Origin of the sequence: Azospirillum sp. Sh1, from assembly GCF_008365135.1 — a bacterium.
Classification (GTDB): Bacteria; Pseudomonadota; Alphaproteobacteria; order Azospirillales; family Azospirillaceae; genus Azospirillum; species Azospirillum oryzae.
The window spans coordinates 1-112727 of the sequence record NZ_VTTK01000021.1; the positions used below are offsets into that span (position 1 = coordinate 1).

The 112727-nt window shown below is 68.2% G+C and carries 94 protein-coding genes; 52 read left to right on the forward strand and 42 right to left on the reverse strand.

Features of this window, described 5'->3' with window-relative positions; all coding sequences use genetic code 11:
* Positions 1 to 192: 192 nt before the first annotated feature.
* Positions 193 to 867 (reverse strand): monofunctional biosynthetic peptidoglycan transglycosylase, encoded by a 675-nt coding sequence (gene mtgA, locus FZ029_RS19995; protein WP_149271305.1) that lies wholly within the window; start codon positions 865 to 867, stop codon positions 193 to 195.
* Between the two features lie 111 nt (positions 868 to 978).
* Here mtgA and FZ029_RS20000 point away from each other — a divergent pair, with 111 nt between their 5' ends.
* Entirely contained in the window at positions 979 to 3744 is a 2766-nt protein-coding gene (locus FZ029_RS20000) for an ATP-dependent DNA helicase (protein ID WP_149271307.1), read from the forward strand.
* Between the two features lie 4 nt (positions 3745 to 3748).
* Here the strand turns inward: FZ029_RS20000 and FZ029_RS20005 are convergent, their stop codons facing one another.
* The 3 genes from FZ029_RS20005 to FZ029_RS20015 all read right to left on the reverse strand — a co-directional run bounded on the left by FZ029_RS20005 (position 3749) and on the right by FZ029_RS20015 (position 5344).
* Positions 3749 to 4075, reverse strand: coding sequence for a helix-turn-helix transcriptional regulator (locus FZ029_RS20005; RefSeq protein ID WP_149271309.1), 327 nt, complete (start codon positions 4073 to 4075; stop codon positions 3749 to 3751).
* Entirely contained in the window at positions 4068 to 4325 is a 258-nt protein-coding gene (locus FZ029_RS20010) for a type II toxin-antitoxin system RelE/ParE family toxin (RefSeq protein ID WP_149271311.1), read from the reverse strand. Before FZ029_RS20010 ends, FZ029_RS20005 begins: the two co-directional genes overlap by 8 nt.
* A gap of 71 nt (positions 4326 to 4396) precedes the next feature.
* Positions 4397 to 5344, reverse strand: a complete 948-nt coding sequence (locus tag FZ029_RS20015; RefSeq protein WP_149271313.1) for an AEC family transporter — start codon at positions 5342 to 5344, stop codon at positions 4397 to 4399.
* Positions 5345 to 5518: 174 nt separating this feature from the next.
* Between FZ029_RS20015 and FZ029_RS20020 the strand changes: the two genes are divergently transcribed.
* The 5 genes from FZ029_RS20020 (at position 5519) to FZ029_RS20040 (ending at position 11083) form a co-directional block, all read left to right on the forward strand.
* Complete coding sequence (locus FZ029_RS20020) at positions 5519 to 5944, forward strand: tellurite resistance TerB family protein (RefSeq protein ID WP_149199120.1); 426 nt, start codon at positions 5519 to 5521, stop codon at positions 5942 to 5944.
* A 31-nt stretch (positions 5945 to 5975) separates the two neighbouring features.
* A complete protein-coding gene (locus FZ029_RS20025; protein ID WP_149271315.1) occupies positions 5976 to 6863 on the forward strand; it encodes an NAD(P)-dependent oxidoreductase in 888 nt (295 codons plus the stop codon).
* Positions 6864 to 7003: 140 nt separating this feature from the next.
* Positions 7004 to 8674, forward strand: coding sequence for a methyl-accepting chemotaxis protein (locus FZ029_RS20030; protein ID WP_211104179.1), 1671 nt, complete (start codon positions 7004 to 7006; stop codon positions 8672 to 8674).
* 180 nt (positions 8675 to 8854) lie between these two features.
* Complete coding sequence (cimA, locus tag FZ029_RS20035) at positions 8855 to 10456, forward strand: citramalate synthase (RefSeq protein WP_149271319.1); 1602 nt, start codon at positions 8855 to 8857, stop codon at positions 10454 to 10456.
* Between the two features lie 159 nt (positions 10457 to 10615).
* A complete protein-coding gene (locus tag FZ029_RS20040; protein ID WP_149271321.1) occupies positions 10616 to 11083 on the forward strand; it encodes a preQ0 transporter in 468 nt (155 codons plus the stop codon).
* Positions 11084 to 11135: 52 nt separating this feature from the next.
* Here the strand turns inward: FZ029_RS20040 and smc are convergent, their stop codons facing one another.
* From smc to FZ029_RS20055, 3 genes are all read right to left on the reverse strand, one after another.
* On the reverse strand, positions 11136 to 14597 hold the full coding sequence (smc, locus tag FZ029_RS20045; RefSeq protein WP_149271322.1) for a chromosome segregation protein SMC: 3462 nt from the start codon (positions 14595 to 14597) through the stop codon (positions 11136 to 11138).
* A gap of 185 nt (positions 14598 to 14782) precedes the next feature.
* A complete protein-coding gene (locus FZ029_RS20050; RefSeq protein ID WP_149271324.1) occupies positions 14783 to 15439 on the reverse strand; it encodes a DsbA family protein in 657 nt (218 codons plus the stop codon).
* Between the two features lie 66 nt (positions 15440 to 15505).
* Positions 15506 to 15979, reverse strand: a complete 474-nt coding sequence (locus FZ029_RS20055; RefSeq protein WP_149199127.1) for a DciA family protein — start codon at positions 15977 to 15979, stop codon at positions 15506 to 15508.
* Positions 15980 to 16139: 160 nt separating this feature from the next.
* Between FZ029_RS20055 and mutY the strand changes: the two genes are divergently transcribed.
* The 6 genes from mutY to FZ029_RS20085 all read left to right on the forward strand — a co-directional run bounded on the left by mutY (position 16140) and on the right by FZ029_RS20085 (position 21109).
* The gene (gene mutY, locus FZ029_RS20060) at positions 16140 to 17198 is read left to right on the forward strand and encodes an A/G-specific adenine glycosylase (protein ID WP_149271334.1); all 1059 of its coding nucleotides are present in this window, start codon (positions 16140 to 16142) and stop codon (positions 17196 to 17198) included.
* A gap of 33 nt (positions 17199 to 17231) precedes the next feature.
* A complete protein-coding gene (locus FZ029_RS20065; RefSeq protein ID WP_149271336.1) occupies positions 17232 to 17951 on the forward strand; it encodes a DUF1194 domain-containing protein in 720 nt (239 codons plus the stop codon).
* A gap of 31 nt (positions 17952 to 17982) precedes the next feature.
* Entirely contained in the window at positions 17983 to 19122 is a 1140-nt protein-coding gene (locus tag FZ029_RS20070) for an FAD-dependent oxidoreductase (RefSeq protein WP_149271338.1), read from the forward strand.
* A gap of 35 nt (positions 19123 to 19157) precedes the next feature.
* Positions 19158 to 19658: a DUF4136 domain-containing protein gene (locus tag FZ029_RS20075; protein ID WP_149271340.1), complete on the forward strand. Its 501-nt coding sequence runs from the start codon at positions 19158 to 19160 to the stop codon at positions 19656 to 19658.
* A gap of 156 nt (positions 19659 to 19814) precedes the next feature.
* Positions 19815 to 20522, forward strand: a complete 708-nt coding sequence (locus tag FZ029_RS20080) for an OmpW family outer membrane protein (protein ID WP_247892411.1) — start codon at positions 19815 to 19817, stop codon at positions 20520 to 20522.
* A gap of 152 nt (positions 20523 to 20674) precedes the next feature.
* Positions 20675 to 21109, forward strand: a complete 435-nt coding sequence (locus tag FZ029_RS20085; RefSeq protein WP_149271344.1) for a CBS domain-containing protein — start codon at positions 20675 to 20677, stop codon at positions 21107 to 21109.
* 82 nt (positions 21110 to 21191) lie between these two features.
* Here FZ029_RS20085 and FZ029_RS20090 read toward each other — a convergent pair whose 3' ends face one another.
* The 5 genes from FZ029_RS20090 to FZ029_RS20110 all read right to left on the reverse strand — a co-directional run bounded on the left by FZ029_RS20090 (position 21192) and on the right by FZ029_RS20110 (position 28024).
* The gene (locus tag FZ029_RS20090; RefSeq protein WP_109155972.1) at positions 21192 to 21845 is read right to left on the reverse strand and encodes a response regulator transcription factor; all 654 of its coding nucleotides are present in this window, start codon (positions 21843 to 21845) and stop codon (positions 21192 to 21194) included.
* Positions 21846 to 22239: 394 nt separating this feature from the next.
* On the reverse strand, positions 22240 to 24042 hold the full coding sequence (locus FZ029_RS20095; protein ID WP_149271346.1) for an acyl-CoA dehydrogenase C-terminal domain-containing protein: 1803 nt from the start codon (positions 24040 to 24042) through the stop codon (positions 22240 to 22242).
* 18 nt (positions 24043 to 24060) lie between these two features.
* Complete coding sequence (locus FZ029_RS20100; protein ID WP_149271348.1) at positions 24061 to 26400, reverse strand: 3-hydroxyacyl-CoA dehydrogenase/enoyl-CoA hydratase family protein; 2340 nt, start codon at positions 26398 to 26400, stop codon at positions 24061 to 24063.
* Between the two features lie 26 nt (positions 26401 to 26426).
* Positions 26427 to 27563 (reverse strand): thiolase family protein, encoded by a 1137-nt coding sequence (locus tag FZ029_RS20105; RefSeq protein ID WP_149271350.1) that lies wholly within the window; start codon positions 27561 to 27563, stop codon positions 26427 to 26429.
* Positions 27560 to 28024 carry a MerR family DNA-binding transcriptional regulator gene (locus tag FZ029_RS20110; protein WP_188051992.1) on the reverse strand — a complete coding sequence of 155 codons (465 nt, stop codon included), beginning with the start codon at positions 28022 to 28024 and terminating at the stop codon, positions 27560 to 27562. The genes FZ029_RS20105 and FZ029_RS20110 overlap by 4 nt, the downstream gene beginning before the upstream one ends.
* A gap of 354 nt (positions 28025 to 28378) precedes the next feature.
* Here FZ029_RS20110 and FZ029_RS20115 point away from each other — a divergent pair, with 354 nt between their 5' ends.
* The gene (locus tag FZ029_RS20115) at positions 28379 to 28567 is read left to right on the forward strand and encodes a hypothetical protein (protein WP_149199137.1); all 189 of its coding nucleotides are present in this window, start codon (positions 28379 to 28381) and stop codon (positions 28565 to 28567) included.
* A 26-nt stretch (positions 28568 to 28593) separates the two neighbouring features.
* Here FZ029_RS20115 and FZ029_RS20120 read toward each other — a convergent pair whose 3' ends face one another.
* The 3 genes from FZ029_RS20120 to FZ029_RS20130 all read right to left on the reverse strand — a co-directional run bounded on the left by FZ029_RS20120 (position 28594) and on the right by FZ029_RS20130 (position 36536).
* Positions 28594 to 33378, reverse strand: coding sequence for an alpha-2-macroglobulin (locus FZ029_RS20120; protein ID WP_247892412.1), 4785 nt, complete (start codon positions 33376 to 33378; stop codon positions 28594 to 28596).
* A 186-nt stretch (positions 33379 to 33564) separates the two neighbouring features.
* Positions 33565 to 35223 carry an ATP-binding protein gene (locus FZ029_RS20125; protein WP_149271356.1) on the reverse strand — a complete coding sequence of 553 codons (1659 nt, stop codon included), beginning with the start codon at positions 35221 to 35223 and terminating at the stop codon, positions 33565 to 33567.
* 149 nt (positions 35224 to 35372) lie between these two features.
* Positions 35373 to 36536: an aminotransferase gene (locus tag FZ029_RS20130; protein WP_149271358.1), complete on the reverse strand. Its 1164-nt coding sequence runs from the start codon at positions 36534 to 36536 to the stop codon at positions 35373 to 35375.
* Positions 36537 to 36760: 224 nt separating this feature from the next.
* Between FZ029_RS20130 and FZ029_RS20135 the strand changes: the two genes are divergently transcribed.
* Positions 36761 to 37780, forward strand: coding sequence for a purine nucleoside permease (locus tag FZ029_RS20135; protein ID WP_109151842.1), 1020 nt, complete (start codon positions 36761 to 36763; stop codon positions 37778 to 37780).
* Positions 37781 to 37821: 41 nt separating this feature from the next.
* Here the strand turns inward: FZ029_RS20135 and FZ029_RS20140 are convergent, their stop codons facing one another.
* The gene (locus tag FZ029_RS20140; RefSeq protein WP_149199146.1) at positions 37822 to 38112 is read right to left on the reverse strand and encodes a hypothetical protein; all 291 of its coding nucleotides are present in this window, start codon (positions 38110 to 38112) and stop codon (positions 37822 to 37824) included.
* Between the two features lie 300 nt (positions 38113 to 38412).
* On the opposite strand from FZ029_RS20140, the gene FZ029_RS20145 reads away from it, so the two are divergent.
* Positions 38413 to 39060, forward strand: a complete 648-nt coding sequence (locus FZ029_RS20145) for a glutathione S-transferase family protein (RefSeq protein WP_149271360.1) — start codon at positions 38413 to 38415, stop codon at positions 39058 to 39060.
* 40 nt (positions 39061 to 39100) lie between these two features.
* Entirely contained in the window at positions 39101 to 39487 is a 387-nt protein-coding gene (gene arr / locus FZ029_RS20150) for an NAD(+)--rifampin ADP-ribosyltransferase (RefSeq protein WP_211104181.1), read from the forward strand.
* 67 nt (positions 39488 to 39554) lie between these two features.
* Here arr and FZ029_RS20155 read toward each other — a convergent pair whose 3' ends face one another.
* The 3 genes from FZ029_RS20155 to FZ029_RS20165 all read right to left on the reverse strand — a co-directional run bounded on the left by FZ029_RS20155 (position 39555) and on the right by FZ029_RS20165 (position 44024).
* Entirely contained in the window at positions 39555 to 40046 is a 492-nt protein-coding gene (locus FZ029_RS20155; RefSeq protein WP_149271364.1) for a hypothetical protein, read from the reverse strand.
* A 105-nt stretch (positions 40047 to 40151) separates the two neighbouring features.
* Entirely contained in the window at positions 40152 to 41927 is a 1776-nt protein-coding gene (locus FZ029_RS20160; RefSeq protein ID WP_149271366.1) for an SLC13 family permease, read from the reverse strand.
* A gap of 72 nt (positions 41928 to 41999) precedes the next feature.
* A complete protein-coding gene (locus FZ029_RS20165) occupies positions 42000 to 44024 on the reverse strand; it encodes an AsmA family protein (protein ID WP_149271368.1) in 2025 nt (674 codons plus the stop codon).
* A gap of 224 nt (positions 44025 to 44248) precedes the next feature.
* On the opposite strand from FZ029_RS20165, the gene FZ029_RS20170 reads away from it, so the two are divergent.
* The 3 genes from FZ029_RS20170 to FZ029_RS20180 are packed head-to-tail and all read left to right on the forward strand — an operon-like array spanning position 44249 to position 47076.
* Positions 44249 to 45352, forward strand: a complete 1104-nt coding sequence (locus FZ029_RS20170; protein WP_149199151.1) for a hypothetical protein — start codon at positions 44249 to 44251, stop codon at positions 45350 to 45352.
* Positions 45353 to 45354: 2 nt separating this feature from the next.
* Positions 45355 to 46665 carry a hypothetical protein gene (locus FZ029_RS20175; protein WP_149271370.1) on the forward strand — a complete coding sequence of 437 codons (1311 nt, stop codon included), beginning with the start codon at positions 45355 to 45357 and terminating at the stop codon, positions 46663 to 46665.
* 36 nt (positions 46666 to 46701) lie between these two features.
* On the forward strand, positions 46702 to 47076 hold the full coding sequence (locus FZ029_RS20180) for a hypothetical protein (RefSeq protein ID WP_149271372.1): 375 nt from the start codon (positions 46702 to 46704) through the stop codon (positions 47074 to 47076).
* A gap of 9 nt (positions 47077 to 47085) precedes the next feature.
* Here the strand turns inward: FZ029_RS20180 and FZ029_RS20185 are convergent, their stop codons facing one another.
* Positions 47086 to 47988: a DMT family transporter gene (locus FZ029_RS20185; protein ID WP_149271374.1), complete on the reverse strand. Its 903-nt coding sequence runs from the start codon at positions 47986 to 47988 to the stop codon at positions 47086 to 47088.
* A 244-nt stretch (positions 47989 to 48232) separates the two neighbouring features.
* Here FZ029_RS20185 and FZ029_RS20190 point away from each other — a divergent pair, with 244 nt between their 5' ends.
* Complete coding sequence (locus tag FZ029_RS20190; RefSeq protein WP_149271376.1) at positions 48233 to 49273, forward strand: zinc-dependent alcohol dehydrogenase family protein; 1041 nt, start codon at positions 48233 to 48235, stop codon at positions 49271 to 49273.
* Positions 49274 to 49332: 59 nt separating this feature from the next.
* On the opposite strand, the gene FZ029_RS20195 is transcribed toward FZ029_RS20190, so the two are convergent.
* From FZ029_RS20195 to FZ029_RS20205, 3 genes are all read right to left on the reverse strand, one after another.
* Positions 49333 to 50535, reverse strand: coding sequence for a CaiB/BaiF CoA-transferase family protein (locus FZ029_RS20195; RefSeq protein WP_149271378.1), 1203 nt, complete (start codon positions 50533 to 50535; stop codon positions 49333 to 49335).
* A gap of 148 nt (positions 50536 to 50683) precedes the next feature.
* Positions 50684 to 51973, reverse strand: a complete 1290-nt coding sequence (gene gabT / locus FZ029_RS20200; RefSeq protein WP_149199157.1) for a 4-aminobutyrate--2-oxoglutarate transaminase — start codon at positions 51971 to 51973, stop codon at positions 50684 to 50686.
* Positions 51974 to 52007: 34 nt separating this feature from the next.
* Positions 52008 to 53468, reverse strand: a complete 1461-nt coding sequence (locus tag FZ029_RS20205) for an NAD-dependent succinate-semialdehyde dehydrogenase (protein ID WP_188051990.1) — start codon at positions 53466 to 53468, stop codon at positions 52008 to 52010.
* 217 nt (positions 53469 to 53685) lie between these two features.
* Between FZ029_RS20205 and FZ029_RS20210 the strand changes: the two genes are divergently transcribed.
* Entirely contained in the window at positions 53686 to 54252 is a 567-nt protein-coding gene (locus tag FZ029_RS20210; RefSeq protein WP_149271380.1) for a cupin domain-containing protein, read from the forward strand.
* 35 nt (positions 54253 to 54287) lie between these two features.
* Here FZ029_RS20210 and FZ029_RS20215 read toward each other — a convergent pair whose 3' ends face one another.
* The 5 genes from FZ029_RS20215 to FZ029_RS20235 all read right to left on the reverse strand — a co-directional run bounded on the left by FZ029_RS20215 (position 54288) and on the right by FZ029_RS20235 (position 60228).
* Entirely contained in the window at positions 54288 to 55118 is an 831-nt protein-coding gene (locus tag FZ029_RS20215; protein ID WP_174756996.1) for an ABC transporter permease, read from the reverse strand.
* Positions 55115 to 56365 carry an ABC transporter permease gene (locus FZ029_RS20220; protein WP_149271382.1) on the reverse strand — a complete coding sequence of 417 codons (1251 nt, stop codon included), beginning with the start codon at positions 56363 to 56365 and terminating at the stop codon, positions 55115 to 55117. The genes FZ029_RS20215 and FZ029_RS20220 overlap by 4 nt, the downstream gene beginning before the upstream one ends.
* Before the next feature lie 219 nt (positions 56366 to 56584).
* Complete coding sequence (locus FZ029_RS20225) at positions 56585 to 57631, reverse strand: ABC transporter substrate-binding protein (RefSeq protein ID WP_149271384.1); 1047 nt, start codon at positions 57629 to 57631, stop codon at positions 56585 to 56587.
* A 68-nt stretch (positions 57632 to 57699) separates the two neighbouring features.
* Positions 57700 to 58809 (reverse strand): ABC transporter ATP-binding protein, encoded by a 1110-nt coding sequence (locus FZ029_RS20230; protein ID WP_149199160.1) that lies wholly within the window; start codon positions 58807 to 58809, stop codon positions 57700 to 57702.
* A gap of 315 nt (positions 58810 to 59124) precedes the next feature.
* Positions 59125 to 60228: a TRAP transporter substrate-binding protein gene (locus FZ029_RS20235; protein WP_149271386.1), complete on the reverse strand. Its 1104-nt coding sequence runs from the start codon at positions 60226 to 60228 to the stop codon at positions 59125 to 59127.
* Between the two features lie 470 nt (positions 60229 to 60698).
* Here FZ029_RS20235 and FZ029_RS20240 point away from each other — a divergent pair, with 470 nt between their 5' ends.
* Positions 60699 to 62390 carry a GGDEF domain-containing protein gene (locus FZ029_RS20240; RefSeq protein WP_149271388.1) on the forward strand — a complete coding sequence of 564 codons (1692 nt, stop codon included), beginning with the start codon at positions 60699 to 60701 and terminating at the stop codon, positions 62388 to 62390.
* Between the two features lie 225 nt (positions 62391 to 62615).
* Here FZ029_RS20240 and FZ029_RS20245 read toward each other — a convergent pair whose 3' ends face one another.
* The 3 genes from FZ029_RS20245 to FZ029_RS20255 form a co-directional block, all read right to left on the reverse strand.
* The gene (locus tag FZ029_RS20245; RefSeq protein ID WP_149271389.1) at positions 62616 to 63686 is read right to left on the reverse strand and encodes a putative zinc-binding peptidase; all 1071 of its coding nucleotides are present in this window, start codon (positions 63684 to 63686) and stop codon (positions 62616 to 62618) included.
* Positions 63687 to 63742: 56 nt separating this feature from the next.
* Entirely contained in the window at positions 63743 to 66070 is a 2328-nt protein-coding gene (glgX, locus tag FZ029_RS20250; RefSeq protein ID WP_149271391.1) for a glycogen debranching protein GlgX, read from the reverse strand.
* Positions 66071 to 66178: 108 nt separating this feature from the next.
* Positions 66179 to 67135, reverse strand: coding sequence for a LysR substrate-binding domain-containing protein (locus FZ029_RS20255; RefSeq protein WP_348771133.1), 957 nt, complete (start codon positions 67133 to 67135; stop codon positions 66179 to 66181).
* 154 nt (positions 67136 to 67289) lie between these two features.
* Between FZ029_RS20255 and FZ029_RS20260 the strand changes: the two genes are divergently transcribed.
* Positions 67290 to 68741, forward strand: coding sequence for a catalase (locus FZ029_RS20260; protein ID WP_149271395.1), 1452 nt, complete (start codon positions 67290 to 67292; stop codon positions 68739 to 68741).
* A gap of 183 nt (positions 68742 to 68924) precedes the next feature.
* Here FZ029_RS20260 and FZ029_RS20265 read toward each other — a convergent pair whose 3' ends face one another.
* Both FZ029_RS20265 and FZ029_RS20270 read right to left on the reverse strand, forming a co-directional pair.
* Positions 68925 to 69374 carry a hypothetical protein gene (locus FZ029_RS20265; protein WP_149271397.1) on the reverse strand — a complete coding sequence of 150 codons (450 nt, stop codon included), beginning with the start codon at positions 69372 to 69374 and terminating at the stop codon, positions 68925 to 68927.
* Positions 69371 to 70315 (reverse strand): AAA family ATPase, encoded by a 945-nt coding sequence (locus FZ029_RS20270; RefSeq protein ID WP_149271399.1) that lies wholly within the window; start codon positions 70313 to 70315, stop codon positions 69371 to 69373. The genes FZ029_RS20265 and FZ029_RS20270 overlap by 4 nt, the downstream gene beginning before the upstream one ends.
* Positions 70316 to 70613: 298 nt before the next feature.
* Here FZ029_RS20270 and FZ029_RS20275 point away from each other — a divergent pair, with 298 nt between their 5' ends.
* The 4 genes from FZ029_RS20275 (at position 70614) to FZ029_RS20290 (ending at position 74372) form a co-directional block, all read left to right on the forward strand.
* Positions 70614 to 71060, forward strand: coding sequence for a hypothetical protein (locus FZ029_RS20275; RefSeq protein WP_149271401.1), 447 nt, complete (start codon positions 70614 to 70616; stop codon positions 71058 to 71060).
* Positions 71061 to 71290: 230 nt separating this feature from the next.
* On the forward strand, positions 71291 to 72367 hold the full coding sequence (locus tag FZ029_RS20280; RefSeq protein ID WP_149271402.1) for a transglycosylase SLT domain-containing protein: 1077 nt from the start codon (positions 71291 to 71293) through the stop codon (positions 72365 to 72367).
* Between the two features lie 143 nt (positions 72368 to 72510).
* Positions 72511 to 72978, forward strand: coding sequence for a hypothetical protein (locus tag FZ029_RS20285; protein ID WP_247892413.1), 468 nt, complete (start codon positions 72511 to 72513; stop codon positions 72976 to 72978).
* Positions 72975 to 74372: a GAF domain-containing protein gene (locus FZ029_RS20290; protein WP_149271406.1), complete on the forward strand. Its 1398-nt coding sequence runs from the start codon at positions 72975 to 72977 to the stop codon at positions 74370 to 74372. The genes FZ029_RS20285 and FZ029_RS20290 overlap by 4 nt, the downstream gene beginning before the upstream one ends.
* Positions 74373 to 74391: 19 nt before the next feature.
* Here FZ029_RS20290 and FZ029_RS20295 read toward each other — a convergent pair whose 3' ends face one another.
* Complete coding sequence (locus FZ029_RS20295) at positions 74392 to 75417, reverse strand: hypothetical protein (RefSeq protein ID WP_188051991.1); 1026 nt, start codon at positions 75415 to 75417, stop codon at positions 74392 to 74394.
* A 201-nt stretch (positions 75418 to 75618) separates the two neighbouring features.
* Between FZ029_RS20295 and FZ029_RS20300 the strand changes: the two genes are divergently transcribed.
* Positions 75619 to 76947, forward strand: coding sequence for a GH1 family beta-glucosidase (locus FZ029_RS20300; RefSeq protein ID WP_149271410.1), 1329 nt, complete (start codon positions 75619 to 75621; stop codon positions 76945 to 76947).
* Between the two features lie 173 nt (positions 76948 to 77120).
* Here the strand turns inward: FZ029_RS20300 and hutU are convergent, their stop codons facing one another.
* The 3 genes from hutU to hutI all read right to left on the reverse strand — a co-directional run bounded on the left by hutU (position 77121) and on the right by hutI (position 80939).
* Positions 77121 to 78803, reverse strand: a complete 1683-nt coding sequence (gene hutU / locus FZ029_RS20310) for a urocanate hydratase (protein ID WP_149271412.1) — start codon at positions 78801 to 78803, stop codon at positions 77121 to 77123.
* Between the two features lie 163 nt (positions 78804 to 78966).
* Entirely contained in the window at positions 78967 to 79695 is a 729-nt protein-coding gene (hutC, locus tag FZ029_RS20320) for a histidine utilization repressor (protein ID WP_149271414.1), read from the reverse strand.
* Positions 79692 to 80939 carry an imidazolonepropionase gene (gene hutI, locus FZ029_RS20325; protein WP_149271416.1) on the reverse strand — a complete coding sequence of 416 codons (1248 nt, stop codon included), beginning with the start codon at positions 80937 to 80939 and terminating at the stop codon, positions 79692 to 79694. Before hutI ends, hutC begins: the two co-directional genes overlap by 4 nt.
* A 96-nt stretch (positions 80940 to 81035) precedes the next feature.
* Between hutI and FZ029_RS20330 the strand changes: the two genes are divergently transcribed.
* The 4 genes from FZ029_RS20330 (at position 81036) to FZ029_RS20350 (ending at position 85811) form a co-directional block, all read left to right on the forward strand.
* Entirely contained in the window at positions 81036 to 82400 is a 1365-nt protein-coding gene (locus FZ029_RS20330; protein ID WP_149271418.1) for a formimidoylglutamate deiminase, read from the forward strand.
* Positions 82397 to 83935: a histidine ammonia-lyase gene (gene hutH, locus FZ029_RS20335; RefSeq protein WP_149271420.1), complete on the forward strand. Its 1539-nt coding sequence runs from the start codon at positions 82397 to 82399 to the stop codon at positions 83933 to 83935. The genes FZ029_RS20330 and hutH overlap by 4 nt, the downstream gene beginning before the upstream one ends.
* The gene (gene hutG, locus FZ029_RS20340; RefSeq protein WP_149271422.1) at positions 83932 to 84747 is read left to right on the forward strand and encodes an N-formylglutamate deformylase; all 816 of its coding nucleotides are present in this window, start codon (positions 83932 to 83934) and stop codon (positions 84745 to 84747) included. Before hutH ends, hutG begins: the two co-directional genes overlap by 4 nt.
* Positions 84748 to 85175: 428 nt before the next feature.
* Positions 85176 to 85811, forward strand: coding sequence for a phosphatase PAP2 family protein (locus FZ029_RS20350; RefSeq protein WP_149271424.1), 636 nt, complete (start codon positions 85176 to 85178; stop codon positions 85809 to 85811).
* A gap of 4 nt (positions 85812 to 85815) precedes the next feature.
* On the opposite strand, the gene FZ029_RS20355 is transcribed toward FZ029_RS20350, so the two are convergent.
* Positions 85816 to 87048, reverse strand: a complete 1233-nt coding sequence (locus FZ029_RS20355) for a plasmid replication protein (RefSeq protein WP_149271426.1) — start codon at positions 87046 to 87048, stop codon at positions 85816 to 85818.
* Positions 87049 to 87740: 692 nt separating this feature from the next.
* On the opposite strand from FZ029_RS20355, the gene FZ029_RS20360 reads away from it, so the two are divergent.
* From FZ029_RS20360 to FZ029_RS20440, 17 genes are all read left to right on the forward strand, one after another.
* Complete coding sequence (locus tag FZ029_RS20360) at positions 87741 to 88658, forward strand: helix-turn-helix domain-containing protein (RefSeq protein WP_149271428.1); 918 nt, start codon at positions 87741 to 87743, stop codon at positions 88656 to 88658.
* On the forward strand, positions 88655 to 89296 hold the full coding sequence (locus FZ029_RS20365) for a hypothetical protein (protein ID WP_149271430.1): 642 nt from the start codon (positions 88655 to 88657) through the stop codon (positions 89294 to 89296). Before FZ029_RS20360 ends, FZ029_RS20365 begins: the two co-directional genes overlap by 4 nt.
* A 148-nt stretch (positions 89297 to 89444) precedes the next feature.
* Positions 89445 to 90107, forward strand: coding sequence for a ParA family protein (locus tag FZ029_RS20370; protein WP_149271432.1), 663 nt, complete (start codon positions 89445 to 89447; stop codon positions 90105 to 90107).
* Positions 90104 to 90673: a hypothetical protein gene (locus FZ029_RS20375; RefSeq protein WP_109151800.1), complete on the forward strand. Its 570-nt coding sequence runs from the start codon at positions 90104 to 90106 to the stop codon at positions 90671 to 90673. Before FZ029_RS20370 ends, FZ029_RS20375 begins: the two co-directional genes overlap by 4 nt.
* 57 nt (positions 90674 to 90730) lie before the next feature.
* On the forward strand, positions 90731 to 91651 hold the full coding sequence (locus FZ029_RS20380; RefSeq protein ID WP_149271434.1) for a LysR family transcriptional regulator: 921 nt from the start codon (positions 90731 to 90733) through the stop codon (positions 91649 to 91651).
* Between the two features lie 170 nt (positions 91652 to 91821).
* Positions 91822 to 93162, forward strand: a complete 1341-nt coding sequence (locus FZ029_RS20385; protein ID WP_211104180.1) for an ABC transporter substrate-binding protein — start codon at positions 91822 to 91824, stop codon at positions 93160 to 93162.
* A gap of 90 nt (positions 93163 to 93252) precedes the next feature.
* Positions 93253 to 94119: a branched-chain amino acid ABC transporter permease gene (locus FZ029_RS20390; protein ID WP_085085914.1), complete on the forward strand. Its 867-nt coding sequence runs from the start codon at positions 93253 to 93255 to the stop codon at positions 94117 to 94119.
* Positions 94119 to 95153, forward strand: coding sequence for a branched-chain amino acid ABC transporter permease (locus tag FZ029_RS20395; protein WP_149271436.1), 1035 nt, complete (start codon positions 94119 to 94121; stop codon positions 95151 to 95153). Before FZ029_RS20390 ends, FZ029_RS20395 begins: the two co-directional genes overlap by 1 nt.
* Entirely contained in the window at positions 95150 to 95869 is a 720-nt protein-coding gene (locus FZ029_RS20400) for an ABC transporter ATP-binding protein (protein ID WP_149199188.1), read from the forward strand. Before FZ029_RS20395 ends, FZ029_RS20400 begins: the two co-directional genes overlap by 4 nt.
* A 67-nt stretch (positions 95870 to 95936) precedes the next feature.
* The gene (locus tag FZ029_RS20405) at positions 95937 to 96641 is read left to right on the forward strand and encodes an ABC transporter ATP-binding protein (protein WP_149271471.1); all 705 of its coding nucleotides are present in this window, start codon (positions 95937 to 95939) and stop codon (positions 96639 to 96641) included.
* 177 nt (positions 96642 to 96818) lie between these two features.
* On the forward strand, positions 96819 to 97607 hold the full coding sequence (locus FZ029_RS20410; protein WP_149271438.1) for a putative hydro-lyase: 789 nt from the start codon (positions 96819 to 96821) through the stop codon (positions 97605 to 97607).
* A 91-nt stretch (positions 97608 to 97698) separates the two neighbouring features.
* Positions 97699 to 98466 carry a transporter substrate-binding domain-containing protein gene (locus FZ029_RS20415; RefSeq protein WP_149271440.1) on the forward strand — a complete coding sequence of 256 codons (768 nt, stop codon included), beginning with the start codon at positions 97699 to 97701 and terminating at the stop codon, positions 98464 to 98466.
* Between the two features lie 57 nt (positions 98467 to 98523).
* Positions 98524 to 99291, forward strand: a complete 768-nt coding sequence (pxpB, locus tag FZ029_RS20420) for a 5-oxoprolinase subunit PxpB (RefSeq protein ID WP_149271442.1) — start codon at positions 98524 to 98526, stop codon at positions 99289 to 99291.
* On the forward strand, positions 99288 to 100310 hold the full coding sequence (locus FZ029_RS20425) for a biotin-dependent carboxyltransferase family protein (protein WP_149271444.1): 1023 nt from the start codon (positions 99288 to 99290) through the stop codon (positions 100308 to 100310). The genes pxpB and FZ029_RS20425 overlap by 4 nt, the downstream gene beginning before the upstream one ends.
* A gap of 38 nt (positions 100311 to 100348) precedes the next feature.
* On the forward strand, positions 100349 to 101923 hold the full coding sequence (locus tag FZ029_RS20430; RefSeq protein WP_149271446.1) for a HAMP domain-containing methyl-accepting chemotaxis protein: 1575 nt from the start codon (positions 100349 to 100351) through the stop codon (positions 101921 to 101923).
* A 58-nt stretch (positions 101924 to 101981) separates the two neighbouring features.
* Entirely contained in the window at positions 101982 to 102743 is a 762-nt protein-coding gene (locus FZ029_RS20435) for a 5-oxoprolinase subunit PxpA (protein WP_149271448.1), read from the forward strand.
* A gap of 383 nt (positions 102744 to 103126) precedes the next feature.
* Complete coding sequence (locus FZ029_RS20440) at positions 103127 to 103855, forward strand: porin (RefSeq protein ID WP_282184179.1); 729 nt, start codon at positions 103127 to 103129, stop codon at positions 103853 to 103855.
* 59 nt (positions 103856 to 103914) lie between these two features.
* Here the strand turns inward: FZ029_RS20440 and FZ029_RS20445 are convergent, their stop codons facing one another.
* The 4 genes from FZ029_RS20445 to FZ029_RS20460 form a co-directional block, all read right to left on the reverse strand.
* Positions 103915 to 104586, reverse strand: a complete 672-nt coding sequence (locus FZ029_RS20445) for a hypothetical protein (protein ID WP_149271452.1) — start codon at positions 104584 to 104586, stop codon at positions 103915 to 103917.
* A gap of 86 nt (positions 104587 to 104672) precedes the next feature.
* Positions 104673 to 105800, reverse strand: coding sequence for a cysteine desulfurase family protein (locus FZ029_RS20450; RefSeq protein WP_149271454.1), 1128 nt, complete (start codon positions 105798 to 105800; stop codon positions 104673 to 104675).
* A 45-nt stretch (positions 105801 to 105845) separates the two neighbouring features.
* Complete coding sequence (locus tag FZ029_RS20455; protein ID WP_247892415.1) at positions 105846 to 107174, reverse strand: sorbosone dehydrogenase family protein; 1329 nt, start codon at positions 107172 to 107174, stop codon at positions 105846 to 105848.
* Positions 107175 to 107283: 109 nt separating this feature from the next.
* Positions 107284 to 109461 carry a glycosyltransferase family 41 protein gene (locus tag FZ029_RS20460; protein WP_247892416.1) on the reverse strand — a complete coding sequence of 726 codons (2178 nt, stop codon included), beginning with the start codon at positions 109459 to 109461 and terminating at the stop codon, positions 107284 to 107286.
* A gap of 185 nt (positions 109462 to 109646) precedes the next feature.
* Here FZ029_RS20460 and lptF point away from each other — a divergent pair, with 185 nt between their 5' ends.
* The 3 genes from lptF to FZ029_RS20475 all read left to right on the forward strand — a co-directional run bounded on the left by lptF (position 109647) and on the right by FZ029_RS20475 (position 112456).
* Positions 109647 to 110804, forward strand: a complete 1158-nt coding sequence (gene lptF / locus FZ029_RS20465) for an LPS export ABC transporter permease LptF (RefSeq protein ID WP_149271460.1) — start codon at positions 109647 to 109649, stop codon at positions 110802 to 110804.
* Complete coding sequence (locus FZ029_RS20470; protein ID WP_149271463.1) at positions 110801 to 111811, forward strand: glycosyltransferase family 9 protein; 1011 nt, start codon at positions 110801 to 110803, stop codon at positions 111809 to 111811. The genes lptF and FZ029_RS20470 overlap by 4 nt, the downstream gene beginning before the upstream one ends.
* An 87-nt stretch (positions 111812 to 111898) precedes the next feature.
* Positions 111899 to 112456: a flagellar biosynthesis regulator FlaF gene (locus FZ029_RS20475; protein ID WP_149271465.1), complete on the forward strand. Its 558-nt coding sequence runs from the start codon at positions 111899 to 111901 to the stop codon at positions 112454 to 112456.
* The last annotated feature ends 271 nt before the right edge of the window (positions 112457 to 112727 follow it).

Here is a 112727-nt window from a genome sequence, read left to right on the forward strand (position 1 = left end):
CCCCGACGACGAAAACGCCAGACCGAAAACATACCGGCTCCCTTCATAAGGAAGCCGGTATGTTAGCGCCTATGCCCCAACCCTCCCCCGCTACGCGGGAGAGGGAGTTAAGTGCGGCAGCGGCGGAGTTCCCTCTCCCGCCAAAGGCGGGGGAGGGTTAGGGAGGGGGCATTCGTCAGCCGACACCCTCCCTCACCTAACACACTCCCCCAGCCCGTCCCGCCGCACCACCGCCATCCGCCGCTCGATCACTCCCGCCCGGCGGGCGACATAAGAACCGGGCCGGGTGGGCGACCAGTTGCGCGGGTTGGGCAGCACCACGGCCAGCAGCGCCGCCTCGCGCCGGGTCAGAGCCGCGGCGGATTTGTGGAAATGATGCCGCGCGGCGGCTTCGGCGCCATAGACGCCGTCGTCCCACTCCACGATGTTCAGATAGACCTCCAGAATGCGGCGCTTGCTCCACAGGCTTTCGATCAGCAGGGTGAACCACGCCTCCGCCCCCTTTCGGGTCCAACTGCGGTCGGGCCAGAGGAAGGCGTTCTTGGCGGTCTGCTGGCTGATCGTGCTGCCGCCGCGCAGACGCTTGCCCTCTTCGTTATCCTCGAAAGCGTCCTCGATGGCCGCCCAGTCGAAGCCGCCATGGCCGCAAAATCCGGTGTCCTCCGACGCGATCACCGCCTCGGCCAGGGCCGGCGAGATGCGCTCCAACGGTTCCCAGTCGTGCGACAGGCCGGCCCCGCCCAGTGCCCGGATCAGCATCAGCGGCGTGGCCGGCGGCGGCACGATCCGATAGAGCGCCGCCCATAGAATGGTGAAGGCCGTCAGCCCCGCCGCCCCGATCAGCGCCCAGCGCAGCAGTTTCCGCATAAGGTCCCGTCTCCGCCTGGCTCCCCGGACTTCCCTCAATGGGGGTGAAGCGGCGGGCCGTCAACATCCGGCACTCGCTTTGCGGCATGCCGCCGCCATATAGTGCCGCCGATGGACCTGACCGCCGACCCCACCCCGCTCCACAGCCTTGACGACGCGCCCGCCATGGTGACCGGCGCGCGCCGCGTCGTGTCGCTGACGCTCGACGGCGAGGTGGAGGAGCTGTCGCTGGCCGCCGCCGCATCGAAGGTGCGCCGCCAGCCGCCGCTGGTCTGCCATGCCCGCGCCTTCGCCCGCCGGCTGGGGATCGACGGTTTCCCGGCCTTCGACGTGCTGGAACTGTTCGCCTTCGTCCACCCCGCCCGCTTCTGCGTCCCCACCCCGCGCGGCATCGCCGAGGCGCTCGACCTGCCCACCCCCGACGGCCATGAGGCGGAGGCGCTGGCCCTGCAGCGCGCCGTGCGCCGCCTGCTGGGCGATCTCGGCGCCGCCGGACGCGAGGAGTCCTCCGACCCCGTCGCCTTCGCCTGGGAGATGGGGCGTGCCGGCTGGCCCTGGGCGCCGGCGGTGCTGGCCGCGCTCGGCAAGCCCGACGGGCCGGAGAAGGGTGCCGCCCGCTCCGGCCTGCGCGTCTGGACCCGCATCAAGGAGTGGGAGGAGGGAGCCCCCCCGCCGCCGCCCGCCCAGAACCCGGTCGATCCGGAGGAGGCGCGCCGCCGCCTCGCCGCCATGCTGTCCGCCAATGTGCTGGGCAAGGTGGCGGAGCCGCGGCCGCAGCAGGCCGATTACTCCAGCGCGGTGTCGGCGGCCTTCGCCCCGCGCCAGCTTCCCGACACCCCGAACGTCGTGTTGGCGGAGGCCGGGACCGGCGTCGGCAAGACGCTGGGCTATCTGGCGCCGGCCACGGTGTGGGCGGAGAAGAACGGCGGGACGGTGTGGATTTCCACCTACACCCGCAACCTCCAGCACCAGATCGACGGCGAACTCGACCGGCTCTATGCCGATCCGGCGACCAAGGCGCGCAAGGTGGTGCTGCGCAAGGGGCGCGAGAACTACCTGTGCCTGCTGAACCTGGAAGAGGCGGTGCGCGCCATGCCCTTCCAGCCGCACAACGCCATCGGCGTCGGGCTGATGGCGCGCTGGGCGGCGGCGACGCGCGACGGCGACATGACCGGCGGCGACTTCCCCGGCTGGCTGGTCGACATCGCCGGGCGCGGCCCGACCATGGGGCTGGCCGACCGCCGCGGCGAATGCATCTATTCCGCCTGCGACCATTACGCCCGCTGCTACGTCGAGAAGAGCATTCGCAGGGCGCGCCGCGCCGACATCGTCATCGCCAACCACGCGCTGGTGATGGTGCAGGCGGCGCTCGGCGGCGGCGAGGAACCGACGCTGCCCAGCCGCTATGTCTTCGACGAGGGGCACCATGTCTTCGACGCCGCCGACAGCGCCTTCGCCGGCCACCTGACCTGCCGCGAGACGCAGGAACTGCGGCGCTGGCTGCTCGGCGCCGAGGAGACCGGGCGCAGCCGCGCCCGCGGGCTGAAGCGCCGGTTGGAGGACATCGTCGCCGGCGACGAGGAGGCCCTGCGCCACCTCGACGACATCCTGATGGGCGCCCGCGTCCTGCCCGCCGAGGGCTGGTCGGCGCGTCTGGCCGCCGACAACCCGCAGGGGCCGACCGAGCGTTTCCTGCTGCTGGCGCGCCAGCAGGTCTATGCCCGCACCGCCGGCCAGGGCGGCCCCTACAGCCTGGAGGCCGACAAGGCCTATCCGGTGGACGGGCTGCTGGAGGCCGCTGCGGAGTTGGAGCAGGCGCTGGTCCGCCTGTCCGAACCGGTGGAGGCGCTGGCCCGGCGGCTGGCGCAACGGCTGGAGGACGAGAGCGCCGAACTCGACTCCGACCAGCGCCGCCGCATCGACGCCCTGTCGCGCAGCCTTCACCGCCGCGGCACCCTGACGGTGGAGGCGTGGCGCGCCATGCTGCGCACCCTGCCGACCGAGACACCGTCGCACTTCGTCGACTGGTTCGCGGTGGAGCGGATCGACGGCCGCGACGTCGATGTCGGGCTGTACCGCCACTGGGTCGACCCGACGGTTCCTTTCGCCGAGGCACTGGCCGGTCCCGCCCATGGGCTGGTGGTGACCAGCGCCACGCTGACCGACGGCACCGGCGACGTCGGCCAGGACTGGCGCGCGGCGGAAGACCGCTGCGGCGCCACCCACCTGCCGGCCCCGGCGATCCGGGCGCAAGTCCCCTCCCCCTTCGACTACCCGAACCGCACCCGCGTCTTCGTGGTCAACGATGTGCGCAAGGACGATCTGGGACAGGTCTCGGCGGCCTACAAGTCGCTGTTCCTGGCGGCGGGTGGCGGCGGGCTCGGCCTGTTCACCGCGATCAGCCGCCTGCGGGCGGTGCGCGACCGCATCGCCGAGCCGCTGGATCAGGTCGGAATCCCGCTTTATGCCCAGCATGTCGATCCGCTCGACGTGTCCACCCTGATCGACATCTTTCGCAACGAGGAGCACGCCTGCCTGCTCGGCACCGACGCGGTGCGCGACGGGGTGGACGTCCCTGGGCGCTCGCTTCGCCTGATCGTCTTCGACCGCGTGCCCTGGCCGCGTCCGGACATCCTGCACCGCGCCCGGCGCGAGGCCTTCGGCCGCCGCCGCTACGAAGACATGATCACGCGGCTGCGCCTGAAACAGGCCTTCGGCCGCCTGGTCCGCCGCGCCGACGACACCGGCGTGTTCGTCCTGCTCGACCCGATGATGCCGAGCCGTCTGGCCGGCGCCTTCCCGGAGGGGGTGGAGATGCGGCGCGTCGGGCTGAAGCAGGCGGTGGAGGAGACGGCGGAGTTCCTGCGGGGGTGGTGAGGCGCTACATCACCAGCCAATCGACCGACGTGTCGAGCGCTTCAGCCAAAACCTTGTAGGCGTCGACGGAACCGGGCTTCTTGCCGCCCTCGATTTCCGAGACATAGCCGGGCGACATGCCCGCCTTCACAGCCAACGCCCGCAAGGACAGCCCACGATACTCCCGCCAGACGCGAACAGGATTGTCTCCCTCGATGATCCGGTTCGCCCACTCCAGCGGCATGGGCTGGCCGCTGCGAGCGTTCATGGCTGCCAAAATGTCTTCCAAATCTTCAATGCGGGCATGAAGTGCACTGTACTCGTCTTGGGAGATAGTCACGGTTTCAGTCATAAGCCTCACTCCGATGCCGGACCCGATGCACGAGCATGACCGTCACAACGCCATTTTGAACAGTAAACAGCACCCGATAGTCACCGACACGCAGCCTTAGCAGATCGGAACCTTGCAAGTGTTTGGTGTTGTTCGCCTGCGATTCCGGCTCAGCGGCATATTGCTGGATTTTTTGTATGACACGCCCGCGATCAGGCGGGCTGAGCCCTTTAAGGTCTTTTGCCGCCTTGGGTAGAATTTGTACCTGCATCGGCCATGCCCAATTACGTCAAGGCGATGTTCTCTTGTAGAGAACGCTTTTGTCAAGACATATGGGAGCCATCACCCCCCAGGTCCATACACCGCCAGCAGCGCCGACAGCGTCACCACGCTCAGCACTGTGGACACCAGGATCGCCGACGAGGTGCGTTCCACATAGGTCTGGTACTGGCTCGCCACCACGAAGGTGAGCGCGCCGGTCGGCAGTGCGGCCAGGATCACCGCGCTGCCGGTCCAGAAGGGGTCCATCGGAAACAGCGTCTGCGTCAGCACCCAGGCCAGCGCCGGGTGGACCAGCAGCTTCAGCGCGCTGATCCACCCCGCCTCCGCCAGCCCGGCTGTCAGCCGCTGCGAGGCCAGGAACAGGCCGATGGCGAATAGCGCGCAGGGGCCGGCGGGGGAGCCCATCAGTTCGCAGAAGGTGGCGATCGGCTTGGGCACCGCCACGCCGGGCAGCAGCGCCGACCAGGCGAGGCCGGCGGCGGTGGACAGGATCAGCGGGTTCTTCGCCAGCGCCCGGCCGACGTCGCGCAGGGCCTTGCCCAGCCCGCCGCCATGGCTGTTGGCGAACTCCATCCAGATCACGGCGATGCCGACCATGATGGCGCTCATGATGACGGTCGCCAGGATGGTGGGGGCGAGATGGTCCGGGCCGAAGGCGGCCAGGAACAGCGGGATGCCCATGTATCCGGTGTTGGAGAAGGCGGCGTTCAGCCCCTGCATGCACTGGATCTGCGTGCGTTCCCGGTACAGCAGCCGGCCGATGATCGCACCCAGCGCATAGACCAGCAGCATCGACCCCAGGAAGGCACCGATGAAGGGACCGTTGAAGATTTCCGGGATCGACCGCCGCGCCGTGCCCAGGAACAGCACCGGCGGCAGCGCCATCCAATAGACGAACTTGTTCAGCGCTTCGGACGAGGCGGCGCCGAGCAGCTTCGACTTCCCGGACAGGAATCCGGCCAGAATGATGGCGAATACGGGAAATGCGACATTGAGGACGACGTTCATGGTGCGCGACAATAGGCAGACCCAACCGTCGCGTCGAGCGGCCGACCTCTCCGCGCCAAGCATGGCACCCTTGACGCCGCCTGCGCGGCGTCAGACGCCAAAGCTTGACGCCGCGCAGGCGGCGTTCGAGATTGCCGACCCGACTTGCGACCACTCCCCAGGGGAGACCGCCTCATGAGAAAGCCGACCGACGCCATGATCGACCACCACAGCGCGCTCATCTACGTCATGGTCCTGGTGTCCGCCTGCGACGGCGACATGACCGACCCTGAACTGGAAGCCATCGGCGAGAATGTGCGCTACCTGCCGATCTTCAAGGATTACAGCGGCGATCAGGTGATGGCCGCGACGCGCGAATGTACCGCCATGCTGTCCGACAACGACGGGCTGGACACGGTGCTGACCATCGTCGAGCAGGCGCTGCCTTCGAAGCTGCGCGAGACTGCCTATGCGGTGGCCTGTGACATCGCCGCCGCCGATCCCAAGGCCTCGCAGGAGGAGTTGCGGATGCTGGAACTGATCCGCCACCGGCTGGGGGTCGACCGGCTGTGCGCCGCCGCCATCGAACGCGGCGCCCGCGCCCGCCACATGCGCCTGTGACCGTCTTCCAATCTTTTCCGAAAGCTCCGACATGACCGAAGAGACCCTCCGCCCCGACCTCGCCGGCCAGCGCGTCGGCTTCATCGGGCTCGGCCTGATGGGCAAGCCGATGGCCCGTGCGCTCGCCCGTGCCGGCGCGGAGCTGGTGGTGACCAGCCGCAGCCCCGGCCCGGTCGCCGAGATGGCGGCGGAAGGCATGATCGCGGCCACCGGCCCCGCCGCCGTCGCCGGGCAGGCCGGGACCATCATCCTGATGCTGACCGACACCGCAGCCGTGCAAACGGTGGCCGAGGCGCTGCTGCCGGTCCTGCGCCCCGGCCATCTGGTGATCGACATGGGCACCACCGCCGTCGCCGCCACCCGCGCGCTGGCGGAACGTGTCGCAGCCGCCGGGGCGGAGTGGCTCGACGCACCCGTCTCCGGCGGCACGGTGGCGGCGGAGGGGGCGATCCTGACCATCATGGCCGGCGGGTCGGAGGCCGCCTTCGCCCGCGCCCTGCCGGTGCTGCAGGCGATGGGCCGCCGCATCACCCATGTCGGGGCCAGCGGCGCCGGCCAGATCGCCAAGTCCGCCAATCAGGTCATCGTCGCCCTGACCATCGGCGCGGTGGCGGAGGCGCTGGCGCTCGCCAAGGCGGCCGGCGCCGATCCGGCCAAGGTGCGCGACGCCATCCGCGGCGGCTTCGCCGAATCCCGCATCCTCGACCTGCATGGCGGCCGCATGGTCAGCGGCGACTTCACCCCCGGCGGCCGCGTCACCACCCAGGTCAAGGACCTGCGGCAGGCGGAGGAGCTGGCTCAGCAGTCCGGCATCGACCTGCCGACACTCGGCCTGTCGCTGGAGCTGTTCGAGATGCTGGTCGACCAGGGCGACGGCGGGCTGGACCATTCCGCCCTCTATCGCCTGTTCGCGCGCTGAAGGGTCAGCCCGGCAAAAGGAGCGCCACCGAACCCTACCATCGTTGTATGCGGCAACGTCCCCTATTGCCTAAAGCAATATTGCCGATGCATATCCGCTGAAAATGTTGCAGTTATGCGACAGAGGGAGGGGGAATGGCAATGTCGTTGCGCACGATTCTGGTGGGGGTTCTGGCGGCGTTCGGCCTGATGCTGGGCTTCGAGGCGTTCACCGGCATCACCACGCTGGAAACCGCCAACGAGCGGATGAAGTCGGTCTATGAGGACCGGGTGGTGCCGCTGCGCGACCTGAAGATCGTTTCCGACGCCTATGCGGTGATGGTTGTCGACAGTTCCCACAAGGTCCGCGGCGGGGCCATGCCCTGGACCGACGGCGCCGCCTCCGTGCGCAAGGCCATGGCGACGGTGCGGGAGCGCTGGCAGGCCTACACTTCCACGTCGCTGACGGCGGAGGAATCCCGGATGGTGGCGGAAACGCGGGCGGCGATGGAGCGGGCCGACGCCGTCGTCGCCACGCTGCTGCGCATCCTCGACAACCGCGACAAGGCGGGGCTGGACGCGTTCGTCGCCCGCGACCTCTACCCGACCATCGACCCGGTGACGGAGCATGTCAGCGGCCTGATCGACCTGCAGGTCCGCGTCGCCGGCAACGAGTTCGCCGACTCCCAGAACTCCTACGTGGGCGAGCGCCGCAATTCCTGGCTGCTGGTCGGCGCGGCGGCACTGCTGCTGGCGGCCGGGATCGCCATCGTCCTCCACCGGGTGATCGCGCCGGTGACGGCGATGACCGCGGCCATGGCCCGGCTGGCCGGCGGCGACGTGACGGTGACGGTCCCCGCCACCGACCGCGGCGACGAGATCGGCCGGATGGCCCGCGCCGTCGCCGTGTTCAAGGACAACGCCATCGAAAAGCAGCGGATCGAGGCCGAGCAGGAGCGGCTGAAGCAGGGCATGGAGGCCGAACGCCGCCGGATGATGGCCGAACTGGCCGACCGGTTCGAACAGGCGGTGCGGGGCGTGGTCACCCAGGTCGGCGGTGCCGCCGGGCAGCTGACCGCCAGCGCGCGCTCCCTGTCGTCCCTGGCGGAGCAGAGCCGGTCGCAGGCCGCGGCGGTCGCGGGCGCCAGCGAACAGACCTCCGCCAACGTGCAGACCGTCGCCGCCTCGGCCGAGGAGATGGCCGCCTCCATCGGCGAGATCACCCGGCAGGTCGGCGAGACGGCGGATGTCGCCCGCCGCGCCGCCGAACGGGCCGGCAGCACCGACGCCACCATCCGCCAACTGGCCGACCACGCCAAGGCGATCGGCGATGTCGTGCAGCTGATCAACGCCATCGCCGCCCAGACCAACCTGCTGGCGCTGAACGCCACCATCGAGGCGGCACGGGCCGGAGAGGCCGGAAAGGGCTTCGCGGTGGTCGCCGGGGAGGTGAAGAATCTCGCCAGCCAGACCGCCAAGGCGACCGAGGAGATCGCCAGCCAGATCGGCACCATGCAGAGCGTGACCGGCGAAGCGGTGGACGCCATCGCCGAGATCGGCCGGACCATCGACGACATCAACCGCATCGCCGCCGCCGTCGCCGCCGCCATCGACCAGCAGGACGCCGCCGCGCGCGAGATCGCCCGCAACGTCCAGCAGGCCGCCGTGGGAACGGAGGAGATTTCCTCCAACATCGTGGTGGTGCGTCAGGCCGCCGACGATACCGGCACCGCGGCCCATGACGTGCTGGGCGCGGCGCAGACGCTGTCGGCCGACGCCGACCGGCTGTCGGCGGAGGTGGAGCGCTTCATCGGGCAGGTGCGCAGCGCCTGATCGGCCGCCCCATTTCCATTCCCGTTCCCCTTCCTATTCCCTTCCGTTGCGGCAAAGCTCCGCTTTCCGCAAGTTTCTTGTCAAAACGGTTGAGGATATACGTCGCATCGTCCATTCTCCCGGCTTTCCACAGGGCGGCAAAACACTGCCGATCCCCATGTCTTTACAGGTCAGGCGGCGATGACGGGCGAGCGCATCTATCTCTACGACACCACGCTGCGCGATGGGGCGCAGACCCAGGATGTGGATTTCTCGGTCGCCGACAAGATCGCGATTGCCAAGGACCTCGACCGGCTGGGCATCGATTACATCGAAGGCGGCTGGCCGGGCGCCAACCCGACCGACGACCAGTTCTTCGCCGAGGCGCCGGAGCTGACCCGCGCCACCTTCACCGCTTTCGGCATGACCCGCCGCCCCGGCCGCAGCGCCGCCAACGACCCGCAGCTGACGGCGCTGGCGCAGTCGCGCGCCAAGGCGGTGTGCATGGTGGGCAAGACCTGGGATTTCCATGTCGACGTCGCGCTGAACATCCCGCGCGAGGAAAATCTCGACCTGATCCGCGACAGCATCGCCGCGCTTCACGCCGCCAAGGGCGAGGCGCTGTTCGACGCGGAGCATTTCTTCGACGGCTACAAGCGCAACCCGGCCTATGCGGTCTCCTGCATCAAGGCGGCCTTTGACGCCGGGGCGCGCTGGATCGTGCTGTGCGACACCAACGGCGGCACCCTGCCGCACGAAATCGACGCCATCGTCCGCGAGGTGGTGGAGACGTACGGCATCCCCGGCGACCATCTCGGCATCCACTGCCACAACGACACCGAGAACGCCGTCGCCAACTCGCTGGCGGCGGTGCGGGCCGGCGCCCGCATGGTCCAGGGCACCATCAACGGTCTGGGCGAGCGCTGCGGCAACGCCAACCTCGTCTCGCTGATCCCGACGCTGATGCTCAAGCTGGGCTACGAGACCGGCATCCGGCGCGAGGATCTGCATCTCCTGACCCAGTTGAGCCGCGCCTTCGACGACCGGCTGAACCGCGCCCCCAACCGCCACGCCGCTTACGTCGGCGCCAGCGCCTTCGCGCACAAGGGCGGGCTGCACGTCTCGGCGGTGGAGAAGGACCCGTCTTCCTACGAGCATGTGGCGCCGGAGGCCATCGGCAACCGCCGCCAGATCGTCATGTCCGACCAGGCCGGCCGCTCAAACCTGATCGTGCGGCTGCGCGACATCGGCATGGCGGTGGATTCCAAGGACGACCGGCTGGCCGGCCTGCTCGATCTGGTGAAGCAGCGCGACAGCGACGGCTATGCCTACGACACGGCGGAAGCCAGCTTCGAGCTGCTGGTCCGGCGCGAGCTGGGCGAGGTGCCGCACTTCTTCGAACTGTTGCGCTTCCACGTCACCGACGAGCGCCGCTACAACGCCGTCGGCAAACTGGTGGTGGAGTCGGAAGCGGTTGTGCGCGTGCGCGTCGGCGACGCCGTACGGCTGGAGGTGGCGGACGGCAACGGCCCGGTGCATGCGCTGGACGTCGCCATGCGCAAGGCTCTGGAACCGGTCTATCCGGCACTGGCCAAGGTCAGCCTGTCCGACTACCGCGTCCGCATCCTGGCGGCCAAGGACGGCACCGGCGCCATGCCGCGCGTGCTGATCCGCAGCGCCCGCACCGACGGCACGGAATGGTCGACGCTGGGCGTGTCCACCAACATCATCGAGGCCTCGATGGAGGCGCTGGTGGACAGCTACACCTACGCCCTGATGAAGAGCGACGCGACGCCGGTGTGATCCCCTCTCCCCGGGGGGGAGAGGGGATCACGCGGCACCTTCCCACCATGGCGATGTTCTGTTAGCTAAAGCGGTTTCGGGGCGCTCGCATTCACGCGGGGCCGGCTCCGGTCATCAGCGCCCGTATTGCCGCGGGTCCGCTCTCGGAGGAACATCGCCATGCTCTGGCTCGCCGCCTATATCGGCAGCATTCTTGCCATCAACTACGCCTTCAGCCTGTTTCCGCACCTGGATCTGGTCTGGTCCTGCTGGGCCGGCCTGATCTTCATCCTGCGCGACATGGTGCAGGTGCGCTTCGGCCATTGGGCGCTCGCCGCCATGCTGGGCGGCACCGTGCTGTCCTATCTGCTGACCGATCCTTTCGTCGCCACCGCCAGCGTCGTCGCCTTCGCCGTGTCGGAGATCATCGACTGGGCGGTCTTCACCATCACCCGCCGCCCGTTGCGCGACCGGCTGTGGATCAGCGCCGCCCTGTCGGTGCCGGTCGACACCGCCATCTTCTTCGGCATGCTGGATGTCTGGGACCCCACCGTCTGGGCCGCCAGCTTCGCGTCCAAGCTTCTGGGCGTTTCGGTGGTCTGGCTGCTGATGCGCACGCGCGACGGCCGGATGCCGGTCGCGGCGTAACCAGCCCCCCTCGCCCCCTACCGCGTTCCATGGCGGGAGGGGGCGAGGAGTCTTACGCCACCCCGCGCAATTCCTCGGCGCGGCTGAGATCGACGCTGACCAGCTGCGACACCCCGCGCTCCACCATCGTCACGCCGAACAGGCGGTCCACCCGCGCCATGGTCAGGCGGTGGTGGGTGATGATGAGGAAGCGGGTGTCGCCCTGGCGCGCGATATCCTCCACCAGATCGCAGAAGCGGCCGACATTCGCCTCGTCCAGCGGGGCGTCGACCTCGTCCAGCACGCAGATCGGCGCCGGGTTCGACCGGAAGACGGCGAACAGCAGCGACAGCGCGGTCAGCGCCTGCTCGCCGCCCGACAGCAATGAGAGAACCTGCAGCTTCTTGCCCGGCGGGCTGGCGTAGATCTCCAGGCCGGCGTTCAGCGGATCCTCGGCGTTGACCAGTTCCAGATAGGCCTTGCCGCCGCCGAACAGGCGGGTGAACAGCTCCTGGAAGTCGCGGTTCACCACGTCGAAGCTGGCGACCAGACGCTCGCGCGCCTCGCGGTTCAGGCTGGAGATGCCCTGGCGCAGGCGGGCGATGGCGGCGGTCAAATCCTCGCGCTCACCATGCAGGCCGGTGATCTGGGCTTCCAGTTCCTCCGCCTCGATCTCGGCGCGCAGATTGACCGGCCCCATGTTCTCGCGCTCGCGGGTCAGTTTGTCGAGCCGCGATTCCACCGCCGTCGCGTCGGGCATCGGTTCGGCGGGGTCGAGGTCGGCGGCGGCGCGGGTGTCCTCCGGCCGGCAGTCCAGCCGTTCGGCGATGCGCTCCGTCAGGGTGCGTTCCTGCTGCTGGGCGGCCGAAACCGCGGCCTCCGCACGGGCACGGGCCTCGCGGCCATCGGCCAGCGCCGCTTCCGCATCGTGCAGGGCCTGCTCGGTCCCGGCCAGCCGGGCCTCGGCCTCCGCCAGCGCGTCGGCGGCGCGCTTGCGGTCGCGCTCGGCCATGGCGATGCGATCGAGAAGCTCCTGGCGTTCCGCCGCGATCCCGGCCGGGCGGCCGGACAGCGCGGCGATCTCGCCCTCCGCCTCTTCAGCGCGCTGGCGCAACTCCGCCACACGTCCGCCGGCCCCAGCCGAGCGGGTGTCCCAGGAGGCGGTTTCCGACTGGATGGCGGCCAGACGCTGGCGTCGCGCCTGCGCCTCGCGGGTCAGGCGGTCCAACCCGTTCTGCCGCTCGGCCAGAACGGCGCGGCGTTCGGCCAGTGCGGCGCGCTGGTCGTTCACCCGCTCCCGCCCTTCGCGCGGGTCGGGCAGCGACTCCAGCAGCTCCAGCGCCTCGTCCCGGCGGGCGGCGGCCTCGCGTTCGTCGGCGGCGAGCCGCTCCACCGCCTCCACCAGGGCGGCGAGGCGGGACGATGCGGCGTCGGCCTCGCGCGCCAGCTTGGCGTGGCGGTCACGGGCGGCGTTCAGCGCGGCGAATCCATCCCGCACGGCGTCGCGGGCGCGGCGGTCGGCCTGGGCCGCCGCCTCCACCGCCAGCTTGGCGGCGTCGAGCGCTTCACGCGCCAGTTCGACCTGTTCCTCGGCAAGCTCCAGTTCGCCACGCAGTTCGGCCAGCCGGTTGCGCTGCTTCAAGCGGATGGCGGCGGCGGTCGGGGCGCCGGCCTGTACGGTCAACCCGTCCCAACGCCACGCTCCACCGTCGCGACTGACCAGCACCTGCCCCGGCGCCAGGGTCGCGGCCAGCGCCACCCCCGTCCCGGCATCGGCGACCACCCCGATATGGGCGAGCGCGCGGGCGGCGGCCGGCGGTCCCTGCACATGGTTCGACAGCGGCTCCGCACCGGCCGGCAGCGGCGCCACGGCGTCATAGGCGGGCAGCATGCGCCAATGCACCGGTGCCGCCATGTCGAGCGGAGCGGTCAGCGCATCGCCGAGCGCGGCGGCGAGCGCCCCCTCGTAGCCGGGCGACACCGTCACCGCATCGACCAGCGGCGGGAACTGTCCACCCGCCCCGGCCTCCAGCAGTTCGGCCAACGCCCGTTCCTCGGCGCGCAGCTTGGCGCGGGCGCTATCGGCGGCGGACAGCGCCTCGCGGGCGCGGGACTGCGCCGGCTCGGCCTCCGCCTTCGCCTGTTCGGCGGCCTCGGCGGCGTCGCGGGCCTGTTCCAGCCGCTGTTCGGCCAGTTCGACCGCCAGCTCGGCCTCCGACAGGTCGGCGCGGGCGGCGATCTCCGCCTCCAGGGCGGCGCGCTGGGCCTGCTGCTCGACCAGCCGCTTGGCGAGCCCGGCGGCGCGGCTTTCCAGCTCTGCGGCCTGACGCTGGGTGGCGGCGCGGCGGGCCTCGTCGGTGGCGACCGCTTCGGTCAGGCGGGTCAGTTCGCGGTCGAGCGCATCGACCTGCTCGCGCGCCTCGGCCAAAGCGTCGGCGGCGGCTTCCTCCAGCATCTCCTCGTCGGCCTGCGCCGCGATCAGGCGGTCGCGTTCGGCCACCAGCCGGGCCAGCGCCTCGCCGGCGTCGGCGGCCAGCGCCTCCTCGCGGCCGAGGTCGCCGGCGATCTGGCGCAGCCGGGCCTCCAGCGTGCGCTGCTGGTCGGCGACGCGCTTTTCCTCGGCGTCGAGTTGTTCGCGGGCGATCACCAGCCGTTGCAGGGCGGCGGCCGCACGCGCCTCGTCCTGGCGCTTGTCGGGCAGGCCGGCTGCGGCCTCCGTCCGGCGGGCGGTCAGCTGGTTGACGGCCAGCATGCGGTCGCGAACTTCGGCCTCGGCGGTGGCGAAGGCGGCGTGCGCGCGGGCGCGTTCCTCCTGCGCGGCGAGCCAGCGCAGGTGCCACAGCACGGCCTCCGCCTTGCGGATCTGGTCGGACAGGTTGCGGTAGCGGGCGGCCTGCCGCGCCTGCTTCTTCAGGCTTTGCAGCTGGGTGTCCATCGCCCCGATCACGTCGTCGAGGCGGGTCAGGTTGGTCTCCGCCGCCTTCAGCCGCAATTCGGCCTCGTGCCGGCGGGAATGCAGGCCGGTGATGCCGGCGGCCTCCTCCAGCAGGGCGCGGCGGTCCTGCGGCTTGGCTGAGATGATCTGCGCCACCTTGCCCTGGCTGACCAACGCCGGGGAACTGGCGCCCGAGGCATTGTCGGCGAACAGCAGCTGGACGTCGCGCGCCCGCACCAGCTTGCCGTTGATGCGGTAATCGGATCCGGAGCCGCGCTCGATCCGGCGGGTGATCTCCAGCTCGTCATGCTCGTTGAAGCCGGCCGGCGCGGTGCGCGACCGGTTGTCGACCGCCAGCGTCACCTCGCCCAGATTGCGGGCCGGCCGGCTGGAGGTGCCGCCGAAGATGACGTCGTCCATGTCGTCGCCGCGCATGCGCTTGGCCGACGTCTCGCCCATCACCCAGCGCAGCGCCTCGACCAGATTGGACTTGCCGCAGCCGTTGGGACCGACGATGCCGGTCATGCCGGGTTCGATGACCAGATCCGTGGCATCGACGAAAGACTTGAAACCCGACAGGCGGAGACGCGTGAACTGCACTGGGGAAGAACCTTTGGTGTACTGGGCTTAGGATAGCGTGCGCACTGGGAATCTGCTGCCCCCTCCCCGCCCCTCCCCCGCTTCGCGGGAGAGGGAGTTGAGTGCAAGAGCGGCGGAGTTCCCTCTCCCGCGAGAGCGGGGGAGGGTTAGGGAGGGGGCAATATGGCTTTGAATGCTGCCGACGCTTACTTCAACAGCTTGTCGATCGCCTTGGAGAACTCCTCGAACGACTGGGCGCCTTCGATGCGGGCCTTGCCGTCGTTGAGGATGAAGGTCGGGGTGGCTTCGACCTTGTACTGGTTCTGGCCGGTCAGGCGGCTGTTCAGGATGGCGTCCGCCAGCTCCTTGTTGGCGAGGCAGGCGTCGATGGTCTCCTGGCTCATGCCGGCCAGCTTGCCGTACTGGGCCAGCGCCTTGGCCGGGTCGGCGGCGCGGCTCCAGGTCGACTGGCTCTTGAACAGCACGTCGGTCAGCGGATAGTAGCGCTCGGCTGGGGCGCAATGGGCCAGCATGCTGGCGCTCAGCGCCGCCTGATCGAAGGGGAAGTCGCGGAAGATCAGTTTGACCTTGCCGGTGTCGATGTAGGCTTCCTTGATCTTCGGCAGGATGTCGGTGTGGAAATGGGCGCAGTGCGGGCAGGTCATCGACGAATAGTCGAGGATCGTCACCGGCGCCTTGGGGTCGCCCATGACGCGGTCGGCCATCAGCTCCGACACCGGCGGCAGGGTGGCGGCCTGGGCGGCCGACGGAGCCGTCACGGCGGAGCCGAAGGCGGCGGTAAAGCCGATGGCCAGAAGGCCGGCCAGCCCGAAGTACCTGCGTCCCAAAATTTTGCGGTTCACTTTGCCCTCGTTCCTACCAGATGTTGACGTATAGACAATGAGGCACCGGCGCGTCCAGCAGGCCGGCTAGCGCGCCGCCCGTTTCGGCCGCGCCATCAGCGAGCGGCCGAAGCGTTCCAGGGTGGCGCGCAGTTCCTCGTCCTCGATGGCCGCGGTGGTGGTGGTGATGCCGATCTCCTCGTCCATCGTCAGGGCGCGCGGGCGCACCACCGGCGACGGGGTGGACGGCAGGGCCGCGTGGATCAGCCTGATCTTCGCCACCGCGCGGTAGCCGAAGAAGCTGTTGATGCGCTCGATGATCTGCGGTTCCAGATGCTGCAGTTCCAGCGCGATGGCGCCCATGGCGCGGATGTGCAGGGTCGCCTCTTCCCGCTTGCCGCGGGGGAAGCTGAGCTTGTCGGGGGCGGTGCGCAGCGACAGCTGGTGGCCGACGATGGACGGCCAGTCGGTGATCAGCGCGCCGAAGGCAAGCCCGCGCTTGCCCAGCACCTTGCCGGCGACCTCCGGAACGGATTGGCCGATGCGACGCGGTCCGGTCATGCTCTGCGATCACTCCTGTGCGACACCGGCCGAGACACCGGTTCCGGGTCATGTGGGATGCCGGCACCCTAGCGCAAGCGTGGGCCGATGCCCAGCATGTGACCGGACACCGGCGCGGCTCCCTTCCCCAGACGCTTCCAACCCTCTATTTCTTCCCATCATGATTCCAGATTCCATCGAGGCCGCCCGGCGGCTGCTGTCCTGGTACGACCGCCACCGCCGCGACCTGCCCTGGCGCGCCAAGCCGGACGAGACCGCCGACCCCTACCGGGTCTGGCTGTCGGAGATCATGCTGCAGCAGACGACCGTCCCCGCCGCGGCGCCCTATTTCCGCAATTTCACCGAACGCTGGCCGACCGTGCGCGATCTGGCGGATGCGCCGCTGGACGATCTGCTGGTGGCCTGGGCCGGGCTCGGCTACTACGCGCGGGCGCGCAACCTGCACAAATGCGCCCGCGTGGTGGCGAACGAGCATGGCGGCCGGTTCCCGGACAACGAGGCGGCGCTGCTGGAGCTGCCGGGCATCGGCGCCTACACCGCCGCCGCCATCACCGCCATCGCCTTCGGCCGCAAGGCCACCGTGGTGGACGGCAATGTGGAGCGGGTGATCGCCCGCATCTTCGCGGTGGAGGAGCCGCTTCCCAATGCCAAGCCGACCCTGCGCCGGCTGGCCGCCACCCTGACGCCGGAGTTCCGCCCTGGCGACTATGCCCAGGCGATGATGGATCTCGGCGCCACCATCTGCACCCCGCGCAAGCCGAAATGCATGCTGTGCCCGTGGGCGGACTATTGCGAGGCGCGCGCCGCCGGCATCGCCGAAAGCCTGCCGCGCAAGGCCGCCAAGGCGGAGAAGCCGACCCGGCGCGGCGTCGCCTATTGGCTGCTGAACCCTGACGGCGCCGTCCTGCTGCGCCGCCGGGCGGAGGAGGGGCTGCTGGGCGGCATGGCGGAAGTGCCCTCGACCTCCTGGGGGCCGGAGCTGCCCGGCGAGGCGGCGGTGGCGGCGCAACAGCCCCTGCCCGCCCGCTGGCGCCGGCTGCCCGGTCTGGTCCGCCATACATTCACCCACTTTCACCTGGAGCTTGAGGTGGTCGTGGCGCAGGCCGGGGCCGACTGGCGGCGGGCCGACGGCAATTGGGTGCCGGTCGACCGGCTGGGCGATCACGCCCTGCCGTCGGTGATGGTGAAGGTGGTGCGCCACGCCCTTTCCAATGCCTGAGGAGGGCGTGCGTTCGATGGAGTGCTGACAAGAATGCTGCGTGCCGTGATCGTCGTGATGGTCCTCCTGCTGACGCTGTGCGGCGAGGCGACGGCGGCGCCGCCTGAGAAAACGCCGGAGAAGAAGGCCGGGGTGGCGCTGGTGCTGGCGCTCGACGGCTCCGCCTCCATCACCACCGGCGATCTGGAGTTCCAGTTGCAGGGCCATGCCGCCGCCTTCCGCGACCCGGCGGTGGCCGACGCGCTGGCTTCGGCCGGGACGCGGGTGACGCTGGCCGCCTATTCCGGTCCGAACAGCCTGCGGGTGCTGATCCCCTGGACCGCTCTGGACAAGCCGGAGGATGCCGGCCGCTTCGCCGACCGGATCGACGCCCTGCCCCGCGGCTTCCAGGGCGACTCGACGGCGATCGGCAGCGCGATTCTGGAGGCGGCGAAGCTGTTCGACCACGGCGGCAAGGCGGCTCGGCAGGTGATCGATCTGGTTTCCAACGGCTTTTCCAACAGCGGGATCGATCCGGCCGATGCCCGCGACCGGGTGACGAAGCGCGGAATCATCGTCAACGGCCTCGCCATCCTCGACGAATTCCCCTGGCTGGAGGAGTATTTCGACGAGAGCGTGATCGGCGGGCCGGGCAGCTTCGTGAAGAGCGCCATGGACAAGGACAGCTTCGTCGCCGCCCTGCGGCAGAAGCTGATCCTTGAAATGGTGGCCTTGCCGGATCACATGCCAAACCAAAGCGCCGCCACGCCTTAGGCGGCCGATAAGAATTCGAGGAGCGGGACGAGTGGAGCGCGTCGATTTTCTGGTGGTCGGGGCCGGCATCGCCGGGGCGTCCGCCGCCTATGAGCTGGCCGCACAGGGCCGTGTGCTGGTGCTGGAGCGCGAGTCGCAGCCCGGCTATCACTCGACCGGACGGTCGGCGGCGCTCTACACCCAGACCTACGGCCCGGCGCCGATCCGCGCCCTGACGGTGGCGAGTTGGGACTTCTACACCAACCCGCCCGCCGGCTTTGCCGAACACGCGATGCTGACCCCGCGCGGCGTGATGATCATCGGGCGGGAGGACGAGATCGACCGGCTGGATGCCGAGTACGAACAGGGACGCCGCCTGACCCCGTCGGTCGAGCGGTACGACCGCGAACAGGTTCTGGCCCGCGCCCCCTTCCTGCGTCCGGACTATGTCGCCGGCGGCGTCTGGGAGCCGGATGCCCGCGATATCGACGTGCATGCCCTGCACCAGGGCTATCTGCGCGGGCTGAAGGCGCGCGGCGGCCGGGTGGTGACGGATGCCGAGGTGCGAACGCTCGTCCGGCAGGACGGGCTGTGGGTGGCGGAGACCGGCGCCGGCAGCTTTGCCGCACCGGTGGTGGTGAACGCCGCCGGCGCCTGGGCGGACGAGCTGGCGAAGCTGGCCGGAGTCGCCACCGTCGGTCTGGTGCCGAAGCGGCGCACCGCCATCACCTTCGATCCGGTGTTCGAGGATCCGGCCGACAAGGCCGGGCTGGACGGCTGGCCGATGGTGTCGGACGTGGCCGAGACCTTCTATGTGAAGCCGGATGCCGGCCGGCTGCTGGCCTCCCCCGCCGATCAGACACCGGTCGAGCCCTGCGACGTGCAGCCGGAGGACATCGACGTCGCCGTGACGGTGGATCGGCTGGAACAAGCGTCGCGCTTCACCGTTCGGAGATTGGCCCACCGCTGGGCCGGCCTGCGCAGCTTCGTCGCCGACAAGGTGCCGGTGGTGGGTTTCGCGGCCGATGCGGAAGGGTTCTTCTGGCTGGCAGGACAGGGCGGCTACGGCATCCAGACCGCGCCGGCCATGGGCCGGGTGGCGGCGGGGCTCGCCACCGGCCGCGGCCTGCCGGAGGATGTGCGGGCACTGGGCGTGACCGAGTTGGACCTGTCGCCGGCAAGGAAACGATAAAACGGGCTCAAGCCGTCGGGCAAAGGAGGCGTGCGATGTCTGTGCGTCTGGCATTACATGGGCATGTGGCGCCGAAGGCGCTCGGTGTCGCGGCACTGGCCGCCGCCGCAACGCTCGGCGGCTGTGCCAACCCCGCGGCGGACGAGGCGCTGGTGGCGCAGACCGCGCTGATCGGCATGCCCAAGGCGACGCTGCTGTCCTGCGCCGGGGTGCCGGAACGGCAGGCGACCGTCGACAACCGGGAGTTCTTCACCTACCGCAGCTCCCGCATCGTCTCCTACCCCAGCACGCCGCCGCTCGGCTATTATGGCGGCTGGGGATGGCCCCACTACGGTTACGGCTATGGCTGGCCGTCATATGGTTATGAAGTCAACAGCTTCGACTGTGAAGCAACTTTCAGTTTGAGAAACGGTGTGGTCGAGCGCGTCGTATATGGCGGCGCCAGCGGCGGGTCCACGCGACTTAGCCAATGCTATGCCATTGTCCAGAACTGCATGGCGCTGATCCCGCAGCGGACAATCAAACCAAGCCCTTGATTTCCTTGTCCATGCGACAACTCGTCACTGTTGCAAAGCTGCTTCATGGGACGTGGATCGGTTGTACACCCCCTAGTACCCTTACACGGTGTCTGGTAATAGCTCCATTGGCTGATGCCACAGAACAGCAACAACGCATTGCCTGGAGCAGACCCCATGACCATCCTGTCGCGCGCCGCCGCCGCCCTGCTGGCGACCTCGGCCCTCGTCGCCATCGCTTCCCCGTCGCTCGCTCAGGACTTCAAGGGCAAGTCGGCCGGCGACATCGTCGTCCGTGCGCGCGGCCTGGCCGTGCTGCCGCAGGAAAAGGGCACGATCAACAACCGCACCCTGGGTGACGTCGGGTCGGCCAAGGTCGGCAACGACTACATTCCGGAAGTCGACTTCACCTACTTCTTCACCGACAACATCGCCGCCGAGCTGATCGCCGGCACCAGCCGTCATCGCGTGAAGGGCAACCTGATCGCCGCCGCCGGCGGCGTCACGGAAATCGGCAAGGTGTCGCTGCTGCCGCCGACCCTGACCGTGCAGTACCACTTCATGCCGAAGGAGCGCATCAGCCCGTACGTCGGCGCCGGCATCAACTACACCCTGTTCTACAACGAGGATGCGGCCGAGAACCCGAACGCCGCCGGCCTGCGCATCACCGACACCAACTACAAGAACCGCTTCGGCTGGGCTCTGCAGGCCGGTGTCGACGTCGCCCTGACCGGCAACTGGTCGCTGAACTTCGACGTCAAGAAGGTCTTCCTGAAGACCGACGTGACCGCCAACGCCCGCCTGGGCGCCGCCGTCCTGCCGGTGACCTCCAAGGTCACGCTGGACCCGTGGCTGGTCGGCGTCGGCGTCGGCTACCGCTTCTAAGACCGATTTCCGGGATCAGTTCCCGATATCGAAAGGACGGCCTTCCCCATCCGGGGGAGGCCGTCTTTTTCTTTTTACCATCCGTCTTGCAGATTGTACGGTTATCCCCATGATTCCCCTACGGGGATCAACGGAAGGGAGGCCGTACCGCCATGCATGTTGCAGCCGTATTGAAGCGCAAGGGCAACCGGATCGTCTCCGCCGCGCCGGGCGACAGCGTTGCCGCCGTCACCCGCCTGCTGACCGAGCACAGGATCGGCGCCGTGCTGGTGATGGATGACGACGGTCAGCCGGTCGGCATCCTGTCGGAACGCGACGTGGTGCGGGCCGTCGCCCGCGACGGCGCCGACGCGCTGGGCCGGCCGGCGGCCGACCTAATGACGCGGGAGTTGATCACCGGAACCCCCACCGACACCGTCGCCGACATGATGGCGGTGATGACCCAGCGGCGCATCCGTCATGTGCCCATCGTCGAGTCCGGCCAGGTGATCGGCGTCATCAGCATCGGCGACGTGGTGAAGGCCCGCATCGACGACGCCGAGTTGGAGGTCGAGTCGCTGCGTGGCTATGTCGCCGGCATGGGGTGAGGCGATCCACGCGGCCTGAAACGCGAAACGACCCGCCGGAGCGCCCCGGCGGGTCGTTTCATTTTGCTCGGGAAGAGCGGCGTCAGGCCGAATGCGACTGCGGGAAAGCCATCGCCGCCTGGGTGCGGTTCCGCACGCCCAGCGACTTGAAGATCGCCGTCATGTGGATCTTCACCGTCCCTTCGGACAGGCCCAGTTCATGGGCGATCTGCTTGTTCGACTTGCCTTCGCGCAGGCGGTCCAGCACCTCGCGCTGACGCTGGGTCAGCAACTGCTCCAGCTGCGGATCGGTCGGCGGGATCACCCCACCGGCACCGCGGTGGTCGGGCTCGGTCCCCTCGCGCAGGACCGTCGCCGGCACATAGACGCCGCCGGAGAAGATCAGGTCGAGCGCGCTCAGCATGATCTTAACGCTGGACGATTTCGGAATATAGCCGGCGGCGCCGTTCTCCAGCGCCTCCCGCACGTCGGCCTGTGCCTCCGACGCAGACACGACGACAACCTTCGCATTCGGCTGCCGCTCGCGCAGCATGCCGATGCCTGAGAAGCCGGGCCAGCCGGGCATGCGCAGGTCGGTCAGGACAAGGTCATAGGCCTCATCCTTCGACGCCGCCATATCCAGAAGCTCGTCGAAATTGCTAGCCTCCGCAAAGGTAGCATTATCGCGAAGCTGCTCAAGCAGACGGCGAAGACCTTCCCGGAACAGGACGTGATCATCACCGATCAGGATCTTCATCGCTCAAACTCCCGAACCATGCCTGCCCCTCCGAAAGACGCCCCAAGGGCTTGAGAAAAGGAGGGGGCTGTCGCCACCCGCATATTCCCTAGAATCCAAAGGATATAGCAGGCACCGGCCGAACGTAATCTCTATTGAGATGTAACACGCAGGGACGAGGACCGACAACCGGAAATTAACTTTTGTCACCGCTCCGATGGCCTAGCGGACAGAGGCGATACTTCCCGAGAGTGATATTTCTAAAGCGCTATGACAATTTTAGGTCAATGTGCGAATGCGTCGCTGGAGCTTGAAATATCTAAAAAAAGCGCCGGCCGGTGCCGATTGCGGGCACCGGACCGGCGTTGTAGTCGCGCACCCCCGGAGGACGATGGGACGCTGATCGACAGGTTTGTCAGAAGGCGGCCTCTTCCAGATCCATCAGCGGCTTGGCGCCGGCGGCGATGGTGATGAACAGGCTGTTGGTCTGCGGCAGCAACTTGGTCATATAGAAGCGGGCGGTCTTGATCTTGGCCTCATAGAAGGCGGCGTTGCCCTCCCCGGCCGCGAGATTGGCCTGCGCCTTCTCCACCATGGTCAGCCAGCTCCAACCCAGCGCCACCAGACCGAACAGGCGCAGGTAATCGCTGGCGGCGGCGCCGGCCTCCTCCGGATCCTTCAGGCCCTTCTGGGCGATCAGGGCGGTGGCCTGCTGCAGCTTGGCGAACGCCTTGGCCAGCGGCATCACGAACTCGCCCAACTCGTCCTTCTCCATCGCCGCCTCGATGTCGCGGCCGACGGGATGGAAGAAGTGGCGGAGCAGCCGGCCCATGTCCTGCGGCAGCTTGCGGCCGACGAGGTCGAGCGCCTGGATGCCGTTGGTGCCCTCATAGATCTGGCAGATGCGGGCATCGCGGACATACTGCTCGACGCCGGTCTCCCAGATGAAGCCATGGCCGCCATGGACCTGCACGGCGATGTTGGCCGAATCGAAGCCGATGTCGGTGAACAGCGCCTTGACGATCGGGGTCATCAGCTGGACGAACTCGTCGGCATCGCGGCGGGTGCGGGCGTCGGCGTGCTTTTCCGCCACGTCCAGGTGATAAGCGGTCAGTGCGCCCAGGGCGCGCGCACCCTCGGTGAAGGCACGGGCGGTCAGCAGGTTCTTGCGCACGTCCGGGTGGACGATGATCGGATCGGCCGGCTTGTCCGGCGCCTTCACCCCCGACAGCGACCGGCCCTGGAGCCGTTCGCGGGCGTAGTTGACGGCGTTCTGGTAGGACACCTCGGCCAGCCCCAGCCCCTGGATGCCCACGGCCAGACGGGCCGCGTTCATCATCACGAACATGGCGCGCATGCCCTTGTGCGGCTCGCCGACCAGCCAGCCGGTGGCGTCCTCGAAGTTCATGACGCAGGTCGACGACGCCTTGATGCCCATCTTGTGCTCGATGGAGCCGCAGGCGACGCCGTTGCGTGCCCCCGGCGTGCCGTCGGCGTTCGGCATGAACTTCGGCACCAGGAACAGGCTGATGCCGCGGGTCCCGGCCGGGGCGTCCGGCAAGCGGGCCAGCACCAGATGCAGGATGTTCTCGGTCAGGTCATGTTCGCCGGCCGAGATGAAGATCTTGGTGCCGGTGATCTTGTAGCCGCCCTGCGGATCCCCTTCCTCTGCCGGAACCGCCTTGGTGCGGATGATGCCGAGGTCGGTGCCGCAATGCGGCTCGGTCAGGCACATGGTGCCGGACCAGGTGCCGTCGACCAGCTTGGGCAGGAAACGCTGCTTCAGCTCGTCCGAGCCGTACATCGCCAGCGCGTTGTAGGCGCCGAGCGACAGGCCGGGATACATGCCGAAGCTGAGGTTGGCGGAGCAGATGAACTCCTCCAGCATGATGTTGACCAGCTTCGGCAGCCCCTGCCCGCCATAGGCCGGGTCGCAGGCCAGCCCCTGCCAGCCCGCCTCGATATAGGTGCTGTACGCTTCCTTGAAGCCCTTCGGCGTCCGGACCTCGCCATTCTCGAAATGGCAGCCTTCGCCGTCGCCGGACTGGTTCAGCGGGAACAGCACCTCCTCGCACAGCTTGGCGCCTTCCTCCAGCACCTGGCCGACGAGTTCCGGCGTGGCGTCCTCATAGCCCGGCAGGGCCGACAGCTTGTCCAGGCCGACGATCTCGTCCAGGACGAAGCGCACATCCTCAAGCGGAGCCTTGTAGATCGGCATCTCTCGTTCCTCCCCCCCTCAGTTCCGCAGCGGCTTGCCGGTGAGCAGCATGTGCTCGATCCGGTCGATGGTGCCGCCGGTGCGCACCAGACCCATGAACGCCTCGCGTTCCAGCCGCAGGACATGGTCCTCGCCGACCGGCTTGGAGATGTCGGCCTCCTCGCCGCCGCTCAGCACCTCGGCCAGCGCCGCGCAGACCACCTTGTCGTGCGGCGTGACCTTGCCCTGCAGGGCGAAGCCTTCCACCGCCAGTTCCATCGCCGCCTTGGCGCTGGAGCCGGGCAGGACGTAGGAGGTGGTCTTTTCCGGCGGGGTATAGTTCGCCGCCAGTTCCAGCGCCTTGGCCTTGGCGTCGGCCAGCAGGCGGTCGCGGTTCATGGTGATGCCGTCGGTGGCGCGGAAATACAGCAGCTCCTTGGCCTCGGCCGCCGACTTGGCGACGGTGGCGGTGCTGATGATCTCGAAGGCCTTGGCGATGCCGGGCATCGGCCCGCGCGGCGCCTTCGGGTTGGCCTGATGGCGGGCCAGCATCTCGGTGCAGCCGCCCCAGGCCGGGATCAGGCCGACGCCGACCTCGACGAGGCCGACATAAGTCTCGGCATGGGCCTGGACATGGTCGGAGTGCAGCAGGATTTCGCAACCGCCGCCCAATGCCATGCCGCTGGGCGCCGCCACCACCGGGAAGGGCGCGTATTTCAGCGCGCGGTAGGTGCGCTGGCCACCCTCCACCATCTCCTCGATCTGCGGCCACAAGCCGATGTTCAGCGCGAACAGGGCAAGACCCAGATTGGCGCCGACCGAGAAATTGTCGGCCTCGTTGTGGATGACCAGCGCCTTCCAGTCGCCCTTGCCATCGCCGATCAGGCGCATGGCCTTCTCGTAGGCGGCCATGATGTCGGCGTCGACCGCATTCATCTTGCTGGTGAACTCGACGCACAGCACGCCGTCGCCGATGTCCCACAGGCTGGCGGAGCCGTTCTTCCACACCGGCTTGCCGGCGGCGCGCTTGATGTCCGACAACAGCAGGACGCCCTCCGGACGCACCACCGTGTCATAGATGCCGGCGGTGGTCAGGTGCTGGAGCTTGCCGCCCTCAACCCGATAGAAGGGGCGGCCGGCAGCGGTCTCGACCAGGGCCGGGACCGGAATGCCTTCCGAGCGGCACAGCTCGGCGAACCATTCGGTGCCCAGCCGGTCGATCAGCTCGAACGGACCCTGCTTCCAGTTGTAGCCGAGGCGCATGCCTTCATCGACGGCGACGATGCTGTCGGCGATCTCCGGCACCAGGCTGGCGGCGTAGGCCAGCGTCTGGGCCAGGACGCGGCGGGCGAAATGGCCGCCCTTGTCCGGATGCTCGCACAGCTTGCGCAGGTCGCGGCCGGCGGCGGACACGCTGTCCAGCCGGGCCTTCTCCGACGGGGCGTATTCGCCGGTCTGCAGATCGACCGACTCCTTCACCTTGCCGCCGCCGGCCTTGTTGATGCGGTAGAAGCCGCCCTTGCCCTTGCGGCCGGTATAGCCCTCCGCGATCATCTTGGTGATGACCGGGTGTTCGCGCATCTGGCCGCGATAGGCGTCGTTGGCCGGCAGGGTCGCCGACATGCTCTTGGCGATGTGCGGCATCAGGTCCAGCCCGACGAGGTCCATCAGGCCGAAGACGCCGGTCTTGGGGATGCCCATCGGACGGCCGCCGACGGCGTCCGCCTCCTCGACCGTCAGCCCCAGATCGACCGCGGCATTGACCGCCGCCTGGATCCAGAAGACGCCGATGCGGTTGGCGATGAAGCCCGGCGTGTCCTTGCAGTGGACGACGCCCTTGCCCAGGCGGCGGTCGCAGACGTCGGCGATGTCCGCCAGCGCGTCGGCGCGGGTGTCGGCGCCACCGACGATCTCCAGCAGCCGCATGTAGCGGGGCGGGTTGAAGAAGTGGGTGATCAGGAAGTCGCGGCGGAACTGCTCGCTCTGCCCCTCCGTCAGCACCGCCAGCGGGATGGTCGAGGTGTTGGACGACACCACCGACCCCGCCTTGCGCACCGGATCGATGCGCTTGTAGAGGTCGGCCTTGATCGCCGGGTTCTCCACGATCGCCTCGACGATCCAGTCGACGTCGGCCAGCAGGTTCAGGTCATCCTCAAGGTTGCCGGGCGTGATCAGCTTGGCGTTCTTGGGATGCATGAAGGGGGCCGGATCGGTCTTCAGCATCTTCGCCACGGCACCCCTGGCGATGGCGCTGCGGTCGGCACCTTCCTTCGCAGGAATGTCGAGCAGGACGCAGGGGATGCCGGCGTTGGCGAAATGGGCGGCGATGCCGGCGCCCATCACGCCCGCACCGATCACGGCGGCGCGTTCGATCTTCATGGTGGTTTCCTCCCCGATCCCGTTCGTCAGACCGCTTCCAGGATGGTGGCGATGCCCTGGCCGCCGCCGATGCACTGGGTGGCCAGCGCGAACTGCTTGCCTTCGCGCTTCAGCAGGGCCGCGGCCTTGCCGGTGATGCGGGCGCCGGTGGCCCCCAGCGGGTGGCCGAGCGCCAGCGCGCCGCCGTCCGGGTTGATGCGGGACGGGTCGATGTCGAGATCGCGCATGCAGGCGATGGCCTGGGACGAGAAGGCCTCGTTGATCTCGATAATGTCGATGTCGTTGATCGACAGGCCGGCGCGGGCCAGCGCCTTGCGGGTGGCGGGAACCGGACCCAGCCCCATCAGTTCCGGCGCGCAGCCGGCGACGGCGACCGAACGGATCTTCGCCAGGATCGGCAGGCCGTTTGCCTTGGCATACTCCTCCGTCGTCACCAGAACGACCGAAGCGCCGTCGGTCAGCGGCGAGGAGGTCCCGGCGGTCACCGTGCCGTCGGCGATGAAGGCGGGCTTCAGGCCCGACAGCCCTTCCGCGGTGGTGCCGGGACGGATGCAGCCGTCCTTGTCGACCAGACCGGCCGGGGTCTGGATGCCGACGATCTCGTCAGCCATGCGGCCGGATCCTTGCGCCTCCGCCGCCTTGGCGTGGGAGGCGACGGCCAGCGCCTCCTGCTCGGCGCGGGAGATCGCGTACTTGCGGGCGACATTCTCCGCGGTGATGCCCATGGAGCAGTAGGCTTCGGGGTAGGAGGCCTTCAGCGCCGGGTTCGGCATCGGGTTGAAGCCCATGATCGGCACGCGGGTCATCGACTCGACGCCGCCGCAGATGAACACCTCGCCGGCGCCCATCTGGATGGCGCCCGCCGCCTGATGGATCGACTGCATCGAGGAGCCGCAATAGCGGTTGACCGTGGTGGCCGCCGCGGTCTGCGGCAGCTTGGCCAGGAAGGAGATGCTGCGGGCGACGTTCAGGCCCTGCTCGCCTTCGGGGAAGGAGCAGCCGACGATGACGTCCTCGATGTCGTCGGTCTTCAGGCCGGTGCGCTCCACCAGCGCCGCGATGACGCGGGCCAGCAGATCGTCGGGGCGGACCTTGGTCAGCTCGCCCTTGTGGGCGAAGGCGAAGGGCGAACGGGCATAACCGGCGATGACGACCGACTTCATGAGTGCTTCTCCTCCATGTCCTGCGTCTCCGTGATGCCGTTGCGGCGAAGATGCTCGGAGATCTGGGTGTCGATGGTGCACAGCTCCGCCAGCGTCTGTTTGACGTCGGCAAGCTGCTGTTCAAGCGCGGAAATCCGGCGGCGCGCGATCGTGCGCATGTAACGCATCTGTTCGATCTGGGCGTCGTCGGTGTCGTAGAGGTTCAGGAAATCCTTGATCTCGGCCAGGCTGAAGCCCAGCCGCTTGCCCCGGCAGATCAGCGCCAGCCGGGCGCGGTCGCGGTGGCCGTAGACGCGGGCGCCTCCAGGGGCGCTGCCGATCCGTTCCGGCGACAGCAGCCCTTCATCCTCGTAATGGCGGATGGTGCGGTGGGTCAGACCGAACTCCCCGGCCAATTCGCCGATGGCGAGGCGCGGTTCGGCGCCATGGCCGTCCGGCCTGCCGCCCTCCTCCGCCTCCATCGAACCGATGCTGACCGAAAGCCGATCCAAGCTGCCCGCTCCCTTTCCTGACGTTTACGTAAAGGTAAAGTCGATGCCGCTTGATGTCAACTGGCTTGTTGACCATGCGAACCAGTTTGGCGGACCGGCTGCCGCAAACTGTTTAGCCACGAACTGGTGCGGCGCGCCCGCGCAGTGACAGGATGCCACGCCCCGGCGCGGGTGGCGGCTATGGCAGGCTTTGCGGTGAGCGCGCGCATCCGTCCATTTCCCCTGTCGATATGGGGATGGAATGCGGCGCCGGACAGACGGCCACAAGGCCGCGGCAAATTTCAAGGTTTCGGGTAGATCGGGATAGGGTACGGGAGACAACCCATGTCGGCGCGCGCCATCGTATCGCTGGGCGTCTGGATACTGGCCATGGTGCTGATCGGCACGATGACCGTGGGCCTCGCACTGGCCTTCTACCTGCTGTTGACCCTGTGCTTCGCGCTGGTGGTCGCGGCCCTGACCCTGCTCGCCCGCCGGCGGGAGCACCACCGGGGGGAGCAGAGTTACCTTTAGGCTTCAGGTTTCAGGCCACGGCCATTTCACTCCGGCAGCACACGCAGCCGGGATGCGGCGGTGCGGGCGGACAGGTGGGGACGCTGCAGGTCCTGGACCTGGGCGCCGGGCACCGCGAAGTCGCCGGGGGTCACGGCGCGGACCAGGTAGACCAGCCGGAAGCGGGGAGCCGTCTTCGGCAGGTCGACCGCGGCGATGAAGCGGTCGTCGCGGAACTCGACATTGCGGACGGCCGACAGCTCGCCCAGCCAGGACAGCTTGCCGAGCTGGCCGCTGTTGGCGAGGCGGACATTCTCGATCTCGAAGCCGGCCGGCAGCGGGTCGCTGACCAGCACCGAATGGTCGAGCGGATCGCCAACCTCGCCCTCCAGGGTCACCACCAGCAGATCATTGTGGCGGATGCCGGCCGGATCGACCGGACGGCCGGCCATGTCGAACAGGCGGCGGCGGATGGTCATCCCCTGCTCCTCCGCGCCGGCCGGCTGGTCGGGCACGCCGGCGACCGACACGGTCTGCCGGATCTCGCCGCCGAGGTTGCGGATGGCGGGCGGGGCGGCCGGGTCGACGGGCAGGATCTGCGGCTTGGCGTTCTCCACCGTCTGGTCGCCGATGGCGAGCTTCATCGGCGCAGCCCGGTCGATCAGCGCCTTCGCGGCCAGCAGCAGCCAGGCCTGCTCCTGCGGGTTGGTGGTGCGGACGGCGGCGAAGGTCTTGGCCACCCGGTCGGCCGCCTGGAAGATGCGGTCGCGGTCCACCGCTCCGCTTTCCGCCATCAGCACCACCACGCCGGCCTCGTCGCGCAGGGAGGACCCCTGGTCGCGCAGGCTGGCGGTCACCATGCGGGCGCCGGTCAGCTTGGAGAAGGCCTCCGTGGCCCCCGGCTGGTCGCCCAGCACGGCGGTGGCGGCGGCGATCTGCGCCCGGCCGAAGTCGGTCTGCAGCCGGTCCCAGTAGTTCTCGCGGAAATAGCGCACGGCGCCGGCGTCGATCATCTTCGCCCGCGCCAGCACATAGAGCGCATAGGCGCGGCCCGGCAGGTCGGCGGTCTCGACCCAGGCATTGTCGATGGCCTGCTTCAGCCAGTCCAGACCCTTGCGATAGGGCTGGTCGGGGATACGGTAGCCCGCAGCCTTGGCCCGGCCCAGCACATCGACCGCGTAGGCGGTCAGCCAGGGATCGAGGTCGCCCTTCGGCGACCAGGCGGCGAAGGCGCCGTCGTTGCGCTGGAAGGTCAGCAGCCGGTCGACGCTGCGCTGGACGCGGGCCTTGATGCGGTCCTCCGACGCGATGCCGAGGCCGGCCGCAATGTCGCTCATCGACAGCAGCGGCAGGATCCGGCTGGCGGTCTGCTCCGCCCCGCCCGCCGCCGTGCGGTCGAGCGCGAAGAGAAGACCCGCCACGTCGAGGTCCGGCAGGGGCGCGACGACCGCTCCGACCGACAGCGTTTCCGGCCGCAGGCCGGCGGTGATGTCGGCGGGGATGGTCAGGCTCTTGTCGGTCGGCAATGCCGCGGTGTTGCGGCGCGACACCGGCTGGGTTGCCGGGCGGACGGTCACGTCCCAGCGGCGGGTGACGCGGACGCCCTCCGGACCGGTGACGTCGAGCGTGACATGGCCCGATCCGACCGCGGTGGCGGTCAGCACCCGGCCGGCGGTCGCCCGCTTGCCGCGCGCCAGCTTCGGAACGGCCAGCTCATTGCCGGACTCCGGCTGGACGATAGCGACGGCGCCCTCCGCGGTCAGGGTCATGGTGTAATCGCCGGACGGGCCATTCAGGTTGTCGAGCGACAGCAGGACCTGCGCCGAGTCGCCGGGGGCGAGGAAGCGCGGCAGTACGGCGTCGGCGACGACCGGGTCCCGCACCAGCATCTGGCTTTCGGCATGGCCGATCCGCCCCTCGCTCCAGGCGACCGCCATCAGGCGCAGGCGCCCCTGGAAGTCGGGCAGGTCGAAGGGAACGGAGACCTTGCCGTCGGCCCCGACGGTCTGGATGCCGGAATAGAGCGAGACCACCCGTTCCGACTTGGGCGGCACCAGCCCGGAGATCTGGCGCAGGCGCGGTGTCGGCTGGGCCGGCGGACGGGCGGCGTCCAGGCTGGCCGGGTCGATCAGGCGGCCATAGGAGTCGCGCAGTTCCACCCTGAGCGGACGCTTGCGCAGATAATGGCGGGCCGGATCGGGCGACGGCTGGTCGGTCAGCTGCATCACCGATTCGTCGACGGCGGCCAGGGTGACGAAGGCCTGCTTGCCCTCCGCGACGCCGTCCACCGTGATGTCGGCGGTCATGGCGCGGCGGGGTTCCGTCTCCGCCGGGGCGGAGAGGCGGACGTCGAGGGTCCGCGGGGCCTTGTCCATCGCCAGCCACGCGAGGCCGACGGCACGGCGCGGCGGCTTCTTCGACTGCGGGTCGGAGGTGGCGAAGGCGGTCGCCAGCACATGGGCGCCGCTGGTCCAGCCCTGCCCGACCGGGATTTCCAGGAAAGCGCCCTTCGTGCCGATGGCGCGGGTGACGGCATAGGAGACGCCGCGGTCGGCCACGGCGACCAGAACCTGACTGTCATAGGGCGGCTTGACGAAGACCCAGGCGCTTTCCCCGGCGCGGTAGGCCGGCATCATCACCGAGACGTCGACGGAGTCGGGCCGCTCGCCGGCGGTCGGGGTCATCCACCAGCCGGCGGCGAAGCGGAAGCTGCTGGCGACGCCGGTCTTGGGATCGAACACCTCCAGACGATAGCGCCCGGCGGTCACCGGGGTTTCGACCGGGACGGGCGCGCCGGCTTGGGCCGACAGCGAACCGCCGGTCACCCGCTGGTCCTTCACCGTGACCTTGTAGTCCCAGCGGCCGTTGGCCTCGTACCAGGAATAATCATACTCCTCCTCGAACAGCTCGTAGGAGAGGTCGGCGTGGTCGGTCGGCTTGCCGTCCGGGCCGACGGCGATGACGTCGAAGCCGGCGGTCGCCCCCTCCGGCACCCCGTCGCCCTCGAAGCGCGGCTTGATGCCGATGGCGAAGGACTGGTGGCGCACCGGCAGCACGAAGTCGCGGCCGACCGGGCGGCCGCCGAGGTCGAACAGGGTGGCGCGCACCACCGCCTCCAGCGGGCGGGTGCTGTCGGGCGGACGCGGCAGCTTGACCTTCAGACGGGCCGAGCCGTTGGAATCGGTGATGAAGCCCGGCAGATCGGCGCGGGCCGGCTTCACGTCCTCCTGCACCAGACCGAAATGATAGCCCGGCAGGTTGGGATAGGGGTTGGCGGCGGCACGCAGCGTCACCGTCAGCTCGCCCGGCAGGCCGGAAGCCGGCGCGCCATAGAGATAGTGGCTGTCGAGCGCGATGTCGGCCTCGCCGTCGGACGCCAGCACCGTCGTCGGGGAGGCGAGCGCCACGTCCAGCCGCGGCGGCACGAAATCCTCCAGCAGGAACTCGGCCCTGCCGATGGCCGGGCCGTCCGGCTCAGCATGGGCGGTGACGATCCAGTTGCCGGGATAGGCGTTCATCGGCAGGTCGATGCGCGTGGCATAGCCGCCGGCCCCGCTGTCGGTCAGGCCGCGCCGCTCCACTTCGAAGCCGTCGGGGCGCAGGACGCGGATGGTCAGCTGCTTGCCGGCGGGCGGCGGGTTCAGGTCGGCGTCGCGCAGCAGCGCGGTCAGCTGCACCGTCTCGCCCGGCCGGTAGATGCCGCGCTCGGTGTAGAGATAGGCATCCAGTCCCCCGGCGGCCGGGCGGACAACGGTGGCGGCGGGCTTGTCCGGCGTGTCGGCCGGCGGAGCGCCACCGGCGGTCAGGTCGAGAACGGCGAAGTCGCCGTCGCCGCGCGCGGCGAACAGCGCCTGCACCGGCTCCGTCCCGGCGGCGCGCAGGGCCGCGAGGTCGAAGCGGCCCAGCCCATCCTCCCCGGTCTGGACGCGGCCCAGCTCGGTGCCGTTGCGGGCGACCAGACGCAGTTCCACCCCGGCGGCCGGCGCGGCGCTCTGGACCGAGCGGGCGAAGACCACCAGCGAATCCTCGCCGAGGATGGTGTTGAGGCCGAGGTCGGAGACGACGAACCACTGGGTCGCCTTGCGGTCCCAGCCGCCCGGCTTGATCTCGTCCGCGCCGGCGACGGCGACATAGACGCCGGGCTCCAGCTTGCCCAGGACGGCGTCGATCGGGAAGGCGGTGGTGACGGTGCGGTTCGGCTGGTTGCCGATGCCGATCTCGCCGCGCCACACCTCCTGCCCCGACTTGTCCAGGATCTCGCCGATGTCGTAGTCGGTCATCTGCTGGGTGATGCGGCCGAAATAGATCTTCTCGACCAGCGCCCGGTCGGCGATGCGCAGCACCTGCAGCTTCGCCCGGTCCAGGTTGATCGAGCGCAGCGGCAGGCCGTCCGCCCCCACGCGCGGCAGGATGTAGCCGGCGCCGCGGAAGGCGAGCGAGGGCTTGCGGTTGGGCACCTGCACTTCGCGGGTGTCGGCGGCCGGCAGCCGCTTGCCGTCGGCGCCCGGAAGCCCGTCCTTCAGCGTGACGCGGTAGGTCTCGCCATGGTGCAGCCCCTCCACGCAAAGCGTGCGGTCGCGGGCGATGGCGGCGCCGTCCACCGCCGGCTCCACCGCCACGAAGTCCCGGTAGTTGACGGCGCGTGAGCGCTCCAGCCGGTCGGTGAAGGTGAAGCAGGCCTGCGGCGTATCACGCTCCGCCACCACCTCGACGCTGGAGACGCCGAAGGGCACCGGCTCGGCCGGCGGGTCGGCGGCGAGGGTCTGGGAGGCGGTGAACGTGCCGGAGCACGCGACAAGAACGGCACAGACACGCGCCAGCGCACGCAACATTCTGGACAGGCCCCAATTCCGCGGGTGGGTCCGGAAGCACGCGGCCGGGGACAGCCCTGGCGTCGGCTCGGACCTGGACAAAACCGGCGCGGAGTATGCCCAAGCGGCGGGGGTTTCGCCATGGCTTTGCGGCACCGCCGCGAAGATCGCTCAGGTTGCGGGCCGGATCGGCAACGGACAGGTGGATCAGCCGGCGAATTCCAGGGTGATCTGGCTGCCCTGGCCGGGCCGGCTGTCGACGCGAAGGCTGCCGCCATGCGCCTCGATCAGCGACTTGACGATGGGCAGGCCGAGACCGGTGCCGCGGCCGGGATGGGTGGTGAGGGCGGAGGTCTGGCCGAAGGGAATGGAGGCTTGGCGCAGCTCCTCCGCCGTCATGCCGATGCCGTTGTCGGTGACGCGGACGATGCAGCGGCCATGGACCCCGCGTCCGACGCTGACCAGCACGCGCCCATTCTCCGGGGTGAATTTCAGGGCGTTGCCCAGCAGGTTCAGCAGCATCTGCTTCAGCGCCCGCTCGTCCGCCCGCACCAGGGTCGGGGCCGGCGGGCGGTTGAACTCCAGCCGGATCGACTTCTGTTCCGCCTGGGGGGTGACGATGCGGATGGCCCATTCGGCGGCGACGGCGGGGTCGACATCCTCCATCAGCAGGGCGAACTTGCCGGCCTGGAGCCGCGACAGATCGAGGATGTCGTCGATCAGCGTCAGCAGATGCTGGCCGGAGGCATGGATGTCGCCGGCATAGTCGGCATAACGGTCGCCGGCATCGGGCCCGAACATCCGGTCCTTGATGATCTCGGAAAAGCCGATGATGGCATTCAGCGGCGTCCGCAGTTCGTGGCTGACGCGGGCCAGGAAATCGCGGTTGACCGCCAGCGCCTCCGCCAGCCGTTCGGCATTGCGGTGCTGGACCAGCAGCAGGGCGGCGACCAGCAGGACCGAGACGCTGAGCAGGGCGGCGATGATCCGCATCTGTCCGCGGAAGCCGGCGACCGCGGCCTCCAGGTCGGTCACGGCGATGCCGACGACAAGGATCAGCGGATAGCCCTCCACCGGCCGGTAGGCGTAGGCGCGCCGAAGTCCGTCGGCGATGCTGTCCTGCCAGAAGATGCCGGTCGGCGACCGCCGCGCCGACTCCCACAGGGCCGAGGCGGAGCCGTCGACGCCGACCGCGTCGCGCCCGTCCTTGGAGCCCCGGGCGCGGATGATCCTGTCCAGCCCGATCAGGGTCACCACCCCGTTCTGGCCGACATCGGCCTGCCGGTAGAAGCCGGACAGGTAATCCGGATCGATGTTGGCGACAACCACCCCTGCGAAGCCGCCCGCCGCATCCTCCAGCCGGCGGGAAAGCCACAGCAGCGGCCGGCCGGTCGCCGATCCGGCGAAAGGCGTACCGACGTTCATCAGCCCCCGCCCCTCCCCCCGGTGGAAGGCGAGCAGGCCGTCATTGTCCAGCCTGTCGGACGGACCGATTGTTCCGCTGCGGAAGAGTTGGGCGCCGTCGGGGCCGAAGACCGAGACATGATGGATCAGGGCGGTGTCATAGAGCCCGTCGTCGACGATGCGGCGGGCACGGGCCAACCCGCCATCGGCATAGCGCTCGGCGAAGGAGCGGAGCGTGGTGTCGACATCGTGCAGGGTGCGGCTGGTGCTGCTTTCATAGGCGCGGGCCGTCGCCTCGGCATTCGCCAGCGCGTCCCGCGTCTGGGTTTCCAGCATGGATGCGGCCATCACGACATAGCCGCCCCACACCCCGGCAATCGCCAGGGCGGCGGCCGTCAGGACGCAGGTCCGGAAGGACGGCGTCCTGACGGCCGGGAACCGAAGGATCGGGAGACGTGGCATGACCTGCGCTCCGCCGTTCCACCGCTCCCCCGCCGGTTCACTGCAGCGGGCGACGGCCGGCCGGGGAAGGACCAATCATCGCACCGACAGGTTAAAACTTGCCAAACATCCCGATAATCAGCACAGGCAACTTTACTGTACGCAACGCATTATTCGCTTACGAAGCGTTTCCGCAGCCGGTCGATGGCCTCGTCGAGCACTTCATCGCGCTTGGAGAAACAGAATCGCACGACGTTGGTCGGCGCATTCTCCACGAAAAAGGCGCTGACGGGGATGGCGGCCACCTTCGCCTCGGCCACCAGCCAGCGGCAGAAGGCCTGATCGTCGCCGTCGAAGCCGAAGCGGGAAATGTCGGCGGCGACGAAATAGGTGCCGGCGCTGGGCAGCACGTCGAACCCGACCGAGGCGAGACCGGCCGACAGCCGATCGCGCTTCGCCTGCAGCCCGGCGGCGAGCCCGGTGAAATAGCCCTCCTCCTTGCCCAGCCCGAAGGCGACGGCGGCCTGGAGGTTCGGCGGGGTGGTAAAGGTCAGGAACTGGTGCGCCTTCGCCACCGGCTGCAGCAGATGCGGGGCGGCGGTGACGTAGCCGACCTTCCAGCCGGTCAGCGAAAAGGTCTTGCCGGCCGAGCCGATCTTCAGGCAGCGGTCGCGCATGCCCGGCAGGGTCATCAGCGGGATGTGGCGGCGGCCGTCGAAGACGATGTGCTCGTAAACCTCGTCGCAGACGGCCAGCGCGTCGTGGCGCTGCACGAACTCGGCGATCAGTTCCAGCTCCGCCCGGTCGAACACCTTGGCCGCCGGGTTCAGCGGGTCGTTGATGAGGACCAGCTTGGTGCGCGGCGAGAAGGCGGCCTCCAGGTCGGCACAGCTGAAGCTCCAGTCCGGCGCCTTCAGCGAGACGAAGCGCGGTACGCCGCCGGCCAGCCGGACGATCGGCAGGTAACTGTCGTACATGGGCTGGAACAGCACCACCTCGTCGCCCGGATTGATCAGGCCGAGCAGGCAGGCGGTCAGCGCCTCGGTCGCGCCGGAGGTGACCATCGTCTCGGTCTTCCAGTCGACGTCGAGGCCGTAGAAGCGGCCGGCGTGGGCGGCCAGCGCCTGCCGCAGGTCGGGGGTACCCATCATCGACGGATACTGGTTCCACCCGTTGAGCAGCGCGTCGGCCGCGGTCTGCAGCACGTCGGCCGGCCCACGGTCGTCGGGGAACCCCTGGCCCAGGTTGATCGCGCCATGCTCCTCCGACAAACGGGACATGACCTCGAATATGGTGGTGCCATAGCTGGACAGCAGCGCGTTGCCCGACTTCACCGGAAGACCTCCTCATGCGAACCGACGCACAAGATGGATGCTGCGGGGCGACGCTGTCCAGTGCCCGCTTCCGCAGGGCAGATCGTGGGCGGGGGGCAGGTCGGCAAAGTGGCGGCAAACCGATCACTGAATTTCCCGTGCCGCATTGGATCGGGGGGAGGACGGCCATGGTATGGCCGTTGCATACTCGGGTGCGTCTTTTCGTCCCAAGGAGTGAAGGTCCGATGTCATTGTTCTCCCGCTGCCGCGGCGCCGCCCTGTCGGCTCTGCTCCTGTTCGGGCTGACCGGTTCCCTGCAGGCCGCGGAGCCGATCAAGGTCAAGGTGTTCGTCGGCTCGATGTTCGAGATCGGCAAGAACACCGGGGACCGCGCCGGCGAGTTCCAGCACTGGTATGAACGCTATTGGCAAACGGCCGAGCCCATCACGGTGAAGGGCGCGCTGAACCCGGTCTACTGCAACGCCGACGGCGTGTGCGGGTCGGTGCTGGGCATGGGCAAGGTCAGCTCCTCCGCCTCGATGCAGGCGATCCTGCTGAACCCGCAGCTTGACCTGTCGCAAGCCTATTTCCTGGTCACCGGCGTGGCCGGCACGCCGCCGTCACGCGGCACCATCGGCGAAGTGAACTGGGCGACCTGGGTGGTCGACTATGATCTGGGCCACCGCTGGGCGCCGGAGGAAGGCAAGCCGGGCGAGCCGACCTTCATGCCGCGCAAGGGCTATGAGGCGGTGCGGCTGTTCCCGATGAACCCGGCACTGGTGTCCTGGGCCATGCGCCTGACCGCCGACACGCCGCTGAAGGACAGCGACTCCGCCCGTGCCTACCGCAAGCGCTATCCGCAGGAAACGGCGCAGCGTGCTCCTTTTGTAGGCACCGGCACGCACATGACCGGCGATACCTTCTTCCACGGTCCAGGCATGTCGGCCCAGGCGCAGTACATCGCCAAGCTCTATGGTGCGGACGACTACGTCATCACCGAGATGGAGGCGGCGGCGATCACGCTGGTCATCAAGCGGCTGCAAGGCTCCGACCGGGTGATGAGCCTGCGCGGCGCCGTCAATTTCGACCAAGGCAACCCGAACGAGACCACGCTCCAGCACCTGGACCCGAAGCCCGGCGAGACCGCCGGCGGCTTCGCCGAGACGGTGGAGAATGTGGAACTCGTCGGGTCACGGATGGTCGACCACATCGTCGGCCATTGGGACCAGTGGAAGGACGGCGTTCCGGCCCTGCCGGCACCGTAAGCATCGGCTGAGAGTCCGCCCGCCCGACCGGCGCGGGCGGATCAGCCGCCGTGCATCTTGCGCAGGCGGCGGGCCCGCAGCTTTTGGCGGATGCGCTCGATCGGGCTGAACATGCGGGGATAGCGGCGCTTCGACCGCACGAACAGGCGGCGGGCGTCGGCTGAGTTGCGCAGCACCAGCACGCCGCCCAGCAGCATCACCGGCAGCCCGCCCGGACCGGGCAAGGGGGCGAGCAGAATGCCGAGCAGTATGATGGTGCATCCGGCGCCGATCAGGGCCAGCTGACGCACACGCGCGAAAGACAGCGTCTGGGCGGTATCGGGAGGACTCATCTGCGGTTCGCCGGGCTCCATGCTTTCCATTCGCCTGCATATGGGCCGGGAGAGGCGGGTCGAAAAGGGGACCCACCCCATCGTGGGAACCGGAATGCTCCCTCTCCCCCCTTCTGACGGACAGTGCGGGGCGAGGGAGGATGTACAAGGTTGGATTGAACCCGCTTCGGCGATATGGTCCCACGACCTGGGTGCGCACCCGGATCGACCCCCATCCTCCATTGCGGCCATCCCCCATTTCGGATGCGTCAGGCGACCGGGCCGCCCCGTTTCTTGAAGCCTCTTTCGTGGAGTTGGTCCATGAGTGACTTGATCCTGACGACCTACGACTGGGTTCCGGAACCGCCGCGTGGTTTTGTCCGCGACCTGCGGGTGCGTTGGGCTCTCGAAGAAGCTGGACTGCCCTATCGGGTGAAAAGCACGCCGTTTCGCGAGCGTGGCCCCGAGCATTTCGCGGCGCAGCCTTTCGGCCAAGTGCCCTGGCTGACCGACGGAGACCTGACCATTTTCGAGAGCGGCGCGATTCTCCTGCATCTCGGCGAGAAGAGCACAGCACTCATGCCCGCGGATCGGCGCGGCCGGGCCGAGGTGACGGAATGGGTCATCGCCGCGCTCAACTCGGTCGACCTGCCGAGCCAACCGTGGGCCCTGTTCCGTTTCATGGGCTTTCCCGGAGAAGCGCCCGAGGCCAAGTTCGTGGAAGACTTCCTGAAGCTTCGGCTCGATCGGATGGAAGCGGTGCTTGCCGACCGGGAGTGGCTGGTGGACGGCCGCTTCTCCGTGGCTGACCTTCTGATGGCGGATGTACTGCGGCCGGTGGATCGGTTCGGCGGGCTGGCGAACCACCCCCATTGCCGTGACTTCGTTGCGCGCGCCACGTCCCGGCCCTCGTTCGCGAAAGCGTACGACGACCAATTGGCCCATTTCGCTGCGGCAGACGCCGTCTGAGGAGGCGCCCTTGTATGCCAAGGATGTCCCAGCCGGGACCGTGTTTTATCATGGAACCAAGGCCGACCTTGAGGTTGGCGACCTGATCGCGCCCGGATTCGGAAGCAATTTCGTCGAGCGTGGGTTGAAGCACGTCTATTTCACCGCAACACTGGAAGCGGCGACCTGGGGGGCGGAACTCGCCCGGGGCGAAGGCCGAGGCCGCATTTACATCGTCGAGCCGACCGGTCCCTTCGACGACGATCCAAACCTCACCGACAAGAAGTTCCCCGGCAACATGACGGCGTCCTACCGTTCGGTCGATCCGCTGCGGATCACCGGAGAGGTCGAGGATTGGGTCGGACATCCGCCCGAGCGGCTGAAGGAGATGAAGGACAATCTCGCCCGCATGAAGCAGGACGGCAGCGACACCATCATCGAGGACTGAGGTCCACCGGCGTTCGAAAGTTTGGTGACATGTAAAGGCCGCATCTGGGGATGGGGGATGGCCCTTCTCAATGCAGCGTGCGCGCCGGCTGCGAAGGGGTGCCGCGCAGGCGGGCGGGGTCGAGGCGGCTGAGGGCGGCGTCGCGTTCGGCGGGCTTGGGTTCCCAGCCGAATTCGCGGATCAGCTGGTCACGGGCGGCGACGGCGCGGCGGGACAGGTGGGCGCAATCATCCTGACGGGCATCCCGATCAACGTCCTTGCGTGGCGGGCGGCAACGGCGGTCGGCGCAGCTTTCCAGCATCAGGCGGATCATCCGCTCGCGCTTGGCGGCGTCGACATAGCCCATCTGGTCGAAATACAGCTTTGTGAAGGCCAGTTCGGTGACGCGGGCGTGGGTTTTGCGGTCGCCGACGATCACCGCCGCCACCATTTCCACGCAACGGCCGGCGAAATGCGGCAGCGGGGCCGTGCCGTCGTCGGCACGATCCAGCAGGCTGCTCGGCAGATCGACCAGCCGGCCGGTCACGTCCTTTACCAGATAGCGGCGCCACACCGACATCTCCGCCTCCCGTCAGGCTTCAGCCCTGCAAAGAAGCCTACACCAGACGGAGGGAAGACGGAACCGGTCGTGCGTTACACGATTTCGTGAACGGACGTGATTTTTTCAGCGCGGCACCAGCGGCCAGAACAGGGCGATGGCGGCGGTGCCGATCACCACCACCATGATCGACAGCGGCAGGCCGAGCCGCCAGTAATCGCCGAAACGATAGCCGCCGGGTCCCATCACCAGCGTGTTGCACTGGTGCCCGATGGGGGTGAGGAAGTCGCAGCCCGCCCCGATCGCCACCGCCATCAGGAAGGCGTCGGGCCGGAGCCCCAGATGGGTGGCGAGGCTGGCGCCGATCGGCGCCATCACCAGAACGGTCGCGGCGTTGTTCAGGAAGGGCGTCACCGCCATCGCCGCCACCATGATCATGGCGAGCGAGCCGATGGGCGGCAGCCCCTGCGACGCCTCCGACAGGAAGCCGGCGATCAGCTCGGTCCCACCGGTGGTGCGCAAGGTCTCGCTGACCGGGATCAGCGACCCAAGCAGGACCAGGATCGGCCATTCGATGGCCTCGTACGCCTCGCGCAGGCTGACCACCTTCAGCGCGGTCATCGCCACCGCCGCACCGAAGAAGCCGATGGCGACGGGAACCATCCCGGTGGCGACCAGGATCACGGTCAGGCCCAGCACCGCCACCGCCGCCGCCCGCTTCGGCGCGCGGCCGATGCCGAGGTTGCGCTCGGCCAGCGGCAGGCAGCCCAGCTCGGCCAGCGTGTCGGCCACGGCGGCCTGACGGCATTGCAGCACCACCAGATCGCCCGATTGCAGCCGGACGCGGCGCAGGCGCTGGCGGATCGGACGGCCGCGCCGGCTGATCGCCAGCAGGTTGGCGCCGAATCGCTCGCGCAGGTTCACCTCCTCGATGCTGTGGCCGATCATGGCGGAGCGCTGCTCCACCACCGCCTCGACCACGGCGATGTCGTCCTCGTGCTCGACCCCCTCCTGGTCCTTGTCGTGCATCATGCGCAGGCCGGCGCGCTTGACCAGTTCCGCCAGCGCCGTGGTGTCGCCCTCCAGCACCAGGATGTCGCCGGCGAATAGCACCCAATGGCCTGACGGGACATAGCGGCGGTAATTTTCGCGGACGATGGCGGCGACGGTCACCTCGCCCTCGACGAAATGCTCCAGCTCCGCCACGGTGCGGCCGACGAACTGCGATCCGGCGGGCAGCCGCGCCTCAGCCGTGTAGTCGTCGATGTTGAAGGCCGGGCCCGCCCCCGCCGCCCTGCCCTTCGGCAGCAGCCGATAGCCGACCGACAGGAAGGCGACGCCGAACACCGCGATAACCAGCCCGACCGGCGTGAAATCGAACATGTGGAAGGGCTGGCCCGTCATCTCCGCCCGGACGCGCGAGACGATGATGTTGGGCGAGGTGCCGACCAGCGTCATCAGGCCGCCCAGCAGAGAGCCGAAGGCCATCGGCATCAGCAGCAGCGACACCGGCGTGCCGGTGCGACGCGCCACCTGCAGCGCGATGGGCATGAAGATGGCCAGCGCGCCGATGTTCTTGACGATGGCGGACAGCATGGTCACCGCGCCGGCCAGCATCGCCACCTGGGTCCAGACGCTGGTCATGCGCGTGGTCAGCGGGCGCATCGCCGCCTCCACCACGCCCGACCGGCCGACGGCGGCGCTGACCACCAGGGCCGAACCGACGATGATGACGATGTCGTCGGAGAAGCCCTGGAAGGCCTCCTTCGCCGGCACGATGCCCGCCGCGACCGACGCCAGCAACGCCAGCATGCCGACGAGGTCGTAGCGCAGCCGGTCCCAGATCAGCAGCGCGATCACCGCGCCGATGATGCCGAAGGATAACATCTGGTCGATGGTCATGGGCAGGGACGGCGTCCTTCCTGGCCTTCACGGTGGCCGGATCGGACAGGATGGATGCGCAAGGGCGTCCGGTCAGCGCGCCGAACCCGACGCCTTCCCTTCCCCGCGGCCATTGCCCGACTTGCCGGACGCCTGTCCCCCCTTCTCGGGAGAGCGGGCATCCCGCACCAGCCGGCCACACTGTGGCTGCTCATCACTGCCTGGGTCAAGGAAGGGAAGCACGCTGGCCAGCGGCGTCAGCAGCACGCCCAGCGCCACCGCCGCCGCGCCGCGCGCCGCCGACTCGGTGGGATCGACGCCGATGTCGGGGTTGCCCAGCGTCCCGCCGACCAGGACCGGGACATGGGTGGCGAAGACCTGCGGCGATTTGGCGTCGCCGACGATCCGCAGGTCCAGCGCCTCGTTGCGCAGGTTGATCCGCCCCTTGCCGGTGACCAGCGTTTCCGGCGTGTCGAGCACCAGCGCCTGGACGTGCGCGATGCCGTTCTCCACCGCCATGTTGCCGACCAGACAGTTGAAGGGCATCGGCTTCGACCCCGAAATGGCGACGCCCAGCGTCTCCAGGATGTTGGTCTTCAGCCCTTTGACCGCGAGGCTGGTGACCCGGCCGCCGTCCACCGCGAGGCCGATCTTGCCGTCGGAGGTCGCCAGCAGGTCGGCCACCGTCTTCCCTGTGCCGGCAAGCTGGATTCGCCCGGCCACCGTGCCGCCGATCTGCCCGGCCAGCGCGGTCTCGCTGAAGAAGTTCGACAGCTTCATGGCGCGGATGTCCAGGTTGGTGCGCATCGCCGGCACCTTGCGGCTGCCGTCCACCTCCACCGTTCCGGCGATCCGCCCGCCGCCGATTCCCAGCGACAGCGGATCGAAGCGAAGGACGCCGGCGTTCACCCGCACCCGCATGTCGAGGTCGTCGAGCGGCGCGAAGGGCGCCTCCACCCTCGCGCCGCGCAGGCGGACGTCCATGTCGGTGTTGCGCAGCTTTTCCACCGGGATGGGCGTGGCCGGAATCACCCTGTCCTTGCCGCGGGTCGGGTAATCGTCGCTGCCGCGGGGAGAGGCGCCGACCAGACCGGCGAGATCCTGCGCCGCCAGCCGTTTGGAGGTGAGGTCGGCCCTCACCATCGGCCGCTCGCCGCCGGTCTTGACCGACAGGTCGCCGGACAGGTCGCTCTCCCCGACCTTGCCCGTCATGCCCCGGAAGGCCCAGAGGTCGCCTTCGCGCGACAGGTGGCCGTCGATGGAATAGGGCCGGGTCTTCGGCGTCGGGATGCCGACGATGGGGAAGATCTCCGCCATGTCGGGGCCGCTGAGCGCGACCGACAGATCGACACCCTCCATCTTCACCGGTTCGGCGATGGAACCTTCGATATGGCCCTTGGTCTTGCCGACCGCCGCGTCGATCTTCAGCGGATAGGGCTTCGGGTCGTCGCGCAGATACAGAAGGGAACCGCCGACCGCCGCCAGGGTGAAGGGCTTGCCGGCGAAGCTGCCCTTGCCCTTCAGTTCCACCGTGTCGTCGTCGTTGCCGCCGGTCGCGGTGTTGATGGTGTTGTCGATGTCGACGTCGCTGGCGGGGTCGCGGTAGCGGATGGTGCCGTCGGCGATCAGCAGCCGTTCGATCACCGGGATGTCGCCGCGGTCGTCGGGGGTCGCGGCCTGTTTCGCCACCTCCTTCTCCGCGTTGGGCGGGCCGAAGTTCCAGTTGGCCTCGCCCTTTTCGTTCTTTTCCAGGATCAGCTTCGGTCCCTGGAACTTCAGCTCCGGCAGTTCCCAGTCGCCGCGCAGCAGCGGCCAGGGGCGCAGCGTGGCGTCGAGAACCTTGATCTCCACCATCGTCCTATCCTGCGCCCAGTCGGCATTGGCGACGCGCAGCCCTTCCAGGTGGATGCGGATCGGGTTGCCGAGATGGACGCGCAGGTCGCCGTCGATGGCGACCTCGCGGTTCAGCGCAGACGAAGCGTGGCGGGCGACAAAGCCGCGGGCATCGTTCCAGTCGAACAGCAGCAGCACCGCGCCGACCGCGACGACGACGAGACCGACGAGGCCGAGCAGCCCGTAGCCGATCCATTTGAACACCGATCCCGCCCCCGCTGCCATGCCGCCGGTCCTCCGCGCACCATCCCTGATCCTGACAACGGACGAGGGGGCGGATCGGTGGAGGTCGGAGACAGGGGGTACCGCGAGAGATCCGGGCCGACGCCCGAAGGTGATGTATTTCCGTTGGCGCTTATATTGGATTTAACGCAAAATTCAGCATCGCGGCGCCGTAATCGTTCGACCATCCGGTTCCACCATTTTCAGCAGCCACGACCGCGGACACGATGCGTTCCCTTACCAACTTCGCCCCCTCCACCTTCGAGGAACGCGGTGCCGCGGTGGCCTTCACCACGCCGGTCCTGGCCCAGACCCGCGTGCGCAAGGACAGCCGCGACCAGCTGGAGGTGCTGGTGCCCAACCTGTCGGAAGGGCGCGGCGTCTATGTGGTGCCGTGGAAGTCGCTGCCGCTGGCCTTCCCGATGACGGTGCATGACCGCATGCTGCACGAGCTGATCGCCAAGGCCGACGGCTGTTCGCCCGACGACATCCGCAAGGCGGTGCTGGAGGCGGCGCGCTGCGGGCTGGCCGGCGGCGGGGCGGTGGCGGCGGCGGAGGCGGCGCTGAGCGACGACGAGGAGCAGCGGCTGCTCATCAATTATCAGCTGATCGTCGAGGCGTTGAAGGCGGTCGGGCTGGAATCGACGGAGATCCTGCGGGTCGGCCTGACCTCCGCCGAGGGACAGAAGCTGACGCGCGACCTGATGATGAAGGCGGCCCAGCGTCTGGCGCTGGAGCCGACCGAGCTGTATGGCCGCATCGCCGAGCTGGCGGTGCTGATGGAGTCGATCGGGTTGGCCAGCTCGCCCAAGCCGGCGCGGCTGCGGCGGCTGATGCGCGACCTGCAGGGCTTCCGCGACAGCATGACCGACTGGGCTACCGACAACGTGTCGGAGGCGGCCCCCATCGGCGGCTTCTGCGCCGAGGTGGCCGAACACACGGTCAACCATGCCCGCAACGTCATCGGCCAGCTCGATCAGGCGATGGCGTCGTTCGAGACCCTGCTGCGGCAGTGGGAGACCAAGCGGGCGCTGATCCGCAAGGCGTCGAGCCGGCTGTCCTGGCTGCTCGACGGCTGGGAATACCTGATCCTGCTATGGAACGACGCGCTGACCCAGGACCGCTACAGCCAGGACATGGCCGTCCACGACATCTTCCGCGTCATCCCCCTGCTGCCGAAGGACGAGGGCCGCGCCGACCAGTCGATGATGGCGGACAAGCTGATCTCCAGCCACAAGCGGTCGGTGCGCGCCTATGTCGACTGGCGCAGCGGCCAGCTGGACGTCGATCTGGTCATGCGGATCGAGACGATCAAAGGGAAGGCCGCCTGACGATGGAGATGAGGGATCTGGTCGCGCTGGGCGACAAGCTGATGGACATCGACGAGGCCAAGTTCCGCCAGGTGGTCGGCCTGCTGGAACAGATGAACGACCATCCCGACATCCAGCGCACCATCGCCGTCATCCGCCCGCGGCTGGTCGAGCTGCGGCTGAGCCGTCGCCCGACCCTGAAGCGTCTGTTCTGCGACCCGTTCGAGGATTTGTTCGAAGCGCTGGGCAAGGCCGACCCGGTGCCGCTGAGCGTGATCGAGCGGTCGCTGATGAACAGCCTGTGGCCGCTGGTCGAGGCGGAGATCGGCAAGGACCGGCTGCGCGCCTACCGCCCCGCCCTGCAGGAGGGGGAGGAGCGCAAGGCGCTGTGCGAGGCGTTCTGGACGGAATGCGCGGGCGCGGTGGCGAAGATCGCCGAAGGGGCGGTGGCCGGGCATTTCAGCGAGCCGCTGGACCTGCGGATGAACCCCAACCGGACGCGGGCGCTGGCCGACATCGCCGTCATCCTGTCCATCGCGCCCGAGGTGGCGGAGCTGAAGGCGGCGCTGTCGCCCAAGCCGGTGCCGAAGCTGCATGGCGACCATATCGAGGCGATCCAGACCATCGGCCGGCGGCTGTCCCGCGTCCGGCCGGACGCGCTGAAGATTTTCGTTCTGCTGGCCGCGTCGCGGCTGACCAACCCTTCGGTGCTGCTCAGCGGGCTGTGGGACATGGATCTGGGGCAGAAATCGGCCGACCGCGCCGCCCTGTTCATGTCGCTGAGCAGCACGGTCGTCGCCCAGATCGAGGATCGTTCAAGGGCCGGGCAGGCTGCAGGGGGCGGCGACCGCATGGCGGTGGCCGATCTGGCGCTCGACCTCGTCGCCACCCTGGACGCCACCCGCGCGGCGATGGAGCAGAGCCGCAACAAGGAGTTCGACCACCGGCTGAAGCAGGTCCGCAACTCCGTCCACTCCATGGTCAAGACGCAGGTGCTGCAGGATGCCGACGCCGGCATCGTCTCCGCCATCGGCGCGCTGGATGGCGGCGGTGACGTCCGCGAGGGACGGGCGCAACTGGCCCAGGCGGAGAACCACGCGCGGGCGCTGCGCAAATGCGCGACCATCGCCGATTCGCTGGGGCTGCGCGGCGAGCTGCGGGAGATGACGCAGAAGACAACCGCCTCGCTGACGGAACGGGCGCAGAAGGAACTGGCCGGCCCCGCCGGCAACGCCCGCAGCGGCTATACCGCCATCCGCATGATCGAGCTGATTGCCGGGCCGGCGGAAGCGAATAAGATCATGGACGGGATCATGAACGGCGACCGGCGGTGACATGTGCCGGCGCCTTTCGGCTTGGGGGAAGCGGTGATGGGATCGGGATATACCGGGTGGGAACTGCCGGCCGACGAGCGCGGGCGCCTGCTGGCCCTGGTCCCGCCGCGCTATGAACGGCTGGTCGCCGACCATGTGACCCTGCAGGTCGGCGCCGGCCCGCAGGACCCTCTGCCCACCGCCACGCTGGCCGAGGTGATCGGCTGCGCCGACGACGGCGAAGGGGTGCAGGCCGTGGTCGTCGCCATCGACGGCACCAGCGACCGGCCGGACGGCTCCACCTACCATATCACCTGGTCGCTGGCGGACGGGCGGCGGCCGGTCGAGTCCAACGACGTCATCCGCGACTATGGCTGGCGCCCGCTGGATCCGCTGACGGTCAGGCTGGTGCCGCGCTTCTTCGGGGGATGAGGGGCTGCCTCACGGCACCTCCGCCACCCCTTCGGCCGCGATGCCGCGCTTGAGGCGCTGTTCGCGATAGACGATGAACAGGCCGCTGCCGATGATCAGCGCCGCCCCCACCCCCATGCGGGCGGTCGGCGCGGTGCCCCAGACGGCGAGGTCGAGCACCACCGCCCACAGGATCGACACATACTGGAACGGCACCACCACCGCGGCCGGGCTGAGCTGCAGCGAGCGGTTCATCATGGCGTGGCCGGCCAGCGCGGTAACGCCCAGCAGCCCCAGCAGGAAGAAGCCGAGCCAGCCCGGCGCCTCCCAGGTCCAGGGCAGCGTCACACCGCCGATCAGGATGCCGCCGACCATCTGGTTGCCGACCAGCGTCAGGCTGGAGGCGGAGCGCAGGACGCGGGTGGAGATGACGCCGCCGGAGAAGATGAAGGCGCCCAGCAGCGCCACCAGCGACGGCCACAGGTCGAACCGGCCGGTCGGGTTCAGCACGATGACGACGCCGACGAAGCCGACCAGAACCGCCACCCAGCGGCGCCAGCCCACGCTTTCCCCCAGGACCAGCACCGACAGCGCGGTGACGATCAGCGGCGCCGACATGTAGATGGTCATCACGTCGGCCAAGGGCAGATAGCCGACCGCCCAGTAGAAGCAGGCGACGTCCACCGTCATCAGCAACACGCGCAGGATGTGCAGCGGCAGCCGGTCGACGGCGAAGACCGCGGCGATCCCCTCGCGCCAGATCATCGGCACCAGCACCGCCAGCCCGAACAGGCTGCGCACCGCGATCAGCATGGCGACCGGATGGTCGGCCACCAGCCATTTGCCGAGCGCGTCGTTCAGCGTGAAGAGGGTCATGCCGCCCAGCATCATCAGGATGCCGAGGCGGGTGTCGGTCGCGGGGGCCGCGGTCATGGAGGGGTCCGGCAATGGTTGAGAGCGTGGGATCCGCAGGAGCAGGCCGGAGACCTGCGCGGGCAGCGATATTGCTGGAATGGCGGACGAACACAACCCCCGCCCGGAGCGAGGGAGCATTGCGGATCGCGACGCGGGACATCCGAAGGAACCCTTCATATCTCCGGACCGCCCGTCTTCAATTGAAAGGCAATCTCAGCGGCATCACCGTAGAATGCCGGGAAAATCCAGCAGGAGAATCCCGATGAAAGCGGTGGTCTACGAGGCGTTTTCCGCACCGCCCCAAATCATGACCGTGCCGGATCCGACGCCGGAGCCGCATGGCGTCGTCGTCAAGGTGATGGCGACCGGGGTTTGCCGCAGCGACTGGCACGGCTGGGTCGGCCATGACACCGACATCCGGCTTCCGCATGTGCCCGGCCATGAGCTGGCCGGCATCGTCGAGGCGGTCGGCAAGGACGTGACCAAATGGAAGGTCGGCGACCGGGTGACCGTCCCGTTCGTCGGCGGCTGCGGCAGTTGTCCCGAATGCCATTCCGGCAATCATCAGGTCTGCGACCGGCAATTCCAGCCCGGCTTCACCCATTGGGGGTCCTTCGCGCAATATGTCGGCCTGCATCAGGCGGACATCAATCTGGTGGGGCTGCCGGAGACGATGGACTTCACCACCGCCGCCAGCCTCGGCTGCCGCTTCGTGACCTCCTTCCGCGCCGTCGTCGATCAGGGCAAGGCATCCGCCGGCCAGTGGGTGGCGGTTCACGGCTGCGGCGGCGTCGGCCTGTCGGCGATCATGATCGCCAACGCGGTGGGCGCCAATGTCGTCGCCATCGACATTTCGGAAGACAAGCTCGACATGGCCCGAGCACTCGGCGCAGTCGCCACGGTGAACGCGTCCGAGGTCGCGCATGTCGCCGAAGCGGTCATCGAGATCACGCGCGGCGGCGCCCATGTCTCGCTCGACGCGCTGGGCCATCCCACCACCTGCTTCAATTCGATCAGCAACCTACGCAAGCGGGGCAAGCATGTGCAGGTCGGCCTGATGCTGGCGGAGAACAGCACACCGGCCATCCCGATGAGCCGCGTCATCGCCAATGAGCTGGAGATCCTCGGCAGCCACGGCATGCAGGCGCATCGCTATGACGCGATGATGGAGATGATGCGGTCGGGCAAGCTGGCGCCGGAGAAGCTGATCGGCCGGACGATCACGCTGGAGCAGTCCATCGACGCCCTGATGAACATGGACAGGTTCGAGGGCACCGGCGTCACCGCGGTGACCGAGTTCTGAAGACGGAGTTTAACGATGGTGCCGGAAGGCTCTCGCTTTCCGGCACGTCGATCCGGCGGTCAGATCACGCCTTTGTCGCGCAGGGCGGCGATATCGGCCCCGCTCAGGCCAAGGGACTCCGCCAGCACGGTGTCGGTGTGCTGGCCCAGCGTCGGCGGGGCGGTGTCGTGGACCAGCGGAGTGCCGCTGTAGCGGATCGGGCTCGCCACCGTCGGCACGCTGCCCTGGGTCGGGTGCGGCAGATCCTGGTGGATGTTGCGGGCCTTCACCTGCGGGTCCTCGAAGACTGCGGTCAGGTCGTTGATCGGGCCGCAGGGCACGCCGACCTGCTCCAGCGCGCTCAGCCAGTCGTGGCTGTCGCGGGTGCGGATCAGCTCCTCCAGCAGCGCCACCAGCTCCTTGCGGTTGGCGACGCGGGCCGGGTTGGTGGCGTAACGCTCGTCCTTCGCCAGATCGGGACGGCCGGCGACCGTGCAGAACTTGGCGAACTGGCCGTCGTTGCCCACCGCCAGGATGATGTAGCCGTCGCGGGTGGCGAAAGCCTGATAGGGCACGATGTTGGGATGGGCGTTGCCAAGCCGCTGCGGCGCCTTGCCGCCGACCAGACAGTTCATCGCCTGGTTGGCCAGCACCGCCACCTGGACGTCGAGCAATGCCAGATCGACCTGCTGCCCCTCGCCGGTGCGGTCGCGGTGGGCCAGCGCGCCCATGATGCCGATGGTGGCGTAGAGGCCGGTGAAGATGTCGGTCACCGCAACGCCGACCTTGACCGGGCCGCCGCCCGGCTCGCCGTCGGGCAGGCCGGTGATGCTCATCAGCCCGCCCATGCCCTGGATCATGAAATCGTAGCCGGCGCGGTTGCGGTATGGCCCGGTCTGGCCGAAGCCGGTGATCGAGCAATAGACCAGCCGCGGGTTGACCGCCTTCAGGCTTTCATAGTCGAGGCCGTATTTGACCAGCCCGCCGACCTTGAAATTCTCGATGACGACGTCGGCCTGGGCGGCGAGCTTGCGGACCAGCTCCTGCCCTTCCGGCCGTTCGAAGTCGATGGTGATCGACCGCTTGCCGCGGTTGGTCGACAGGAAATAGGCCGACTGGTCGCCGGCCCAGGGCGGACCCCAGGCACGGGTGTCGTCGCCGGCGCCCGGCCGTTCCACCTTGATCACGTCGGCGCCGAGATCGGCCAGCGTCTGCGCCGACCACGGCCCGGCCAGCACGCGCGACAGCTCCAGCACCCGGATGTGCGACAAGGGTCCGGCCAAGGTGTCTTCCTCCTGTTGGTTCTCCCTCCCCCGCCGGAGCGGGGGAGGGTCGGGGTGGGGGTCCGTGTCTGGACGCCCCTTGCCCCCACCCTTCCCATGGCGATGCCATGGGCCCCTTCCCTCCCCCGCTTCGCAAGGGAGGGAGCTATTACGCCGACACCAGTTCTTCCAGGGAACGCTCGATGATGTCCAGGCCCTCGTCGACCAGGGCATCCGAGGCGGTCAGCGGGACCAGGATGCGGATGACGTTGGCGTAGGTGCCGCAGGACAGCAGGATCAGGCCCTTTTCCGCCGCCTTGGCGACCAGCGCCTTGGTCAGGTCGGCGGCCGGTTCCTTGGTCTCGCGGTCGGTCACCAGCTCCATGGCGACCATCGCGCCCAGGTTGCGGACGTCGCCGATCACCGACAGGCTGTTGCGCTGGGCCATGGTGCGGAAGCGGCCGGCGATGCGCTCACCAAGCTTTTCGGCGCGCTCGATCAGCTTCTCTTCCTCGATGACGTCGATGACGGCCAGGGCGGCGGTGGTCGCCAGCGGGCTGCCGGCATAGGTGCCGCCCAGGCCGCCGGGAATCGGGGCGTCCATCAGTGCCGCCTTGCCGGTCAGCGCCGACAGCGGGAAGCCGCCGGCCAGGCTCTTCGCCATGGTGACGAGGTCCGGCTCGATCCCGGCATGCTCGACGGCGAACATCTTGCCGGTGCGGGCGAAGCCGGTCTGGATCTCGTCGACGATCATGACGATGCCGTGCTTGTCGCAGACCGCGCGCAGCGCCTGCAGGAAGGACGGGCTGGCGATGTTGAAGCCGCCCTCGCCCTGCACCGGCTCGATGATGATCGCGGCGACGCGGGCCGGATCGACGTCGGACTTGAACAGATTGTCCAGCGCCTTCAGGCTCTCCGCCTCGCTGATGCCGCGATAGGCGTTGGGGAACGGCACATGGAAGATCTCGGCCGGGAAGGGACCGAAGCCGACCTTGTAAGGCACGACCTTGCCGGTCAGGCCCATGGTCAGCAGCGTGCGGCCGTGGAAGCCGCCGGAGAAGGCGACGACGCCGGGACGGCCGGTGGCGGCGCGGGCGACCTTGACGGCGTTCTCGACAGCCTCGGCGCCGGTGGTGAAGAAGGCGGTCTTCTTCGGGGTCGGGCCGGGGACCAGCGCGTTCAGCTTCTCCGCCAGTTCGACGAAGCTATCATATGGCGTGACCATCGCGCAGGTGTGGGTGAAACGCTCCAGCTGCGCCTTCACCGCCTCCATCACCTTCGGGTGGCGGTGGCCGGTGTTCAGCACGGCGATGCCGCCGGCGAAGTCGATGAAGCGCTTGCCTTCGATGTCCCACATCTCGGCGTTTTCAGCGCGGTCGATGTAGAAGGGCATGCCGGCGGAAATGCCACGGGAGACGGCGGCCTCGCGACGGGCGACGAAGGACTGGTTGGTGCTCATGGTCTGTTTTCCTTTGACTTACCCTTGGGGAGGGTCAGGCGCCGAGGCCGACGCAGAGATATTTGACTTCCATGAAATCATCGAGGCCGTACTTGGAGCCTTCGCGGCCGATGCCGGACTCCTTGACGCCGCCGAAGGGGGCCACCTCGGTGGAGATGATGCCTTCGTTGATGCCGACGATGCCGTATTCCAGCTTTTCCGCCACGCGCCAGACGCGGCCGATGTCGCGGCTGTAGAAATAGGCGGCGAGCCCGAACTCGGTGTCGTTCGCCATGCGGATGGCGTCCTCTTCCGTCTCGAACTTGAACAGCGGGGCGACCGGGCCGAAGATCTCCTCGCGGGCGACGCGCATCTCGGTGGTGATGCCGGTCAGGATCGTCGGCTCGAAGAAGGTGCCGCCCAGCGCGTGGCGCTTGCCGCCGAGCGCGACCTTGGCACCCTTCTCCAGCGCGTCGCCCATCAGCTCTTCCACCTTGGCGACGGCGTCGGCATTGATCAGCGGACCCTGGGTGACGCCCGGCTCGGCGCCGTCGCCGACCTTCAGCGCCTTGACGGCTTCGGCCAGCTTGGCGGCGAAGGCGTCATAGACGCCGGCCTGCACCAGCAGGCGGTTGGCGCAGACGCAGGTCTGGCCGGCATTGCGGTACTTCGACGCCATCGCGCCCTTGACCGCCTCGTCCAGGTCGGCGTCGTCGAAGACGATGAAGGGGGCATTGCCGCCCAACTCCAGCGACACCTTCTTGACCGTGCTGGCGGCCTGCCGCATCAGCAGCTTGCCGACCTCGGTCGAGCCGGTGAAGCTGACCTTGCGGACGATCGGGCTGTGGGTCAGCTCGTTGCCGATGGCGGCCGGCTCGCTGCCCATCACGATGTTGAAGACACCGGCCGGCATGCCGGCGCGCTCCGCCAGTTCGGCCAGGGCCAGCGCCGACAGCGGGGTGTCCTCGGCCGGCTTGACCACCACGGTGCAGCCGGCGGCCAGGGCCGGGGCGCATTTGCGGGTGATCATGGCGTTCGGGAAGTTCCACGGCGTGATCGCCGCGACGACGCCGATGGCCTCCTTCAGGACGACGATGCGCTTGTTGGCGGCAAAGCTGGGGATGACGTCACCGTAGGCGCGCTTGCCCTCCTCCGCGAACCACTCGATGAAGGAGGCGCCATAGACCACCTCGCCGCGCGCTTCGGCCAGCGGCTTGCCCTGTTCGGCGGTCATCAGCTGGGCCAGATCCTCCTGGGCGGCGAGGATCAGGTCGTACCAGCGGCGCAGGATGGCCGCGCGTTCCTTGGCGGTCTTGGCCTTCCACGCCGGCAGGGCGGCGTTGGCGGCGTCGATCGCCTCGCGCGTCTCGGCGGCGCCCATGTCGGACACTTCGGCGATGACGGCGCCGGTGGCGGGGTTGGTGACCGGGAAGGTCTTCCCGGAATCGGCCGCGCGCCACGCACCGTTCACGTAGCCCTTGGTTCGGAGAAGGCCCTGGTCGTTCAGCGACAGCATGTTCGATCCGCCCTGCATGAAGATTATGGAACCGTCCGGCCGCGCCCGGTGGAAATTTCCTTGCCAATCAAGGATTTCCTTCGCGGGGGCCTGGACCTTGGACAGAAGCCTACCATGTTTAATAAATTAAACAACCCCTGTTTAGCTGTTCATATTCTGATGACGGGGTTGCGCGAATGGGCTATTGCCTTAACGGATGTGGAGCAGGAGTCCGGTGATGGAATTCGACGTCGGCGCAAGGTTGAAGCAGATCCGCGAACAGCACGGGCTGTCGCAGCGGGCGCTCGCCCAGCGGGCCGGAGTGACCAACGGCACGATCTCCCTGATCGAACAAAACCGCAGCAGCCCGTCGGTGTCGTCGCTGCGCAAGGTGCTTCAGGGCATCCCGATGACGTTGGCCGAATTCTTCTCCTCCGACGATCTGCCGCCGCCCGAGCAGATTTTCTTCAAGGGCGACGAGCTGATCGAACTGGCCGATGAGCTGAAGGGCACCGTCGGCCGGGTTTCCTTCCGGCAGGTGGGCGACCTGCGCAGCCGCAACCTGCAAATCCTCCATGAACGCTACGCCCCCGGCGCCGACACCGGCCGCACCATGCTGCAGCACGAATCCGAAGAAGGCGGCATCGTCATCAGGGGACAGATCGAGCTGACGGTGGGTGACCGCAAACAGCTTCTCGGTCCCGGCGACGCCTATTTCTTCGACAGCCGCGTGCCGCATCGGTTCCGCAACGTCGGCGAGGTGGAGTGCGAGCTGATCAGCGCCTGCACGCCGCCGTATCTGTGAGGGGCGGGAGGATTTCCCCTCCCGCGACCACTCCCCTACCCCACGTTCCCCTTCAGCCGCTCGTTGCGCCGGCGCAGGATTTCCAGCGTCGACAGCATGAAGACCGAGATCACCGTCAGCACCACCGCCACCGCGGTGATGGTCGGGCTGATGTTCTCGCGGATGCCGCTGAACATCTCTCGCGGCAGGGTGCGCTGCTCAGGCCCGGCGAGGAACAGCACCGTCACCACCTCGTCGAAGCTGGTGGCGAAGGCGAACAGCGCGCCCGACGCCAGACCCGGCAGGATCAGCGGCAGGATCACCTTGCGGAAGGTCAGCAGCGGCGGCGCCCCCAGCGAAGCGGCGGCGCGCGCCAGCGTCATGTCGAAGCTCTGCAGCGTCGCCGACACGGTGATGACGACGAAGGGCGTCGCCAGCGCGGTGTGCACCAGGATCAGACCGAGATAGTTGCCGGTCAGCCCCAGCGGCGCGAAGAAGAAATAGACGCCGACCGCGGTGATGACCACCGGAACCACCATCGGCGACAGCACGACGGCCAGGATCAGCGGCTTCCACTTGCTCTTCCACTGGGCGAGACCCAGCGAGGCGAGCGTGCCCAGCGCCATCGACAGCATGGCCGACGATATGCCGATGATGAAGCTGTTCTTCAGCGAATTCATCCAGCGCGCCGAATTGAGGAATTCCTCGTACCAGCGCAGCGAGAAGCCCGGCAGCGGATAGGTCAGGTAGGTGCTGGAACTGAAGGACAGCGGCACGATCGCCAGGATCGGCGCCATCAGGAAGATGAACACCAGCGTGGAGGCGACGATCGTGGCGATCCAGGCGAGGCGCTGGCTGGCGGTTTGGGGGGAATGGTTCGCGCTCAATTCTTCAGACCTCCCGTCGTCTGGCGGCCGAGCGCCAGCTTGCCGTAGACCACCGCCAGCACCAGCGTGGAGAGCAGCAGCACCGCCCCCAGCGCCGAGGCGAGGCCCCAGTTGACCGTTTCCGTGGTGTAGAAGGCGATGAAGGACGAAATCATCTGGTCGGCGGCCCCACCGACCAGCGCCGGCGTGATGTAGTAGCCGATGGCCAGGATGAAGACGAGCAAGCAGCCGGCGCCGATTCCGGGAATGGTCTGCGGCAGGTAGATGCGCAGGAAGGCGGTCGCCGGCGGCGCGCCGAGCGAGGCGGCGGCCCGCATGTAGGCCGGCGAGATGCCGCGCATGACGCTGTAGAGCGGCAGGATCATGAAGGGCAGCAGCACATGGGTCATCGCCATGTAGACGCCGAAGCGGTTGTATATCAGCCGCATCGGCTCGTCGATGACGCCCAGCCATTGCAGGGAGCCGTTGACGATGCCCTCGCTCTGCAGGATCACGATCCAGGCGCAGGTGCGCACCAGCAGCGAGGTCCAGAAGGGCAGCAGCACGAAGATCATCAGCAGATTCGACCGGCCGGTCGGCAGGTTCGCCAGCAGATAGGCCACCGGGAAGCCCAGGATCAGGCACAGCGCCGTGACGCCGAAGCCGATCTCGAAGGTGCGCATGAACACCTCTCGGTAGATCGACTGGTCCGCCGGGGCGTGCACGATGGCGCCGTCGGCGTTGTGCGTCAGGTCGACCGCGGCCAGCAGGTAATAGCTGGTGACCGGGCCGCTGGCGCTCTTGATCGCGGTCCAGCTCTCGCGCTCGCCCCAGGCCGGGTTGATGCCGATCAGCGTCTCCCTGGCGGTGCCGGGAGCCGGCTGCTCCTTCAGCTTGCGGCCGGTGGAGAGCAGCGTGGTGCGATAACCGTTGACGATGTAGTTCAGCCGCTTGGCGGCGACGGCCAGCGTGCCGGCATCGTGCGCGGTGCGGATGTCGGCGGCGAGCGCGGCGAAGGCGGCCTCGTCGGGCAGGCCCTGGCCGTTCCAACGCTCCAGCGCCGCCACGGTCTGCGGCATCGCCTGCGGCACCTCCCAGTCGTCCACCGACTTCCAGATCATGCCGGCGAGCGGCACGACGAAGGTGAACAGCAGGAAGGCCAGCAGCGGCAGCACCAGGCCCAGCGCACGGAACTGCCGGGCCCGCTCGGCCCGTTTCAATCGACGCTTCAACGGCACGTCGGCGCCGGCAACGAAGGCGGCTGTCATCGGCATTGTCCTGTTGAGAAGACGCAGTGGGTGCTTACGCGACTGTGCACCATCCCCTCTCCCGCCCCGGGAGAGGGTGGCGCCGAAGGCGCCGGGTGAGGGGTGATCCAAGGAACCATGCGGTTCGGGATTCTTGCGGTGCCCCTCACCCTTCCCACCGCTTTGCGGCGGGCCCCTTCCCTCTCCCGGGACGGGAGAGGGATACTCACAACAAAGTACTTACTTGGCCGCCCACTTGTTGAAGCGTTCGGTCAGGCGGTCGATGTTCTCCAGCCAGAAGTCGGTGTTGATCTCGATCGCGTTCTTCATATTGTCCGGCGCGGTCGGCAGGTCGGCCAGCACCGCCTTCGGCAGCAGCGACGGGGCCTTCTTGTTCGACGTGCCGTAGGCGATGCCTTCGGACAGCTTGGCCTGGTTCTCCGCCTTGCCGACGAAGTTCAGGAACTTGTAGGCGGCCTCCTGGTTCGGGCTGCCCTTCAGGATCACCCAGCTGTCGATGGTGTAGAGCGCGCCGTTCCACACCATGCCGAAGTTCTTCTTCTCGTTCTTGTTGGCGGCGTCGATGCGGCCGTTATAGACCGAGGTCATCGCCACTTCGCCCGACGCCAGCAGCTGCGGCGGCTGGGCGCCGGCCTTCCACCAGACGATGTCGTTCTTGATGGTGTCGAGCTTCTTGAAGGCGCGGTCGACGCCGGCCTCGGTGCCCAGCACCTTGTAGACGTCGGCCGGAGCCACGCCGTCGGCCATCAGCGCGATTTCCAGCGTGGTCTTGGCGCCCTGGCGCAGGCCGCGCTTGCCCGGATACTTCTTGGTGTCGAAGAAATCGGCCCAGCTCTTCGGCGCGTCCTTCAGCTTGTCCTTGTCGTAGCCGAGCACGAAGTCATAGACGATGGCGCCGACGCCGCAGGCGTTGACGGTGGCCGGAAGGTAGGCGTCCTCGCCGCCGATCTTGGAATAGTTGAGCTTCTCGTAGAGACCCTCGTCGCAGCCCAGCGCCAGTTCCTCGCTCTCGACCTGCACGACGTCCCAGGTGGAGGCGCCGCCCTGGACCTTGGCACGCAGGACGCCGACGCCGCCGTCCCAGGATTCGTCGTTCATCGGCGTGCCGGTCTCCTTGAACGGACCGAAATACACCTTCTTCTGGACGTCCTGATAGGCGCCGCCCCACGACACGACGGTGAGGTCGCGGGCGCTTGCGGCCGAAGCCAGGGCCGTGAGGGCGGTGAAGGTCGCAGCGAAACCGAGAGCCACCTTAATCTTCGACATGATTCCCCGTCCTTATTCGTCGTGGTTGTTGTTGCTGAAAGGCATCCTGGCGCCGAGGAACCACGTCCTCAGACCGGATCGAGCGCCCGGCAGTCCTCCGGGCGGAACGCGATGTAGACATCCTGGCCCGGCGACAGACCGGCATAGGAGCCGGCCGGCAGCTTGACCATGAATTCCGGGTTGGCCGGCGTGTTCAGCACCGCCAGCGTGTGGTCGCCGAGATAGATCAGGTCGGTCAGCGTCGCCGGCAGCCGGTTCATGTCGCTGTCGCCGCTGTCGCCGGTTTCGATGGCGACGCGCTCCGGCCGGAGCGACAGCGAGGTGCGGTTGCCGGCGCCGCCGATGTTCACCGCCTGCGCCACCACCGAACCGCCGGCATCCAGCGCGACCCGCGCCCAGCCCTGTTCGATATTTTCAACAACGCCGCTCAGAACATTGTTCTCGCCGATGAAGTTGGCGACGAAGCTGTTCACCGGCCGCTCGTACAGCGCGTCCGGCCGGTCGATCTGCTGGACGATGCCGTCGTTGAAGACCGCGATGCGGTCGGACATCGTCAGCGCCTCCCCCTGGTCGTGGGTGACGTAGACGACGGTCAGGCCCATCGTCTCGTGCAGGCGCTTGATCTCCAACTGCATATGCTCGCGCAGGCGCTTGTCGAGCGCGCCCAGCGGCTCGTCCATCAGCACCAGCGCCGGATTGAAGACCAGGGCGCGGGCGAGCGCCACGCGCTGCTGCTGGCCGCCCGACAGCTGGCCGGGATGGCGGCCGGCGAGGTTGCCGAGCTTGATCATGTCGAGCGCAGCCCGAACCCGCTCCTTGACCTCCGCCTTCGGAACGCCGCGCACCGACAGCGGAAAAGCGACGTTTTCCTCGATCGTCAGGTGGGGGAACAGGGCGTAGTTCTGGAAGACCATGCCGATGTCGCGCTTGTGCGGCGGCGTGTTCTTGATCGGCCGGTCGCCGATGAAGATGTCGCCATGGGTCGGCACCTCGAACCCGGCCAGCATCATCAGCGTGGTGGTCTTGCCCGACCCCGACGGCCCCAGCAGCGTCAGGAATTCACCCTTGCGAATGTCGAGGTCGAGGCTTTTCACCACGAGATGCTCGCCATCGTAGGTCTTCTGCACCCCGGAAAAGCGCACCAGGGTATCTGTCGTCGCGATCATCCCGCCGTCCATCCGTCCGCTCCCGTCACAGGCGACCTGGATCCGGGTACGCCACCCCGGTCCGGTCCGTCTTTCTGTCCCTGACGGTACCACGCGTTTAAGAAAATAGACAAGAGGAATGACTATGTCGTGATCAATTCAACGGTTTGCTGAAATTTTGTGCAACTGCGAAGGCGATGCCCACGCTTAGACCGGCAGTGTGCTCCATTCGCGTGCGATTGAGAAGGCCGATGATCGAGATAGCGGACATACGCCGGCGTGAAAATCAGTGTTTTCCGCGAAAGGAGGGGCGAATCGCCGCAGGCGACCCGCCTCCCTCTGCCCGACTCAGCGCTGCGCAGACTGGCTGTATACGAAGCTGTCGAAGCCGTTCTCGGCAACGCGGAACCACAGCCGCTCCTGCTCCAGGAAGGGCTTCCAGCCGTCATAGACCTTCTTGAAGCGCGGGTTGCTGGCGGCGAGCTTGTCGTAAAATTCGAACGCCGCCTTCTCGCAGGCCTGCATCATGTCGCGCGGGAAGGGGCGCAGCAGGGCGCCGCCGCCGACCAGCCGCTTCAGCGCCGAGGCGTTCAGCGTGTCGTACTTGGCGATCATCCAGCTGTTGGCCTCCCAGCAGGCCTGTTCCAGGATGGTCTGGTAGGATTTCGGCAGCTGTTCCCAGGCCTGCATGTTGAACATCAGCGGGATCTGGGCCGAGCCCTCCCACCAGCCGGGGTAGTAGTAGTATTTGGCGACCTTGTGGAACCCCAGCTTTTCGTCGTCGTAGGGGCCGACGAACTCGGCCGCGTCGATGGTGCCGCGTTCCAGCGCCGGATAGATGTCGCCGCCGCCGAGCTGCTGCGGGACCAGCCCGAAGGGCGTCAGGATCTGGCCAACCAGACCGCCGATGCGCATCTTCAGACCCTTCAGATCCTCCAGGCTCTTGATCTCCTTGCGGAACCAGCCGCCCATCTGGGCCCCGGTGTTGCCGGCCGGGATGTGGTGGATGTTGTAATCCTTGAACACCTCCCGCATCAGCTCCAGCCCGCCGCCATGCATCATCCAGGCGATGTGCTGGCGCGTGTTCAAACCGAAGGGCATGGCGGTGTCGAAGCAGAAGGTCGGATCCTTGCCGACATAGAAATAGGCCGCCGACTGGCCGCACTCGACCGTGCCGTTCTGCACCGCGTCCAGCACCTGGAGCGCCGGCACGATCTCACCCGCCGCGAAGGTACGGATCTGGAACTTGCCGTCGGTGGCGTCGGACACCCGCTTGGCGATGAACTCCGCCGCGCCATAGATGGTGTCGAGGCTTTTGGGATAGCTCGACGCCATGCGCCACTTGATCTCCGGCTGGGAGGTCTGGGCGATGGCCGGAGCCGCGATGGTCGCGGCGGTTCCGGCGGCGGCAAGGCCGACACCGGCGCTGGAGAGGAACGCACGCCGTTTCATGATGAAGATTCTTCCCGACTGTATGGTTCGTTGGGCTGACATGATAGCGCAACCAACCATTTGGGGAATCCCCCTTCCGCCGGGGCGGTGCGGTTTGTGGGGATGAAGCTCGCGGCAGAACCTTGCGGCAAAAACGAAAAATCCAGCCGCAACGGGCTGGATCTTCGGCGACGCAGCATTATTTATTGTTTCGATCGCCTTTCAGGCGTTTCCTCCCTAAACTCGGGCCGCGGCCGTATAGCTAGCGGCCTTTTCTCTTTTACGCAATACGCTGAAAGTCAGCTTCGCAAACTTTTTTGCCTGACGTACGTCCGAGGCGTGCCGAACGCTGCGCGCCTTTCCCTCCTACATTGTAATTGCATCGCGACGGTTCCGCTTGACCCTTTATAAAGGGCTGGGATGATACAGTGTCTGCACTGATCGTCTCCCATCCGGCTTGTCCGGGGTCGCTTGATAAGGATCTTGCCACGATGTCGCCCCTTGGACAGCCAAGCGGCCGGACTGCCGGACACCATTTTGCCGCCATCCGTGTTCCGCGCCGGGCCATCGGCCTGCGGATGACCGTGGCCGTCACCGTGGCCGTTCTGCTGCTGGGATCGACGCTGGTGAAGGGGCTGGTCGTCGGCAATGGCGCCGCGGACGCGCTGGCGAAGGAGATCGGCAATTCGATGACCGGGCTGGCGCAATCGCTGGCGCGACAGCTCGATTCGACCATGTGGGCGCGTGCCAACCAGATCGCCGCGTTGTCGCGGATCGATGCGCTGAAGGATCCGGCGGTGGCGCAATCGACCATCGACGAGTTGAAGCGCCGCGACCCCACCATCGCCTGGATCGGCATGACCAATGCCGACGGGCGGGTGGTGGCCGCCTCCAACGGGCTGCTGCTGGGGGCCGACATCGCCAGCCGGCCGGTCCATCAGGAAGGTATGAAGGGCCTGTTCGTCGGTGATGTGCACGAGGCGGTGGCCCTGCGCGGCAAGGTGCAGTACCTGGTGGGCGAAACGCCGAAATTCGTCGACGTGTCCGCCCCGCTGCAGAAGGCGGACGGCACCACGGTCGGCGTGCTGGCCGCCCATTACAGCTGGGAGTGGGCCCACGCCTCGATCCGGCAGCTGATCGAGCCCTTGTCCGACCACAAGGGGCTGACGCTCTATATCCTGTCGGCCGACGGCACCGTGCTGATCGGTCCCGATTCGGCGGTCGGCAAGCCCCTGCCGGTGCCGACGCTGACCGCCAGGCTGCGCGACGGCTGGAGCAGCGAGGTCTGGCCCGACGGGGTCACCTATGTCACCGGCGTGGCCCATGGCAAAGGGCTGCACGATTACGCGGGGCTGGGCTGGACCGTCGTCGCCCGCCAGCCGGCCGACATCGTCTATGCCGAAACCAACCGCCTGCGAACGACGATCATCGGGTCCGGCGCGATGCTGGCCCTGCTGTTCAGCTGCATCGGCTGGTTCGCCGCCGGACGCATCGCCCGGCCGCTGGGCGCCATCGCCGACGCCGCCGAGCGCATGGGCAAGGGCGAGCGCGGCGTGGCGATCCCCGACGTCGGCGGTGCGGCGGAGATCCGCCGGCTGTCGGTGGCGCTGCGGGAGATGGTCGACAGCCTGACCAACAAGGACGCCGCCCTGATGCGGCTGGAGGACATCGCCTACGAGGATCGGCTGACCACACTGCCGAACCGGCGCTATTTCGAACAGTATGTCGAGGCGTCGACCGGCAGCGGCGGCGGATTGGCGACGGTGATGTACATTGACCTGGACGGCTTCAAGCCGGTGAACGACCGGCTGGGCCACGATGCCGGCGACGCCGTGCTGCGCCAGATCGGCGGCCGGCTGGCCAGCATCTTCCGCGACGACGACGTGGTCGCCCGGCTGGGCGGCGACGAGTTCGCCGCCGTGCTTCCCCGCCGCGCCGGCCGCCCGGCTCCCGACACCGAGGAACTGGCGTCACGCATCATCGCCGCCGTCAACGAACCGGTGTCGTTCAACGGCGAGATGGTCCGCGTCGGCTGTTCCATCGGCATCGCCTGCTGGCCGGAGGATGACAGCGACATGGCGACGGTGATGCGCCATGCCGACGCCGCGCTCTACAAGGCCAAGCGCGACGGCCGCAACCGCGCGGTGCGCTGGGTGCGGGCGGTGGTGGGGGCGGAGGGGTGATGCTATGGCATTCACACATCTCGGCGGCATGTAAAATATTGGGATAAATCACTTCTTCGGCCGTCATTCCCGCGACGGCGGGAATCCAGATTTCGCGAGTACCCGCACTGGAAACTCTGGATCCCCGCCTTCGCGGGGATGACGAAAAGTTCTTTTGATTCCAAAGGCTTGCCAATGCCTGGAAATGTGGGAATGCCATAGAGGGGTAATGGGGGCCTGACGGCTCTACAGCCCCCGCACCATCCCGTTCATGTAGCCGAGTTTCTCGATCACCGACGCGGATAGGATGAAGGGGTAGAGATCCGGCTGGCCCATGCTGCGGTTCAGGCTGTTCACCGCGTAGGTCAGCGGCAGCCAGAGGTCGATCAGATCCTCGATCCGCCGGGCCTTGTGGGGGTTGAAGTCGACCTCCGCCTCCAGTTCCGCCCCTTCGGTGATGCGTGGGCGCACCCGCAGGCCAAAAGCGCGGGCGGTTTCCAGCGTGTCGACGATGTGCAGGTAATGCGCCCAGGTCTCGGCGAAATCCTCCCACGGGTGGGCGGTGGCATAGGTGCTGACGAAATTGGCCTGCCAGTCGGCCGGCGCGCCGTCGGCATAATGGCGTTTCAGCGCCTCGCCATAGTCCTGCCGTTCGTCGCCGAACAGGGCGCGGAAACGCTCCAGCAACGCCGGGTCGTCGCGCACCAGACGGTCCCAGATGTAATGACCGATCTCGTGGCGGAAATGGCCGAGCAGCGTGCGGTAGGGTTCCCCCATCTCGGTGCGGCGCTTCTCGCGCTCGGCATCGTCGGCTTCGGCGACGTTGATGGTGATGAGGCCGTTGGCATGGCCGGTCAGCACCGGCGTCACCGTGCCGTCGGCGGCGACGGTGTCGGTCAGGAAGTCGAAGGCCAGACCTTCCTCCGGATTCTCGATCCGGGTCTGCAAAGGCAGGTTCAGGTTGGTCAGCGTGTAGAACAGGTGGTGCTTGGCCAGTTCCAGCTTGCGCCAGCGCGTCAGGTTGTCGGTGTCGGACAGGTCGGGAATGGTGCGGTTGTGCCGGCAGGCGGCGCAGTGGGTTTCGGCGGAGTCGGCCGGCAGCATCCAGTTGCAGGCGTCGAGTTCCGCATTCGCACAGAATTTGTGGAGCCGTTCGGGGGTGGCGAGCGCGCTCCACACCCCGTCACGGTCGGTGGGGTCGAGCGCCGACAAGGTCCCCGCATCCGGCAGATAGCCGAGCCGGTGCCCGCAGCGCTCGCACAGCGTGTTCTCGAAATAGAGCGGCTGGTGGCAGTTCTGGCATTCGAAGAGTTTCATGGCGGGGGATCCTGATTGCCCTCTCCCGCCTCGGGAGAGGGCGATTTGGCGTCGAATCAGGTGGGTTTCTTCGCTTCGGGCTTTGCCGCAGCAGCCGCTTCCACCTTTACCGGTTCTTTCACCGGTTCCTTCACCTCGACCGGCTCAGCCGGTTTCTCCTCTTCCGTGGTCTCCTCGCCGAAGGACAGCGTCGGGCTTTCGGCGACGTTGCGCAGGGCGTGGGCGGCGCGGCGGAGCGCGAAGGAGGTCTTGCCTTCCGGTTCCAGCGCCAGCAGCAGCAGCGAGCGGCCGGTCACCATATAGGTGTCCCCGGTGTCGACGCGCGGCGCCTCGTCGGGGTCCGGCAGGTTGGTGTCGACCAGACAGCGCCAGACGTTGCCGCCCGTCACCTCGGGCAGGGTAAACCCAACCACGTCGTGATGGCCGTTGATGACCAGAAGCAGCGTGGCGTCCATCGCCGGCCGCTTGATGCCCGTGGCCTGGGCGCGGCCGTCCAGCAGCATGCCCATGCAGCGGGCGTTGCCGTCGTGCCAATGGCTCTCGTCCATCTCGTCAGCGGTGGGGGTCAACCATGTCACGTCCTTGATGTCGAACTCGGCATTGTACTCGCCCGACAGGAAGCGCCCGCGCCGCAGCATCGGGAAGGACTGGCGTACCGCGATGACCCGGCGGACGAACTCGATCAGCGCCTGCCCGTCCTCGTCGATGCCGTCCCAGTTCAGCCAAGCCGTCTCGTTGTCCTGGCAATAGGCGTTGTTGTTGCCATGCTGGGTGTTGCCGAACTCGTCGCCGGCCAGCAGCATCGGCGAGCCCTGGGACAGCAGCAGCGTCGCCAGCATGTTGCGCTTCTGCCGTTCGCGGAGCGTCTTGATTTCCGGGTCGTCGGTCGGCCCCTCCACCCCATGGTTCCAGGACAGATTGTGGGAGTGGCCGTCGTTGTTGTCCTCGCCGTTCGCCTCGTTGTGCTTGTCGTTGTAGGAAACGAGGTCGTTCAGCGTGTAGCCGTCATGGGCGGTGATGAAGTTCACGCTGGCCCAGGGCTTGCGCCCGCGCTTGTCGAACAGGTCGGCCGAGCCGCACAGCCGCGGCGCCACCTCCGGCAGCTTGCCCTCGTCGCCCTTCCAGAAGGCGCGGACGGTGTCGCGGTAGCGGTCGTTCCACTCCGCCCAGCCCGGCGGGAAATTGCCAACCTGATAACCGCCGGGGCCGCAGTCCCACGGTTCGGCGATCAGCTTGACGCTGTTCAGGATCGGGTCCTGCAGGCAGCTGTCGAGGAAGCCGCCGCCCTCGTCGAAGCCGTAGGGCTCGCGGCCGAGGATGGTGGCGAGGTCGAAGCGGAAGCCGTCGACATGCATTTCGGTCGCCCAATAGCGCAGGCTGTCGGTGACCATCTGCAGGACGCGCGGGTGGCTGAGATTGACGGTGTTCCCGGTCCCCGTCTCGTTGATGTAGTAGCGCCGCTGGTCCGGGATCAGGCGGTAGTAGGAGGCGTTGTCGATGCCCTTGCAGGACAGGGTGGGCCCCCGCTCGTTGCCCTCGGCGGTGTGGTTGTAGACGACGTCGAGGATCACCTCCAGCCCGGCATTGTGGAGATGGGCCACCATCTCCTTGAATTCCTTGATGGCGTTGCCCGATGCGGCATAGCGCGGTTCGGGCGCGAAGAAGCCGATGGAGTTGTAGCCCCAGTAATTCGCCAGACCCTTGTCGACCAGATGCTGGTCCTGGACGAAGGCATGGACCGGCAGCAGTTCCACCGAGGTGACGCCGAGCGATTTGATGTAGTCGACCACCTCCTTCACCGCCAAGCCGCCATAGGTGCCGCGCAGGCTGTCGGGCACCGCCGGGTGCAGCTTGGTGAAGCCTTTCACATGGGTTTCGTAGAAGATGGTGCGGTCCCAGGCGGTGCCGGGCTTATGGTCGCGGCCCCAGGTGAAGGCGGGGTCGATCACCTTGCATTTCGGCATGAAGGGCGCGCTGTCGCGCTCGTCGAAGGTCAGGTCGTCGCCCGATTCCATCACATAGCCGAAATGGGCCGGGTTCCAGCGGATCTCGCCGACCAGCTCCTTGGCATAGGGGTCGAGCAGGAGCTTGTTCGGGTTGAAGCGGTGGCCGTTCTCCGGCTCGTAGGGGCCGTACACGCGGTAGCCGTAGAGCAGGCCGGGACGGGCGTCGGGCAGGTAGCCGTGCCAGATCTCGTTGGTGAATTCGGGAAGCTCGATGCGCTCAAGCTCCTCCTCGCCGCTTTCATCGAACAGACACAGTTCGACCTTCGTCGCGTTGGCGGAAAACAGGGCGAAGTTGACGCCGAGCCCATCCCACGTCGCGCCCAGCGGAAAGGGCAATCCTTCCCCGAGCCTGGTCGCTTGCCTCAGGATATTTGCCATGATCGCCCGTTTCTCCGCCTGTATCGAAGGTCAAACCTGTCCCCTGAACAGTGAGGAGAGCAGGCGGAGCCTACAACCCGGCCGATGGGCGCTTGTTCCGTCCCCTCGTCAGTCATCCGTTCGGGGTAGGACGGGCTCCGTGCCGGCCGGCAGGTCGCGGCGCAGCAGGTCCGCCAGTTGGCGCAGGCCACGGTCGCGCGGGTCGCTGGCGCGCCAGACCAGACCGATGACGCGGCCGGGCGGGCGCGGCCCGTCGGCAGTGCGGTCGAAGCTGCGATAACCCACCAGCCCGCCGACCGTGGCGGCGCGGCCATCCTCGGCCTTGGCCGCCCCTTTGACCGCCAGGACCGGCATCAGCGTGCAGCCGGCCCCCGCCGCCACCATGTGGCGCAGCGTCTCCAGCCCGGTGGCGTGGACGCCGCCGCCCCGCGCGCTGAGACCGCAGGCGGCCAGCGCCTGATCGCGCAGGCAGTGCCCCTCCTCCAGCAACAGAAGCTCCGCCGGGTCGAGGTCGTTCAGCGACAGGCCGGGCGCGGCACAGAGGCGGTGGCCGGCGGGATGGGCCAGTAGGAAGGGTTCGAAGAACAGCGGTTCGGCCGTCAGCCCGTCGCCCTCCGCCGGCAGGGCCAGCAGCACGGCGTCGAGCCGGCCGTCGCGCAGTTCCTCCAGCAAACTGTCGGTGCGGCCTTCCGACAGGATCAGGGTCAGGTCGGGCCAGGTCGAGCGCAGCGCCGGCAGGATGTGGGGAAACAGATAGGGGCCGAGCGTGTGGATCGCCGCCAGCCGCAACCGGCCGGTCAGCGCCCCGTCCGATCCGTCGGCCAGCGCCAGCAGCCGCCGCGCCTCCTCCAGCACCGTGCGGGCCTGGGCGACGATGGCCTCGCCGCGCTGGGTCAGCAGCACCCTGCGGCTGGTCCGCTCGAACAGCGACAGGCCGAGGGCTTCCTCCAGCTTGCGGATCTGGGCGCTCAGCGACGGCTGGCTGACGGCGCAGCGTTCGGCGGCGCGGCCGAAATGGCGCAGCTCGGCGACGGCGACGACATATTCCAGGTCACGCAGGGACAAGCCGGACAGATTCATAGGTGAAGCCTATTGGTGCATTTCCTTCTATGTCTTGGATATATCGTTCAAGACGCTGGATAACCAGGGGAGAGACAATGATGGCGCACAGACAGCGGCGCCGCATCGCGCCACACCGCCCCTGGAGAGGACGACCCCGATGAGCACCCTGACCACCAGCTTCGGCCAGCCCGTTCCCGACAACCAGAATTCGCTGAGCGCCGGGCCGCGCGGTCCGCTGCTGCTGCAGGATTTCCACCTGATCGAGAAGCTGGCCCATTTCAACCGTGAACGCATTCCGGAGCGCGTGGTCCATGCCAAGGGCGCCGGCGCCTACGGCACCTTCCGCGTCACCCGCGACGTGACGCAATGGACCAAGGCCGCCTTCCTGTCTTCGGTCGGCAAGGAGACCGGGGTCTTCCTGCGCTTCTCCACCGTCGGCGGCGAGAAGGGTTCCGCCGATGCCGAGCGCGACCCGCGCGGCTTCGCGGTGAAGTTCTATACGGAAGAGGGCAACTACGATCTGGTCGGCAACAACACGCCGGTCTTCTTCCTGCGCGATCCGTTGAAGTTCCCCGACTTCATCCACACCCAGAAGCGCAACCCGGCCACCAACCTGAAGGATCCCATTGCGATGTGGGACTTCTTCTCGCTGTCGCCGGAGACGATGCACCAGCTGACCATCCTGTTCAGCGACCGCGGCACGCCGCGCAGCCATCGCCACATGGACGGCTTCGGCAGCCACACCTTCTCGTGGATCAACGCGGCGAACGAGCGCTTCTGGGTCAAGTACCACTTCAAGACCCGCCAGGGCATCGAGAACTTCACCGCCGAGCAGGCGACGTCGATGGGCGGCATCGACCCCGACCACGCCACCCGCGACCTCTACGCCTCGATCGAGGACGGCGACTTCCCGGCCTGGACCGTCTCGGTGCAGATCATGCCGGAGGCCGAGGCCGACGCCTACCGCATCAACCCGTTCGACCTGACCAAGGTGTGGCCGCATGCCGACTATCCGCTGATCGAGATCGGCGAGCTGGTGCTGAACCGCAACCCGGAGAATTTCTTCGCGGAGACCGAACAGGCCGCCTTCAGCCCGGCCAGCGTGGTGCCCGGCATTTCCTTCAGCCCGGACAAGATGCTGCAGGGCCGGCTGTTCGCCTATGCCGACGCCCACCGCTACCGTCTGGGGGGCAACTATGCGCAGATCCCCGTCAACAAGCCGCAGGGTTGCCCGGTGCACAATTACCAGCGCGACGGCGCGATGCGGGTCGACGGCAACGGCGGCGGCCGGCCGAACTACGAGCCGAACAGCTTCGGCGGCCCGGCCCAGACCGGGGTCGCCAGCGAGCCGCCGCTGCGCATCAGCGGCGACGCCGCCACCTACGACCACCGCGAAGGCAACGACGACTATGCCCAGGCCGGCGCTCTGTTCCGGCTGATCGGCGTCGAGGCTCAGGACCGGCTGATGGACAACATCGCCGGCAGCCTGGGCAAGGCCCCGCTGTTCATCCAGCAGCGCCAGTTGAAGCACTTCCTGGCCGCCGACCCGGCCTATGGCGAGGGCGTCGCCAAGCGGCTGGGCCTGACCGTGGCGCAGGCCGCGGAGTGAGGTGAGTTTTCCGGTCCTTCCGCTGGGTTGCGGAGGGGCCGGCTTCGAGATGCCGCGCCCATCCCCCTGGGCGTCGGCATGCTTGCCGGCATCCAGCCGCGCATTTCCCCGACTGACTTGCGGCCCTCTTCCCGGCGACGGGGGGAGGGCTTTTCTTTAAGCTCTATACTCAGATAGAGTGGATTAGAATTTAGTATCTCTCGCGACTGAACTGATAGCTTCATGAGCACGTTCGTTTTGCACAAGTGTTTGTATCTTATTTCTCAATAGCTCTATATTTCTTAAGCTTCTAAGCGATCCGCTTGGAACCTGAAAACGGCCAACCGCAATGGCTTCTAGCTGGACTCGCGTCGCCTTTTCGTCGGCAAGAACTTGCTCGATAACATCCAATGTCATTGTTGCCGCTTTAGAAATGGCATCCGCTTTGCTGAACTTAACTGCATCTCGGTATTGCCGGCCACCGACAACGCGTAAGATCTGAGCCTCGGACATTCCATTGAGATGCTGTATGAGCATGCTAAAAGTGTCTCTCAGACCTTGGTCAGCATGGGCCTCAGCCAGAATCTTGCGCTGAAGGTCAAGCATTCTGACAACGGCCCTAAAATTAGCAATTGCTTTCTGTTCGTCTTTCATAGCGCATCAATACGGTTTTTCAGTTCGGTACATATGTTGGTCATCATGTTCTTGACCTGTCTCTTTGCATTACTCCCCCAATAGTTCCACACAGGCATTCCAGCGTTCATCGCTTCAGGAACACCAATGTAGTGCTTGCCAACTGTTCCTAGTACAGCGCCCTTCCACTGGCGATGTAATGCGGCAAGCTGCTCAGTATGAATATTAGTCATACCGGATGCGGCATTCCCTGCTGACTTTACCAGCGATGGTACAATCGCAGCAAGCTTAGTAACTGGAACATAAGCCTTAGGAGTAATGTTTTCAGGCACACGCGCAGACTGTCGAAGATATTCTAATTTTTCATCAATCTTCGTGCGCACGAGAGAAGTAAAATGCGTAACTCCACGACTTGACAATTCATCAGGAATTACTGGAATAATGTAACCGTGACTGCAGGCTAAAGCATTTTGGCTAACAATTTTTGTAGCTGGAGGGCAGTCAAAAATTATATAATCATATTTTTCACCTGCACGAATAGAGTCCAACCATGTTGCCAATAAAGTCCGTTTATCCCAGTCTGATAGCGTGGGATTACTAAAGAAAGTCGAAGCTAGGTCAATTTCTGTATCATCTAGCTCGAACTGCGCAGGAGCCAAATGGAGACTTGGATAAAGGTTGATAGCGGGTCCTCTTTGCATAGGACTCTTGCACACGATCTCTTCTCCAGGCATATGAACGTGCCTGTTGGAGTACGATTCAAATACGCGGTTGATAGTTTTTCCTTCTCCAACCAAACCTTGCCAAGCTTTTGATTTTAGAACAACGAGAGACAAGCTAGACTGATGATCAATATCAACTAGCAAAACTTTAGCAGATCGAGCAAGAAAGCAAGCCAGATGAAAGGACAACGTGGTCTTACTAACGCCGCCTTTAAAGTTAATAACAGAAACGACTTTCATTATTAACGCTCTCCTAATTTGAGATATTATTTTGCCATTATTCTTACGACGCCCTGCGAAGGGCGGCGTTTTCCAAAGAATCGATCGCAGCAGGCAGATCACCTCCAATCATTTACATTGCCGCCTTATGTTGGGCTATTTTAATCAGGATACGTCTCGCGCGCTAGTGCGATCAACGCTCGCTGCCACAAGGCAGGCAATCATCCCCACCCGAATGGTGTGGTCTCCGCATGGGGGCAGACAAATCCTGTCGAGCCGTCCTAAAGTCCGCCTTCAGCGCGACAGCATTGATGACGGAATGGGACGGGACCGCGACACCGAAAAATCCAGCAGCGAACGATCCACCAGCGCGCTGACCGGCAAGGGGCTGGATACCCTGCTGGCGGCGGCGGAGACGCTGCCGCATGCGCCGGAGGATGCGTGGCGGCTCGACCTGCTGCGGGTGGCGCTGCGCATCGCCCGCTCCACCGAGGATCTGGCCGACCTGGAACGCGCCAACCTCGCCTTCAAGGCGTTGCCGCACCGGCTGCGCAACCCGCTGGTCGACCGCGCCGCCATGCTGGCCCGGCGCGAGGCGGAACGCGCCCAGATGGCCGAGGAACCGGAGGAGGAACCGAAAGCCGGCGGCCTGCTGGGCGGGCTGTTCGGGCGCGGCGGCAGCCGGCCGAGCCGCAAGACCGCCAAGGAACGGCTGATGCGCGAACTCACCACCCGCCGCGACCCGGATGACGATCGCGAGAGCTGATCGCCGATTTACCGAGGCCTAAAACCCAGGCAAGGGAAATCCCGGCATAGGCTGTGCCGGACGGCAGATACCCGGACGGCCGCTTGTCCGTCCGAAGGACTGAAAGCCCCCTCCCCTCCCGCGTTCTCCGGCCGCGTCGAAGGTCACAGCTGGGACGGTTTACGGCGGGCCGGGAATGTGCAAAGGTCGGTACCTCCAAATCGGGCTTATCCAAACGATTGAACTGAACGATGACCGGGGGTTCCGTGCGTCGCCTGAAGCCGTTGCTGACCTGCGCCGCCTTGACTGCCCTGCTGAGCGCCTGCGCCAGCGGCGGGGGCACACATCGCGTCGCCTCGCCGGAGGAAATCGACGCGCATGTCGCGGAAGCCTCCAAGCGCTTCGACATGCCGGAGCTGTGGATACGCGAGGTCATCCGCCAGGAAAGCGGCGGGCGCACCACCGTCAACGGCAAGCCCATCGTCAGCAAGGCCGGCGCCATGGGGCTGATGCAGGTGATGCCGGCGACCTATGAAGAAATGCGGCGCAAGCACAATCTGGGCTCCGACCCCTTCGATCCGCATGACAACATCATCGCCGGCACCGCCTATCTGCGCGAGATGTACAACCTGTTCGGCGCGCCGGGCTTCCTTGGCGCCTACAACTGCGGTCCCGGCTGTTACGGCGACTATCTGGCCGGCAAGCGCGGCCTGCCGGGCGAGACGCGCCGCTACATCGCATCTGTCGGGCCGCGGCTGAACCGCACCCCGGCGCCCAACGGCGCCGACATCGTGCTGGTCAGCGCGCCGTCGTCCGATTCGCCGCCGGATTACGGTTCGCCCTATGCCCGGCCGTCATCCTCCTATTCGGCCCCGGTCAACCCGGCGCCTTCCTACACCCCTCCCGCCAGCAGCCGCCCGGTGGCGAGCCGGCCGCCGATCGCCGTGGCCGCCCTGCCCTCTCCTACGCCCACGCCGGCACCGGCACCGGCGGTGCGGGTGGTGGCGCCCGATACCTCGACTCCGGATGCTCCGGCGCCGCGTCCGGTGGCGACGATGAGCGGGGCGGCGACCGCCGGCGGCGGGGTGTGGACGGTGCAGCTCGGCGCCTTCCGCTCTCCCGACGACAGCCAGCGCGTGATCGACCGCGCCCGCAACTCCATGCCGGTGCTGACGCGCTCGCAACGGATCGTCCAGGCGGTGGACACCCAGACCGGGCCGCTCTACCGCGCCCGCCTGTCCGGCCTGTCGCAGCAGGATGCGGCCAGCGCCTGCAGCGGGCTGGTCAACATCGGCATGGCCTGTTTCGTGGTGGCGCCGGGGGCCTGAGCGCTCGTCGCGGCATCACTCGCCGAAGGATGACGCCCATCGGTTGGATCGCCTTCGGTTGGTTTGCCGCCGGGCCGGCGGCGGCGCTATGCTGACGGCCGGTCGGCAATTCGGAGCGGCGGGACATGCGGCGGGAGAGGGGTTTGGACGAGACGGTCCGGCGCTTCCTGGACCGCAGCCTCAGCGTCAATGTCGCGACCAGCGACCATGATGGCCGTCCGCTGGTCGCGCGGGCCGTGGCGGCGCGGGTGTCGCCGGGCGGCAAGCGGTTGACCGTGCTGATCGACGGGCGTGCCAACGCCGCGCTGGTCGCCGCCATTGCCGGGACCGGGCGGCTGGCCGTGGTCTTCACCGAACCCAGCACCCACCGGTCCATTCAGATCAAGGACGACAACGCTTCGGTGGCGGCACCAACCGTCGAAGAGTCGGCGCTGCCCGGCCCCTACATCGACGGCTTCATCGCCGAGCTGGCCGGGATGGGATTCACCGAAGCCTTCGTCCGGGCGGTGATGGAGTTCGATCCGGCCGATCTGGTTGCTCTGCATCTGGCTCCTGCCGACGTCTTCGACCAGACGCCGGGGCCGAAGGCCGGCGAGCGGATCCCGGCATGAGCGGCCCGCTGCCCCGCCCCCTGCCCCACGACGCTCTTACCCTGGATGCCATCCGGACCTGTCTGGAGGGCGTGATCCCCGGCACCATCGCCACGGCGGACGCCGAGGGAACGCCGAACGTGTCGCAGCTGTCGCAGGTCCATTACGTCGATCCCGGCCACATCGCCCTGTCCTATCAGTTCTTCAACAAGACGCGCGCCAACATCCTGGCCAATCCGGACGCGCAGTTGGAGGTGATAGACCCGGCAACCGGGGCGCAGTACCGGCTGCGGCTGGCCTATCTGCGCACCGAGACGGACGGGCCGCTGTTCGAGAGCATGAAGGCGAAACTGTCGGGTATCGCCTCCCATGTCGGGATGGCGGAGGTGTTCCGCTTGCGCGGCGCCGACCTGTTCCGGGTGGTGGCGATCGAGGCGGTGCCGGGCGGCTGTCCCCTGCCCGCTCCGGTCCGGCCGCGCAGCCTGCTGTCGGCGGTCCGGCGCGCCTGCGAGGGGTTGCGCGGCGCCGCCGACCTGTCCGACCTGCTCGACCGCGCCATCGCCGCCTTGCGCAACCTGTTCGGAGTGGAGCATGCGCTGATCCTGCTGCCCGACGCCGCCAGCGGCCGGCTGTTCACCGTCGCGGCGCTGGGCTATGAGGCGGCAGGGCGCGGCAGCGGCATCGGCTGGGAGGTGGCGCCCGGCGACGGTGTGATCGGCATGGCGGCGCGCGAGCGGGTGCCGATCCGCATCACCCACATGACCACCGACGTCGCCTACAGCATGGCGATGCGGGAAGGGACCGCGGCGGCCGTCGCGCGCGAGATCCCCTTCCCCGGACTGGACCGGCCGCACAGCCAGCTGGCGGTGCCGATCCTGGCGCACTACCTGACGCATCCCGGGGCGTGCGGCGAACTGGCCGGCGTGCTGTTCGTGGAAAGCGCCCAGGAGATGCGCTTCACCTATGACGACGAGGATGCGTTGGCGACGCTGGCCGCACAGCTGGGTGCGCTGATGCGCGGCCTGCCGCCCGCCCATGGCGCGGAGACCGAAGAGGCGCCGACACCGGCCGTCACGCCACCCGCCATCGGCGACCCGATCACCGTGCGCCATTACGCCAGCGACGACAGCGTCTTCCTCGACCATGATTACCTGATCAAGGGGGTGGCCGGCGCCATCCTGTGGAAGCTGGTGCGCGACCACACCGCGCTGGGCCGCACCGACTTCACCAACCGCGAACTGCGGCTGGCGCCCGACATCCCGCTGCCCGACCTCGCCGAGAATCTGGAAGCGCGGCTGATCCTGCTGCAGCGCCGGCTGGCCGACCGTTGCGGCTGCCTGCGCATCGAGAAGACCGGCAGGGGCCGTTTCCGCCTTGTGGTGGAAAAGCCCCTGCGGCTGGAGGAGATGAGCTGAGGGGGCCGGGAGAGGCGGATTAGCCCGCGGTGACGCGGCGGCAGCGGCGCTTCATCAGGGCCACCGCCTCTTCCGCCCGCTCGCCGGTCAGGTCGAAGCTGCGCTCGTCCATCAGCACGCCGTCGGAGTTGTAGGCGCGCACCTGCAGTCCCTCCGCCGTCTGCTCGGCCGTCACGTCGAGGACGCCGTCGCCGGTCTCGTTGCCGGCGATGTCGAGGAAGTCGTTGACCTCGTCGAAGCTGGCCACGACGTCGTCCGGCCAGACGCCCTCGGCGGTGAAGTCCAGCAGGTCGTTCAGCCCGCCGACCGGCTCGCAGCGCTTCACCCGCGGGTCGGCGGTGGCGACCGCCTCGGCGAACGCGGCCATCGACTGGCGGATGCGCTCCTGCTCGATGGGGTCGATCTCCAGCTCCTCGCCCTCGCCGGAGAATCCGAGGTTCAGCGGGTCGGGCATCGCCTCGCCGTCCTGCTCGGCATCCTCCTCGATCACCAGACCGACGACGCCGACGAGGCGGGTGCCGATGTCGTCGGGGGCGGCGACCAGATCCTGCTCGCGCACGAAGGCTTCCGCCGCCTCGGGCGAGTCGATCAGGCGGCGCAGCAGGGTCCGGCGGTCGGCGGCCTCGAGATAGGACAGCGGTTCCGGATCGAGCCACAGCGGCAGTAGCCGCATGTCGGCCGCCTTTTCCAGCAGCCCGGCCGAATCGAGCGCGCGTTCGATGGCATCGACCGACGGCGGCTCGTCCAGCCGGCCCTCGACCTCCAGCGCCACCCAGAACAGGGTCGACAGGGTCGGGTCGCCATGCTCGTCGGTGCTCTGCGCCGTTTCGGAGAATGCCTCGACCTCGTCCATGAAGTCGTAGCCTTCCTCCTCGCGCAGCTTGCCCAGCGCGGCTTCGATCACGCCCTGGCGGTTGCCGTCCAGAACCTCGTCCAGCAGGGCGCCGAAGCGTTCGTCGTTGTTGCGCCACAGCCGGACCAGCCGGTCGGCCGGCGTCCCGCTGAACTGGCCGCCCTTGCCGTTGACTCCGTCCTTCTTCGCCATGATGCGCCCGTTCCTTTCTGAAATCGCCCGTTCGGTCGGCGTGACCATAGGAGCGCCACGCCGTCCTGTCGACCGCGATATGGTGACGCTTTACCCGACGGATGGTGGTGCCCGGCTGCGGCGGCGACAGCGACGATTGGCCCCTTCCACCCGGACGGGAATGGCGTAGGATTCGGATATCCTCCATTCGGGTGATCCGCCATGGCCGAACGTCCGGTTTTTCCCAAAGATTTCCTGTGGGGCGCCTCAACCTCGGCCTATCAGATCGAGGGCGGGGCCGAGGCGGACGGGCGGGCGCCCAGCATCTGGGATAATTTCTGCAAGCTGAAGGGCCGGGTTGACAATGGCGAGAGCGGCGACGTCGCCTGCGACCATTACCACCTGATGCCGCAGGATGTGGACCTGATGGCGGATCTGGGCTTGCAGGCCTACCGCTTCTCCGTCTCCTGGCCGCGGGTGCTGCCGCGCGGGCGGGGGGCGCCGAACGAAAAGGGGCTGGATTTCTACGACCGGCTGATCGACCGGCTGCTGGAGAAGGGGATCGAACCCTGGCTCTGCCTCTATCACTGGGACCTGCCGCAGGCCTTGCAGGATCTGGGCGGCTGGGGCACCCGCGACAGCATCGGCTGGTTCGCCGACTATGCCGCGCTGTGCGCCCGGCGCTATGGCGACCGGGTGAAGCGCTGGGCCACCTTCAACGAGTTCTCGGTCTTCACCCTGTTCGGCTGGGCCTTCGGTTGGGGGGCGCCCAGCATCGCCGACCGCGCCACCCACCTGAAGGTGATCCACCACGTCAACCTCGCCCATGGCGCCGGGGTGGATGTGCTGCGGGCGCTGGTGCCGGGGGCCTCCATCGGCGCGGTGCACAGCGTGCAGCCGATGCGGCCCGAGACCGACAAGCCGGAGGATGTCGAGGCCGCGGCCCTGTTCGACGAGCATTGGAACCGCGCCTTCCCCGACGCGCAGCTGCTGGCCCGCTATCCGCGCCGCATCGCCGAGGCCATAGAGCCGTACGTGCAGCCCGGCGACATGGCGCGCATCGCCCGGCCGGTGGACTGGTTCGGGCTGAACCATTATGCGCCGGTCTATGGCCGCAAGGACGACAGCCTGATCTGGGGCTTCGGCTTCGGGTCGCCGCCGCCGGGGATGAAGCGGACGGCGATCGACTGGCCCTATGACCCCGGCTGTTTCCGCGAGACGCTTGTCGACCTGACCCGCCGCTATCGCCTGCCGATCTATGTGACGGAGAACGGCTATGGCACCAAGGCGGCCGAGACGCCCGACGCCGAGGGCCGTGTGGTCGATGCGGAGCGGCTGGCCTACCTCCAGGCCTACATCGCGGCGATGGCGGAGGCGAAGGGGCTGGGGGCCGACGTGCGTGGCTATTTCGTCTGGTCGCTGCTGGACAATTTCGAATGGGGCGGCGGCTATGGCACGCGGTTCGGCATCGTCCGGGTGGATTTCGAAACCCAGGCGCGGATCCCGAAGGAGTCCGCGCGCTGGTATTCCGACCTGATCCGGGGGGCGTGAGGAAAATGCCCTCTCCCGCCCCGGGAGAGGGAGGGGACCCACGAAGTGGGGAGGGTGAGGGTTAGGTCAAGAATCAAGGAGCGCATGGTTTCTTGCGCCACCCCTCACCCTTCCCATGCTCCGCATGGGCCCCTTCCCTCTCCCGGGACGGGAGAGGGAGATTCTCTGCCCGCTTACTTCAGGAACGGCAGGTTCAGCCCCTGCTCCTTGGCGCACTCGATGGCGATGTCATAGCCGGCGTCGGCGTGGCGCATCACGCCGGTGGCGGGGTCGTTCCACAGCACGCGCTCGATCCGCTTGGCCGCCGCGTCGGTGCCGTCGCAGACGATGACCATGCCGGAATGCTGGGAGAAGCCCATGCCGACACCGCCGCCATGGTGCAGGCTGACCCAGGTCGCGCCGCTGGCGGTGTTCAGCAGCGCATTCAGCAACGGCCAGTCCGACACGGCGTCGGTGCCGTCCTTCATCGCCTCGGTCTCGCGGTTCGGGCTGGCGACCGATCCGCTGTCGAGATGGTCGCGGCCGATGACGATGGGCGCCTTCAGTTCGCCCGACTTCACCATCTCGTTGAAGGCGAGACCCAGGCGGTGGCGCTGCCCCAGCCCGACCCAGCAGATGCGCGCCGGCAGGCCCTGGAACTGGATGCGCTTGGCCGCCATGTCGAGCCAGTTGTGCAGGTGCGGATCGTCGGGGATCAGCTCCTTCACCTTGGCGTCGGTCTTGCGGATGTCCTCCGGATCGCCGGACAATGCTGCCCAGCGGAAGGGACCGATGCCGCGGCAGAACAGCGGACGGATATAGGCGGGGACGAAGCCGGGGAAGTCGAAGGCGTTCTCCAGCCCCTCCTCCTTCGCCATCTGCCGGATGTTGTTGCCATAATCAACGGTCGGGATGCCCATGCCGTGGAAGGCCAGCATCGCCTCCACCTGCACCCGCATCGACTTGCGGGCGGCTGCGGCCACCGCGGCGGGCTGGCTTTCGCGGGCGCTCTCCCACTCCTCCAGCGTCCAGCCCTGCGGCAGATAGCCGTTCACCGGATCATGGGCGGATGTCTGGTCGGTGACGATGTGCGGCCGGGCCTTGATGTCGGTGCCGGCGCGGCGCGCCAGCTCGGGGAAGACGTCGGCGGCGTTGCCGAGCAAGCCGACCGAGATCGCCTCGCCCTTCGCGCAGGCCTCGTTGATCCAGGCCAGCGCCTCGTCGAGGTCGGCGGTGTGGCGGTCGAGATAACCGGTGCGGATGCGCATCTCGATGCTGCTGGGGCGGCATTCGACCGCCAGCATGCAGGCGCCGGCCATGGTGGCGGCCAGCGGCTGCGCTCCGCCCATGCCGCCCAGGCCGCCGGTCAGGATCCATTTGCCCTTCAGGTCGCCGTTGTAATGCTGGCGTCCGGCCTCGACGAAGGTCTCGTAGGTGCCCTGGACGATGCCCTGGCTGCCGATGTAGATCCAGGACCCGGCGGTCATCTGGCCGTACATCGCCAGACCCTTGCGGTCCAGCTCGTTGAAATGTTCCCAGGTCGCCCAGCGCGGCACGAGGTTGGAGTTGGCGATCAGCACGCGCGGCGCGTCGGCATGGGTGCGGAAGACGCCGACCGGCTTGCCCGACTGGACCAGCAGGGTCTCGTCGTCGTTCAGCGTCTTCAGCGCCGAGACGATGCGGTCGAAGCTTTCCCAATCGCGGGCGGCGCGGCCGATGCCGCCATAGACGACCAACTCCTGCGGCCGTTCGGCGACGTCGGGGTCGAGGTTGTTCATCAGCATGCGCATCGGCGCCTCGGCGAGCCAGCTCTTGCAGCTCAGTTCGGGGCCGTGCGGGGCACGGATGACGCGCTGGTTGTCGAGGCGGGATGACATGGGGTGGTGGCTCCTGGTGGGAGGGGGATGCGTGTTGTGCTGACTCTTGCCCCCACCCCAACCCTCCCCCGCTGGGCGGGGGAGGGAGTTGGCGCTTGTGCGGAAGGGTGGCGGCAGTCCCTCCCCCGCCCAGCGGGGGAGGTTAGGTGGGGGTCTAACGTTGCTAAGGCGGCGGCAGCTGGAACCGTGCCCCCAGCCGGTAGCGGCTGCCGGGATGGACGAGCATCGCCACTGTCACCACCCGTCCCCCGACCCAGGTGCGGCGGGTGACGCGCAGGCAGGGTTCGGTGACGGGAATGTCGAGCAGGCGGGCGATCTCCGCCGTCGGCGATACCGCTTCGATGACGTGCTCGACCTGCGGCGAAGACTCCAGCCGGATCAGATACTCGCCCGGCGTCTGGCGGGTGAAGTCCTGGTCCAGATAGTCGGGCGCGACCGACGGGTTGACCCAGCGTTCCTCCAACTGGACCGGAACGTCGCTCTCGCTGTGGACGACGACGGAATGGAACAGCTTCGCCCCCACCGGCAGGTTGAAGCGGCGGGCCAGACCGGTATCGGCGGTAACCGCGAGCAATTGCTCCACCCGGCAGGAATGGACGTTGCCGCGCTCGGCGATCTCGTCGGCGATGCTGCGCAGTTCCACCACGTCGGTGCTGGGCGGCCGTTCGGCGACGAAGGTGCCCAACCCCTGCACGCGGGTCAGCAGCCCCTCGTCGGTCAGGTCGCGCAGCGCGCGGTGCACCGTCATGCGGCTGACCGAGAATTCCTCCAGCAGCTTGTGCTCCGACGGGATCTGGAAACCTTCGGGCCAGTCGCCGGAGCTGATCCGGCGGCGGATGGCCTCCTTGATCTGGGCATAGCGCGGCTGTGCGGTGGAGATGACGTCGCTCATGCGGCCTCCACATGCGGTTTGCGGACCACCCCGCCATTGACCACCGCCATGCAGGGGTTGAGGCCGATGGCGTAGGCCAGCTCCGCCGGATGTTCGATGCGCCACACCGCCAGATCGGCGCGCTTGGCCCGAGCAATCACGCCGCGGTCGGTCAGGCCGAGCGCCTTCGCCGCATGGCGGGTGATGCCGGCCAGCGCCTCCGCCGGGGTCAGGCGGAAGAAGGTGCAGCCCATCGACAGCATCAGCAACAGCGAGGTGACCGGAGAGGTGCCGGGGTTGTTGTCGGTGGACAACGCCATCGGCACGCCATGGCGGCGCAGCAGGTCGATCGGCGGCAGCTTGGTTTCGCGCAACGCATAGAAGGCGCCGGGCAGCAACACCGCAACCGTACCGGCTTGCGCCATCGCGACGACGCCCTCCTCGTCCAGATGCTCGATATGGTCGGCCGACAACCCGCCGAACTCCGCCACCAGCCGGGCGCCGCCGAGGTTGCTCAGCTGCTCGGCATGCAGCTTCACCGGCAGGCCGAGCAGCTTCGCCGTCTCGAACACCCGGCGGGTCTGGGCGACCGAGAAGCCGATCCCCTCGCAGAAGGCGTCCACCGCATCGGCAAGGCCCGCTTCGGCGATGGCCGGCAGGGTCTCGGTGCAGATGCGGTCGATGTAGCCGTCGGCATTCCCCTTGAACTCCGGCGGCAGGGCGTGGGCACCGAGATAGGTCGTCCGCACCTCCACCGGGCGCACCTGTGCCAGCCGTCGGGCGACGCACAGCATGCGGGTTTCGGTTTCGGTGTCGAGGCCATAGCCGGACTTCACCTCCACCGTCGTCACGCCCTCGGCCAGCAGGCTGTCCAGCCGCGGCAGGCTGGCTGCCAGAAGCTGGTCCTCGCTGGCGGCGCGGGTGGCGGTGACGGTGGACAGGATGCCGCCCCCGGCCCGCGCGATCTCCTCATAGGTGGCGCCGTTCAGCCGCATCTCGAACTCGCGGGCGCGGTTGCCGCCATAGACGAGGTGGGTGTGGCAGTCGATCAGGCCGGGGGTCATCCAGCCGCCCTGCCCCGAATGCACCTCGGTCGCCAACGCGTCCGGCGCATCGGTCAAGTCGGCGCGGCGGCCGACGAAGGCGATGCGGCCGTCCTTGATGCCCACCGCCGCGTCGGCGACGGCGCCGTAACCGTCCGCCTCGCTCATGGTGGCAACGGACAGGTCGATCCACAGGGAATCCCACGGCGCGCTGGTCGGCATCGGTTCGGCTCCTTCCTACAAGTTCGTGCAGCAACCCTCTTGGCAGCCGGTTGCCTATACTTGTATAGTGTTGTCTATAATAGCGAGGGCGCCCTCATGAGCAACCTGTTTTTTGCCTCGGCGCTGCTGCCGGACGGCTGGGCGGAGGATGTGCTGGTCACGACGGACGGGCACGGCCGGATCGTCTCGGCGACGCCCGGTGCCGCCTGCCCGGCCGGTGCGGAGCGCTTCGCCGGGGCGGCGGTCGCCGGCATCGCCAACCTGCATTCCCATGCCCACCAGCGCGCCATCGCCGGGATGGGCGAAAGCTCCGGCGAGGGCTCCGACAGCTTCTGGAGCTGGCGCGAGGTGATGTACCGCGCGCTGGACCGCATGGAGCCGGAGGATTTCGAGGCGGTCGCCGCCCAGCTTTATGTGGAGACGCTGAAGGCCGGCTTCACCGCCATCGCCGAATTCCATTACCTGCATCATGACCGCGACGGCAGCGCCTACGCCGACCCGGCGGAAATGAGCCACCGCGCCGTCGCCGCCGCCCGCAGCGCCGGGCTGCCGATCACGCTGCTGCCGGTGCTCTACAACGCGTCGGGCTTCGGCGGCACGCCGCCGACCGCCGGACAGCGCCGCTTCATCCATGACGGGGCAGGGTTCGACCGGCTGACCACGGCCCTGCGCAGCGCCTATGGCGGGTCCGAAGACGTGCAGCTGGGCATCGCCCCGCATTCGCTGCGTGCCGTGCCGGACGGGTTGCTGGCCGAGACCGTCGCCGCCAACCCGCAAGGCCCGATCCACATCCACATCGCCGAGCAGCGCCGGGAGGTCGAGGACTGCCTCGCCTTCCGCAGCCGCCGCCCGGTGGAGCATCTGCTCGACACCCAGCCGGTCGATGGCCGCTGGTGCCTGATCCACGCCACCCACATGACCGGGGCGGAGGTCGCTGGCGTCGCCGCCAGCGGCGCGGTCACCGGCCTGTGCCTGACCACGGAGGCCAATCTGGGCGACGGCTTCTTCGCCGCCGAATCCTACATGGCGCAGGGCGGACGCTGGGGCATCGGCTCCGACAGCCACATCTCCGTCAGCCCGGTGGAGGAACTGCGCTGGCTGGAGTACGGCGCGCGGCTGACCAGCGAACGGCGCACCGTGCTGGCCGGCGGCCCCCGCCGCTCCACCGCGCGCCGGCTTGTGGAGGACGCCCAGGCCGGCGGCGCGCAGGCCACCGGATTCGAGGCCGGACGCATCGCCGCCGGACTGCGAGCCGACATCGTCGTGCTCGACACCGACCACCCGCTGCTGGCGGCGCGCAAGGGCGATGCGCTGCTGGACGGCTGGATTTTCGCCGGCAACACCTCCCTCGTGCGTGACGTGGTGATCGCCGGACGCGCAATCGTCCGCGACCGCCGCCATCCGCGCGAGGAGGAAATCGCCGACCGCTTCAAAAAGACACTTGGGAGACTTCTGGGATGAGCGAGAGCATCACTCTGGTTCCGGGCGCGCTGTCGCTCGACACGCTGCGCAGCATCTATCGCGGCCGTCCGGCCCTGACGCTCGACCCGGCGGCCTATCCGCGGATGGAGCGCTCCCGCGCCCTGATCGACCGGATCGCCGGCGGCGACGAGGCGGTCTATGGCGTCAACACCGGCTTCGGCAAGCTGGCGCACACCCACATCGCCGCGTCGGATCTGGAGACGCTCCAGCGCAACCTGATCCTGTCGCACGCCACCGGCGTCGGCGCCCCGCTGGCCGACGGCGTCGTCCGCCTGATCCTGGTCATAAAGGCGGTCAGCCTCGCCGTCGGCGCGTCCGGCGTGCGGCCGGCGCTGGTCGATGCGCTGCTGAAGCTCTATGAGGCCGACGTGCTGCCGGTGGTGCCGGGCAAGGGCTCCGTCGGCGCGTCGGGCGATCTGGCGCCGCTGGCCCATCTCTGCGGCGTGCTGCTCGGCATCGGCCATGTCCGCGTCAACGGCGAGACGCTGCCGGCGGAAGAGGGTCTGCGCATCGCCGGACTGCCGGTCTTCGACCTGAAGGCCAAGGAAGGGCTGGCGCTGATCAACGGCACCCAGGTGTCGACCGGTCTGGCGCTCGCCGGGCTGTTCGAGATCGAGCGCACCTTCAAGGCGGCGCTGGTCGCCGGTGCCCTGTCGGTGGAGGCGGTCAAGGGCAGCCACCGTCCGTTCGATGCCCGCATCAGCGCGCTGCGCGGCCAGCCCGGCCAGATCGCCGTCGCCGCCGCCTTCCGCGAGGTGCTGGCCGGCAGCGAGTTGAACGCCAGCCACCAGGGGCCCGACTGCCATCGGGTGCAGGACCCCTACAGCCTGCGCTGCCAGCCGCAGGTGATGGGCGCGGTTCTGGACCAGATGCGGCAGGCGGCGCGCACGCTGGTGATCGAGGCCAACGGCGTCACCGACAACCCGCTGGTTCTGGTCGACACCGACGAGGTGCTGTCCGGCGGCAACTTCCATGCGGAGCCGGTGGCGATGGCCGCCGACCAGCTCGCCATCGCGGCGTCGGAGATCGGCGCACTGGCAGAACGCCGCATCGCCATGCTGATCGACACCACCATCAGCGGCCTGCCGCCCTTCCTGGTCGCCGAGCCTGGCCTGAATTCCGGCTTCATGATCGCCCATGTCACCGCCGCGGCGCTGGCGTCGGAGAACAAGTCGCTTGCCCATCCCGCCAGCGTCGACAGCCTGCCGACCTCCGCCAACCAGGAGGACCATGTCAGCATGGCGACCTTCGCGGCCCGGCGGCTGGGCGACATCGCCGGCAATGTCGCGGACATCGTCGGTATAGAGCTTTTGGCCGCGATTCAGGGTCTGGAGTTCCATCGCCCGCTGAAGACGGCCGAGCGGCTGGAGCAGGCCATCGCCACCATCCGCGCCGAGGTGCCGCGTTACGAGGTCGACCGCTATTTCGCCCCGGATCTGGCCGCCATCGGCACCCTGGTGCGCAACGGCGCGCTGGACCATCTGATGCCGGTATCCCTGGAGACCGCACAATGACCGACACCATCTTCGATCTGGTGCATGGCGACGGGCCGCTGGTCATCAGCATGCCCCATTGCGGCACCGCGCTTTCCCCCGGTCTGGCCGAGCGGCTGACGGAGGAAGCGCTGACCCTGCGCGACACCGACTGGCACATCCCGCGCCTGTACGGCTTCGCAAGCGGCCTGGGCGCGACGCTGCTCAGTGCCCGTTATTCGCGCTATGTCGTCGACCTCAACCGGGCCTCGACCGGCGAAAGCCTCTATCCCGGACAGGCCACCACAGGCCTGTGCCCGGATGTGCTGTTCGACGGCACGCCGCTCTACCGCGAGGGCCAGGCGCCCGACGCGGCGGAGGTCGCGCAGCGGGTGGAGGGATACTGGCGGCCCTATCACGATGCGCTGGCGGCTGAACTGGCGCGGGTGAAGGCGCGGCACGGCTTCGCCCTGCTCTATGACGCCCATTCGATCCGCAGCCAGGTGCCGCGGCTGTTCGAGGGGCGGCTGCCCGACCTGAATCTGGGCACGGCGCACGGCACCAGCGCCGACCCCGGCCTGATCGCCCGCGTCGTCACGGCGATGGAAAGCGCCGTCGCGGCCGAGGGGATGACCTGCGTCACCAATGGGCGCTTCGTCGGCGGCCACATCACCCGCGCTTACGGCCAACCGGGGCACGGCGTCCACGCCATCCAGATGGAACTGGCGCAGGACCGTTACATGGACGAGGAGGCGCCGCCCTTCGCCTATCGCCCCGACCGGGCTTCAAGGCTGCAGCGGGTGCTGACGGCGGTGCTGGACGCCTTCGCCGGCTGGCGGCCGGCGCAGGGCTGATCCTGTCGTGACGGCATGGGGCGGCGCCCTCAGCCAGCGCCGCGTCCAGGCGAGTGTCACCGCTCCAATTCGTCACCCGTATGTGGCGGTCTGTCCGGCACCCGGTCCAAGAATGAGCGCAGGCCCGCGCCGGTCGCGGTGCCGGCACGGGCCTTCAGAAACCCATCGGCAAGGAGGCTCAGCACCGCGAAGGAGGCGCCCTGCCGGCTCCGCAAGCCTGCGGTCAGAATGTTGGTGTCGAGGACAGCTCTCTTCATTCCGGTGATTATGGGTAGATCCCTCACGCGGGGCAATGCAGATGATATCCTATGGGATGTCCTGTTGAGAACTGAGTGTCGATCCGGCAGGCGGGGTCAGGGAACCGCCCCCGCCCGCCCTGCGTTCCTCTGCAGCGCCCATGCTGCGGCGCGGAAGGCAGAGGACCGGCGTTGAGCGACATCATTGAACACGGCGGGGAAAAGAGCGGCATCGAGAATCCGGGCGGCGGCATCGGCTATGGCGGAAACCCGGTTCCCGCCATCCTTCAGCCCACCCTGACCGCCGTCGATGCACTCGATGCGCAGGTCCACGACATCGTCACCTGCGATCCCGGCCCGGTCAGCCATGCGCTGGCGACCGCGGGCCATTACGCCATAAAGCGGCATGTGCTGATCCCCGGCTTCGCCATCGCCGGCATCGTCGGGCTGCTGACCGGTCAGCCGGATCTGCGCCGCGCCGGCAGCGTCGGCGTGGCCGGTCTGGTGGTGACGGCGACCGCCAGCCGCTCGATCAAGCGCTATGTGAAGCGTCGGCGCCCGGATGAATGCGCCCCGCGCCGCAAACCGGGATGGCGCATCAGCGCGCGGTCGCTGCCGTCCGGACATGCGGCGAGCGCCTTCGCCGCGGCGACGGCGCTCGCCACCGTCAGCCGGTCGTCGGCACAGAGCCTGATGATCTACGGAACGGCGGCGGCGCTCGCCGGCGGACGGGTGGTCCGACACCGGCATTGGGCATCCGACGTGCTGGCCGGCGCCCTGCTGGGAACGGCGCTTACGCTGGTGGCGCGGCGCCTTCTGGCGCGCTGAGCCGCTATTTCTTCGGCAGCGGCAGAGCGGCCTGTTGCGGCTTGGCCGGATCGGCGAGCCGCTTGGCGCGCTTGTTGCGGACCTCCGCCGCCTCCCCCGCCTTCAACGGCACGAAACCATCGGGACGCATGGCGTTGCCGACGATCTGCTTGAGCAGGTCAATGTTGGTGGTCTGCACCCGGCGGCCGCGGCGGACCTGATCGAGGAACTTCTGCGACGGGGTCAGCACATAGTCGATGGCGTCGATGCGCTTGCCGACCTTGGTGTATTCCTTGTCGGCGACGTCGAGGATCCCTTCTTCCACCAGCGCGTCGACGGCGGAGGTCACCACGCGCAGCGTGTCGCGGCGGCGCGACCACTCGTTCATGCCGCTGTTCTTGATGATCTCGTCGGCGCTGATCGAGATCGGCTTCGCCTCGTCGTCGGCGGTGTCGTATTCGATCGACAGGCGGTTGTAGAGCCAGCGCGACACCGGCGACTTCAGCTTCATCAGCCAGGCGTAGGAGACCGGCTTGAACTCCAGATCGCGGATCGCGGCGGAGACCAGCGGGTTGAATTCCAGATAGGTTTCCTCGACCCCGCCATCCTCATCGACCAGATCCGGGCGCGAACGGATCGCCAGCACCGGGAAGGCGGTGGATTCCAGCAGGTTCTGACCGCGGCTCTTCTTCCCCGGCTCGGCGCTGCCGCCGGTGGAGATGATGATGCGCGACCGCGCCAGGATGGTCAGGGATTCGCGGATGTCCTGGATCGACAGGGTGTGGTTGACCGCCCGCAGTTCGCGCTGAATCTCGTAGAGGCTGAAGCGCATCTGCACCTTGTCGCGGTTCTCGCCGGTCAGCGACAGGCGCGAGCGGTCCATGGCGAGACGGCGGACGACCTGCTCCACCACTTGCTCGCGCTCAGACGGGAAGATCTCGACTTCGACCAGATCCGGTCCGGCGCCGGGAGCGCGGTCGTCCCTCTTCGCGGTGCTGAGCCGGTCGATACGGGCGGGTTGGACGGTCAGGCGATAGTTGCGGCCGCGGAAGGCGAACTCGCGCCGCACCGACTTGATGAAGTTGTCCTTGGTGACCAGCTCGCCCTTGTCCTTGGCGGCCTTTTCCTTGTCGTTGTCGCGGGAGACGAAGACGAAGCGCGGCGCCAGATCGTAGAGCGCGATCAGGTGGGATTGCGAACGGTCTTCCAGCTCGAACAGGATGAGTTGCGCGGCGCTGGTCGGGGCCATCTTGGTCATGAACGTCTCCGAAGGTCGGAAGTAACCATGGCGCGCCGGACCCGCCGGTGCAACAGAACGCGGAGAAATTACCGCATCCGGGATGGAGCGACAGCCCGCGCATATGGCGCCACCCCCCGCGATGATGGAGCAACGGCCCGCGGTTATGGAGCGACAGCCCGCGATTGGCCCGTGAGAACCGTCCTGCCGGGGTACGTGACCGTGACTCCTTGAAGAATCGGGAGAATCGGCGCCGGTGGACCGGCGGGCTTGCCGGACGGAACCGCGGGCTGCCGCTCCATGGAAGGCGGACATGGATGCGAGAGGGGCCGGATTGCCCGCGATTGCCCCTATCCGCGGTCAATCGCGGGCTGTTGCTCCAGGATTGGCCGGGATCGCGGGAAGGATCGCGGGCGGGCGGCAGGGGCCAAATCGCGGGCAAAGGCTCCAGGACCGCGGCCAAAGGCATCAGGATTCCGATTCGGCAGGGAACCGCGAGCCGATGCTCCATGGTCGCGGGCAGGGGCTTTACGGTCGCGGGCTGTCGCTCACCATGTGCGGGCTGCCGCTCCATGGGTGGTCATGGAGTGCCTGCCCGCGATTCGACTCTGCAATCAACCGCTTCGAATCATCTGGACCAATCGTGACAGCCAGACATGCGGCCGTCCATGCGTCCAATCTTGCGCGGATGGCGCGGAGGAGTATCGCCACAGATGACCGAGAACAGCAAAAGCCCGAACCGCACCGGGCAAAACCGCTGGGGCCGGATCCCGGCCTGGTGGCTCGACCACCCGGACCTCGACGCCGACGGCCTCGCCGTGCTGGCGGCGCTCAGCACCTACGCCGACGAGGCGGGGGTGTGCTGGCCGTCGCAGGCAACGCTGGCGGACAAGCTGAAACGCAGCCGGCCGACCGTCAACCGGATCCTAGGCCGGCTGGAGGCGCTTGGGCTGGTCGGCATCGAACACCGCCGCTCGTCCAACGGCGGCCGGCTGAGCTGCCGGTATCGGCTGGCGCTGACCGTCGGGAACGCGGCGGACGAGAAGGCCGGCGATGGTGCAGGGGTGGACAGCCCCGCTGACTCAGCGGCGGACTCCCCCTGTTCACCGGCGAGTCACGAACAGCCTGAACCAGAACAGATTCCTGACACGCTCCACCGGCGTGCAGACGAGGGGATGGCGCCGGTGGCCGAGGCGGTTCCGCAGGACTGGACGCCGCCGACCACCGACCGCGAGTGGGCGGCGGGACGCTTCCCCGACCTCGATGTCGATGGACATGCCGAACGCTTCGTCCAGCAATGCCGGGCCCATGGTTACCGCTACCGCGATCCGGCTGCGGCATGGCGGTCGTGGCTTTTGCAGGACGCCGGGCGTATGGCGCCACAGCCCGCGGCAACGGCCGGCGGATCCGGCGGCTGTGGATTTGGCGACCGTGGATTTGGCGAACGTGGACTTGGCAACCGTGGATCGGGCAACCGTGCTGCGCGCACCGCTCCCCGCGCATCGACACCCGCCGCGGCATCCACTGCCGCCGCCAATGCGGAACAGCGCCTGTCGGCCTGGGCCAGCGTTGCGGCGCGCCTGAACGCCGGGCAATCGGCCACGCCTGCCAATCCCTGGGGGATCGCATGAGCAACCTGCACCCGTTCCCCGCAGCACCGGCCGTTCCGCCCAGCCTGCCGCTGCCCTTCGATCCGGCGATGGCCCCGGCCCTGCGCAGCCGGATGTTGCGTGGGGCGTTGCCGGAGCCGCTGCAACGGCTGCTCGACCGCGGGCAGGTCGGACGTCACAGCCGCTTCACCGAGGACGGCTTCGCCGACGTGGTGGAGGACTGGACGCCGCCCGATGGGGTGACGCCGCGCCATGCCGCGCTTGCCCGTCGGGCCCTTGCGGAGATCGACGAAACCATCCTGGCGCCGGCACCGGCCAACCATCTGCTGGGTCGCGTGCTGGCGTTGCTCAGCCATTTTCCGGCGAAGGCGACGACGCCGGAGGTGGAGCAATTGCTCGCGATGGATTGGGCGGATGATCTGGGCGAGTTCCCGGCCTGGGCGATCGATCAGGCGGCACGCCGCTGGCGGCGGACCCGCAAATGGCGTCCGAGCATCGCCGAGATCCGCACGCTGTGCGAAGAGGCCTGTGCCGCCGAACGGGCTCTGGCTGAGCGGTTGCGCGCCATCGCCATGGCCGGCGAGCGAAGCGGGGAGACGGGGGGCGGATCCGCCTCTGTGCGTCCGGTGCTGGCGTCGGCGATGCGTCGCATGCGATGATAGGCACAGGGTCTGTCTTAGGAAGCCGGTCTGTGGCAGGGGCGACACCCTGTCGGGGCGGTGAGAAGCTAAGACATGTCTTAGATTTGCGCCACGGCCCGGCTTTGATAAAAGGGGCCGACAGCCGATGGCGATAAGGGGCATGGGAATGAGCAACGACACGGGACACGTGCCGGTGAAGCGCTTGCTGGTCAATGGCCCGAAGGGCGGGATCGGCAAGACGACGCTCAGCCGCAACATCGCGGTGGCGGCGGCGCTCGACGGCTGCGCGGTGGCAACGCTGGACCTCGATCCGCAGCGCAGCCTGACCAAGTGGTTCGCCAAGCGTCCGGACGGTATGGCGTCCATCACCCATTTCGAGGCGGGCATGACGCCGACCGACATCCGGGCGGCGCTGGACGGCATCGCGGGCTTCGACCTGCTGGTCATCGACACGCCGCCGTCGATCGAGGACCATCCGGAAGAGTTCAAGCTGCTGGCGCTGTCGTCCGACCTGATCGTCGTCCCGACCGGACAGAGCGACGACGACCTGGATTCGGTGCGGCCCTGGATGCGCTTCGTCCGCCGCTATGGCAAGAACGCCGCCTTCGTCATGAACCGCGTCAAGCCGCGCACCCGCGGCTTCACCGAGGCGCAGCGCAAGCTGCTGGGCGACGGCCGGATCTGTCCGGTCGAGGTGCCGGATTACGAGGACATCCAGTTCACCGCCGGCCGCGGTCTCGGCCTGTTGGAGCTGAAGGGGGGCAAGGGGGCCGAGCATGTCGCCGGTGTCTGGGCCTTCGTCCGCCACGAACTGGAGCTGGCGCAATGAGCGGGTTCAAGCAGGTTTCCAAGGCCCAGGCCCGCCGCCACATCGCCGTGGACGAACGGATCGAACGCATGTCGGAAGCGACGGTCGACCTTGTCCGGCGCGAGGAGTTCGTCCAGGAAATCTCCACCCTCTGGCGCAGCGCACAGGAGAAGTTCCTGCTGATCGGCCGCTATCTGGTCCAGGCGCGGGCACGCCTGCCGCATGGCGAGTTCCAGGCGATGGTCGAGAACGAGCTGCCCTTCGGCTATCAGGTCGCCTACCAGCTGCGCATGGTGGCGGAGGCGGTGGACAGCGGGCGTTTGCCCGGTCCGAAGCTGCCGCCGAGCTACGCCACCGTCTACCAGCTTGCCACCCTGACCAGCGAGCAGCTGCGGTTGGCCGACCAGCGCAACCTGATCCGGCCCGACGTCACCCGGCCGGAAATCGTCCGTTTCAAGCGCGATCTGCGGAACAAGGCGATCGACCATGTCAGCCGCCGCGAGGCGCTGGAGGCGGAGCGCGACCGGCTGCGCGAGCGGCTGGCGGTGCTGGAGGCGGAACTGGCGACGCTGGCCGACGAGGACTGAGGGCAGCCGGCGATGACGGTGTGGCGTGCGATGATCCGGAACGGGGATGGGTGAGGCATGCTGGACCTGAAATCGCTGGAGATCTTCATCTGGACGATGCGGCTGGGCGGCTTCCGCCGGGCGGCGGAGCGGCTGAACACCACCCAGCCAGCCGTCTCCGCCCGCATCGCCCAGCTTCAGGACGAGTTGGGCGTGGTGCTGTTCGAGCGTGTCGGCCGGCGGGTGGCGCCGACGCCGCAGGCGATGGTCCTGCTGACCTATGCCGAGAAGATGATGGCGCTGCGGTCGGAGTTGCTGACCGCAGTGGCGGACCGCAGCGCTATCCGCGGCGTCATCCGGCTTGGCGTGGCGGAAACGGTGGTCCATACCTGGCTCAGCCAGCTGATCGAGCGTCTGAACGCCCTCTACCCCGCCGTGTCTCTGGAGATCGAGGTGGAAACCTCCCCCAGCCTGCGCGATGCGCTCGCCCGGCATGAATTGGACGTGGCGGTGATGCTGGCCTCCTACACGGACGTGCGGTTCAGGGCGATCCCGGTCGGCAATTATCCGCTGGGCTGGGTGGCCAGTCCGGCGTTGGCGCTGCCGGCGGAGCCGGTGTCGCTGGCCGATCTGGCGGCTTGGCCGATCATCACCTTTTCCCGCACCACTCAGCCCTATGGCGTGATCCGCGAGATGTTCTCGTCCGTCGGCCTGCCGGTGCGGATGTTCGGCAACAGTTCGCTCGCGAGCGTCGTACGGATGGCGGTGGACGCCGTCGGCGTCAGCGTGATCCCCACCGTCATCGTCCAGCGCGAATTGGCGGAGGGGCGGCTGCGGCTGATCCGGTCGCAGGCGGCCCTGCCGGGCATGACCTTCTGTGCCGCCCATTCCGCCACGGCGGAGAACCACATGGCGTCGGTCGTCGCCGATCTGGCGGCCGAGGTGGCCGCCAATTACGAGGCAACGACCGGCAACGAGGCGCCCCGTGCCGCGGATTGACCTGCGCGCATCGGCTGGCGATTGATCGTCACTGTTTATCAGTCCAGATCAAAACATACGATTGGACGGACCCAAGACTGTTCGTGTCATCATCCTGTCAGAGGCGCAATCGAACAGCCGCAAAGGCACGCGCCGCAAGCCACCAAGGCACTGAACAGAGGAGATTCACGATGCGGTTCGCGGCAGCGATCACCGAACCCACCCGCACGCCCACGGCCAACGCCCCCACCCGCCGGCAGACGATCAAGCGCATGCTTGCGGCGGCGGCCCTGCTGACCACGACCGCGCTGACCGGCATCGGCTTCGGCGCTTCTCCTGCCCATGCGGAGGACGAGATCCGCATCGGCGTGATCTATCCGCTGACCGGGGCCGCCGCCTCCACCGGCGTTGAACTGAAGGCCGCCGCCGAGCTGGCCGCCGCCATCATCAACAAGGAAATCCCCGCCCCTCCGGGGCTGGTCGCCGGCATCGGCCTGCCGCATCTGAACGGCGCCAAGATCAAGCTGATCTTCGGCGACCATCAGGGCAACCCGCAGGTCGGCGCCACCGAGGCCGAACGCCTGATCACCAGCGAAAAGGTCGTGGCGCTGACCGGCGCCTATTTCTCCAACGTCACCGCCACCGCCAGCCAGGTCGCCGAACGCTATGGCGTGCCCTTCCTGAACGGCGAGTCCTCGTCGGCCTCGCTGACCCAGCGCAAGTTCAAATGGTTCTTCCGCACCACGCCGCATGACGACCTGTTCGTCGGCAACTTCTTCACCTTCCTCGGCGACATGGAGAAGAAGACCGGCGACAAGCTGCGCAGCGTCGCGCTGTTCAACGAGAACACGCTGTGGGGCAACGAGACGACCAAGCTGCAGGTGAAGCTGGCCGAAGAGCAGAAGTTCACCATCGCCGAGAAGATCCTTTATCCGGCGAAGACGACGCAGATGACGTCCGAGGTGCAGCGCATCAAGGCTGCCGCCCCGGCGGTCATCATGCAATCCAGCTATCTCGGCGACGCCATCCTGTCGATGAAGACCTACAAGGAGCTGGGCTTCTCGCCGAAGATGCTGCTGGCCAACGACGCCGGCTTCAACGACAGCGAGTTCCTGAAGACCATGGGCAAGGATGGCGAGTTCGTCATCAGCCGCGAGGTCTGGGCGCTCGATCAGGCAGAGCGCAACCCGCTGATCAAACAGGTCAACGACCTGATGCACCAGCGGACCGGCGTGAACTTCAACGGCAACTCCGCCCGCGCCTTCACCGGCATCGCCGTGCTGGCCGACGCGCTGGACCGCGCCGGCTCCACCAAGCCCGACGCGATCCGCGAAGCGCTTCAGAAGACCGACATCCCGGCCAGCGGCCTGATCATGCCGTGGAAGGGCGTCAAGTTCGACGCCAACGGCCAGAACGAGCTGGGCCAGGGCATCATCGTCCAGGTGCAGGGCGGCCAGTATGTGACGGTGTGGCCGTTCGACGTGGCGACCAAGCCGGTCGTCTACCCGATGCCGGCCTGGGACGGCCGCTGAGGCGGCGCTTTTTCGTTGGAGCGATGGCGGGGGGAGATCCTGCCCGTCATCGCTCCTCCGGCCCACCCTGACCGCAAAAGGGGCGCGGCAATGACCGCAGACATTCTCATCCAAGTGCTCGTCTCGGGCCTGCTGATCGGGCTGATCTATGCCCTGGTTGCGGTGGGCCTGACGCTGATCTTCGGCGTGATGGACATCGTCAATTTCGCCCATGGCGAATTCCTGATGCTCGGCATGTATGCCAGTTTCTGGGCCTTCGCCCTCTTCGCCATCGACCCCATCGTGGCGCTTCCCCTGACCGCGCTGCTGCTGTTCGCGGTGGGCGTCATCGTCTACCAGACGGTGATCCGCCGCATCCTGAAGGCGCCGATGCTGTCGCAGATCTTCGCGACCTTCGGCCTGATGATCCTGCTGCGCGGTCTGGCGCAATTCTTCTGGAAGCCGGACCACCGGCTGATCCCGCACAGCCTGGTCAGCGGCAACATCGCGCTCGGCCCCGTCCAGTTCGGCCTGCCGCAGTTCGTCGCCGCCCTGGGTGCGGTCGGCGTCACCGGCGCCCTGTGGATGTTCCTGCACCGCACCCGCCTCGGCACCGCGCTGGAGGCGACCGCCATCGACCGTGAGGCGGCCACCCTGATGGGCATCGACGGGCAGAAGATGTTCGCCCTTGCCTGGGGCATCGGCGCCGCCTGCGCCGGTCTGGCCGGCGGGCTGATCGCCACCTTCTTCCCGATCTTCCCGGAGGTGGGGTCGAACTTCATCCTGATCGCCTTCGTGGTGGTCGTGCTGGGCGGCTTCGGCAGCGTCACCGGCGCCTTCCTGGCCGGCATCATCGTCGGGCTGATCGAGGTGCTGGGCGGCTTCCTGATCGGCCCGGAATACAAGACCGCCATCGTGCTGTCGCTGCTGCTGGTCGTGCTGCTGGTGCGTCCGCGCGGCCTGCTGGGGAAAGCCTGATGACGACCGGAACCACACTTTCACGCAAGGCGCCCATCTCGCCCAAAGCAATGGGCACCGGCGCCCTGCTGGCCCTCGCCGCCGTGCTGCCGCTGGCGATCACCGAACCGTCGCAGCAGAACTTCCTGATCCTGATCCTGATGGGCGCCCAGATGGGCGTCGCCTGGAACATCGTCGGCGGTTATGCCGGGCAGGTCTCGCTGGGCCATGCGGTGTTCTACGGCATCGGCGCCTACACCTCGACCATGCTGCTGACGACGCTGGGGCTGACGCCCTGGATCGGCGCCCTGGCCGGCGGGCTGTTGGCCGCGCTTTTCGCGCTGGTCATGGGCTGGCCCTGCTTCCGGCTGAAGGGGCATTATTTCGCCATGGCGACCATCGCGGTGGCGGAGATCATGCAGATCCTGGTCACCAACAGCGACTTCCTGGAGGGCGCCGTCGGCCTTTACCTGCCGATGGACCGCGGCGGCTGGGGCTGGCTGATCTTCCTGTCGAAGCTGCCCTACTACTACATCATCCTCGGCCTGCTGGTGCTGACCATCCTGGTGTCCTGGGCGATCGAGCGCAGCCACATCGGCTATTATTTCCGCGCCATCAAGGACGAGCCGGAGGCGGCCCGCGCGCTGGGCGTCAGCCTGACCCGCTACAAGCTGATCGCCCTGTCGGTGTCGGCGTTCCTGACCGCGATGGGCGGTAGCTTCTACGCCCAGAAGGAGATGTTCATCGATCCGGGCTCCGTCTTCGCCGGCACCATCTCCATCAAGATCGCGCTGATTGCCATCCTGGGCGGGGTGGGCCGGCTGACCGGCCCGGTGCTGGGCGCCGTCATCCTCATCACCATCGAGGAATACAGCCGCACCCTGTTCGGCAGCACCGGCTCCGGCACCGACATGATCATCTACGCCGCCATGATCATCCTGGTCGCCGTGTTCAGCCCGTCCGGCGTGCTGGGCCTGCTGGGGGACCTGCGGCGCCACCTGCCGGGTGCCAAGCCCGCTGCGGTGAAGACCGAGAAGATGGAGGTCCGCCCATGAACACCGCTCCCCTGCTTGCCGTGGACGGCTTGGGCAAGGCCTTCGACGGACTGGTCGCCAACCGGGACATCAGCTTTGTCATCCATCATGGCGAGATCGTCGGCCTGATCGGACCGAACGGCGCCGGCAAGACCACGCTGTTCAACTGCCTCGCCGGCTTCCACACCCCCACCACCGGCCGGATCGCCTTCGAAGGGCGCGACGTCACCGGATCGACGCCGGAGGCCGCGGCGGCGCTCGGCATCGCCCGCACCTTCCAGATCGTCCGCGTCTTCCAGTCGATGACGGCGCTGGAGAATGTCATGGTCGGCGCCATGCTGCGCAACAAGCGGGTCGCCGAGGCGCGTGACCGGGCGGAAGAGGAACTGGCCTTCGTCGGCCTGTCGCATCGGGCCGACACCCCGGCGTCCGACCTGACGGTGTCGGAGCAGAAGCGGCTGGAGGTCGCCCGCGCGCTCGCCACCGAACCGAAGCTGATCCTGCTGGACGAGGTGATGGCCGGCCTGAACCCGACCGAGGTGCGCGAGGCCTCTGCCCTGGTCCACCGCATCCACCAGCGCGGCATCGCCAGCATCATCGTCGAACATGTGATGGAGGGCATCATGCCCATCGCCCACCGGATGCTTGTGCTGGATTATGGTGCCAAGATCGCCGACGGCACCCCGGCCGAGATCGCCGAGAACCCGGCGGTGATCGCCGCCTATCTGGGGGAGTGAGACGATGCTCCAACCGACGCTGTCCGAACCCGTCCGCCCGGTGGCCGTCGCGCCGGTGGGCGAGGCGATGCTGCAGGTCCGCAACATCCAGTCCAGCTACCGCCGGGTTCCGGCCATCCGCGACGTCAGCCTGACCCTGAACCGGGGCGAGATCGTCGCGCTGGTCGGCGGCAACGGCAACGGCAAGTCCACCACGCTGCGCGCCGTCGCCGGGCTGAACGCGCTGGATGGCGGGTCGGTCCTGCTGAAGGGCCAGGACATCTCCGCCGTGCCGGCCCACGAGCGGGTGAAGCGCGGGCTGGTGCTGGTGCCGGAAGGCCGCCGGCTGTTCCCCCGCCTGACGGTGGAACAGAACCTGATGCTGGGCGGCTTCACCACCAGCGATGCGGCCAAGCGCGAGGAAACGCTCCAATTCGCCTACGACACCTTCACCGTACTGGGCGAGCGGCGGAAACAGCAGGCCGGCACCCTGTCCGGCGGCGAACAGCAGATGCTGGCGATGTGCCGCGGCCTGATGAGCCAGCCCGACCTACTGATGCTGGACGAGCCGTCCTGGGGCGTCGCGCCCAAGCTGGTGACCCGCATCTTCGAGACCATCCAATTGATCCGCCGGCGCGGCATCACCGTGCTGCTGGTCGAACAGAACGTCCACCGCGCGCTGGAGATCGCCGACCGCGGCTATGTCATCCAGACCGGCCGCGTCGTGATGGAAGGCAGCGGCCAGGACCTGCTGGGCAACGACGAGGTGCGGCAGGCCTATCTGGGCATGTGAGGGTGGTTCCTCCGATTGCCCCCTCCCCAACCCTCCCCCTCTTCGAGGGAGAGGGTGCCTTATGGGAAGGCGGCGGCAGTCCCCTCCACCGCTGAAAGCGGGGGAGGGTTAGGGAGGGGGCATCGCACGTTTCCAAATCTGCACCTTTCCACACACACCAAACCCCGGACCATCCCCATGAGCAATCCCCTTTTCCCCGCCGCCGCCGAACGCCTGCGCATCCGCAGCGGCGCCGTCAGCGGCCAGACCGCCGGCCTCGCCCCCGGCCATGTCCAGGCCAACCTCGCCATCCTGCCGGCTGACTGGGCCGGCGACTTCCTGCGCTTCTGCCAGGCGAACCCGCGGCCCTGCCCGCTGCTGGCGGTGTCGGAGGTCGGAGATCCGCGCTTGCCGACGCTGGGCCACGACATCGACATCCGCACCGACGTGCCACGCTACCGCGTCTATCGCGACGGGGTGCTGGCGGAAGGGCCGACCGACATCACCGATCTGTGGCAGGATGATTTCGTCGCCTTCCTGATCGGCTGCTCCTTCTCTTTCGAGGAGGCGCTTCTGGCCGATGGGCTGCCGGTGCGCCACATCGCGATGAACCGCAATGTGCCGATGTACGAGACCAACATCGCCTGCACCCCCGCCGGCCGGTTCCGTGGCAACATGGTGGTGTCGATGCGGCCGATGGTGCCGAAGGACGCCATCCGCGCCATCCAGATCACCTCGCGCTTCCCGTCGGTGCATGGCGCGCCGGTGCATTTCGGCGACCCGGCGGCCATCGGCATCCGCGACATCGCCGATCCCGAACATGGCGAGGCGGTTCCCATCGAACCCGGTGAAGTGCCGGTCTTCTGGGCCTGCGGGGTGACGCCACAGGTCGCGATCCGCAACGCCCGCCCGCCGATCGCCATCACCCACAGCCCCGGCGCCATGCTGATCACCGATCTGCTGAACACCCACCTGTCGGTGCTCTGACCGCGCCTTCTCGCTCTCCCGTTCAAATCCCAGCAATACCGGCCGCCGCGCGGGCAAACCGCCTCGCGCGGCAACAGTGGAGGCTTGCCCGATGCCGCGTCCGTTCTCCTCCCGCCTGCTGTCCTCGTCCATTCTTGCGGCCGGCCTGCTGGCCGTCGCCGGGCCGGCCTCGGCCGACCAGCTGCGCATGGTGGCGCTCAGCTTTCCGCCGCTGATCTATGACGACGGCGGCAAGCCGGCCGGCATCGCCTATGACATCGTGACGGAGGCAATGAAGGCCTCCGGTCACAGCGTGACGGTGGAGATCATGCCGTGGGCGCGGGCGCTGGACACCGTGCGCGAGGGCGGGGCGGACGCCATCTTCACCGCCTACAAGACGCCGGAGCGCGAGCAGTTCCTGAACTACTCCACCCAGGTTCTGGTGCCGCAGGTGGTGTCGCTGTTCGTGGCGAAGGACAGCCCGGTCAGCTTCGACGGCGACCTGTCCAAGCTGGCCGACCGCAAGTTCGGCGTGGTCAACCAGATCAGCTACGGCTCCATCGTCGACGACGCGATCAAGACCGGCGTGCTGCCGGCGGTGGAGAAGTCGAACGACAGCGACAGCAACGTGAAGAAGCTGGTCTCCGGCCGCTTCGACGTGATGCCCAGCAACCGCTATGTCGCGCAGTATTTCCTGAAGCAGGCGGGCGCCCTGGACAAGGTCAAGGAACTGACCCCGGCGGTGCAGGACATTCCCAGCTACATCGCCTTCACCAAGGCGCGCGACACCACGACGCTGCGCGACGAGTTCGACAAGGGCGTCACGGCGATGAAGGCCAGCGGCGCCTACCAGCAGATCCTGGACAAATACGCCCGCTGACAGATGCCCGCCGAGCGGCGGGCGCCTTCCCCTTCGACCAGATTTCGAGAAGCCGCCATGAGCGTGACCACTTCGTTCCCGGCGCCCGTGCTGCGGCCGGCCGGGGACAGCGCCCTGATCGTCGAGTTGGGCGACGGCATCGCCCAGGACCTGAACGCCGCCGTCCACCGGTTGGACCGCCGCATCGCCGACGCCGCCCTTCCCGGCATCGTGGAGACGGTGCCGACATACCGCTCGATCCTCGTGCAGTTCGACCCGGCGGTGACGGCGGCGGAGCCGCTGGGTCAAGCTCTGCTGGGCCTCGCGGCGGAGCTGACCCAGACGGCGGCGGAACCGCAGTTGCGCTGGATCGTGCCGGTCTGCTTCGGCGGCGCCCACGGCGAGGATCTGGACGATGTGGCTCGCCGGTCGGGACTGAGCGCCGAGGAGGTGGTACGGCTGCACTGCACCGCCGACTACCGCGTCTACATGCTGGGTTTCTCCCCCGGCTTCGCCTATCTCGGCGGATTGCCGGAGGTGCTGCACCAGCCCCGGCGCGAGAACCCGCGCATGGTCACCCCGGCCGGCAGCGTCATGCAGGGCGGGGCGCAGGCGGCGATCTCCCCCATCGCCATGCCCAGCGGCTGGCACCTGCTGGGCCGCACCCCGGCGCGGACCTTCGATCTCAAACGGGAGCCTCCCTTCCTGCTGGCGCCGGGCGACCGCATCCGCTTCACGGCGATCAGCGCCGCCGAGTTCGACCGGCTGGAGGGTCTCAGCGGCTACCTGCCCGACTGCGAAACGGTGACCGCACCCGCCGTCCTGCGGCAGGGAGCCGCCGCATGACCACCCATCTTCGTGTCGTGGCCGCCGGTCCCAGCTCCACCATCCAGGATCGCGGGCGGGTCGGGTATCAGCGCTATGGTGTCTCTGTCGCCGGGGCGGCCGATCCGCTGTTGCATGCCGTCGCCAACGCCCTGGTCGGCAACCGGCCGGGGGAGGGGGTGGTGGAGTTCACCCTGGCCGGCGACAGTGTGGTGGTGGAAGGCGGGCCGGTGCGCATCGCCGTCGCCGCCGATGCCGACCTGACGGTCGATGGCGAACCTGTTCCGGCCTGGACCAGCCTGCGCCTGACCGACGGGCAGACCCTGCGCATCGGCGCCTTGCGCAGCGGCATGCGCGGCTACTGGGCGGTGGAGGGCGGCTTCGCCCTTCAGCCGATTCTGGGCAGCGTCGCCACCCACATACGCAGCCGTATGGGCGGGCTGGACGGCGGCGCGCTGAAGGCCGGCGACCGGCTGCCTCTGGCGTTGGATCAGGCGGCGGATCGGGGAGAGCGCTGCCTCGACCCGTCGCTGCTGCCGGCGCGCGGCGGGCGGCTGCGCGTCATGCTGGGGCCGCAGCAGGACTACTTCACTGCGGCCGGGATCGAAGCCTTCCTGGAAGAGGACTACACCGTCAGCCACGAGGCCGACCGCATGGGCTGCCGGATGGACGGCCCGGTGATCGAACACGCGCGCGGCTTCAACATCACCTCCGACGGCATCCCGCTGGGCGCCGTGCAGGTGCCGGGCACCGGGCGGCCCATCGTGCTGCTGGCCGACCGCCAGACCACCGGCGGCTATCCCAAGATCGCCTGCGTCGTCGGGCCGGACATCGCGGCGCTGTCGCAGATGCGGCCGGGCGAGCGGCTGCGCTTCGCCGCCGTCGATGCGGCGGAGGCCGGGCGCATCCAGGCCCGCCACCGCGAGATGATGGACGGCTTGCCGGCGCTTCTGCAATCGGCCGGCGGCTTCGCGCTGCACGACAGCGGCCGGCTGCTCGGCTTCAACCTGATCGGCGGCGCCGTCACCGGCTGGGACTGACCCGCTTCCCTTCCGCCACCCACAATGGAGGTCTCCCGATGCTGCAGCGTGTGGGCCGTACCCTTGCCATGCGTGTCGTCGTTCCCATCGCGTTGATGGTCACGGTCATCAGCGCGACCGGCATAGCCGCCGTCGTCACCGTCAACCGCGAGGATGCCCGCACCGCATTGGAGGACCGGGCCGCCGTCACCGTCCGCGTCATCGCCGGCGGACTGGCGGAGCCGCTGTGGAACGTCGATGCCGAATCCGCCGCAGCGCAGCTGGCCGCGCTGTCCAACGACCCCGATTATCTCGGCAGCCGGGTGCTCGACCCCAAGGGGCAGGTCTTCGCCCAAAGCGGCGACGTGTCGGACGGCGAACCGTCGGTGCTGGTCCGCCGCGCCGACATCCAGCGCAAGACCGGCGTGCGCGTCGATACGCTCGGCACGGTGGAAATCCACCTGTCGCCCCGCCGGGCGGAGAGGCAGGCGCGGGACCGGGCATGGCTTTTGGCCGGCGGTGGGCTGGCGGCGCTGGTGGCGCTGTGCGGCGTGCTGTTCATAATGGTGCGTGGCGCCACCCGGCCCATCGTCCGGCTGACCGGGGTGATGACGCGGCTGGCCGACGGAGACATCGAGGTCGACGTGCCGTCGCTCGACCGCCGCGACGAGATCGGCCGGATGGCCGAAGCCGTTCAGGTCTTCAAGGAGCATGGTGCGGCCAAGCAGCGGCTGGAGGCCGAACAGGTCACACTGCGCCGGCAGGCCGAGGCGGAGCGGCATGCCGCAATCGCCGCGGTCGCCGACGATTTCGAACGGCGTGTCGGCAGCGTGCTGGGCGAGGTGCTGCGCACCACCGATGGCATGGGCGCCGCCACCCGCGGCCTTGCCGACGTGGCGGAGCACAACGGGGAGGTCAGCCGGCAGGCCGCCGGCAATGCCGCGGCAGTGAACGCCTCGGTCGACGGCATGGCCGCCGCGGTCGATGAACTGGTCGCGTCGATCCGCGAAATCTCGGCCCAGGCGCAGCATTCGCAATCCATCGCCGACGAGGCGTCGCGCCGGGCCTCAAAGGCCACCGAACAGGTGGCGGGGTTGGTCCAGGCCTCCGACCGGGTGTCGGCGGTGGTGACGCTGATCCACGCCATCGCCAAGCAGACCAACCTGCTGGCGCTGAACGCCACCATCGAGGCCGCACGTGCGGGCGAGGCAGGCAAGGGCTTCGCCGTCGTTGCGGGCGAGGTGAAGGCGCTGGCGACGCAGACCGCCAAGGCGACCGAGGACATCGAGACGCAGATCCGCGCCATCCAGGGCTCCACCGGCTCCGCCGCCGACGAGATCGTCGAGATCGCCCGCGTGGTGGAAGACCTCAGCCAGATCAGCGCCTCCATCGCCGCAGCGGTGGAGGAGCAGAATGCGGCGACGGCGGAGATCGGCCGTGGCGTCAGCGAAGCGGCCCAGGGGGTGCGCGCCTTGCTGGGTGACGTCAACGCCACCTCCGACGTCGCGGGGCAGACCGGTGCCGCGTCCAACCAGCTGGACGGCGCCGCCGGCATGCTGGCGGAGCAGATGGGGACCATGCGCAGCGAGGTTGCCGGCTTCATCCGTTCCCTGCGACAGTCGGATGCGGCGTAAGAACGCCCTGTCGTCTTCCATGCCCATCATCTGCCATGAAAGAACTGCGAGAACTGCCATGACGAGCATCGATCTGAATTGCGACATGGGGGAGGGGTACGGCGCCTGGACCATGGGCGACGACCGGGCAATGCTGGACATCGTCACCTCCGCCAACATCGCCTGCGGCTTTCATGCCGGCGATCCCACCATCATGGCCGATACCGCCCGGCTGGCGGGGGAGAAGGGCGTGCGCATCGGTGCCCATCCCGGCTTCGAGGACCGCTCCGGCTTCGGCCGCCGGGTGATCCGCGGCATCACTACCACGGAGGTCGAACGGCTGGTCGCCTATCAGGTGGGCGCGCTCCAGGCCTGTGCCGCGCTGTCGGGCCAGCGGGTGACCCATGTGAAGCCGCACGGCGCGCTCTACAACATGGCGGCGGTGGAGCCGGATCTGGCCGGCGCCATCGCCCGCGCGGTCAAGGCGGTGGACCCCGCCCTGCTGTTCGTCGTCCCGCCGCTGAGCGCCATGGAGCGCGCCGGGCAGGATTTGGGACTGCGCGTGGCGCGCGAGGCCTTCGCCGACCGTACCTATGAGGATGACGGCACGCTGACGCCGCGCAGCGTCGTCGGATCGGTGATCCACGACCCGGATCTGGCCGCGGCGCGGGTGGTGCGTATGGTGCTGGACGGGGCGGTGGAGAGCCGCCACGGCACCCGGCTGCCGATCGTCGCGGATACCATCTGCGTCCATGGCGACACGCCCACCGCGGTGGCGATGGCAGCGACGGTGCGCCGGGCGCTGGAAGCGGTGGGGGTGGCGGTTCGGGCGGTTGTGTGAAGGCGGGGGGTGGCTGAAATCGTGTAGGTTTTTGCCCCCACCCTAACCCTCCCCCGCTTCGCGGGAGAGGGAACTCGGCCGCTTTTTGTAAAACATCTGCAAGCATTCCGCCCCCTCTCCCGCGAAGCGGGGGAGGGATGGGGAGGGGGCACCCGGCAGCCTGCGCTTTCTCACGACCTCCCGTAATACGAGAACCATCCCCCATCTTTGCATCGCAGCATGCAAAAGCCGGGTCACAGTTTTGTCAGAATTTTAGACGAACATCCCTCAAACCGGAAAGGATACAAGAGGGCCGTATCGACCAAACGGACAGTCGACCATCGGCCGAACAGCGCAGGGCTTGCCAAATGAAGCGAAAAATTTCCATGCCTATTCTGGCGGCAATGGCAATTTTATCGGCAAGCGGTGCGTCCGCCGATATTCTATACCAAAAGGGTAGTGTTGCAGATCAGCGACATTTCTTGGCCGTCGATGTCTCGTGGGGAGAGCTGGAAATCGGACAGGCCGACAGCGCCCGCAACCGGCTGGTGGGGGCGGCGGCCTTGCCGCCGGCCGCCGGGGCCGGAAGCCGGACGGCGAAGCTGACCTACTACACCCCGCCACTGCGTGGCTTCGAACTGGGCGCCAGCTACACGCCGATGCCGCGTGGCGTCGGCGACATGCCGGATCCGCGCGAGGCGATGCACCTGGTGGAGGCGGCGGTCCGCAAGACCATCCTGATGGGCGGCGTCAGCACCCGGCTTTCCGCCGGAACCAGCCGGGCACGGGTGCGCGGCGACAGCCGCCGGCTGCCGCGTCAGTCCTGGATCGTCGGAACCCAGTTCGCGTGGCAGAGCGTGACGCTGGACGGCGACCTGCGCCAACAGCAGGAGGCCGACGGCCTGTCGGTCCGCAGCCTGAACGCGGCGCTGGCCTATGGCCGCGGCGACATGACCCTGTCCTTGCGGGCGAGGCGGACGCTGCCGGAGAATGGCGCGGCCAGCGACCATTACCTTGCCGATCTGGCCTACCACATCACGCCGCGCTGGCAGGTGATGGCCGACACCAATATCGACAGCGGTGCCGGGTCCATGGGCACGGTGGTCAAGGTCGGCACCCGGCTGGTGTTCTAGCGGCACCGGAATCGGCGGGGAGATGGCGCCTCCCCCCGCCGTTACGAGAGATGAGCCGGTCAGTTCGCCGCGAAGCAATAGAGCAACCCGGCGCCGCCGGTGCCCTTCAGCGCGTCCTGGCTGCAGCCGCCGCGCGAAGCATGCGAGGAATTCCAGGATTTCGCCGGCGGCTGCTCGTCCAGGCCCATGCGGTCATGGTGGCCGAGCATGGCGGCGCCCTCGGTGCCGCTCCTGGTCCAGTTGCCGCAGGTCATGTCCTGGCCGGCGGGGAAGGCGGTGCCGTCCGGCTGCGACCCGGTCAGGATGTCGTGCGTGTTGGGCTGGTCGCCGCGGCCGTTGATCGTTTCACCCTTCTCGTTCAATGCGGTCTGCTTGGTCAGGGCATTGGTCCCGTGCAGCTCTTCGACCGACCGGGCGATCACGTCGCCCTTGGCGTTCTGCCAGGGGCCCTTGCCGATGCGGTCGCGCGCGTTGACCGCCGGCTGGCCATCGGCGGCCTGGGTGCTGAGATAGGCCCGCCATGTGCGGCTGCCGGCGCCGGCAGCCTGGGCCAACTGCTGGCAATGCCGGTCGGCGCCGCTCAGCCCGCCGAGATCGGCTCCCTTGCCGGTGCCGACGCTGGTGACGAAGAACGTCATGGCGGACGGGCCGGTCTGCTGCGCCGCCGCAGCCCCTGGGATCGCCAACAGGAAGGCGGCCGCCGCTGCGATCCGGACGCTTGCACTGAACATGGGTTTCCTCCGTTGCTGTTTGTTTCGTGGCCGGGATCGACCTTGCTGGCCGAGCCGGTTGGATGAAGACGCTCAGGCCGGACGATTCATTCCCTTGGCTCCGCCGAACCCAGCGCGGCGGCCAGCCGGTCGACCGCCTCGTCCATCTCCGCCGCCGTCGTGTCGCGGCCGATGCCGAAACGCACGCTGGCATGGGCATCCATGACGGAGAGGCCGAGCGCCAGCAGGACATGCGACGCCTCGCTCGCGCCGCTGTGGCAGGCGGAGCCGGTGGCGACGGCAAGCTCCGGCAGATCCAGCAGACGGTCGGCGGCGTCGATGCCGGGTATGGTGACGTTCAGGCAGCCGGCCAGTCCTTCCGCCGCGCCGTTGCGGCGGATGCCGGGCAGGCGGCTCCGCAGCCGTTGCCACAGCCGGTCGCGCAGGTCGCCGATGCGCCGGGCGTCCTCTTCCCGCCGTTCACGGGCCAGCCGGCAGGCGACGCCCAGCCCGACGCAGAGCGGCGTCGGCAAGGTTCCGCCGCGCAGGCCGCGCTGCTGCCCGCCGCTGGGCGAGGCCGGCACGGGCCGGAAGGGGCGGCGGACGATCAGGGCGCCGATTCCCATCGGCCCATACAGCTTGTGCCCCGACAGGCTGAGGCCGTGGATCCCGAGTGCCGCCATGTCGATAGCGCGCGTGCTCAGGGACTGCACCGCGTCGCTGTGCATCGTCGCGCCGTGGCGCGACGCGACCGCCGCCAGTTCGGCCAGCGGCTGGACCGTCCCGACCTCGTTGTTGGCGGCCATCACCGACACCAGCGCCGGTGTCGGCAAACCGGCCAGGGCCTCGTCCAAGGCGGCGGGATCGACCCGGCCGCCGGCATCCACCGGCAGGATCGCCACCGCATGGCCGCGCCGCCGCAGTTCCGGCAGGCAGCCCAGCACGCTGGCATGCTCCACTGCCGAGACGACGCAGCCGCCGCCCGCCGGAACCCCGCCAAGCAGCGCCAGCGTGTTGGCCTCGGTGGCGCCGGAGGTGAAGACCACCTCGCCCGGCTGCGCGCCGACAAGGGCGGCGACCTCCGCCCGCGCCTGCGCGATGGCGTCGGCGGCGCGCCAACCGGCCGGATGGGCGGCATGCGGGTTGCCAACCGCTTGGCCGCGCATCCAGGGCAGCATCGCCTCAAGAACCTGCGGGTCGAGCGGCGTCGAGGCCAGATGGTCGAGATAGATCATGGCGCACAGTATCGCGCCATTGCATGAGGAAGGGGAGGGGTGGCGTTACTGCGCCGGCCGCTCCGCCGATTGGGCTGCACTGCTGCCGCTGACGCGCCAGACGGCGTTGCCGACATCGTCGGCGACCAGCAGAGCGCCCTTGTTGTCCAGCGTGACGCCGACCGGGCGGCCCTGCGCCTTGCCGTCCCTGTCGAGGAAGCCGGCCAGCACGTCGACCGGCTCGCCCGACGGCTTGCCGTTCTGGAAGGGCACGAAGATCACCTTGTAGCCGCTGGCCGGTTCGCGGTTCCAGGACCCGTGCTGACCGATGAAGGCGCCCTGCTGCAGGTTCGGCGGCAACTCGCCCTTCCGGGAGAAGGTGAGGCCGAGCGAGGCGGTGTGCGGGCCCAGCGCATAATCGGGCGGGATCGCCTTGGCGACGAGGTCGGGGCGCTGCGGCTCCACCCGCTGGTCGACATGCTGGCCGTAATAGCTGTAGGGCCAGCCGTAGAAGCCGCCGTCCTTCACCGAGGTCATGTAGTCGGGGACGAGGTCGCTGCCGATCTCGTCACGCTCGTTGACGGCGGTCCACAGCGCGCCGGTCACCGGATTCCAGTCCATGCCGTTCGGGTTGCGCAGGCCCATCGCGAAGATGCGGTGCGCGCCGGTCTTCAGGTCGATCTCCCAGATGGCGGCGCGGCCCTGCTCCGCCTCCATCCCGTTCTCGCCGACATTGCTGTTGGACCCGACGGTGGCGTAGAGCTTGCCGCCGTCGCGGCTGGCGATGATGTTCTTGGTCCAATGGTGGTTGATCGGCCCGGCCGGCAAATCGACGATTTTCACCGGCTTGGCGGTGATCTTCGTGTCGCCCTCCTTGTAGGGCACCTTCACCACCGCGTCGGTGTTGGCGATGTAGAGGTCGTTGCCGACCAGCGCCATGCCGAAGGGCGAATAGAGCCCCTGCAGGAAGGGTTCGCGGACATCGGCCTTGCCGTCGCCGTCGGTGTCGCGCAGCAGGGTGATGCGGTCGGCGCTGGGCGTCTTGGCGCCGGCCTTGCCCATCACCAGCCCCATCACCCAGCCCTTGATGCCCTTGCCGTCCTCCGGCTTCGGCGGGGCGTTGGTCTCCGCCACCAGGATGTCGCCGTTGGGCAGCGCCAGCAGCCAGCGCGGATGGTCCAGCCCGGTGGCGAATGGGGTGACGCTCAGCCCCTGGGCCGCGACCGGCTGCGCGCCCTGCGGCCAGCCGACGGCGTCGGCGATGTTGACCGTGGGGATCAGCGAGGATTTCGGTTCCGGCAGGGTCGGGTTGGGACCGGTGCCGGCCGACACCGGCAGCGTCGCCTGTTCGCCGCAGCCGGCGAGCGACAGGACCGCGACCGTCGCGGATAGCATGAGGGCTGGCCGTATGGTGCTGTGCATGCGCCGAAATCCCGCGTCTGTGGGCGTGGAGGGAGTACCCACGGTCAACGGCAGGGCGGACGTGTTGGTTCCGTTGCGGTTCTCAGTGCGGCCGGGCGAGCGCCCGCAGCTCCGCAGCCAGGGCGGCGGCCAGCCGGTTGCCGTCGCACAGAGGGCCGGCGGCCATGCGGCTGCGCAAGGTTCGGCGCAGCTCCGCCAGCCGCTGCGGGTCGGTGGCCCAGGAAACCGCGCGCTCCACATAGTCAGCCGGGTCGGCGGCGATGCAGCCCTCCACCCCCGCCACGGTCAGGAAGGCCAGCGAATGGCGGCTGGAGAAGGTCTCTCCCGGCAGGGTGACGACAGGCACGCCCATCCACATCGTCTCCAGCGTCGTGGTGCTGCCGGAGAAGGGGAAGGGGTCGAGCGCCACATCGACCGACGCGCAGCGGCGCATGTGGTCCAGGCTGTTCGTGGCGCCGACCATCGTCACCCGGTCGGGCGCGATGCCGGCGGCGGCCAGCCGGCCGCGCCACAGATCGGCGGTGTCGGGGCAGGACAGCGCCTTGGTCTTCATCAGCAGGCGGGAGTCCGGCACCCGCTGCAGGATGGCCGCCCAGGCCGCCAGCACGCCGTCGTTCAGCTTGGTCAGGATGTTGAAGCTGCCGAAGATGACCGGCCCGCCCGACAGGCAGGGCGGCGGCGTCAACGGAAGCTCCGTATCGTCGCCGGGCGGATCATAGGCGATGAAGGCGTCGGGCATGCGCAGCACCCGCTCCGCATAGAAGGCTTCCATCCCGTCGGGAACATGGTGGCGGTCGGCGACCAGCGCATCCATGGCGGCAAGCCCGGTGGTCGCCATATAGCCGGACCACGCGACCTGCACCGGCGCCGGCTTGCGCGTGAAGACGCCGGGACGGCCGCGGGCATTGTGCCCGGCGAGGTCGATCAGCACGTCCGGCCGGTCGTGGCGGATCCGGCTCGCCACCTCGGCATCCGGCAGGCCGGCGACCGGGGTCCAGCGTGCCGCCGCCTTGCGGAAGCGGCCGGTCACGTCGTCGGATTCCGTCTGGTTGGCGTAGAGCAGCAGGCGGATGTCTTGGGCGGGCAGCGCCTCCACCGTGCGGACGGCGAACAGGCCGGCGGGGTGGCGGCGGAAATCGCCGGACAGGATGGCGACGGTCAGCGGCCCCTTGGGGCTTTTGGCTGCGGCAGTCGCCTTGCCGGGCTTGACCCAGCGCCCGCGGTGGGGCGCGCCATGGACGCGGTCCCAGTCGCGATGCGCCTCCAGCACCGCCGCCGCCGTCACCCCCGGCCGGAACAGCAGCAGATAGGCCTGGTTGGAGCGCACGTCGGCCAAGGTCGGATCGAGCGCCAGCGCCCGCCGGTTGCCCAGCTCCGCCGCGTCGAGCAGCCCCTGGCCCTGCCGCACCAGCGCGAGGTTGGCATGCGCCTCCGCCAGGGCCGGGTTCAGCGCCAGTGCCGCGCGGTAGGCGTCGGCCGCCGCGCCCAGCCGGTCGGCGCGCTGGCGCACCTCGCCCAGGCGCAGCAGGCAGTCGGCTAGATCCGGGCGGGATGCAATGGCATGGCGGGCGGCGCTCTCCGCACCGTCGCGGTCGCCCAGCGCCAGACGGGCGGCGGCGAGGTTCGACAGGGCCGGGGCATGGTCGGGGCGCAGGGCCAGCGCGCGGGCCAATGCCGCCGCCGCCTCCCGCGGCCGGTCCAGCGCCAGCAGCAGGCCGCCGCGGTTCGCATGCGCCTCGACGAAGGTCGGATCGTCGGCCAGGGCGGCGCGATAGGCGTCGTCGGCCTCCCCGCGCTGGCCGAGGGCCGCCAGCACGTTGCCCAGGTTGAAGCGGGCACGGGCATAGCCGGGACGGCGCGCGGCCGCCTGCCGGAAGGCGGTCGCCGCCTCCTCCAGCCGGCCGAGCGCCTCCAGCGCGTTCCCCAGATTGTAGAGCGCCTGGGCGAATTCGGGCCGCAGGCGGACCGCCTGCCGGTGGGCCGTCACCGCCTCCTCCAGCCGGCTGAGCGCCTTCAGGGCGCTGCCGAGATTGTCGTGATAGTCGGCGACCCGGTGATTCTGCTGGATGGCGCCGCGGATCAGCGAGACGGCGCGGTCGGGCTGTCCGGACTGCAGATGGACGACCCCCAGCAGGTGGGTGGCGTCGGCATGGCCGGGCATGGCGTCGAGCACGGCATGGTAGAGGGCCGCCGCCTGCGCAAGCCGGCCGGCCTGATGATGCGCCACCGCGGCAGCCATCGCTTCCTGGATCGTCGCCATGACGACCGTCATACCGGTTGGCGGGGGCCGGTGCCAGCCCTTTCCCGGCATGCTGTGCCGATGCGCAATGCGGGTTGGATGGCGGCGGATGGACCGCCCGTATCGCCGCCGCCGGTTTTCAACACTTGACCCGGCGGGCCGGGGCGGTCAGCTTGCCGGCCTTATACAGATCTCGGCCGATCTCCATGAACCGACTGCAACGGTACCTGTTCCGCAACCTGCTGATCGCCACGCTCTATTCGACCGCCGGCCTGACGCTGACCATCTGGCTCAGCCAGTCGCTGCGCCTGATCGAGATCGTGGTCAGCGCCGGCGCGCCGATGGGCATGTTCCTGTGGCTGCTGCTGCTGACCGTGCCGACCTTCCTCGGCATCGTGCTGCCGCTGGCGCTGGTCGGGGCCATCCTGTTCACCTACAACAAGATGGCGACGGACAGCGAACTGGTGGTGATGCGGGCGGCCGGCGTCGGTCCATTCTCGCTGTCGACGCCGGCGCTGGTGATGGCGGTGGGGGTGATGGCCGTCGTCTTCGTCCTGAACGTCTGGATCACGCCGGCCGCCCACCGCGAACTGGTGCGGATGGAATACACGGTGCGCAGCGACTATTCACAGCTGTTCCTGCGCGAAGGCGTGTTCAACGAGGTCGGCGACCGCTTCAGCGTCTTCCTGCGCGACCGCGACGCCGACGGCAACCTGCACAAGGTGCTGATCCATGACGGCCGCCAGCCGGACAAGCCGGTGACGATCATGGGCGACCGCGCGGTGATGCAGACCGGGCCGGAGGGCACGCGCTTCGTCGTCTATGACGGCAACCGGCAGGAACTGGACCGCAAGACCAACCGGCTGTCGCAGCTGTTCTTCGACCGCTATGCCGTTGACCTGAAGGCGGTGGCGCCCCAGGCGGCGGAGCGCTGGCCGGATGCCCGCGAACGCACCACGGCGGAGCTGATGGACGGCAACGTCCCGGCCCAGGACGACCGCATGCGCCGCGGCCTGATCGCCGAGCTGCACCACCGCTTCTCGTCGCCGCTGCTCGCCCTGACCTATGCGCTGGTGGCGCTGTCGGCCCTGCTGTCGGGCGAGTTCAACCGGCGCGGCCAGTCGTCCCGCGTCACCATCGCCGTGCTGCTGGTGATGGGGTTGCAGGCGGGGGCGCTGGGATTGACCAGCCTCGCCGGCAAGGCGACGGTCTTCGTGCCGCTGATGTACGCCATGCCGCTGGTGGCGCTGCTGCCGGCCCTGTGGGTGATGTCGCGCGGCTTGAGCCTGCGGCCCGGACGGCGGAGCGGCGCGCCGGGCGGGGCGGCTTCCGGAACCGATGCGGCGGCCGGGCCCGCTTCATGAGCCGCATCCTCTTCATCACCTCCAACCGGTTGGGCGACGCGGTGCTGTCGACCGGGCTGCTCGACCATCTGACCCGGACCTATCCGGGGGCGCGGCTGACCATCGCCTGCGGGCCGCTGCCGGCGCCGCTGTTCCGCGCCGTGCCGGGGCTGGAGCGGCTGATCCCGCTGGCCAAACGCTCCTATGCGCGGCACTGGCTGCGGCTGTGGCTGGACTGCGTGGGAACGCGCTGGGATCTGGTGGTCGATCTGCGCAACTCGGCGGTCGGGCGGCTGGTGCCGGCCCGGTGCCGCGCCTTCCACGCCAAGGCCGCCCGGCCGATGCACAAGGTGGAGGAGAATGCCGCCGTGCTGGGCCTGTCGCCGCCGCCGGCCCCGCGCCTGTGGATCGACGCGGCGGCGAGGGAGCAGGCCGACGCACTGATTCCCGCCGGAACCGGCCCCTTCCTCGCCATCGGGCCGACGGCCAACTGGCTGGGCAAGGAATGGCCGGCCGACCGCTTCGCTCGGCTGGCGCTGCGCCTGACCGGGGAGGGCGGGCCGCTGGCCGGCGCCCGGGTGGCGGTGCTGGCTGCCCCGCCGGAGCGGGAGCGGGCGCGGCCCGTGCTGGACGCGCTGGGATCTAAGGCCATCGACCTGACCGGCCGCACCGACCCGATGGCCGCCGCCGCCTGCCTGGAGCGGGCGGCGCTCTATGTCGGCAACGACAGCGGGCTGATGCACATCGCGACGGCGGCGGGGGTGCCGACCGTCGGGCTGTTCGGCCCCGGCTATCCCGCCGTCTATGGTCCCTGGGGGCCGCGCGGCCGGGTTGTGACCAGCAGCGTGCCGCAGGCGGACCTGCTGGCCCGCGTCGCCGCCAACCCCGACGACCGTGGCCTGATGGACGGCATCGGCGAGGAGCGGGTGGTGGAGACCGCAATTGAACTCCTGTCCGAAACGCATAGAACTTGTGACCAGTTTGCGGCAAGGGCTTGCGGACCGGCCGAAGTACCCCCGTTGCGTTGACAAAGCCGGCCGGATAACCGACACTTCCGCGACGAAGCAAAGGGGCAGGTCAGCCCCACCGGATGGGTTTTCCCCCGAGGGTTTGGAATGAAGCCGACTCCCACCTACGCCAACAAGCCGACCTCGGACAATCCGCGCGACGTCGAGGCTTGGGCCCTGGCGGAAGCGGCGCGCCGTATCATCGCCGCCAGCCATGCCAAGGACGAAAAGGCCTTCCGCGAGGCTCTTCAGCTGAACCAGCGCCTGTGGACGATCTTCCAGGCGGCGATCACCGAAGAGGATTGCGGCCATCCGCCGGAGGTCCGTACGAATATCGCGGCCCTGTCGCTTCTGGTCGACCGTGAGACGACCAACCGTCTGGTCGACCTTGATTTCGGCAAGATCGACACGCTGGTCAACATCAATCGCAACGTCGCCAGCGGCCTGACCGCCCAGGGCCAGTTCATCGCCGCCCAGCAGGCGACCCAGCCGCATCCTGGCACGCCGCAGACCGCCGCTCCGCAGGCGCCCGCCGCCCAGGCCGCGCCCACTGCCCCGGCGCCGGGCCAGCCGCCCGCCGGCCTGCGCCCGGCCGTGCCGCCGCGCCCGATGACCACCCCGGACGCTGCGCCGGTGAATCGCGAGTCCCTGCGCATCTCGATCTGAGCGGGTTCATATCGACAGCAAAAGGCCGGCGCTCCGATGGGGCGCCGGCCTTTTTTGTTGGCTTCCAAACTTATCGATTCAGAGCCCTCTCTCGGCCGTCATTCCCGCGAAGGCGGGAATCCAGCCATTTCAGCTCCTTGATTGCGGAGTTTCCTGGATCCCCGCCTTCGCGCACTGCTGTCCGGGATTTTCAAGGCTCGGCCAGTTTGAGGCTGAGTTGGCGGTCTGGCGGTCGTTTTTGCGGTGGCCGTGGCCTTGTCGGACAGCGATT

Excerpts from the sequence above, each read along its gene's own strand:
- FZ029_RS20030 (WP_211104179.1), top strand. The coding sequence starts at position 7,004 with ATGTCGTTGCGCACGATTCTGGTGGGGGTTCTGGCGGCGTTCGGCCTG.
- glgX (WP_149271391.1), bottom strand. The coding sequence starts at position 66,070 with ATGGCAAATATCCTGAGGCAAGCGACCAGGCTCGGGGAAGGATTGCCC.
- FZ029_RS20055 (WP_149199127.1), bottom strand. The coding sequence starts at position 15,979 with ATGACCGGACCGCGTCGCATCGGCCAATCCGTTCCGGAGGTCGCCGGC.
- FZ029_RS20415 (WP_149271440.1), top strand. The coding sequence starts at position 97,699 with ATGCCGCGTCCGTTCTCCTCCCGCCTGCTGTCCTCGTCCATTCTTGCG.
- FZ029_RS20115 (WP_149199137.1), top strand. The coding sequence starts at position 28,379 with ATGTCGGCGCGCGCCATCGTATCGCTGGGCGTCTGGATACTGGCCATG.
- FZ029_RS20020 (WP_149199120.1), top strand. The coding sequence starts at position 5,519 with ATGAGAAAGCCGACCGACGCCATGATCGACCACCACAGCGCGCTCATC.
- FZ029_RS20425 (WP_149271444.1), top strand. The coding sequence starts at position 99,288 with ATGACCACCCATCTTCGTGTCGTGGCCGCCGGTCCCAGCTCCACCATC.
- FZ029_RS20165 (WP_149271368.1), bottom strand. The coding sequence starts at position 44,024 with ATGGCAGCGGGGGCGGGATCGGTGTTCAAATGGATCGGCTACGGGCTG.
- FZ029_RS20475 (WP_149271465.1), top strand. The coding sequence starts at position 111,899 with ATGAAGCCGACTCCCACCTACGCCAACAAGCCGACCTCGGACAATCCG.
- FZ029_RS20175 (WP_149271370.1), top strand. The coding sequence starts at position 45,355 with ATGGAGATGAGGGATCTGGTCGCGCTGGGCGACAAGCTGATGGACATC.
- FZ029_RS20205 (WP_188051990.1), bottom strand. The coding sequence starts at position 53,468 with ATGCTGTCGCTGAACGACCAGGGCCTTCTCCGAACCAAGGGCTACGTG.
- FZ029_RS20365 (WP_149271430.1), top strand. The coding sequence starts at position 88,655 with ATGAGCAACCTGCACCCGTTCCCCGCAGCACCGGCCGTTCCGCCCAGC.
- FZ029_RS20210 (WP_149271380.1), top strand. The coding sequence starts at position 53,686 with ATGGAATTCGACGTCGGCGCAAGGTTGAAGCAGATCCGCGAACAGCAC.
- FZ029_RS20360 (WP_149271428.1), top strand. The coding sequence starts at position 87,741 with ATGACCGAGAACAGCAAAAGCCCGAACCGCACCGGGCAAAACCGCTGG.
- FZ029_RS20270 (WP_149271399.1), bottom strand. The coding sequence starts at position 70,315 with ATGAAAGTCGTTTCTGTTATTAACTTTAAAGGCGGCGTTAGTAAGACC.
- FZ029_RS20280 (WP_149271402.1), top strand. The coding sequence starts at position 71,291 with ATGACCGGGGGTTCCGTGCGTCGCCTGAAGCCGTTGCTGACCTGCGCC.
- FZ029_RS20180 (WP_149271372.1), top strand. The coding sequence starts at position 46,702 with ATGGGATCGGGATATACCGGGTGGGAACTGCCGGCCGACGAGCGCGGG.
- FZ029_RS20240 (WP_149271388.1), top strand. The coding sequence starts at position 60,699 with ATGTCGCCCCTTGGACAGCCAAGCGGCCGGACTGCCGGACACCATTTT.
- FZ029_RS20380 (WP_149271434.1), top strand. The coding sequence starts at position 90,731 with ATGCTGGACCTGAAATCGCTGGAGATCTTCATCTGGACGATGCGGCTG.
- FZ029_RS20190 (WP_149271376.1), top strand. The coding sequence starts at position 48,233 with ATGAAAGCGGTGGTCTACGAGGCGTTTTCCGCACCGCCCCAAATCATG.
- FZ029_RS20390 (WP_085085914.1), top strand. The coding sequence starts at position 93,253 with ATGACCGCAGACATTCTCATCCAAGTGCTCGTCTCGGGCCTGCTGATC.
- FZ029_RS20230 (WP_149199160.1), bottom strand. The coding sequence starts at position 58,809 with ATGGACGGCGGGATGATCGCGACGACAGATACCCTGGTGCGCTTTTCC.
- FZ029_RS20435 (WP_149271448.1), top strand. The coding sequence starts at position 101,982 with ATGACGAGCATCGATCTGAATTGCGACATGGGGGAGGGGTACGGCGCC.
- FZ029_RS20235 (WP_149271386.1), bottom strand. The coding sequence starts at position 60,228 with ATGAAACGGCGTGCGTTCCTCTCCAGCGCCGGTGTCGGCCTTGCCGCC.
- FZ029_RS20440 (WP_282184179.1), top strand. The coding sequence starts at position 103,127 with ATGGCAATTTTATCGGCAAGCGGTGCGTCCGCCGATATTCTATACCAA.
- hutC (WP_149271414.1), bottom strand. The coding sequence starts at position 79,695 with ATGAGCGACGTCATCTCCACCGCACAGCCGCGCTATGCCCAGATCAAG.
- FZ029_RS20400 (WP_149199188.1), top strand. The coding sequence starts at position 95,150 with ATGAACACCGCTCCCCTGCTTGCCGTGGACGGCTTGGGCAAGGCCTTC.
- FZ029_RS20430 (WP_149271446.1), top strand. The coding sequence starts at position 100,349 with ATGCTGCAGCGTGTGGGCCGTACCCTTGCCATGCGTGTCGTCGTTCCC.
- FZ029_RS20170 (WP_149199151.1), top strand. The coding sequence starts at position 44,249 with ATGCGTTCCCTTACCAACTTCGCCCCCTCCACCTTCGAGGAACGCGGT.
- FZ029_RS20085 (WP_149271344.1), top strand. The coding sequence starts at position 20,675 with ATGCATGTTGCAGCCGTATTGAAGCGCAAGGGCAACCGGATCGTCTCC.
- hutH (WP_149271420.1), top strand. The coding sequence starts at position 82,397 with ATGAGCGAGAGCATCACTCTGGTTCCGGGCGCGCTGTCGCTCGACACG.
- FZ029_RS20125 (WP_149271356.1), bottom strand. The coding sequence starts at position 35,223 with ATGCCACGTCTCCCGATCCTTCGGTTCCCGGCCGTCAGGACGCCGTCC.
- FZ029_RS20375 (WP_109151800.1), top strand. The coding sequence starts at position 90,104 with ATGAGCGGGTTCAAGCAGGTTTCCAAGGCCCAGGCCCGCCGCCACATC.
- FZ029_RS20290 (WP_149271406.1), top strand. The coding sequence starts at position 72,975 with ATGAGCGGCCCGCTGCCCCGCCCCCTGCCCCACGACGCTCTTACCCTG.
- FZ029_RS20185 (WP_149271374.1), bottom strand. The coding sequence starts at position 47,988 with ATGACCGCGGCCCCCGCGACCGACACCCGCCTCGGCATCCTGATGATG.
- FZ029_RS20460 (WP_247892416.1), bottom strand. The coding sequence starts at position 109,461 with ATGGCGACGATCCAGGAAGCGATGGCTGCCGCGGTGGCGCATCATCAG.
- FZ029_RS20095 (WP_149271346.1), bottom strand. The coding sequence starts at position 24,042 with ATGCCGATCTACAAGGCTCCGCTTGAGGATGTGCGCTTCGTCCTGGAC.
- FZ029_RS20000 (WP_149271307.1), top strand. The coding sequence starts at position 979 with ATGGACCTGACCGCCGACCCCACCCCGCTCCACAGCCTTGACGACGCG.
- FZ029_RS20010 (WP_149271311.1), bottom strand. The coding sequence starts at position 4,325 with ATGCAGGTACAAATTCTACCCAAGGCGGCAAAAGACCTTAAAGGGCTC.
- FZ029_RS20405 (WP_149271471.1), top strand. The coding sequence starts at position 95,937 with ATGCTGCAGGTCCGCAACATCCAGTCCAGCTACCGCCGGGTTCCGGCC.
- FZ029_RS20245 (WP_149271389.1), bottom strand. The coding sequence starts at position 63,686 with ATGAAACTCTTCGAATGCCAGAACTGCCACCAGCCGCTCTATTTCGAG.
- hutI (WP_149271416.1), bottom strand. The coding sequence starts at position 80,939 with ATGCCGACCAGCGCGCCGTGGGATTCCCTGTGGATCGACCTGTCCGTT.
- FZ029_RS20330 (WP_149271418.1), top strand. The coding sequence starts at position 81,036 with ATGAGCAACCTGTTTTTTGCCTCGGCGCTGCTGCCGGACGGCTGGGCG.
- FZ029_RS20145 (WP_149271360.1), top strand. The coding sequence starts at position 38,413 with ATGAGTGACTTGATCCTGACGACCTACGACTGGGTTCCGGAACCGCCG.
- FZ029_RS20370 (WP_149271432.1), top strand. The coding sequence starts at position 89,445 with ATGAGCAACGACACGGGACACGTGCCGGTGAAGCGCTTGCTGGTCAAT.
- FZ029_RS20140 (WP_149199146.1), bottom strand. The coding sequence starts at position 38,112 with ATGAGTCCTCCCGATACCGCCCAGACGCTGTCTTTCGCGCGTGTGCGT.
- FZ029_RS20220 (WP_149271382.1), bottom strand. The coding sequence starts at position 56,365 with ATGACAGCCGCCTTCGTTGCCGGCGCCGACGTGCCGTTGAAGCGTCGA.
- FZ029_RS20395 (WP_149271436.1), top strand. The coding sequence starts at position 94,119 with ATGACGACCGGAACCACACTTTCACGCAAGGCGCCCATCTCGCCCAAA.
- FZ029_RS20100 (WP_149271348.1), bottom strand. The coding sequence starts at position 26,400 with ATGAAGATCGAACGCGCCGCCGTGATCGGTGCGGGCGTGATGGGCGCC.
- FZ029_RS20455 (WP_247892415.1), bottom strand. The coding sequence starts at position 107,174 with ATGCTATCCGCGACGGTCGCGGTCCTGTCGCTCGCCGGCTGCGGCGAA.
- FZ029_RS20355 (WP_149271426.1), bottom strand. The coding sequence starts at position 87,048 with ATGACCAAGATGGCCCCGACCAGCGCCGCGCAACTCATCCTGTTCGAG.
- FZ029_RS20295 (WP_188051991.1), bottom strand. The coding sequence starts at position 75,417 with ATGGCGAAGAAGGACGGAGTCAACGGCAAGGGCGGCCAGTTCAGCGGG.
- FZ029_RS20090 (WP_109155972.1), bottom strand. The coding sequence starts at position 21,845 with ATGAAGATCCTGATCGGTGATGATCACGTCCTGTTCCGGGAAGGTCTT.
- hutU (WP_149271412.1), bottom strand. The coding sequence starts at position 78,803 with ATGTCATCCCGCCTCGACAACCAGCGCGTCATCCGTGCCCCGCACGGC.
- lptF (WP_149271460.1), top strand. The coding sequence starts at position 109,647 with ATGAACCGACTGCAACGGTACCTGTTCCGCAACCTGCTGATCGCCACG.
- FZ029_RS20065 (WP_149271336.1), top strand. The coding sequence starts at position 17,232 with ATGCTGCGTGCCGTGATCGTCGTGATGGTCCTCCTGCTGACGCTGTGC.
- mutY (WP_149271334.1), top strand. The coding sequence starts at position 16,140 with ATGATTCCAGATTCCATCGAGGCCGCCCGGCGGCTGCTGTCCTGGTAC.
- FZ029_RS20470 (WP_149271463.1), top strand. The coding sequence starts at position 110,801 with ATGAGCCGCATCCTCTTCATCACCTCCAACCGGTTGGGCGACGCGGTG.
- FZ029_RS20450 (WP_149271454.1), bottom strand. The coding sequence starts at position 105,800 with ATGATCTATCTCGACCATCTGGCCTCGACGCCGCTCGACCCGCAGGTT.
- FZ029_RS20265 (WP_149271397.1), bottom strand. The coding sequence starts at position 69,374 with ATGAAAGACGAACAGAAAGCAATTGCTAATTTTAGGGCCGTTGTCAGA.
- FZ029_RS20075 (WP_149271340.1), top strand. The coding sequence starts at position 19,158 with ATGTCTGTGCGTCTGGCATTACATGGGCATGTGGCGCCGAAGGCGCTC.
- FZ029_RS20160 (WP_149271366.1), bottom strand. The coding sequence starts at position 41,927 with ATGACCATCGACCAGATGTTATCCTTCGGCATCATCGGCGCGGTGATC.
- gabT (WP_149199157.1), bottom strand. The coding sequence starts at position 51,973 with ATGAGCACCAACCAGTCCTTCGTCGCCCGTCGCGAGGCCGCCGTCTCC.
- FZ029_RS20225 (WP_149271384.1), bottom strand. The coding sequence starts at position 57,631 with ATGTCGAAGATTAAGGTGGCTCTCGGTTTCGCTGCGACCTTCACCGCC.
- FZ029_RS20410 (WP_149271438.1), top strand. The coding sequence starts at position 96,819 with ATGAGCAATCCCCTTTTCCCCGCCGCCGCCGAACGCCTGCGCATCCGC.
- FZ029_RS20155 (WP_149271364.1), bottom strand. The coding sequence starts at position 40,046 with ATGTCGGTGTGGCGCCGCTATCTGGTAAAGGACGTGACCGGCCGGCTG.
- FZ029_RS20260 (WP_149271395.1), top strand. The coding sequence starts at position 67,290 with ATGAGCACCCTGACCACCAGCTTCGGCCAGCCCGTTCCCGACAACCAG.
- FZ029_RS20385 (WP_211104180.1), top strand. The coding sequence starts at position 91,822 with ATGCGGTTCGCGGCAGCGATCACCGAACCCACCCGCACGCCCACGGCC.
- cimA (WP_149271319.1), top strand. The coding sequence starts at position 8,855 with ATGACGGGCGAGCGCATCTATCTCTACGACACCACGCTGCGCGATGGG.
- FZ029_RS20105 (WP_149271350.1), bottom strand. The coding sequence starts at position 27,563 with ATGAAGTCGGTCGTCATCGCCGGTTATGCCCGTTCGCCCTTCGCCTTC.
- FZ029_RS20445 (WP_149271452.1), bottom strand. The coding sequence starts at position 104,586 with ATGTTCAGTGCAAGCGTCCGGATCGCAGCGGCGGCCGCCTTCCTGTTG.
- FZ029_RS20005 (WP_149271309.1), bottom strand. The coding sequence starts at position 4,075 with ATGACTGAAACCGTGACTATCTCCCAAGACGAGTACAGTGCACTTCAT.
- FZ029_RS20300 (WP_149271410.1), top strand. The coding sequence starts at position 75,619 with ATGGCCGAACGTCCGGTTTTTCCCAAAGATTTCCTGTGGGGCGCCTCA.
- FZ029_RS20135 (WP_109151842.1), top strand. The coding sequence starts at position 36,761 with ATGTCATTGTTCTCCCGCTGCCGCGGCGCCGCCCTGTCGGCTCTGCTC.
- FZ029_RS20120 (WP_247892412.1), bottom strand. The coding sequence starts at position 33,378 with ATGTTGCGTGCGCTGGCGCGTGTCTGTGCCGTTCTTGTCGCGTGCTCC.
- FZ029_RS20025 (WP_149271315.1), top strand. The coding sequence starts at position 5,976 with ATGACCGAAGAGACCCTCCGCCCCGACCTCGCCGGCCAGCGCGTCGGC.
- FZ029_RS20275 (WP_149271401.1), top strand. The coding sequence starts at position 70,614 with ATGGGACGGGACCGCGACACCGAAAAATCCAGCAGCGAACGATCCACC.
- FZ029_RS20080 (WP_247892411.1), top strand. The coding sequence starts at position 19,815 with ATGACCATCCTGTCGCGCGCCGCCGCCGCCCTGCTGGCGACCTCGGCC.
- FZ029_RS20040 (WP_149271321.1), top strand. The coding sequence starts at position 10,616 with ATGCTCTGGCTCGCCGCCTATATCGGCAGCATTCTTGCCATCAACTAC.
- FZ029_RS20015 (WP_149271313.1), bottom strand. The coding sequence starts at position 5,344 with ATGAACGTCGTCCTCAATGTCGCATTTCCCGTATTCGCCATCATTCTG.
- hutG (WP_149271422.1), top strand. The coding sequence starts at position 83,932 with ATGACCGACACCATCTTCGATCTGGTGCATGGCGACGGGCCGCTGGTC.
- pxpB (WP_149271442.1), top strand. The coding sequence starts at position 98,524 with ATGAGCGTGACCACTTCGTTCCCGGCGCCCGTGCTGCGGCCGGCCGGG.
- FZ029_RS20110 (WP_188051992.1), bottom strand. The coding sequence starts at position 28,024 with ATGGAGGCGGAGGAGGGCGGCAGGCCGGACGGCCATGGCGCCGAACCG.
- mtgA (WP_149271305.1), bottom strand. The coding sequence starts at position 867 with ATGCGGAAACTGCTGCGCTGGGCGCTGATCGGGGCGGCGGGGCTGACG.